At 40.8% G+C, this 106,891-nt stretch carries 87 protein-coding genes and 1 riboswitch (1 of these 88 only partly in view); of the genes, 8 read left to right on the forward strand and 79 right to left on the reverse strand.

All coding sequences use genetic code 11. The annotated features are described in order from the left end of the window. The 10 genes from DWX65_RS06320 to DWX65_RS06365 all read right to left on the reverse strand — a co-directional run. Positions 1–270, reverse strand: partial view of an alanine/glycine:cation symporter family protein gene (locus DWX65_RS06320; protein WP_117841346.1) — the 5' end (the start) only. It extends 1,176 nt beyond the left edge of the window; the window shows 270 of its 1,446 coding nt (coding positions 1–270); the start codon lies at positions 268–270; the stop codon falls past the left edge of the window. Between the two features lie 57 nt (positions 271–327). Next, positions 328–708: a DUF4186 domain-containing protein gene (locus DWX65_RS06325; RefSeq protein WP_118173088.1), complete on the reverse strand. Its 381-nt coding sequence runs from the start codon at positions 706–708 to the stop codon at positions 328–330. Positions 709–743: 35 nt separating this feature from the next. Beyond that, a complete protein-coding gene (gene abc-f / locus DWX65_RS06330) occupies positions 744–2,252 on the reverse strand; it encodes a ribosomal protection-like ABC-F family protein (RefSeq protein WP_118173089.1) in 1,509 nt (502 codons plus the stop codon). A gap of 287 nt (positions 2,253–2,539) precedes the next feature. Further along, entirely contained in the window at positions 2,540–3,136 is a 597-nt protein-coding gene (locus tag DWX65_RS06335; RefSeq protein WP_117699065.1) for a hypothetical protein, read from the reverse strand. Between the two features lie 48 nt (positions 3,137–3,184). Next, positions 3,185–7,741 (reverse strand): hypothetical protein, encoded by a 4,557-nt coding sequence (locus DWX65_RS06340; protein WP_118173090.1) that lies wholly within the window; start codon positions 7,739–7,741, stop codon positions 3,185–3,187. 119 nt (positions 7,742–7,860) lie between these two features. Continuing rightward, positions 7,861–9,132, reverse strand: a complete 1,272-nt coding sequence (rlmD, locus tag DWX65_RS06345; protein ID WP_118088124.1) for a 23S rRNA (uracil(1939)-C(5))-methyltransferase RlmD — start codon at positions 9,130–9,132, stop codon at positions 7,861–7,863. Between the two features lie 244 nt (positions 9,133–9,376). Then, positions 9,377–9,664 (reverse strand): zinc ribbon domain-containing protein, encoded by a 288-nt coding sequence (locus DWX65_RS06350; RefSeq protein WP_278336299.1) that lies wholly within the window; start codon positions 9,662–9,664, stop codon positions 9,377–9,379. 175 nt (positions 9,665–9,839) lie between these two features. Then, the gene (locus DWX65_RS06355) at positions 9,840–11,090 is read right to left on the reverse strand and encodes an ATP-binding protein (protein ID WP_242997827.1); all 1,251 of its coding nucleotides are present in this window, start codon (positions 11,088–11,090) and stop codon (positions 9,840–9,842) included. Between the two features lie 177 nt (positions 11,091–11,267). Then, on the reverse strand, positions 11,268–12,467 hold the full coding sequence (locus tag DWX65_RS06360; protein WP_118088122.1) for a class I SAM-dependent rRNA methyltransferase: 1,200 nt from the start codon (positions 12,465–12,467) through the stop codon (positions 11,268–11,270). A gap of 1 nt (position 12,468) precedes the next feature. After that, a complete protein-coding gene (locus DWX65_RS06365) occupies positions 12,469–13,422 on the reverse strand; it encodes a DMT family transporter (protein WP_118088121.1) in 954 nt (317 codons plus the stop codon). Positions 13,423–13,585: 163 nt separating this feature from the next. Between DWX65_RS06365 and DWX65_RS06370 the strand changes: the two genes are divergently transcribed. Next, complete coding sequence (locus tag DWX65_RS06370; RefSeq protein ID WP_118088120.1) at positions 13,586–14,614, forward strand: glycosyltransferase family 2 protein; 1,029 nt, start codon at positions 13,586–13,588, stop codon at positions 14,612–14,614. Positions 14,615–14,692: 78 nt separating this feature from the next. Then, complete coding sequence (locus tag DWX65_RS06375) at positions 14,693–16,033, forward strand: butyryl-CoA:acetate CoA-transferase (RefSeq protein ID WP_118056599.1); 1,341 nt, start codon at positions 14,693–14,695, stop codon at positions 16,031–16,033. 98 nt (positions 16,034–16,131) lie between these two features. On the opposite strand, the gene DWX65_RS06380 is transcribed toward DWX65_RS06375, so the two are convergent. The 6 genes from DWX65_RS06380 to metK all read right to left on the reverse strand — a co-directional run bounded on the left by DWX65_RS06380 (position 16,132) and on the right by metK (position 21,765). Then, positions 16,132–17,208, reverse strand: coding sequence for an AI-2E family transporter (locus DWX65_RS06380; RefSeq protein ID WP_117946156.1), 1,077 nt, complete (start codon positions 17,206–17,208; stop codon positions 16,132–16,134). Between the two features lie 17 nt (positions 17,209–17,225). Beyond that, positions 17,226–18,008: an RluA family pseudouridine synthase gene (locus tag DWX65_RS06385; protein WP_118088118.1), complete on the reverse strand. Its 783-nt coding sequence runs from the start codon at positions 18,006–18,008 to the stop codon at positions 17,226–17,228. Beyond that, positions 18,001–18,141 (reverse strand): hypothetical protein, encoded by a 141-nt coding sequence (locus tag DWX65_RS14955; RefSeq protein WP_158564710.1) that lies wholly within the window; start codon positions 18,139–18,141, stop codon positions 18,001–18,003. The genes DWX65_RS06385 and DWX65_RS14955 overlap by 8 nt, the downstream gene beginning before the upstream one ends. Before the next feature lie 23 nt (positions 18,142–18,164). After that, complete coding sequence (locus tag DWX65_RS06390; protein WP_022243614.1) at positions 18,165–18,854, reverse strand: response regulator transcription factor; 690 nt, start codon at positions 18,852–18,854, stop codon at positions 18,165–18,167. After that, a complete protein-coding gene (locus tag DWX65_RS06395; RefSeq protein WP_118173091.1) occupies positions 18,847–20,334 on the reverse strand; it encodes a sensor histidine kinase in 1,488 nt (495 codons plus the stop codon). Before DWX65_RS06395 ends, DWX65_RS06390 begins: the two co-directional genes overlap by 8 nt. A 243-nt stretch (positions 20,335–20,577) precedes the next feature. Beyond that, entirely contained in the window at positions 20,578–21,765 is a 1,188-nt protein-coding gene (metK, locus tag DWX65_RS06400; protein WP_022243616.1) for a methionine adenosyltransferase, read from the reverse strand. 153 nt (positions 21,766–21,918) lie between these two features. Continuing rightward, positions 21,919–22,020: riboswitch (SAM riboswitch) on the reverse strand. 249 nt (positions 22,021–22,269) lie between these two features. Here metK and DWX65_RS06405 point away from each other — a divergent pair. Further along, positions 22,270–23,400 carry an HD-GYP domain-containing protein gene (locus tag DWX65_RS06405; protein ID WP_118056602.1) on the forward strand — a complete coding sequence of 377 codons (1,131 nt, stop codon included), beginning with the start codon at positions 22,270–22,272 and terminating at the stop codon, positions 23,398–23,400. Between the two features lie 275 nt (positions 23,401–23,675). Here DWX65_RS06405 and DWX65_RS06410 read toward each other — a convergent pair whose 3' ends face one another. From DWX65_RS06410 to DWX65_RS06455, 10 genes are all read right to left on the reverse strand, one after another. Then, a complete protein-coding gene (locus DWX65_RS06410) occupies positions 23,676–24,968 on the reverse strand; it encodes a UDP-N-acetylglucosamine 1-carboxyvinyltransferase (protein ID WP_117841358.1) in 1,293 nt (430 codons plus the stop codon). A 150-nt stretch (positions 24,969–25,118) separates the two neighbouring features. Continuing rightward, positions 25,119–26,750 (reverse strand): M23 family metallopeptidase, encoded by a 1,632-nt coding sequence (locus DWX65_RS06415; protein WP_242997828.1) that lies wholly within the window; start codon positions 26,748–26,750, stop codon positions 25,119–25,121. A 3-nt stretch (positions 26,751–26,753) separates the two neighbouring features. Further along, a complete protein-coding gene (locus DWX65_RS06420) occupies positions 26,754–27,257 on the reverse strand; it encodes a shikimate kinase (protein WP_118173092.1) in 504 nt (167 codons plus the stop codon). An 89-nt stretch (positions 27,258–27,346) separates the two neighbouring features. Then, the gene (locus DWX65_RS06425) at positions 27,347–28,444 is read right to left on the reverse strand and encodes a peptidyl-prolyl cis-trans isomerase (RefSeq protein ID WP_158564711.1); all 1,098 of its coding nucleotides are present in this window, start codon (positions 28,442–28,444) and stop codon (positions 27,347–27,349) included. Positions 28,445–28,519: 75 nt separating this feature from the next. Further along, entirely contained in the window at positions 28,520–32,068 is a 3,549-nt protein-coding gene (mfd, locus tag DWX65_RS06430) for a transcription-repair coupling factor (protein ID WP_118173094.1), read from the reverse strand. Positions 32,069–32,080: 12 nt separating this feature from the next. Beyond that, positions 32,081–32,641 carry an aminoacyl-tRNA hydrolase gene (gene pth / locus DWX65_RS06435; RefSeq protein WP_117698657.1) on the reverse strand — a complete coding sequence of 187 codons (561 nt, stop codon included), beginning with the start codon at positions 32,639–32,641 and terminating at the stop codon, positions 32,081–32,083. Then, positions 32,629–33,381 carry a sugar phosphate nucleotidyltransferase gene (locus tag DWX65_RS06440; protein WP_118173095.1) on the reverse strand — a complete coding sequence of 251 codons (753 nt, stop codon included), beginning with the start codon at positions 33,379–33,381 and terminating at the stop codon, positions 32,629–32,631. Before DWX65_RS06440 ends, pth begins: the two co-directional genes overlap by 13 nt. 435 nt (positions 33,382–33,816) lie before the next feature. Further along, positions 33,817–34,086, reverse strand: coding sequence for a septation regulator SpoVG (spoVG, locus tag DWX65_RS06445; RefSeq protein WP_117698655.1), 270 nt, complete (start codon positions 34,084–34,086; stop codon positions 33,817–33,819). A 39-nt stretch (positions 34,087–34,125) separates the two neighbouring features. Beyond that, positions 34,126–35,244: a glucose-1-phosphate adenylyltransferase subunit GlgD gene (gene glgD / locus DWX65_RS06450; RefSeq protein WP_117698654.1), complete on the reverse strand. Its 1,119-nt coding sequence runs from the start codon at positions 35,242–35,244 to the stop codon at positions 34,126–34,128. Beyond that, positions 35,241–36,515, reverse strand: a complete 1,275-nt coding sequence (locus DWX65_RS06455) for a glucose-1-phosphate adenylyltransferase (RefSeq protein WP_022243626.1) — start codon at positions 36,513–36,515, stop codon at positions 35,241–35,243. The genes glgD and DWX65_RS06455 overlap by 4 nt, the downstream gene beginning before the upstream one ends. 292 nt (positions 36,516–36,807) lie before the next feature. On the opposite strand from DWX65_RS06455, the gene murC reads away from it, so the two are divergent. The 4 genes from murC (at position 36,808) to DWX65_RS06475 (ending at position 41,785) form a co-directional block, all read left to right on the forward strand. After that, complete coding sequence (gene murC, locus DWX65_RS06460) at positions 36,808–38,187, forward strand: UDP-N-acetylmuramate--L-alanine ligase (protein WP_117841362.1); 1,380 nt, start codon at positions 36,808–36,810, stop codon at positions 38,185–38,187. 283 nt (positions 38,188–38,470) lie between these two features. After that, on the forward strand, positions 38,471–39,499 hold the full coding sequence (locus DWX65_RS06465; RefSeq protein ID WP_117698653.1) for a DnaD domain protein: 1,029 nt from the start codon (positions 38,471–38,473) through the stop codon (positions 39,497–39,499). Between the two features lie 34 nt (positions 39,500–39,533). Next, positions 39,534–40,526: an ATP-binding protein gene (locus tag DWX65_RS06470; protein ID WP_117841363.1), complete on the forward strand. Its 993-nt coding sequence runs from the start codon at positions 39,534–39,536 to the stop codon at positions 40,524–40,526. 71 nt (positions 40,527–40,597) lie between these two features. Next, entirely contained in the window at positions 40,598–41,785 is a 1,188-nt protein-coding gene (locus DWX65_RS06475; protein WP_022243630.1) for a ribose-phosphate pyrophosphokinase, read from the forward strand. Positions 41,786–41,848: 63 nt separating this feature from the next. Here the strand turns inward: DWX65_RS06475 and DWX65_RS06480 are convergent, their stop codons facing one another. The 9 genes from DWX65_RS06480 to DWX65_RS06520 all read right to left on the reverse strand — a co-directional run bounded on the left by DWX65_RS06480 (position 41,849) and on the right by DWX65_RS06520 (position 52,224). Beyond that, on the reverse strand, positions 41,849–42,331 hold the full coding sequence (locus DWX65_RS06480; RefSeq protein ID WP_022243631.1) for a DUF6465 family protein: 483 nt from the start codon (positions 42,329–42,331) through the stop codon (positions 41,849–41,851). Positions 42,332–42,351: 20 nt separating this feature from the next. Continuing rightward, positions 42,352–42,606 (reverse strand): HPr family phosphocarrier protein, encoded by a 255-nt coding sequence (locus DWX65_RS06485; RefSeq protein WP_117698651.1) that lies wholly within the window; start codon positions 42,604–42,606, stop codon positions 42,352–42,354. A gap of 185 nt (positions 42,607–42,791) precedes the next feature. Further along, positions 42,792–45,326, reverse strand: a complete 2,535-nt coding sequence (locus tag DWX65_RS06490) for a hypothetical protein (RefSeq protein WP_118088113.1) — start codon at positions 45,324–45,326, stop codon at positions 42,792–42,794. 194 nt (positions 45,327–45,520) lie between these two features. Further along, positions 45,521–45,910: a hypothetical protein gene (locus DWX65_RS06495; RefSeq protein ID WP_117946135.1), complete on the reverse strand. Its 390-nt coding sequence runs from the start codon at positions 45,908–45,910 to the stop codon at positions 45,521–45,523. Positions 45,911–45,983: 73 nt separating this feature from the next. Next, positions 45,984–47,291: a patatin-like phospholipase family protein gene (locus DWX65_RS06500; protein WP_118173096.1), complete on the reverse strand. Its 1,308-nt coding sequence runs from the start codon at positions 47,289–47,291 to the stop codon at positions 45,984–45,986. Positions 47,292–47,332: 41 nt separating this feature from the next. Beyond that, on the reverse strand, positions 47,333–49,636 hold the full coding sequence (locus tag DWX65_RS06505) for a glycoside hydrolase family 31 protein (protein WP_118173097.1): 2,304 nt from the start codon (positions 49,634–49,636) through the stop codon (positions 47,333–47,335). A 20-nt stretch (positions 49,637–49,656) separates the two neighbouring features. Beyond that, a complete protein-coding gene (locus DWX65_RS06510) occupies positions 49,657–50,508 on the reverse strand; it encodes an EamA family transporter (protein ID WP_118173098.1) in 852 nt (283 codons plus the stop codon). A 58-nt stretch (positions 50,509–50,566) separates the two neighbouring features. Then, positions 50,567–51,484 carry a SufB/SufD family protein gene (locus DWX65_RS06515; RefSeq protein ID WP_117698645.1) on the reverse strand — a complete coding sequence of 306 codons (918 nt, stop codon included), beginning with the start codon at positions 51,482–51,484 and terminating at the stop codon, positions 50,567–50,569. Between the two features lie 14 nt (positions 51,485–51,498). Beyond that, positions 51,499–52,224, reverse strand: a complete 726-nt coding sequence (locus DWX65_RS06520) for an ABC transporter ATP-binding protein (RefSeq protein WP_022243639.1) — start codon at positions 52,222–52,224, stop codon at positions 51,499–51,501. A gap of 262 nt (positions 52,225–52,486) precedes the next feature. Here DWX65_RS06520 and DWX65_RS06525 point away from each other — a divergent pair, with 262 nt between their 5' ends. Beyond that, complete coding sequence (locus DWX65_RS06525) at positions 52,487–54,751, forward strand: LTA synthase family protein (protein ID WP_199535038.1); 2,265 nt, start codon at positions 52,487–52,489, stop codon at positions 54,749–54,751. Positions 54,752–54,824: 73 nt separating this feature from the next. Here the strand turns inward: DWX65_RS06525 and DWX65_RS06530 are convergent, their stop codons facing one another. The 44 genes from DWX65_RS06530 to rpsL form a co-directional block, all read right to left on the reverse strand. Further along, positions 54,825–55,991, reverse strand: a complete 1,167-nt coding sequence (locus DWX65_RS06530) for a cation diffusion facilitator family transporter (RefSeq protein WP_118088109.1) — start codon at positions 55,989–55,991, stop codon at positions 54,825–54,827. Between the two features lie 35 nt (positions 55,992–56,026). Then, complete coding sequence (gene lepB, locus DWX65_RS06535) at positions 56,027–56,722, reverse strand: signal peptidase I (RefSeq protein WP_118173099.1); 696 nt, start codon at positions 56,720–56,722, stop codon at positions 56,027–56,029. A gap of 313 nt (positions 56,723–57,035) precedes the next feature. Next, positions 57,036–58,370: an NADP-specific glutamate dehydrogenase gene (gene gdhA, locus DWX65_RS06540; RefSeq protein ID WP_022243643.1), complete on the reverse strand. Its 1,335-nt coding sequence runs from the start codon at positions 58,368–58,370 to the stop codon at positions 57,036–57,038. A 238-nt stretch (positions 58,371–58,608) separates the two neighbouring features. Further along, a complete protein-coding gene (locus DWX65_RS06545; protein WP_022243644.1) occupies positions 58,609–59,070 on the reverse strand; it encodes a MarR family winged helix-turn-helix transcriptional regulator in 462 nt (153 codons plus the stop codon). Positions 59,071–59,082: 12 nt separating this feature from the next. Continuing rightward, positions 59,083–60,045, reverse strand: coding sequence for a beta-ketoacyl-ACP synthase III (locus DWX65_RS06550; RefSeq protein WP_022243645.1), 963 nt, complete (start codon positions 60,043–60,045; stop codon positions 59,083–59,085). 11 nt (positions 60,046–60,056) lie between these two features. Further along, a complete protein-coding gene (locus tag DWX65_RS06555) occupies positions 60,057–61,769 on the reverse strand; it encodes an acetyl-CoA carboxylase carboxyltransferase subunit alpha (RefSeq protein ID WP_227700682.1) in 1,713 nt (570 codons plus the stop codon). 1 nt (position 61,770) lies between these two features. Then, entirely contained in the window at positions 61,771–62,208 is a 438-nt protein-coding gene (gene fabZ / locus DWX65_RS06560; protein WP_117698965.1) for a 3-hydroxyacyl-ACP dehydratase FabZ, read from the reverse strand. 14 nt (positions 62,209–62,222) lie between these two features. After that, positions 62,223–63,458: a beta-ketoacyl-ACP synthase II gene (gene fabF / locus DWX65_RS06565; protein ID WP_117841418.1), complete on the reverse strand. Its 1,236-nt coding sequence runs from the start codon at positions 63,456–63,458 to the stop codon at positions 62,223–62,225. 94 nt (positions 63,459–63,552) lie between these two features. Next, the gene (gene fabG / locus DWX65_RS06570; protein WP_118173100.1) at positions 63,553–64,293 is read right to left on the reverse strand and encodes a 3-oxoacyl-[acyl-carrier-protein] reductase; all 741 of its coding nucleotides are present in this window, start codon (positions 64,291–64,293) and stop codon (positions 63,553–63,555) included. Then, a complete protein-coding gene (gene fabD, locus DWX65_RS06575; protein WP_118173101.1) occupies positions 64,280–65,194 on the reverse strand; it encodes an ACP S-malonyltransferase in 915 nt (304 codons plus the stop codon). Before fabD ends, fabG begins: the two co-directional genes overlap by 14 nt. 10 nt (positions 65,195–65,204) lie before the next feature. Further along, positions 65,205–66,131, reverse strand: coding sequence for an enoyl-[acyl-carrier-protein] reductase FabK (fabK, locus tag DWX65_RS06580; protein WP_022243651.1), 927 nt, complete (start codon positions 66,129–66,131; stop codon positions 65,205–65,207). Positions 66,132–66,134: 3 nt separating this feature from the next. Continuing rightward, the gene (gene acpP / locus DWX65_RS06585; RefSeq protein ID WP_022243652.1) at positions 66,135–66,365 is read right to left on the reverse strand and encodes an acyl carrier protein; all 231 of its coding nucleotides are present in this window, start codon (positions 66,363–66,365) and stop codon (positions 66,135–66,137) included. Positions 66,366–66,694: 329 nt separating this feature from the next. After that, a complete protein-coding gene (locus DWX65_RS06590; protein ID WP_118173102.1) occupies positions 66,695–67,951 on the reverse strand; it encodes a leucine-rich repeat domain-containing protein in 1,257 nt (418 codons plus the stop codon). A gap of 51 nt (positions 67,952–68,002) precedes the next feature. Next, the gene (gene srtB / locus DWX65_RS06595) at positions 68,003–69,118 is read right to left on the reverse strand and encodes a class B sortase (protein WP_118088104.1); all 1,116 of its coding nucleotides are present in this window, start codon (positions 69,116–69,118) and stop codon (positions 68,003–68,005) included. Between the two features lie 143 nt (positions 69,119–69,261). Further along, positions 69,262–69,921, reverse strand: a complete 660-nt coding sequence (locus DWX65_RS06600) for a hypothetical protein (protein WP_118088103.1) — start codon at positions 69,919–69,921, stop codon at positions 69,262–69,264. Position 69,922: 1 nt separating this feature from the next. Further along, positions 69,923–72,019 carry a transglycosylase domain-containing protein gene (locus DWX65_RS06605; protein WP_118088102.1) on the reverse strand — a complete coding sequence of 699 codons (2,097 nt, stop codon included), beginning with the start codon at positions 72,017–72,019 and terminating at the stop codon, positions 69,923–69,925. Between the two features lie 52 nt (positions 72,020–72,071). Further along, positions 72,072–72,620 (reverse strand): stage V sporulation protein T, encoded by a 549-nt coding sequence (gene spoVT, locus DWX65_RS06610; protein WP_022243657.1) that lies wholly within the window; start codon positions 72,618–72,620, stop codon positions 72,072–72,074. 131 nt (positions 72,621–72,751) lie between these two features. After that, on the reverse strand, positions 72,752–74,110 hold the full coding sequence (locus DWX65_RS06615; protein WP_330414772.1) for an MATE family efflux transporter: 1,359 nt from the start codon (positions 74,108–74,110) through the stop codon (positions 72,752–72,754). Between the two features lie 15 nt (positions 74,111–74,125). Beyond that, positions 74,126–74,653 (reverse strand): hypothetical protein, encoded by a 528-nt coding sequence (locus DWX65_RS06620; protein ID WP_117841425.1) that lies wholly within the window; start codon positions 74,651–74,653, stop codon positions 74,126–74,128. A 51-nt stretch (positions 74,654–74,704) separates the two neighbouring features. Then, entirely contained in the window at positions 74,705–75,238 is a 534-nt protein-coding gene (locus tag DWX65_RS06625; protein WP_147339146.1) for a hypothetical protein, read from the reverse strand. Between the two features lie 214 nt (positions 75,239–75,452). Then, positions 75,453–77,747: a hypothetical protein gene (locus DWX65_RS06630; protein WP_147337958.1), complete on the reverse strand. Its 2,295-nt coding sequence runs from the start codon at positions 77,745–77,747 to the stop codon at positions 75,453–75,455. A 4-nt stretch (positions 77,748–77,751) separates the two neighbouring features. Continuing rightward, a complete protein-coding gene (locus tag DWX65_RS06635) occupies positions 77,752–80,487 on the reverse strand; it encodes a GH36-type glycosyl hydrolase domain-containing protein (RefSeq protein ID WP_117946099.1) in 2,736 nt (911 codons plus the stop codon). 16 nt (positions 80,488–80,503) lie between these two features. Beyond that, positions 80,504–81,361 (reverse strand): carbohydrate ABC transporter permease, encoded by an 858-nt coding sequence (locus DWX65_RS06640; protein WP_022243665.1) that lies wholly within the window; start codon positions 81,359–81,361, stop codon positions 80,504–80,506. 3 nt (positions 81,362–81,364) lie between these two features. Further along, entirely contained in the window at positions 81,365–82,252 is an 888-nt protein-coding gene (locus DWX65_RS06645; RefSeq protein WP_118173103.1) for a carbohydrate ABC transporter permease, read from the reverse strand. Positions 82,253–82,307: 55 nt separating this feature from the next. Next, on the reverse strand, positions 82,308–83,585 hold the full coding sequence (locus DWX65_RS06650) for an ABC transporter substrate-binding protein (RefSeq protein WP_118173104.1): 1,278 nt from the start codon (positions 83,583–83,585) through the stop codon (positions 82,308–82,310). 227 nt (positions 83,586–83,812) lie between these two features. Then, positions 83,813–84,754, reverse strand: a complete 942-nt coding sequence (locus tag DWX65_RS06655; protein WP_158564712.1) for a helix-turn-helix domain-containing protein — start codon at positions 84,752–84,754, stop codon at positions 83,813–83,815. 29 nt (positions 84,755–84,783) lie between these two features. Continuing rightward, positions 84,784–85,491 carry a YjjG family noncanonical pyrimidine nucleotidase gene (locus DWX65_RS06660; protein ID WP_022243669.1) on the reverse strand — a complete coding sequence of 236 codons (708 nt, stop codon included), beginning with the start codon at positions 85,489–85,491 and terminating at the stop codon, positions 84,784–84,786. A gap of 32 nt (positions 85,492–85,523) precedes the next feature. Then, entirely contained in the window at positions 85,524–86,915 is a 1,392-nt protein-coding gene (mgtE, locus tag DWX65_RS06665; protein ID WP_118173105.1) for a magnesium transporter, read from the reverse strand. 724 nt (positions 86,916–87,639) lie between these two features. Then, positions 87,640–88,203 (reverse strand): helix-turn-helix domain-containing protein, encoded by a 564-nt coding sequence (locus DWX65_RS06670; protein WP_117841435.1) that lies wholly within the window; start codon positions 88,201–88,203, stop codon positions 87,640–87,642. A 109-nt stretch (positions 88,204–88,312) separates the two neighbouring features. After that, positions 88,313–89,497: an iron-containing alcohol dehydrogenase gene (locus tag DWX65_RS06675; protein ID WP_117841436.1), complete on the reverse strand. Its 1,185-nt coding sequence runs from the start codon at positions 89,495–89,497 to the stop codon at positions 88,313–88,315. Between the two features lie 86 nt (positions 89,498–89,583). Continuing rightward, positions 89,584–91,107: an APC family permease gene (locus DWX65_RS06680; RefSeq protein ID WP_117946084.1), complete on the reverse strand. Its 1,524-nt coding sequence runs from the start codon at positions 91,105–91,107 to the stop codon at positions 89,584–89,586. A gap of 12 nt (positions 91,108–91,119) precedes the next feature. Continuing rightward, the gene (locus DWX65_RS06685; protein ID WP_022243674.1) at positions 91,120–91,725 is read right to left on the reverse strand and encodes a cytidylate kinase-like family protein; all 606 of its coding nucleotides are present in this window, start codon (positions 91,723–91,725) and stop codon (positions 91,120–91,122) included. 213 nt (positions 91,726–91,938) lie between these two features. Further along, positions 91,939–93,156: an aspartate aminotransferase family protein gene (locus DWX65_RS06690; RefSeq protein ID WP_118173106.1), complete on the reverse strand. Its 1,218-nt coding sequence runs from the start codon at positions 93,154–93,156 to the stop codon at positions 91,939–91,941. A 442-nt stretch (positions 93,157–93,598) separates the two neighbouring features. Then, complete coding sequence (locus DWX65_RS06695; protein WP_118173107.1) at positions 93,599–94,543, reverse strand: GTP-binding protein; 945 nt, start codon at positions 94,541–94,543, stop codon at positions 93,599–93,601. Between the two features lie 17 nt (positions 94,544–94,560). Then, positions 94,561–97,170, reverse strand: coding sequence for an ATP-binding protein (locus tag DWX65_RS06700; RefSeq protein ID WP_118173108.1), 2,610 nt, complete (start codon positions 97,168–97,170; stop codon positions 94,561–94,563). A gap of 245 nt (positions 97,171–97,415) precedes the next feature. Next, positions 97,416–98,081: a cytidylate kinase-like family protein gene (locus DWX65_RS06705; RefSeq protein WP_022243678.1), complete on the reverse strand. Its 666-nt coding sequence runs from the start codon at positions 98,079–98,081 to the stop codon at positions 97,416–97,418. A gap of 15 nt (positions 98,082–98,096) precedes the next feature. After that, positions 98,097–98,837, reverse strand: coding sequence for an amino acid ABC transporter ATP-binding protein (locus DWX65_RS06710; RefSeq protein ID WP_117841441.1), 741 nt, complete (start codon positions 98,835–98,837; stop codon positions 98,097–98,099). Between the two features lie 11 nt (positions 98,838–98,848). Then, entirely contained in the window at positions 98,849–99,604 is a 756-nt protein-coding gene (locus DWX65_RS06715) for an amino acid ABC transporter permease (protein WP_117841442.1), read from the reverse strand. A gap of 50 nt (positions 99,605–99,654) precedes the next feature. Then, positions 99,655–100,560, reverse strand: coding sequence for a transporter substrate-binding domain-containing protein (locus tag DWX65_RS06720; protein WP_118173109.1), 906 nt, complete (start codon positions 100,558–100,560; stop codon positions 99,655–99,657). 181 nt (positions 100,561–100,741) lie between these two features. Further along, entirely contained in the window at positions 100,742–101,938 is a 1,197-nt protein-coding gene (locus DWX65_RS06725; protein ID WP_242997829.1) for a PucR family transcriptional regulator, read from the reverse strand. A 107-nt stretch (positions 101,939–102,045) separates the two neighbouring features. Then, positions 102,046–103,233 (reverse strand): elongation factor Tu, encoded by a 1,188-nt coding sequence (gene tuf / locus DWX65_RS06730; RefSeq protein WP_117697235.1) that lies wholly within the window; start codon positions 103,231–103,233, stop codon positions 102,046–102,048. 116 nt (positions 103,234–103,349) lie between these two features. Then, positions 103,350–105,467 (reverse strand): elongation factor G, encoded by a 2,118-nt coding sequence (gene fusA / locus DWX65_RS06735; RefSeq protein WP_117697237.1) that lies wholly within the window; start codon positions 105,465–105,467, stop codon positions 103,350–103,352. A gap of 50 nt (positions 105,468–105,517) precedes the next feature. Beyond that, the gene (gene rpsG, locus DWX65_RS06740) at positions 105,518–105,988 is read right to left on the reverse strand and encodes a 30S ribosomal protein S7 (protein WP_207659146.1); all 471 of its coding nucleotides are present in this window, start codon (positions 105,986–105,988) and stop codon (positions 105,518–105,520) included. Between the two features lie 191 nt (positions 105,989–106,179). Continuing rightward, the gene (gene rpsL, locus DWX65_RS06745) at positions 106,180–106,599 is read right to left on the reverse strand and encodes a 30S ribosomal protein S12 (RefSeq protein WP_022242941.1); all 420 of its coding nucleotides are present in this window, start codon (positions 106,597–106,599) and stop codon (positions 106,180–106,182) included. Positions 106,600–106,891 lie beyond the last annotated feature (292 nt).

A 106,891-nucleotide genomic window follows, 5' to 3' on the forward strand; every position in this document is an offset into this window, starting at 1 on the left:
TCCCATTCCCACACGGGTTGCCGTGGACACAATCAGCGTCTGAAAAGTTGACAGACTGTCTTTATGCTCCTTCTTTGCTACCAGTGCCCGCACCATATCCGGGAACAGTCTTATCTGTAAAAACTTTGTCCGAATCGTAAAATAAATTCCTGTTGGAATTAACAAAATAATCAGCAGTGAAATGCCAAGACTGCCTCCCCCCGGAAGCGGAATTTTAATCCAGTCTCCCCATAAAAATGAATACACTTTTTCAATAATTGAAACTACCATTATAAAATACCTTTCTCTCTTCGTAATAACCCTATTGTGGTATTTTAACATTTAATTTCACATTTGGCTATCATAATGTGACAACTCTTTTTCTATCCAGGTCATAATCACATCCACCAAGTATTCCTTCTGCACCTGGCTCAGTTCTTTTCCCGGCTGTATCTTATGCCACTTTCGAATGCACTCCCGGCAGCAGGTTGCCGTTGCATGCTGGGCAATAAAAACAGGATGCCCCCGCATGGGCGTCTGCTTTCCATCGTTTGGAATTACTGCCGGTGCCTCCCTTTTGGCAATAAAATCCCTGGCATGCTCCCGGATTACATCCAGTCCTTTTTCCTTTATATATGCAATATCTTTTTGTTTTAAATGAAAGCTGCTTCTGAATTTAGAGGCTGATAAATGTTCAAAAAGCTGCCGGTACCATTCTTCTTTGGTCATATGGTGGGTCCTCTTTTCTAAACTATAGTTACATTTTACAACCAGACTGTTTTCGTTGCAATCTTCTCCCGAAACCGCACATCATGGTCTACCACCAACATAGTTGGCTGATATTTAAGAATCAGATTTTCAAGCTGCATTCTTGAAAAAACATCAATATAATTCAGCGGTTCATCCCAGATATACAAATGCGCCGGTTTCAAAAGGCTGGCTGCAATCACTACCTTTTTCTTCTGTCCTTCGGAATATTCTTCCAGCTTTTTGACAAATTGTTCCCGTCCGATATCAAGCTGCCGCAAAATACTGCAAAGCAGACTTTCCTCTAACTGGTGCTCCATGCAAAAAGAGTGCACGGTTCCTCTAAGATGCGAAGTGTCCTGATTGATATAAGAAATCTCTATTCCGGACGCAATTCTTAAATCTCCCTGTTCCAAAAAATTTTCTTTTTCTCCTAAAATTGCTTTTATCAGGCTGGTCTTTCCGCTTCCATTTTTTCCACTGATAAATAAACGGTCTCCGTTTCTGATTTCAAAGGTCTGGTTTTCAAACAGCATTTTATCGGCATCTTGATACCGCAAACCATACTGATATGCCGACACCAGTACTTCTTTATGATGTGTCAGGGGATTCAGTTTCAAATCAATGGGCTGTTCTAAATCCACCAGCAATCCCTCTTTTTCCGCAATCTCAGTCTGTATCCGCTGCTCCATCTGCTTTACTCTTGCCTGCATTTTCTTGGTTTTCGAACCGATATATGCCCGGGTGCTGATGCTCCGGTCATTTTCCTTTATGGGGTCAAAACCGATTTTGCTGTTCTCGCTCCTTTCCGACCAGTTGCGCACTCTCTTTGCTGCTTCGTTGAGCTTACTTATTTCCTTTTTATGCTTTTCATTTTCCGCTACTGCAAAATTGTCTTTCTTCTCTTTATTTTCCCACCAGGAGGAAAAGTTGCCCGCCTGCACCTCAATGGTACTGCGATTCAGCACCAGCACATGGTCTACGCAGGCATCCAGTAAATCCCTGTCATGGGAAACAAGGATAAAGCCCTTTTTCGATGCAAGATACTGTTTTACCATTTCCCGGCTCCCATCATCCAGATGATTGGTGGGTTCGTCTATCAGCAGGAAATCATTTCCTTGCGAAAACAGGACTGCCAACATAACTTTGGTCTGCTCTCCAAAGCTTAGTGTTTTCCATGGCCGATACATGATTTCTGCATCTGCCTGCAGCTTCGAAAGCTCCGCATAAATTCTCCACAATTCAAGATTTGCCTTGAATTCTTCTACAAATTCCGCCGCTGGAAATTCCCATTTTTCCTCTGAAATATCATATGGGAAATAATCAAAAACGGCATTCGAAGTAATAGAACCGGTATATTCATATTTTCCCATCAGTAAATTTAAAAACGTGGATTTTCCTTTTCCATTTCTTCCGATAAATCCAAGTTTCCAGTCCGTATCAATAGAGAAAGAAACATTTTCGAAAATATTATCAAAGCTTCCCTCATATGCAAATGTTAAATGATTTACTCTAATCTGTGACATATAGCCTCCTATCTGTCACCAAATAGTGGTTACGTTCTGTCACCAGCAGTTTCTTATAATATGCTAATTAAGTGCAACAAAAAAAGAGTGGTCATGAGAACATAATCCACTTTTGGCAACACGAAATAGCGGTACGATTACCGCAGTTAAAATCTTCATGCTCTCAAAAGTCAATTATTTTCTCATTGGACACTCTCCCTTCAAAATTAAATCTAGGGTTAGTATACGGCAGGGTGGGGTGATTGTCAATGGAGCATTTTTTAACCATGCCATAAATTTCTCAGTTGCTACTCTTCGACAGTTTCAGCTAAATAGATTCCCCACTCTTTTAACAATTCCGGTAAATCGTATACTGTTTTTCCATTTTTCTCTATCCTCTCCGATGAACCCGGATGTTCCAGTGAAAATGTATCCCAGGCTGTAATGAAATTTTCTGCTTCTCTAATATTATGTGGTTCATAAAAATCATTATATTTTTTTATATCCTGACTATATATAGAAACAACATTGTACTTCTCAACCATTATTTCATCATGTGATTCATGGCATCCAAAGCCAAATTGGCACATTCCATCTGCTAACAGCAAATCTTTTGTTCTTTCAAATAATATAAGTGCCGCATCAACACTACATCCATCAATATAATAAATGTCTTTATGAAGTGCTGTCACAATTCCCGAAGCTTTTGGTGACTCCTTTTCACCAGAAGCCGGCAATTCAAGAATAAAAAATAATGGTTCATCCTTAATTGCAATAAAATGCTGTATTACCTCTTCTAATTTGTCAACTCCCACATTTGCAACGATACTATTTTCTTCCATTTCATATCCTTCCGAAAGTTTCTCCGGAAATGGGACATGATATCCTTCTTTTAACTTTAACATAACTTTATCACCTGCATTTCTATATTTTCTTTGGCTCCCTCTCTCTCTTTACCGTTCCATCAATTGTCTGCTAATTTCTCTTACTGATCCAAGTTGTCTTTCAAACATGATATCCCATAAGTTTAAACACTTATCAGCGATCTGTTTATCTGTCATTCTACTAGAATTAGCGGTCTTATCATATAAAGAAATAATCAACTTTGAAAGCTCATTTTCTATGCCCCATTGTTTTCTCAACTCTTTAATCTCCATCTTTAAAACATTCTCGCAAAGCTGTATTATAATATCTGCATAATCAACGACAAAAACTGCACTTTCCTCCAAATAACGAACAAATGCCCTTACCAACCTTCTACTTACTTTAGTTTTCATAAATTCCTGCAAAAACACTTTATCACGCTCGGCATCAACATACTTATCATAAAACATTTTGGCTAATGGAAATTCTACATCTGCATCAACGTTCTTATAAGTAAGTATTATATTTTGGGCTTTATTTCGATAATCATTGACGTTCAAATAAATTACAGCCATATCTAATATAACCTTGATTTGCTCTTCACTTTTAGATTGAACAGCCATTATAGTTGCTTCAAATTCATTATGTCGTATATAAAATTCGCAGACAGCATATCCTCCTAACTCTACAAGTTGCTTATCTTCAGATTCAAAACATTTCTCGATAATGCGAATAACTCTTTCTTTATATTGGGGATATACGAGAAAGAACATATTTTTCGAATCACAAAAACTTGCCATTCGAATGTCTGACTCATACAAATGCAATATCTTTTCCGCAGCCCATTCTCTATCAATATTATAAGATGGCCATAAAGCATACAATGAAGCAAAACGCACTGCAGGATTTTCATCTTTCATCAATCCTTCAATAACATCTTTAAATCGTAAAAACGCTTCCTGATCTTCCCAGAGCAAATGTCCTATCACCATTGCTGCACTGCCTCTCGCACAGTTTAATGCATTGCTATGCAACATATTGCAACTCTTCATTTCTTTATCTTCTGAATTTGTTACCATTGGGTTATCTAATTCTGGATTGCAATGTCTCAAAGCAATATTCATTAATTGTTCCATTACCTCCGGTGACCAATTAACATTACTTATTTTTTCAACTATCTTACAAAAATACAAAGCCCTATAACTTTTCATGTCACACGGAAATTCAACCAATAACCTCTCTATAACTACAGAATCAACCTCATCCAACTTTTCCGATACTTCCACTCCTAAAAACAGCGAATCTACAAAAGCAGGCAACACTCGTTCCTTATTCTTTAAAACAAGTTCTATCATCTCCTGTGGATGTTGTTCTACCACCAATTGAAAATCACTTGCATAGGCTTCATAAGAACTTTCAATAAATCCGCCTTCTACTTCAATCCATCTACGACCATCTCGATTCTTCAACTTGTTGTTTGTAATAATTTGAAGCCACTGACCCCTACTAATATTTTTACCTGAAACAGGAGACTTTCTCCATCCCGCATGTCCATTCTTATTATAATAGCACAACGGTTCTTTATGAAAACGCCTATCTAGTATACGCAATAATTCTTTTGCTTTTTTGCTAATTCTCTCTTCTGGTAAATATCGTAATAATTCATACTGCAAATCTCCCCAAAAACTCCAATACACAGGTTGACATTCTTTTCGTTCATTCTGCTCAATTCTTCTTTTATACCATTCAGACGCCTTTGGAGAAATATATCGGCAAATTGCATTTTCTATCATTAATAATTCTTCTTTATCACAACTATTCCCATGAATTTTTAGAACCTCTTTTACAAGCCCTAATTCATCTTCTGCTCCACTCGTGTAATCAAAAATATTTTTGTCCATATCACTGCAGAGATAACGCATTATCCGATTACTATATTCAGGAGACACAACTGTCAATCCTGTTAGAATAATTTCATTAAACACATAATACCCCTGCCCCATATATGGTTCATAGCATTTCCAAAAATACTCTGGAGATTTGTAGCACAAAGCTATGGTCGCCTTTTTAACTAACTCCACACAAGTCCTTTCAATACTACTTTTATACATATGTACTCCTGACCAATCGCCATACTTTACTTCATACCCACACTCCTTTGGTATATATTGAAGCAATTCTTTAAGTATATATTCCCCGTTATCCACTAAAAAAGAATTATCTGAATCCACTAATTCTTCCTCGTAACGATATACATATCTCCCTTGACTTTTAATTTTATTTTTCAGCAAAAATGAAATAAGCCGTATCGTTCTCCCTTCAAATTGATTCATCATTGTTTTGACATCTATATAAATTTCTTTTGCGTACTTCGGATAATGTTCATAAAACATCATCCGAAGTTCAAACATTTCATCACTTTCCTGTGTTATATCATGAAGAAAACATCGCATAAACTGCTCATCATCACTTTTATCACTAAAAGCATGTCTTTCAATAAAAGAAATATCCTCAACATCTAAATTTGGTGCAATACTCGTCAACAAATTAAAAACAATACTTTTTTTCTCCTCCATCGAATACCATCGTTCTAAAACACCTTGATTTCTTAATATAGTTATATATTGCTTTCTCGTAAAAATAACATTATTCAGCAAATAATTTCCATAAATCTCATTTTCACAATTATCTATAATAAATTGAATAATATTATCATCTGGTTCTTGAATTTGTCCCAAAATCTCATAAAAAACATATTTGACATAATATCTTATGTTATCTGAAATTAACATTTCCTTACCAAATATGATGAAGTCTTCACTATTATATTCCAAAAGATTCTGCAAAAACATCTGTACCTGATATCGTCTTCCGGGCGTTTGTCTGCATTTTTCGCCTATAATATTTTCCAGCTTTTGCACCTGAAAATATTTTTCCATCATTCTTTGCGACATAAAATAATCTAAAATCGATTGATGCACAAAGCCCACCCTATCATTTTGAATCACAACAATTTCTGATGATATCAGATAATCTAATCCAGCTTCTTCAACATTCAGTATTTGTTTAGGAACATACAAACGTCCTGTTTTCTCCAAAACATCAACAATTCTTATTTTCGTTTCAGTAATAGTTCTTTGCTGTAATCCCATGGTTATACTTTTTCTACATATTTGCTCAAACCATTTATCTATCAAATGACTGGTAGTTAAACCATCCCCATAAATTTCTTTTTTTTCCAAATGTTGCCAGATATAAAGATTACTTGGTATTCTTAATAGTCTTTTTAATTTAAATGACAATTGTTCATAGTTTTTACCAATAATATCTTTTACAACATCTTCTTTAAAATCACCTACTTTAATTATTTTCCAAACCTTCTCTGAAGATTCCTTCTTTTTAAATAGAGATTTTATATTATTATCATTTTCAAGATCATATGTTCTGCAGACAAATATTATAATTATTTTTTTCTTTCTTTCATAATTTAAGTATTCTACCTGTCTAATTAACTCTAAACAAACTGCAAGTGCTTCGCTAGAATTTGCCTGTGTCCATCTTAAAGCATCTAATTGATCTAAAATAATTACTGCATTTTCATTTCTTGAAGTGCAGTGCAAAGAATGAGCAATTGAACTGGGAAGTCCTAACCCTTTTCCCCAAATCTCACAATTTTTATAAGGTATTCTCTGATCAAGTTTTATCGCAATATGTGGAATTTTCCTTTCTTCGCAATAATTTAGAATTGCTTCTGTACACCCACTTTTTCCAGAACCAGCACCTCCAGAAATAATAGTTGATTTTTCATTTTCAATAGATTTTATGCAATCATCAAATTCATCTCTATATATCAAAGTACCTTGCAATGCCCTGAAATTTTCCCTATACTCTTGATTAATCTCCTCAATTCTCGGTGCGATTCTTTTATCTCCCTCTTTTAGTCGAAGAATAATTTCCTGTTTTATAAAATAGTCGCTTAATAGGGATTGTGTAATTTCTTTTCCTAATATATTCTCTGCTGTAGCAAATGAAAGTAATGCATTGTAAACTAATTTTTGTTCACTGTTAAACAAATATTGTATATTCTGACTTATACGTTCCTCTAACTCGTATTCTGATATCTGCTTATAAAAAATTCTCTTCAAATAATCAATACTTTTTAAGACATCAACTTCTTTTTCACTATTCAAATCCATTTCCTTGCAAAAACTTTTGTAGAATTTTCGAAATTCTTTACTACTTTTCATGATTTGTATATCATAAAAATCTTCTGCATTACCACTAGTATTGCATGCTCGATTATGTAAATCAAACAAAAAGGAACACGTCATAGGACTAACTAATGACACTCTTCTATTGTTATCCCTATTTAACTGAGTCTTCCACGAAAAAAATATACCTTTCCCTTTTAAATCCGAAATATCCCAATACTCTTTACTTGCATTCCGTGCTTTACATTGTTGATGCTCTTTCTTTCCATCAAAAGTCGTTACTAATATATCAGTACCAACTTCATCTATACCAAGTGCTTCAACAATAACACTATAATTTGTTTCATTCAAAATTTTGAGAAGTTCATAAATTATACAGTTTATCTCATATCTATTCCCTTGTTTGTCTGCTCTTCCACCTTTTTCAAATGGCATAATTCCATCCCTCCCACAAAATTTTAAAGTTTCCTCTCACTAAAATTTATTTTAATAATTACGTTAAATCTGCTCTTCATATATTGCTTTTTTCTCTGCACAAATCATGTTCATATCATCTAGTTAACTTCTGTCGATATATGATGTCCTGATTTAAGTTTTGAAAGCACACACACAACTTCTATATGATACGTCCACGGGAACATATCCACCGGCTGGCACCGCTCCACCCGGTAGCCCTGGCTTGTAAGATACTTCAGGTCCCGCGCCTGAGTGACTGGATTACAGGAAATATAGACCACACGCTTTGGAGAAAGCTGTAGTAGTGAAGATAGGAAAGCCTCATCACTTCCGGCACGAGGCGGATCCATGAATACCACATCGGCAGTTTCGCCCTGTGCTGCCATCTTGACCATGAATTCTCCGGCGTCCTCATTGTAAAATGTGATATTTTTCATGTTATTGCGCTTCGCATTGGTCACGGCATCACGCACCGCATCACGGTTCACTTCCACACCAATGACAGAGCCGGCTTTTCCTGCTGCTGCCATGCCAATGGTACCAATGCCGCAATACGCGTCGATTACCTTTTCTTTTCCGGTCAATCCGGCAAACTCGATAGCTTTGCCATAAAGGATTTCTGTCTGCACCGGATTTATCTGGTAGAATGAGGATGGAGAAATGCGGAAACGGAGTCCACACAACTCGTCCTCGATAAATCCTTTTCCATAAATGGTAATATTCCGCTCTCCTAAGACAACACTGGTGCGCCGGTCGTTCACATTTACCACCACCGTTGTAACTTCCGGATGCTTTTCACGAAGTGCTTTTACAAAATTATTTTTTGACGGCAGAATTGGTGATGCCAGCACCAGAACAACCATAACTTCGCCGGTACGGAAACCTCTTCTTACCAGAACATGGCGTAGCAATCCATACCCGCTGTCCTCGTCATATACTTTTATTTTAAAGGAGCGAAGCATTCCACGAATATCATAAATGATGCCATCCGCAATCTTATCCTCAATCTGACATTCATCAATCTTTACCACCGAATGTGTTCCCTGCTGATATGCTCCGGAAATCACTGTTCCATTTTTCAGCCGCTGAAATGTAGCATTGACCTTGTTCCGATAATGAAATGGCTCCTGCATTCCGATAACCGGCTCCACTTTTCCAAAGCTGCCTAAAAGTTCTTTTACTTCCCGATGTTTCTTGTTGAGCTGCTTTTCATAATCCATTCCCTGATACTGGCAGCCGCCACATTTTTTTGCAAGATCACATTCTCCCGGTGGGCAGATGTGTTTTTCCGGACGTTCCGATTTCGAACCATGCTGCTTTTTTGCATTTTCCTTTTTTCTAAATTTATTGTTCTCTTCTGACTTTCTCATTTCCTGTACCGTTCCTTATTTTTCAAATACTATACTATTTTTTAGTTTAACGCATTTAGCAGCCTTTTTCTATGGTTATTGCAGAAATATTTTCATACCTAAATTTTCATAAATGAATTAAAATAAAATGCGAAATAATGACATCTGCTGAGCCTGCCACTGGCAGTTTCTTACGGATATACAAAACGTCGATACAGGCTGTACCGACGTTCCTTCAACACTTCACACTATTTAATTTTTGCAATCAAACTGCAATCATCTCTTTTTGTAAAGAAGTAATTCCGGATTTTCGCCATTTTCCTACCAGTGCATTTAATTTTTCAACCTTAGGAAGCCCGTCTATGTGAAGTTCATTTATTTCCTTTATTAGCTGTTGCTTAAACTCCTCAAACTCTCCATTGTCGCTAAGTTCATCATATTTTTTCCAATAATCTAACTTTGGGAGCATTTCTTTCATATATGCGCGCGCCTGCTCCTCTGTAAAATCATCGCTTACCATGTTTTTAACGCATATGTCGATTAATTCATCCATATCGTTATAGGTATATGTTCCGTTGGCTCATTCTGGGACATTCCTCTTTGTGTACGAAGTTCCAGAATAATATTTTTTGTCTCCATCGTTGCTACCTCCTTTATCCATATCATACCGGTAAATTCAGTTTCAGAAAAGCAACTTACTGTTGCTGTACGATAAGGCAACTAAAACTTTAGATGCAAAATACACTATATAGCGGAACTGATTTTATTCCTTTTGCCATCCCAAAATTTCTTGTTGAAATCCGGATTGCATACGAAGGATTATATTTTTCCATATAAACCATCATGCTTTTGGCTTTTACATGGTTACCAGCCTTACACTCTACCGGAATAACGTGACTTTCTTTTTGTATCAGGAAATCCACTTCCGCCGTATTATCAGACTCCCAATAATGAAGATCATAACCATTTGTTTTCAAAGCAATTGCAACATAGTTTTCTGTCAGTATGCCACGAAAATGCTCTGTTTCCATGCTTTGTAATGCTTCCAACGTCATTCCTATTCTTGCAGACATAATACCCATATCACTGTAATATAATTTGAATGCACTTACATCCTGATATGCCGCAACCGGATAAAATCCCTGACTGCACTTCATGCATTTATTCACAATTCCAGCCCGAATCAGCCAATCAATTGCATCTCCATATTGAGATGCCCGTGCTCCTGATTTTATCAGCTTGTATTGAAATTTTTTTGCATCTTTTGCCAACTGTGCCGGCAGGGAATCATACGCTTCAAAAATACGCACGGTGTCCGTCTGATTTGCATATTTTGTCATGTCTGCAATATAAGAATTTAACAGCATCTGACGAATTTCCGTCTGCTCCAATGGACTGTCTTTTGCAAGGTCTGCCTTTACTGCTGCCGGCATTCCTCCCACGATGCAATAATGATAAAATTCCTGCAAAGCTTCCTCGTGCAATATCTCATCTAACGGCTGATTATTTTCATAATGTTCCCGTATGGTATCCGAAAGCATCTGCTTTCCCTTAGCCCACAATACCTCTTCCAAATCCATCGGGTACATGGTAACCATCTGAACTTTTCCTACCGGAAATGAATATTTTTCACGGTTGACTGCTACACCCAGCAGACTTCCGGCAGCTATTACATGGTATTCCGGTGTCTCTTCTGAAAAATATTTTAAAGAAGTTAATGCTCTTTCACACATCTGTATCTCGTCAAAAATAATGAGCGTATTTTCCGGTACAATCTTTACCTGATAATATTTTTCTAATATGGCGATGATATAATCTGCATGAATATCTGTATCAAAATACTTCCCAATTCTTTCGTCCGTTTCAAAATTTACATAGACTGTATTTTTATAATATAATGCTCCAAATTCACGCATTTCAAACGTTTTTCCAACTTGTCTTGCACCATAAATAAGTAACGGCATTCTACTTTTTTTCATATTTTTCCATTCATATAATTTAGCAGTTATTTTACGCTTCATGTGTGTGCTCTCTCCCTTCTTTAAAATATCATCGCGTCTTTTAATGTATTATATTACATTTTTCCATACGAATCAACGTGTTTTTGCACACAAAAAAGTGGCAATTCACTTAGGACCTGCCACTTTCAAAAATTTTCACATCTCATCAACAACCTGGAACACATAGAACTTCAGATAATAGGATTCGTCCGCCGCCCAGAGAATCGGATGATCCGGTGCCTGGGTGCGGAATTCCACCTGACGCAGACGCTTGTGGACGCTGTGGGCTGCCTGTCCGATTGTCTTGGTAAACAACTCATACGTCATAAAATGGGAGCAGGAGCAGGTTGCAAGAAATCCGCCATTTTTCACAAGCTTCATGGCACGAAGGTTAATCTCACGATAGCCCTTGATGGCATTTTTAACAGAATTTCTGGACTTGGTAAATGCCGGTGGGTCTAAGATTACCACATCATACTTTTCGCCTGCTTCCTCTAATTCCGGCAGCAGTTCAAAGACATCCCTGCACAGGAATTTTACCGTGCCGGAAAGACCGTTCAATGCTGCATTTTCTTCTGCCTGATGTACGGCAAGTTCCGAAGCATCCACTCCGGTGACTTCTTTTGCTCCGGCAATTCCGGCATTTAATGCAAAGGAGCCGGTATGGGTAAAGCAGTCTAACACTCTTGCATCCTCACATAATTTCTGAATGGCAAGACGGTTGTATTTCTGATCTAAGAAAAATCCGGTTTTCTGACCATCCTTTACATCTACGATATAACGCACACCATTTTCTACAATTTCCACATTGGTATCAAATGCTTCTCCGATAAAGCCCTTCTTAAGCTCCATGCCTTCCTGTTTGCGGACTTTTGCATCACTCCGCTCATATACGCCGCGGATTGTAATGCCATCCTCTGCCAAAATTTCCTTTAAAAGCTTTACAATAAGCTCTTTGTAACGGTCGATGCCAAGTGCTAAGGACTGCACTACCAGCACATCTGAAAACTTATCGATAACCAGTCCCGGCAGGAAATCTGCCTCTCCAAATACCACGCGACAGGATGAGGTGTCTACCGTCTTTTTCCGGTATTCCCATGCCTGCTGCAATCGTGTCCGGAAAAATGCTTCATCAATAACTGTATCTTCTTTTCTGCTGAAAAGGCGCACCCGGATTTTGGAATTGCGGTTGATAAATCCAATGCCCATCGGATATCCGTCAAAATCGTGTACCAGCACCAGATCTCCGTTTTCAAATGTTCCCATGACACTTTCTATTTCATTATCGAAAATCCACATGCCACCGGATTTTACCATTCTTCCTTCGCCTTTTTTCAATGTTACAACTGCACTCATGTTAATCCTCCTTCGTAACCTCTTTCTTATAATTTACCACAAATATACCGATGCATACCAATATCAGGGCAATCACACTTTTGATGCCTGCTGCCTGCTCTTTTTCTCCCAGAAGCCATGCTGAAAGAATCACACCAAACACCGGGTTCATAAATCCAAATACCGCTACACGGGAAATCGGATTATATTTTAGTAAAATGCCCCACAGCGTGTATGCGACGGCAGAAATGCATGCCATGTAAAACAGCAGTCCAAAGGATGATGCCGTAAATCCGCTCACCCGTCCACCTGCTGCAAAGCCGCACAATGCCATAATAATTCCACCCACCAGGAACTGGTATCCACTCAGCATGACAGGATTTTCGGATTTGGAATACCGCTTTAACAACACGGAAGAAAATGCATACGCTACCGTTGACAGGAAAATAAATCCTTCTCCGGTCACGCTCATATGAAAATCAAATCCGCTGCTTCCCATATTTACCAGTGCCACGCCTGCAAATCCAATGATACAGCCTGCTATTTTCCGCGTCGATAATTTTTCCTGATGGAATAAAAGACTTGCTACCAGAATTGCCACGAATACATTTAATGCTTCAATAATGGACGCTTTTACCCCGGAGGTGTGCGCCAGTCCGATATAGAAAAGCAGGTACTGTCCCACAGTCTGCAAACTGCTTAATTTAAAAACTTTTCCAAGAGAGCCATTTGTCGGACGCAGAAACTGTCTGCTTCCGATACTTCCCAATATTATTGTTAAAATTCCCGCCAGCGTAAACCGATAGCCGGCATACAGAATCTGGGACGCCACCTCATCCGATGCAATGTACATCATCTGATAGCCGATTTTAATACACGGAAATGCACTGCCCCACAACAGGCAGCACACCAATGCTCCCAGCCAGACTACTATGGTTTTCTGCATGAATTTTTCTTTTGTTTCCATTGCTTTCATCCTTTTCTCAAGCTTTCGCTTTTCTTCTCATTCTTGTCTCATTTCATCATAGACACCAGTGCCGGCTCTGTCAAATAAATTCTGTCCCTACTGATATACTTTTTCCCTGAAATATGCGATAATAAATATGTTTGTATAGGTGCTTGCGAAAGGAGATGATTTGATGATAACAATAAGCCTTTGCATGATTGTAAAAAACGAGGAGCAGGTTCTCTCCCGCTGTCTGGATTCACTCGCCGGTCTGATGGATGAAATCATTATCGTGGATACCGGCTCTTGCGACCGCACCAGGGAAATTGCTACCCGCTATACCGATAAAATCTATGACTATATCTGGAAGGATGACTTTGCAGATGCCAGAAATTTTGCTTTTTCCAAAGCTTCCATGGAATACATTTATACCGCAGATGCAGATGAAGTCTTAGATGATGAGAACCGAGAACAGTTCCGGCTTTTAAAAGAAGCCATGGTTCCGGAGGTCGAAATTGTACAGATGAAATATGTGACCAAAAATGAATTTAATACGGTGCTTAACTTTAAAGAAGAATACCGTCCGAAGCTCTACCGGAGACTCCGTACCTTTACCTGGATTGACCCGATTCACGAAACGGTGCGCTTAGACCCGGTTGTCTTTGACAGTGATATTGCTATTACGCATCTTCCGCAGTCCCTGCACAGCAGCCGTGATTTCAAAGGCTTCTTACTGGCATTTGACCGGGACGGACGGCTTTCCGAAAAATTGCACCGGATGTATGCCAAAGAGCTCCTCATGACCGGGGAGAAAGAAGATTTCATTGCCGCCGCAAAAGTATTTCTTGCTACCCTGCAGGATGAAACCGCTTCTGGGGATGCCCGCAAGGAAGCCGGCTGTATCTTAAGCCGCTGCTACCGGATTACCGGAAATGTCAATGAATTTTTCAAGCTGGCACTGAAGGATATGATTACTACCCCTTGTGCAGAAATCTGCTGCGAATTGGGAAATTATTTTTTTGACGCAGAAGATTATGATGAAGCAGCCGTGTGGTACTACAACGCTGCCTTTGAAACTGCCAGCATTCTTGATGTCCATACCAGTGGAAATATTCCGCTGAACGGACTGGCTGACTGCTATGAAAAATCCGGGAATGCAGCCCAGGCGGAAGAATATAGAAATGCAGCCAGACAATGGCAGCTCCCAGACGATAATTCTTAGTCCCTTCGACTTGAATAATCATGTACGAAGTGGTACTATGATAATAATTTAACAAACAAAATATACAGGAGGTTTTTCATGGATTACACACAGGAATATAAACAGAAATTAGTCTCCGCAGATGAGGCTGTCAAAGTCATCAAATCCGGTGACTGGGTAGATTATGGATGGTGTACCGGAACTCCGGATGCACTGGATAAAGCCCTTGCAAAACGTACGGATGAATTAAAGGATGTCAACTTAAGAGGTGGTATTCTGTTAAAACCGTTAGCTGTCTTCGAACGTGAAGATGCCGGCGAACACTTTACCTGGAACTCCTGGCATATGTCCGGAATCGAGCGTAAATATATCAACCGTGGTTTTTCTTACTACGCTCCAATCCGTTATTCCGAGCTTCCAAGATACTATCGTGACTCCGCTACTCCGGATGATGTAGCAATGTTCCAGGTTGCTCCAATGGACAAACATGGATATTTCAACTTTGGACCAAACGCTTCTCATATGATGGCAGTTTGCGAGACTTCCAAGAAAGTTATCGTTGAAGTAAATAAAAATATGCCTCGCTGCTTAGGCGGATTTGAAAACAGCATCCATATTTCCGATGTTGATTTCATCGTAGAAGGCGAGAACCCGGCTATCGGTGAATTAGGTGGTGGCGGAGCTGCTACTGAAATCGATCAGGCAGTTGCAAAATTAATCGTAGATGAGATTCCAAATGGTGCATGTCTCCAGCTTGGTATCGGTGGAATGCCAAATGCTGTTGGTTCCATGATTGCAGAATCTGATTTGAAAGATTTAGGTGTACATACCGAAATGTACGTTGATGCATTCGTTGATATTGCAAGAGCAGGAAAAATCAACGGTTCCAAGAAAAACATCGACCGTTTCCGTCAGACCTATGGTTTCGGTGCAGGAACTCAGAAAATGTATGACTACTTAGATGAAAACCCGGAACTTATGAGTGCTCCGGTAAGCTATACCAATGATATCCGTTCCATTTCCGCACTGGATAACTTTATTTCCATTAACAATGCAGTAAATGTAGACCTCTTCGGTCAGGTAAATGCAGAGTCTGCTGGAATCAAACACATCAGTGGTGCCGGCGGACAGTTAGACTTCGTTCTGGGTGCGTACCTTTCTAATGGTGGTAAGAGCTTCATCTGCTGTTCTTCTACCTTTACAACCCGGGATGGTCAGTTAAAATCCCGTATCCTTCCTACCTTAGATCCAGGATCTATCGTAACCGATACCCGTGCCAACATCCACTATCTGGTAACAGAATATGGTAAAGTCAACTTAAAGGGACTTTCTACCTGGCAGAAATGTGAAGCAATTATCTCTGTCGCACATCCGGACTTCCGTGATGAATTAATCGCAGATGCAGAGAAAATGCATATCTGGAGAAGAAGCAACAAATAACTACGTAACTTTTAAAAATCCCATGGGATTATCCCATGGGATTTTTGCAATATGATAGGTGGAACCCTTATGATTCTGTCCATAAATGCACACAATTTTCATGTTATCTCTTTTTCCTCTCTTCCACAGATACTGCGATAAATTTCCCAGATTAAAAATCCGGAAAGCGGACCTAAAATAACACCGGCTGTTCCATATATTTTCAGACCTGCATAAATACTGATAATAACCGCCAGCGGATGCACGCCCAGCCCTCTTCCCATAAGCCTTGGCTCCATAAATTCCCGGATAAAGGTACTCAATATAAACAGTATACCATATATAACTGCCGCAAAATACTTTCCACGAAATAAATCGATAATCAGCCATGGTATAAAGACAAGTCCTGTGCCAATAAAAGGCAGTGCATCACTCATGCCAATCAGCACTCCCGCCAGAATGGCATAAGAATTTCCGGTAAGGAACAGACCTGCTATACATACGCCACTGATTAATGCCAATATAATAAGCTGTGCCTTAAGATATGTTCCACCGGCATGACACATATTTTGAAATATCCGTCCGCCCCAGGAATAAAAACTGCTTTTTCTCCAACGCTGCACCAGATTATCATAATCACAGAGTATCAGTACTGCCGCCACAACAGTTACAATGCAGATGCCAAAGAATGCTGCCAGTCCCCGCAAAGATGCCAGCGAACCATTCATCATTGCCGGAATCAGCTTCGTTTCTGCCTGACTGCTGACATATGCCGCGCAGTTTTTTCCCCACTGCACCATTGTCTCTGTTTTCATGCCGGTGATTTCCGCAACCCGCTCACAACAACTGCACCAGAGTGTATCTGCTTTTCCAAATAATGCCGGATAATTCGTTATCAGTGATGCAAGTTCGCAGATTCCCTTGTATACAAGATAGCCCATCGGCAGAAAAATCACTGCCAGCAGCAACAACACTGCCGCCGTACTTACAATTCCTTTGGGAAGCTTTGTTTTCTCTGACAGAAAGGCTACTGGTTTACATAATATTCTTGCAATAAGGATTGCCAGTAAAAAAGGAATTACAATCGGCAGTGCGAAACGCATTCCCAAATATACTGCAACTGTAATCCCTGCTAAATATATAATCTTTTTTATAAGTTGTCTTGTTTTTCCAGTCATACCATCAGTATGTGTCATACCGGGTTTTTTATGTATTATAAATCTGAGAACAAATGAAATGCCTGACCTTCCGGTGTTATCTGAAACTGCATCTTCTTTTTGCTAGTGGGATGCAGAAATTCCAGCCAGTAAGAACAAAGTGCCAGTGGCATCTGCCTCATTCCCGGCAGACTTTCATTCTTCCTTCCATACTTTCTATCTCCCACCAATGGCCAGCCATGATGCGACATCTGCACACGGATCTGGTGATGCCGCCCGGTCTCTAATTTTACTTCAAGAAGACTGATTTCTTCCGCAGCTTCAGTTTTTTCCGATGTTCCATCCGCTGTACCCGCTCCTGAAGCAGCTTTACCATCTCTGCCATCTCTATCATCGCTATCATCAAGCGTACTACATTCCAGCACCCGATAGGTTAACGCCGCCCGCTTTGCATCTGCGGTTCCCTGTTTTACGACAGAAGAAGTATTACTTCTGCCGTCCTTCTTAAGAAAGTCAATAAGCTGTCCTTCTTTCGGTTCTGCTTTTCCATATACCACTGTCAGATAATATTTTCCAAAACCATTTTTCTGCATCTGCCGGTTCAGCTCTGCTGTAGCTTCTTTGGTCTTTCCAAAGACCATTACGCCTTCCACCGGCTGGTCTAAGCGATGGATGATTCCAATAAAGGGAGTCTCTCCTTTTGCAGCAAGATAATTCCGAAGCAGGCTCTCCATATCCTGCTCGCCCATATGCTTCGTCTGCACTGCAATCCCTGCCGGTTTTACACAAACAAGCAGCTTGTCATCCTCATATAAAATATGTTCTGCAATCTTATACATATACTTTTTCCTGCATCTCCTGTGCATTTTCTAATTGTAAAAATAAAGCTGAATTTGTTTTTACATAAATTTTAATACATACAAAGTCAACAATAATAGCTGCCGCAATAAGTAAAGCAAATAACAATGCCACCGGATTAGCTGCTACCAGACCATTTATAATTTAAATCTGTATCCTACCCCCCAGATTGTCTCGATATACTGAGGCTTTGCGGTATCCATTTCAATCTTCTCACGAATCTTTTTGATATGTACCGTTACGGTTGCGATATCACCAACGGATTCCATATCCCAGATTTCTTTAAACAGTTCTTCCTTGGTAAATACATGATTCGGATTCTGTGCTAAGAATACCAGTAAATCAAATTCCTTTGTGGTAAATGCTTTTTCCTCGCCATTTACCCAGACGCGGCGTGCTGTCTTATCAATCTTGATTCCACGAATCTCAATAATATCATTTTCCTGCACATTGCTGCCAATCAGTCTTTCATAACGGGCAAGGTGTGCCTTTACTCTTGCTACCAGCTCGCTTGGGGAGAATGGTTTTGTGATATAATCATCTGCACCTAGTCCCAGTCCGCGAATCTTGTCAATATCGTCCTTCTTGGCAGATACCATAAGAATCGGTGTATTCTTTACTTCACGAATACGTTTGCAGATTTCGAAGCCGTCCATGCCCGGAAGCATCAGGTCTAAGATATACATGTCAAAATCAGATGCCAGTGCTTTCTCTAAGCCCCTTGCTCCATCACTTTCGATTTCGACATCGAAACCGCTTAACTCTAAATAATCCTTCTCCAGTTCTGCAATTGAAACCTCATCTTCAATAATCAATACTTTACTCATTTGGAACCTCCTGATATTTTCTCAGTACAAAATACATGATTGTACCTGTTTCTTCTTTACTGGTTGCCCATATCTTTCCGCCATGGTCTTCAATAATTTTACGGACAATTGATAAACCGATACCACTTCCGCCGGTTGCAGAATTTCTTGAAGTATCTGCCCGGAAGAACCGGTCAAAGATATATGGCAGGTCTTTCTTTGCAATTCCTTTTCCATTATCTTCTATCTCTACCTGGATAAAATCACCCACATCCTTTACACGAATATTGATAAAGCCCTTCGGCTTATCCAGATATTTGATGGAATTATTAATAATATTATGAATGACACGCTTTAACTGCTCCGGGTCTGCAATAATCTGCACATCATCCCCAGCGTAATTAAAATACGATAAACCAATATTTTTTGCCTCTAAATCCAGGCCGATTTCTTCTACGCAGTCATCGAAATATTCCATTACATTTATCTTGCTAAAATTATATGGAATTCGATTAGTATCAATCTTTGAATAAAGTGTCAGCTCATTTAATAGTAAATCCATCTCATTGGCTTTATTATAAATGGTCTTGATATATTTATCCCTTTTTTCCGGCGTATCTGCCACACCATCCATCAGACCTTCCGAATAACCTTTCACAGCAGTAATCGGGGTCTTTAAATCGTGGGCAATATTACTGATTAAAACACGGTTTTCTTTCTCTGATGCCAGCTTCTCTTCTGCAGAATCTTTCAGTCTCTGCCGCATCTCTTCGAAGTTCCGGCACAGCTCGCCAATTTCATCATTGCTGTCTATTTCCAAAGTAAAATCAAGGTTGCCCTCTTTAATATTCTGGGTTGCCATCTCTAACTTCTTAATCGGAGTAATGATGCTCCGGTAATTCCATATGGTAAGCATACCTGCCGTCAACAAAAGTATCAATAACACAGAAATAATAATATCCATCAGAAGTTCCTTCATTTCCGGCACAAGTGATTTAATAGATGTAATTACAAACAACGTTCCTTCCGAACCATCCGAAAAATCAAAGTCAATCCGCTTAATCATTTCCTGTTTATCACTGTCAATGAAATAGCCGGTCTCTCCCCCTGTCTTGGTATCCATGTAATCCGGCAGATTTTCCGGAACCGTATTCAAATCATTCGTTCCCACATAGACTTCTTCATTATCCCTCATGACAATCAGGTAGGAGTTTTTCCCCTGCAGAGTCTCATTAACCTGCATTAAATATTTCATGTCCAGGAATTTGTCCGGGTCGCTTTCCGCTGTATCCAGTAACTTCTGACAACTGTCCTTTGTCACCCGGTTCCACATCTGCACCGTATTGGTCAGATAACTAATATTTCCATCTTCCACCTGATAGGTGTTGGCAATATCTCTTAACTGAAAATAACGGAATCCGCACATTGCCAACGCGGCCAATGTCACCGGCACAAATATGATAATACAAAATGATATAATCAGCTTTGTCCTTAGTTTCATTCTCAAGCCTCCAGTTTTTCATAATCATAGTATACCACATGCAGTCTCTTTTCCCATGAAAATTCTGAGAATTATTCTAAAGAATTTATAAATTATTTTCCAACCACCCAAAACTCTTTGCTGGTTTTCTCATTAAAATGCCAAAAGACCTCTTTCCGGCATTTCAATCATTTCCCTTAAGAAATAAATCTTTTCCGAAAAGAGGTCTTTCTTCTTTATACTATTCTGGAATCTATTCCAATATTATAAGTGTTTCTTTAATTCATCAACTTTGTCCAACGCTTCCCATGGAAGTGCAACATCGGTTCTTCCAAAGTGACCATATGCTGCTGTCGGGCGATAAATCGGTCTGCGTAAATCAAGCATCTTGATAATTCCTGCCGGACGAAGGTCAAAGTTCTCACGGATAATTTCTACTAATTTCTCATCAGAAACTTTTCCGGTACCAAAAGTATCAACCATAACAGAAGTAGGCTGTGCTACACCGATTGCATAAGATAACTGAATCTCACAACGCTCTGCAAGACCTGCTGCTACTAAGTTCTTAGCAACGTAACGTGCTGCATATGCTGCTGAACGATCAACCTTGGTGCAATCCTTACCGGAGAATGCTCCGCCGCCGTGACGGGCGTATCCACCGTATGTATCTACGATAATTTTACGTCCGGTAAGACCTGCATCACCGTGTGGTCCACCGATTACGAAACGTCCGGTTGGGTTGATGAAAAATTTAGTATTCTCATCAACTAATTCCTTTGGAAGGACTGGGTCAAAAACATATTTCTTAATATCCTCATGAATCTGTTCCTGGGTTACATCCTCGTCATGCTGTGTAGAAAGTACAACTGCCTCTAATCTCTTTGGTTTTCCAGCCTCATCATACTCTACAGAAACCTGTGATTTTCCGTCTGGTCTTAAGTATTTTAAAGTACCATCTTTACGAACTTTGGTTAACTGTAATGCCAGTTTGTGGGCTAAAGAAATCGGATATGGCATATATTCCGGTGTCTCGTTGGTTGCATAACCAAACATCATACCCTGATCTCCGGCACCGATTGCTTCAATCTCCTCATCAGTCATTTTATTTTCTTTTGCTTCCAAAGCCTTGTCAACACCCATTGCAATATCCGGTGACTGCTGGTCTAATGCTACCATAACAGCACAGGTATGTCCGTCAAATCCGGTTTCTGCATGGTCATAACCGATTTCATTTACAGTATTTCTTACAATTGCAGGAATGTCTAATTTTGCCTTTGTAGTAATCTCTCCTGTTACAAGTACAAATCCGGTACAGCTTGCTGTCTCACAGGCAACACGGCTCATTGGATCCTCTGCCATACATGCGTCAAGAATTGCATCTGAAATCGCATCACACATTTTGTCTGGATGTCCTTCTGTTACGGACTCTGATGTGAATAATCTTTTTTCCATCGTTTTCTCCTCTCGTTTTGTTGATTCCCTTATTAAGTATCTGGTGGGTGCGCTTGGCTCCTCTTTCTTCCAGACCTTTTTTCGCTGCTCGCGTAAAATAAAAAAACCGCTTACATCATAAGCGGACCCGATAACGGTAAAGATAATCAAATCCTCTTATTGTTCGACTTGCTCGCTCAGGTTGGCACCTTCCTTATGCTGTGGGGTTGCCGTGACTTCATTGATCCTATGTATCTCCATCACTCTGAATAAGAGAAATTACAATATTGAATTTTCAAATCTCTATGGGAGAGAATACACCTATTATATCGAAATGTCAAGCACCATATTTTCTCATCAACAGAGAAAACATTCCTTATTACTTTTTGTATCCTTTTGACAAATTTTAACGGTTTTTACTGTTAAGATTGACATTTTTGGCAAAAAGAATATACTTAAATAGGAATATAATTGTGATTTGTTCTATCATAATTATAAAATCCATCCAGAACGAGGACCACATGCATGAAAGAATATCAGACAAAAGATTTGTTACCAGGTATGGTTACCGCAATTCCTGTCCGCACCAAGCGTGGACAGCTTATTATTAATCCGAATGTAGAACTTACGCGTACCCTGATTTCCAGACTGGAATTTTATGGCATCGCCAGTGTGCAGATTACAGAAAATAAACAGACCGCTGCTCCAATGGAAACGCCAAAGGATCCGGCATATTTTCCTGCCAAAAGCCCGGTTTCTGCACCAAGTCCGGTTTCTGATGCTTCTTACTCACAGAAGCTCAAAAGTTCTCCGGAATTCCAGCGTTTTCAGGTGGATTTCACCCTGCGTTCCCAGGATTTAAAGAACTGTTTTGATGCTTACCTTTCCGATGGAGGAACCGTAAACAAAGAAGAGCTTTTATCAAAGACCATTTCTTTAGTAAGTCCAAAGCAGACCACTCTGGATGTCTTTGATATGTTACATAATATGCGTCAGGTCAACGACAGCACCTATGCACACAGTCTGAATGTTGCCATCATCTCCCGTATTATCGGAAAATGGCTGCATTTTTCCAATGAAGAATTAGACACTCTCACCCTTGCCGGTCTGCTTCATGACATCGGTAAGACAAAAATTCCGGATGAGGTCTTAAATAAAGACGGAAAATTAACAGATGAAGAATTCCAGATGATTCGTAATCATCCGAAATATGGCTATGATATTTTAAAATCCCAGCCATTAAATTCCCATATTAAAAAGGCAGCTCTCATGCACCATGAACGTTGCGATGGTTCCGGTTATCCAATGGGGCTTACCATGGAAGAAATCGATGACTATGCACTCATCATTGCGATTGCCGATGTTTACGATGCCATGACAGCAGCACGCTCCTATCGTGCTCCCCTTTGTCCGTTTGAGGTAATCGCCGAATTTGAAAAAGACGGTCTGCAGAAATATAAGCCAAAGTATATTCTGACCTTCTTAGAGAATATTGCCAATGCATACCAGAACAACCGGGTTATGTTAAGTGATGGTACTTCCGCCCGCATTGTTTTATTGAATCATCGTCGTCTTTCCAAGCCACTGGTTCAGTTAGATGATGGAGCCTGTATTGACCTTGAGAAAAGTCCTTTATATATCAAAGCAATCATATAAAAAGAATGTGCCTTGGCACATTCTAGCGCCTGCGGCGGTCGCTTGCGACATCTGCCTTATACGCCGCAGTGCGCATCCTCGCGGAGCGTTTTATACTTTACAGGAAAGCAATTTCCTGTAAAGTATAAAAGATATCTGATAACTATGCCTCATTTGCAGCATATTTACCAGATATCTTTTTTTGGTTATGATAACGCTTTTTAACACTTCTGTCTCATTGCAATATTCATATTAGTATTTATATTCAAAACTTTCTATATTGTGATGCTCTTATCTTATGATACTTTCAATGTGAATTTCTGGATTTCTTTCTCGGAGCTTACTTTTTCAATCATTGCACCAAGGGAAGCTAATTTCTCTTCAAAATGTTCATATCCACGTTCAATATAATAAATATCATCTACAATGGTGATGCCTTCTGCTGCAAGACCTGCAATTACAAGGGCTGCACCTGCTCTTAAATCCGGAGCACTGACTCTTGCACCTGTGTATTTTTCAACACCGGTAATAATTGCAATATTGCTCTCTACTTTCACCTGTGCACCCATACGGGTCAGTTCATCTACATATTTGAAACGGTTTTCAAAAATACTTTCTGTTACGGTACTTGTTCCTTCTGCTAATGCTAAAAGCACCGACATCTGTGGCTGCATATCTGTTGGAAAACCAGGATACGGCAAAGTAGTTACCTGAGTATGATGCAATGGCTTGCTGGATACCACACGTACTGCATCATCAAATTCTTCCACTTCACAACCAATTTCAATTAATTTTGCTGTGGTTGCCTCTAAATGCTTGGGAATAACATTTTTAACAGTTACATCACCTTTGGTTGCAGCCGCTGCAAACATAAAAGTTCCTGCTTCAATCTGATCCGGAATAATAGAATATTCTGTTTTATGAAGCTTCTCTACACCCACAATACGGATGACATCTGTTCCTGCACCACGGATATTTGCTCCCATGCTGTTTAAGAAGTTTGCTACGTCTACGACATGTGGCTCCTTAGCTGCATTTTCAATAATTGTCTTTCCCTCTGCCATGGATGCCGCCATCATAATGTTGATGGTTGCTCCTACAGAAACTTTATCTAAATAAATATGGTTTCCCACCAGATGCTCTGCAGTAGCAGAAATTAACCCATGCTGAATATCAACATCAGCTCCTAACGCACGGAAACCTTTCAGATGAAGGTCAATCGGACGGGTTCCGATTGCACAGCCACCCGGAAAAGCCACTTCTGCTTTCTTATATTTTCCAAGTAATGCTCCTAACAGATAGTAAGAAGCTCTGATTTTATTAATATATTCATAGTCCACGCTCAAATCATGAATCAGTGAACCATTAATCTTTACCTTATGTTCTCCAAGACGCTCTATCTTAGCACCAATTCCCTCCATGGCACTTAATAACACATTAATATCACGAACGTTTGGTAAATTATCTATTATTACGGTCTCATCCGTCATAATTGCTGCCGCAAGAATTCCCAGTGCAGCATTCTTAGCTCCACCAATCTCAACTTCGCCAACCAAAGGATTTCCACCTTTAATCACATACTGTTCCATCTCGCACCTCTATGCTTAGATTCCCTACAAAATTGCAAACAAAATATTATAGTAACTTATTTCCTCTTTTGTCAAGTATTTCTCGTACCTCAAAAGAATTATCTACAATAGTATTATTATATTATATATTCACTGACTTGTAAATCGAAATTAATTCAGATAGTTCACCGGATTTACCTGGGAACCATTAATTAATATCTCAAAATGCACATGCGGACCTGTAGAACGTCCCGTACTTCCGCTTAATGCGATCACTTCACCCTGTGATACGCTCTGCCCTGCTTTTACCAGTAATTTACTGTTATGTGCATAACGTGTCATTCTTCCATCCGGATGGCTGATTAAGACACAGTTGCCATAACCGGAAACATAACCGGCACTGACTACTACACCATTGCTGGATGCAAATACCTTGGTTCCGGTCGGACATGCCCAGTCAATTCCTTTATGCATTCTGCCCCATCTTCTTCCAAAACCGGAAGAAACTCTTCCGCCAATCAGCGGTTTAATGTAAGTTGGCGGTATCTTGGTTCCACGCTCAATAACTGCCGGCGTTGACTCTGTCAGTATGGTCTGGTGGATCATACTCCGCTCCGTCTCGATTCCGTTCTCTGTTGTCACCACCATATTAACCTCGCGATGTCCGGTAGTTCCTTCTGCAAGCACCACTTCGTCGGTCGTATACCAGGAATCATTCGGTACAATCTCCGGCTCTGCGGTATAATCCTCTTCATATACTACGCCTTCGCTGATCCGTAAGCTGATGTCCGGCTGAGGCACTGACAGAATCAGTTCTTCACCGGCACTGATTACTGCATCTTCCCCGGACAATCCATTGAGTGCTATAATTGCTGCCACCGATGTATCATGCTCCTGTGCAATGACCGACAGACAGTCTCCCGGCTGTATCTCATATATTTTATTCGTTTCTTTCTCTTTTGTTACTTCTTCCACCGCGGCATCTATATCCGTCAGAGTGTCCGCTGCTACCAGATTGGTGAACACTTCCACATCCTGTGCAAATTCCATCGAAAGAATTCCGGTTTCATAATTATTTTCCCCGGGATTCTCCTGTGCATCGGAAAGATAGATTCCAAGCTGCTGCACAATACCGGCATCCGCAGAATCTTCTGTTTTTTCTGAAACGCCTGCCTCTTTTAAGTTTGCAAGAAGCATTCCCTCCTGATGATCTGTTTCCTTTTTGAACTCTATCTCGAACCGATTGTCCGTATCCTGTTCTTCCTTCAAACGTCCTAAAAACGTTTCTACTTCATCTAAAGTTGCAAAAGAAAGCTGGTTTTCACCGGCACTTACCGTATATGCAAAGATTTCTCCGGAATTTTCTTTCTTAAGCTCCTTTGTAATCTTTTCTTTTAATGCAGTTTCACTTAACAGCTTCTGAAATGGCTTATGGCTTTCTGTTGTCTCATAAGAAATCTCCTGCATCAGATAGCCTTCACTCTCTTTTGCCATTTGCCGCCGGCTTTCGTGTACTGCCTTTTCCACATCTGTCTTGTTGCTGACACAGCCTACCACTTTATTATTTACGGTTACCACAAAATAATTCTGTCCCAACGAAAATTTCTGCAAAAGTACCACCAGTACCAGACAGACGAAAAATATGCCTGCTGCCCACATGCGGATACGAATCTTTTTATCGACTTTTCCAATTCTATTTAAAGTTGTTGATTTCTTTTTCTGCTCCTGCATCTTATCTGACTTCTTCATTTTATCTGATTCCTGTATCTTCACAGGTTCCTGTGCATTCCCTGGTATCTGCATCTTTTATTCCATCCCGAGTTTTTCTTTTACCACATCGATTGTTTCACGAATAGACAATCCCTCTTCACTTACGGTGATATCCGCATATTTTTCATAATATGCCGTTCTCTCATCATACAAATCTTTCAGGGTCTGTCCATCTTTTAATACTACACCGCGGTTCTTCAAATCACCAAGACGCTCTTCTAATGTCTCATAAGATACACTCAGATAAAGTACGGTTGCAATTTCTTTATAATGCTCCATGGCTTTTGCACAATATACTGCACTGCCTCCTGTGGCAATGACTGCTTTATGGCCTTCTATGCTGCTGTTTACCTCATCCTCAATCTCAAGAAATCCTTCTGTTCCGTGCTCTGCAATCAGCTCACACAAAAGCTTTCCAGTCTGCTGCTGGATGACTAAATCTGCATCCACAAAATTATAGCCTAATGCCTTCGCCAATACGACACCTACAGTACTTTTTCCTACGCCCGGCATTCCGATTAATACGATATTGTCTTTCATTCCATACTCCTGTATCTATGTGATAGAAAAGAAGCAGAAAAATAAATTTTCTGCTTCTCTATGTTCTTGTCACTTTATAATTTCTGCAATTATTCTGTTGCTGCCTCTGATGCTGTCTCTGTCTCACTTACAGATTCTGTTTCTGTATCTGTTTTCTTGATGGTATAGAGCTTATCAAAGTTAACAGCTGCCCATACATCATCATTTACCGTCCATTCTTTTTCTTCCTTGTAGCTGTCGCATACTTCCGTATATTTATCGGACTGACGCTTGGAAACAATTGTTTCTTTCTCTTTGTCGGTTGCATCACGGTCAAATTCACTGTCTAAGCGGATAACATAATATCCTTTTCCATCTACGGAAATCATGGAAGATACTTCTCCCTCTTTTAACGCATCTGCTGCTGTAATAATGGATGCATCCATACTTCCGGTTGCTGTTCCATCTTCACCGATTTCATCACTGCCGTATGAATAAGTGCTTACAGTATATCCGTTGTCTGTTGCTGCTGCATCAAAATCGGTTTTCGCTTCTTCTGCGATTTTCTCTGCAGTTTTTTCTAATTCTGCCTTCTCATCATCGGTATATTCCACATAATTCTTGCTGTCATCATAATGTGCCTCAGTAGAAACCTTGATATAACTGAATGTTCTCTGTGCCGCTTCTTCATCAGAAACTTCGGTATCTACAGTTGCAATGATTGCATTATGCATCTTCTTCTGAATCAGGTTCAGTCGAAGCATTTCTGCTACATATTCTTTCTTGGCACCCATGGTCCTGATTGCTTCCTTGCTATTGTCATCCATGAACTGCTGTGCTGCAGTATCAATATCAGAAAGCTCCTCATCCGTTATTTCCACACCATAGTCTTTCATATGGTCTTCTAAGAGATAATTGGTCTGTATCTGTGTCAGGATTCCATCTTTTACATTATCCTGCATAGTCTTACCGTTTCCGGATAAATCCTGTGACCACATATTTTCCTTGGCATATCCCATGGTAATATAGCTGTCATAGGATACTGCTGTATACTGTGCCATAAAGTTGGCAAGTCCAAGTGAAATCTCTTTATCTCCTAATGTAGCAACAACTGCATCTTCATCGATTCTGCTGCCACATCCTGTCATAGCTACGGAAGCTGCAGTAACAACCGCCAATGCAAGTGCTGTGAATTTCTTAAATCTCATATCACGTTCCTCCAAAATATTTATCATCGTTCTATTATAGTGCTTTTTCGTACATGCCGCAAGATTTTTATGCAGTTAAGCATCCTTTTTTATGGTTTTTTCTACCAGAATCGTCTGCACATCCAACACAAACTGGCGGATATAGTCGATACTGCTGCCTGATACTGTCCGGCTGTTGGTTCCCCGGTTCAGCACAAAATACGGTCCTTTCTGATCCGGTATAAATTTCAACGCATGATCATATTTTGACAGAAGTTCCGGTATTTTTGCCGGATTCACCGCAGCTTTTTCATACATGACAAAGCGCACTGTATTGCCACGCTCTACCACTTCCTTCATATACGCCTGATGCGCCAGCACTTTTATCAATGCAATGGAAAGAAGGTTTGTTACTGATTTTGGCGGGTCTCCAAAGCGGTCTGTCAGCTCATCAAGCATCTCATCACTTTCTGAATCATTTTCAATGGCTGCAATTCGTTTATAAATATCCAGCTTCTGTGTCTCGTTTGGAATATAGGACGGTGGGATAAATGCATCCATTTCCACATCTACTGTTGTATCGAAGCTTTCTTCCACTCCGATTCCCTTCTCCTGTTTGACAGCCTCATTGAGCATCTTGCAGTAAAGGTCATAACCGACTGCCTCCATGTGTCCGCTCTGCTGGGCACCCAGCAGGTTTCCGGCTCCACGGATTTCCAAATCCCGCATGGCAATCTTAAAGCCGCTTCCAAGGTCTGTATATTCCTTGATTGCAGCCAGACGTTTCTCTGCGATTTCTTTTAACATCTTATCCCGGCGGTACATTAAGAACGCATATGCCGTCCGGTTAGAACGCCCTACTCTTCCGCGAAGCTGATAGAGCTGTGACAGTCCCATATTATCCGCATCATGAATAATCATGGTATTTACATTGGAAATATCAAGCCCCGTCTCGATAATCGTTGTGGATACCAGCACATCAATCTCTCCGTTGATAAACTGATACATAATATCCTCAAGTTCCCGTTCCTTCATCTGTCCGTGGGCAAATGCCACATTGGCATCCGGCACCAGCTCTGAAATTTTCGCTGCCATTTCTGCAATCTGGTTTACCCGGTTAAATACATAATAAACCTGTCCGTCTCTTGCTAATTCCCGGCAGATTGCCTCCCGCACCATTTCTTCATTATATTCCATGACATAAGTCTGGATTGCCACACGATCCATCGGCGGCTCCTCTAAAACACTCATATCGCGGATTCCGATAAGGCTCATATGCAATGTCCTTGGAATTGGTGTTGCCGTTAAAGTCAGCACATCCACATCCTTTTTCATCTGCTTGATTTTCTCTTTATGAGCCACACCAAAACGCTGCTCCTCATCGATAATGAGAAGTCCCAAATCCTTAAATTTCACATCCTCAGAAAGCACTCTGTGGGTTCCGATAATAATATCCACCATGCCTTTTTTCAAATCTTCGATGGTTTTCTTCTGCTCTTTTGGGCTGCGGAAACGGCAAAGCAAATCTACTCTTACCGGGAAATCTTTCATCCGCTGGGCAAAGGTATTATAGTGCTGCTGCGCCAGGATTGTGGTCGGTACTAAATAAACTACCTGTTTTCCCTCCTGCACCGCCTTAAAGGCAGCACGGATTGCCACCTCCGTCTTGCCATATCCTACGTCTCCGCAAATCAGACGATCCATAATCTTGGTGCTTTCCATGTCCTTCTTGGTTGCTTCAATGGCAAGTTCCTGATCTTCTGTCTCCTCAAATGGAAACATCTCTTCAAATTCCTTCTGCCATACAGTATCCGGACCATAGACATAGCCTTCTTTATTCTGTCGGATAGCATAGAGTTCCACCAGTTCGTGGGCAATTTCTTTTACCGCACCACGCACTCTGGTTTTTGTCTTATCCCAGTCTGGGCTGCCCAGCCGGTTTAACTTCGGTTTCTTGGCATCGGAACCGGCATATTTCTGAATCAGTTCCAGCTGGGTTGCAAGAATATAAAGATTGCCTCCCTTGGCATATTCAATCTTAATATAATCCTTGACTTTTTTATCGACTTCGATTTTCTCGATCCCACGATAAATGCCAAGGCCGTGATTTTCATGTACCACATAATCACCTACATGAAGGTCACGAAAGCTCTGTATCTTTTCCCCCTCATAGAGACGGTGTTTCTTCCGTTTCTTCTTTTCCTGCCCGAATATATCACTTTCTGTGATAACCGCAAATTTAATCAGCGGGTATTCGTATCCACGTTTTACTTTTCCATAGGCAGTTAAGATTTCTCCCGGCTGCAATTTCCGTTCAAAATCTTTGGCATAATAACAGCTTACCTCTTCTTCCTGTAAATCCTTCGCCAGATGCTCTGCCCTTGTCTTAGATGCGGATAATACAACGACCCGGTATCCGTTTTTCTTATAATTCTTTAAATCCTTCACCAGCGTTGCAAAGCTGTTATTATAGGAATTCACACCCTGCACCTGAATATGGTAACGGTTCGTAATGTCTAACTCCCGCACCTTCATATCCAGTGCTGCCAGTGCAAGTCCGTGGAAACTCTGCATCTTCGCAGTAATTTCCTTTCCGGTAAAGAGCGTTTCTGCCTGTCCCGGCAGGATATAACCCTTCTCCAAGCGCTGCTTCATGCTCTCTTCAAATTCCTGCTCTGTCACTCTGCCCTTTTCCATCAGCCGGGCAGGTTCATCCAGGACTAAAAGAGTCTCGTCTTTACCAAAATAATCCAAAAGGCTTACCGCCTCCGGGAAGAAATATGCAAGGCTGCTGTCCAAATTAGCTGCACCACCTAATTCTTCTATCTCTTCTTCCAAAGCAGCCGCCGTCTGTTTGATGCGATGGCCTTCTTCATTTTTCATCTGGTCGCGGAACTTCTTTTCTGCTTTTACCGCTTCCTGTCGAATTTTCTTCAAGCCCGCCTGCTTCCGTTTTTCCGTCAGCACCAGTTCCGTTGCAGGATACAACGTAATTTCTTCCAGATTCTCTATGGAACGCTGGCTCTCAGCCTCAAAGCTTCGCAAGGAATCAATGGTATCTCCCCACATTTCAATACGCAGCGGATTTTCTTCCGTCAGAGGATATATATCAAGGATTCCTCCACGCACCGCAAATTCTCCCGGCATTTCCACCTGATAATTGCGCACATACCCCATCTGCAAAAGCCGCTTTGTCTCTGCCTCAAAGTCTAATTCGTCTTCCACCTTATAAGTACGCACCGCTTCTTTAAAGGCTTCCAGTCCTGCCATCCGGTTCATCAGTCCGTCAAAAGTCAATACCACTGTAACCGGCTTCTTTTCGGATAAACGTTTTAACAGGGCAATCCGCTCTCCGGTAAGCTGATTACTTCTGATATCCGACTGATAAAATAAAATATCCTTCGCTGGGAAATAGAGAGTCTCCCTGTCGAAAAAACGATAATCTTCTAAGATTTCCCTTGCTTTTTGTTCGTTAAAAGTAACGATGATTTTATTTCTAAAACCATCGTTCGCCGCAAATACCATATGTGCCTTCTGCGCATCCATGCATCCGGATATCTGAACGATACCCGGACTGCTCTTTAGCTGCTTTAAGGCATTTTGCAATTCTTCCAGTTCCGAAAGGGGCTGCAAAAATACATTCATAATGTTCTTCCTTTAATTATAGTCATTCATTGCCTGTTCGATTTTTCCATCGACAATCAGTTCTACCGCAGATACCGCATCTAAAAATGCTTCCTCTGCCAGTTTCCGGTCTGCCTTATCCATATGGCCAAGGACATGGTCTGCCAAATCCCAGCCCTGTGGTTTCTCACCGACACCTACCTTGATCCTGGCAAACTGCTCTGTTCCCACCTGCGCAATGATATTTTTAATTCCATTGTGTCCGCCGGCACTGCCTTTTTTACGAATCCGTATTCTTCCCGGTGCCAGGCTGATATCATCAAAAATCACTAACAATTCACTGGCCGGATCCACTTTATAGAAATTTACTGCTTCAGCGATGCTTTCTCCGCTTAAGTTCATAAAAGTCTGTGGCTTCACCAGAACAACTTTTTCACTTCCGATCATTCCTTTGCCGCAGATTGCTTTATACTTTTTTTCGTCCATCCTTATATTATATTTTTCTGCCAGTACATCCATGACATCAAAGCCAACATTATGTCTGGTATGTTCATATTTCTTTCCAGGATTTCCAAGTCCCGCTATAATGTACATTCTTTCTTCCTTCTTCTGATGATTTCTGCAGCTGATTCTAACTGCTTCTGGTCATTTACTCCATTGATGTCTTCCGGGCTTTCCAGTGCAAATGCATCTACACGAAGTCCTTTATCCTTTAATATCGTAAGCGTATCCGGCAGATAATATTCACCCTGTGCATTATTCGGCTGAATCTTATCCAATGCCTGTGATAATTCCCAGGTATTAAACACATACATTCCGGAATTAATCTCATGGGATTTCAACTCTTCCTCGTTTGCATCCTTATGTTCTACGCTCTTTATAAATTCTCCTGATTCATTGCGGATAATTCTTCCGTATCCGGTCGGGTCATCTATCGTTGCTGACAATACGGTTACTGCATTTTTATGCTGGATATGATGCTCCAAAAGCTGCTTTAAGGTTGCAGATGTAATCAGTGGCGCATCTCCAAAAAGAATCAGTGTATGTCCATCTTTTCCCAGAAAATCCCTGGCACATTTTACCGCATGACCAGTTCCAAGCTGCTGCTCCTGCAGTACAAATGTTACATCATCTTTATGTGAAATGGTATTCTCTACCTCTTCATGCTTATAGCCTACCACCAGACAGATATCCTCCGCTCCTGCTCCTTCTGCCGCTTCAATTACATAATCTACCAGACACTTTCCGTCTATTGTATGCACTACTTTCGGAAGGTCTGACTGCATTCTGGTTCCCTTTCCAGCTGCCAATATTACCGCTTTTAATGCTTCCATATTTTTATCCTCTTTATTCCTCTCCGGCTTTCTGCCGAAAATACTGTTACATTTTAGTATACTTCTTTCTCAGAAATTTGTCATCCTTTTTTCCAAAATATGAAATAGATGACAATGTAAATCTGCCGTGGGGCAAATGGAAAAGCGAAAAAGACTATAAGGAGCACTAAGAATTTTGAAAAAATTTTTATCAGTTCTGACAACCGGCGCAAATCAACATCCATGTTGCTTGCTCCTCGCCGGCACTTCCCTGTGCCGGCGTTGTCTGTTTTCGCCCGAAATTCCAAGTGCTCCTAACAGTCTTTTTCATGCTTTCTCATTTGCCCCACGGCATATTTATACTTCATTCTATCAATTGTTCAAAAAAAGAAGTGTGAAAAACAGGCTGCCACATTTCTGTGACAGCCTGCTCGTCTTCCTTATTCTATGTACGTGTTACGCCTCCTCAGCTGCGATTTCACTTTCGTACTTTTCTAAAATAATCTGCTGTATCTTATTTCTGGTATCTGAGTTAATTGGATGTGCAATGTCTCTGTATTCCCCATCAGCAGCCTTGCGGCTTGGCATTGCAATGAAGAGTCCCTTCTCTCCGTCAATCACTTTGATATCATGTACAACAAATTCTTCATCTATGGTAATAGATACCACAGCTTTCATTTTACCTTCTTTTTCAACTTTACGTATTCTTACATCTGTAATCTGCATTATGTTACCCCCTTCACGCCTTTCTCTTAAGTCTTCTGCCTACAGTGCATATCTGTCATTGCGCTCAAGTACAACCTTTACTCCGTCGTCACCGCAATAATACGTGTTGGCTTTCAGCGTTCCACGGCTTTCCACGATACAGTTTTCAATATGCGTATTATCTCCAATGTATACGTCATTGAGAATAATGGAATTCTTGATTACACAATTCTTTCCTACAAACACATTTTTAAACAATACAGAATTTTCTATTTTACTGTTGATGATACATCCACTGGAAATCAGGCTGTTCTTCACATCAGAACCTGCATTGTATTTTGCTGGTGGATAATCATCTACTTTCGAATAGATATGCGGTGTCTCACGGAAGAAGTAATTTCTCACATCCGGTTTCAGGAAATCCATATTTGTATTGTAATATGAATCTACTGTTGCAATATTGCTCCAGTAATCTTCCATTTTATATCCATAAATTCGCTTCATATTCTTATAACGAATCAGAATATCTGTAACGAAATCCCATCTGTCTTCCTGACCGCTCCGCTCTAACATTTCAATCAGCTGTCTTCTGCGGATGATATAAATACCGGTAGAAATTGTATTAGAGCTGGATACCATAGGTTTCTCTTCAAACTCTGTGATTCTGGATTCTTCATTCATGCGGATTACACCAAAGCGGCTGATATCTGCGCCTTCCGGCATATCCTTGCACACAACAGTTATATCAGCTTTCTTCTCAATATGGTAATCCAATACCTTATTGTAATCCAGCTTGTATACACAATCACCACCTGTAATAATTACATATGGCTCATGACGTTTTTTCAAGAAATCAATGTTCTGGTACATTGCATCTGCAGTTCCTCTGTACCACCAGCTGTTGTCAGCGGTTACGGTAGGAGTGAAGGTATAAAGACCTCCCTGTTTTCTCCCGAAATCCCACCATTTGGATGAGCTTAAATGTTCATTTAAAGAACGTGCATTATACTGAGTCAGCACTGCAACGGTCTGAACATGTGAGTTGCTCATATTACTCAATGCAAAATCAATGCATCGGTAACTTCCACCGATTGGCATTGCTGCAATTGCACGCTTGCTGGAAAGTTCCTGCATACGATGATTGTTTCCACCTGCTAAAATTAATCCTAATGCCTTCATATTCTGTCACCTTCCTTAATAATAGCTCCACCGCCTGCTAACATTCCATCTGGATAATCTGACGGTTCCGTTACTCCGGAAATCGCTGTATTTTTTCCAATTGAAACTCCGTCTGGTATTACAGAATCTTCTCCGATAGTAACCAGATCAGATGCATATACTTTTTCATTCAATGTGCTTGGTGCATACTCGCCTACGCCTAAGTGGCAGTTTGCTCCAACAATGGTCTTATCTGCAATAATGGATTTCTCCACCACAGTATTCTCTCCAATCACACATTCTTTCATGATAATGGAATTGTGTACCACCGCACCCTTTTCAATCCGGACTCCTGCACCAATTACAGAATTCTGCACTTCTCCATAAATTTCAGCACCTTCTCCGATAATGCTGGTATCAACCTTTGACTCTGCTGCAAGATACTGCGGAGCTACATTATCGCTCTTGGTATAAATCTTCCAGTATTCTTCATAAAGGTTAAATTCCGGAATCAGATCAATCAATTCCATATTTGCTTCCCAATAGGAGGAAAGTGTTCCAACATCCTTCCAGTAACCATTGAATTCATAAGCAAATAAACGCTTTCCATTCTCATGGCAGTATGGAATAATATGCTTTCCGAAGTCACAATTACTCTGATCCTTCATAGCAATTAAACTGTCACGCAATACTTTCCAGTTGAATATGTATATTCCCATGGATGCGAGGTTACTTCTCGGATGTTCCGGTTTTTCCTCGAACTCTTTAATTTTTTTATTTTCGTCTGTTATAACCACACCAAAACGGCTTGCTTCTTCTATTGGAACAGGCATTGCTGCAATTGTTACGTCTGCATTATTTTCCTTATGGAAATCAAGCATTACTTCATAATCCATCTTATAAATATGGTCGCCTGATAAAATCAGCACATAATCCGGATTATAAGTCTCCATATATTTCAGGTTCTGGTAAATCGCATTTGCTGTACCAGTATACCATTCACTGTTATCACTTCTCTCATATGGTGGAAGAACCGTTACTCCTCCGTTATTACGGTCTAAGTCCCACGGAATTCCAATTCCAATATGTCTGTTTAATCTCAATGGCTGATACTGTGTCAGCACTCCGACGGTATCAATACCTGAGTTGATGCAGTTGCTCAATGGAAAGTCGATAATACGATACTTTCCTCCAAATGCGACTGCAGGCTTCGCTACACCGGAAGTTAATACTCCAAGACGGCTTCCTTGTCCGCCCGCCAAAAGCATGGCTATCATTTCTTTCTTAATCACGTCATTCACCTCTCGTCATAAAATCAGGTCATTTTGGTATAACAAAAGTATAACACACTGCCCATATGTTGTACAGCATTTTGTATAATTATTTTATCTTTTTTTGCAAATTTTAGTCATTTTAGACAATTTTCAAACATTTCTTGTCATTTTTACAAAATCACCTCCATTATTTTGCATTCTTTTTTCCTGACAGACAAAATAGATTTGCAAATTCCCTGCATATGGTTATAATATTAGGAAGAAATCTTTTCTCAAGAAACGAAATTATAAGTCAGGCAGGTAAAGAATTATGTATTCATTAAATTTTGAAGAACCTATTCATGTACATTTTATCGGTATTGGCGGTATCAGTATGAGTGGTCTTGCAGAAATCTTGCTGGAAGAAGGTTTTACCATTTCCGGTTCTGATGCAAAGCAGTCTGCGCTTACCGACAGCCTTGCAAAAAAAGGCGCAGCCATTTACATTGGCCAGAAAGCATCTAACTTATCCATCCGTCCTGCACTGGTTGTCTATACTGCTGCCATCCGCGAGGACAATGAGGAATTTAAAGCAGCCGTAGATGCCGGTATTCCAATGCTTTCCCGTGCAGAACTGCTTGGACAGATTATGGATAACTATGAGAAATCCATTGCAGTTGCCGGTACCCATGGAAAAACCACTACCACATCCATGATTTCACAGATTCTTCTTGTTGCAAAGGCTGACCCTACAATCAGTGTTGGTGGTATCTTAGAAGCAATCGGTGGAAATATCCGCGTAGGTGGTTCAGAAGTATTCATTACCGAGGCCTGCGAATATACCAACAGTTTCCTGCATTTTCATCCGAAATACAGTATCATCACCAGTGTGGAAGCTGAGCATCTCGACTTCTTCAAAGATATCGATGATATCCGCCGTTCTTTCCATGAATTTGCCGGAAATACTGCACATGATGGTGTATTAATCATCAACGGCCAGATTGCAGCTTTAGATCAGATTACCAACAATTTGTCCTGTAGCGTCACTACTTATGGTTTATGCGAAAACGATGACTTTTATGCTAAAAATATTACTTATAATGACCATGCCTGCGGCACATATACTCTGATGCACAAAACCGAAGACTTAGGAACCGTTTCCTTAAGTGTTCCAGGCAAGCATAATGTCTCCAATTCACTGGCTGCCATTGCGCTTTGCTTAAATCTCGGTCTTCCTTTGGATGTTATCAAAAAGGGACTGCTTCAGTTTGGCGGCACCAAACGTCGTTTTGAATACAAAGGAACAAAGAACGGTATCACCGTTATCGATGATTATGCCCATCATCCGACTGAAGTAGCTGCTACATTAACCGCAGCCCGGAATTATCCACACGGACGGATTATCTGCGTTTTCCAGCCACACACTTATTCCAGAACCAAGGCATTCTTAAGTGATTTTGCCCGGGTACTTTCCATGGCAGATATTGTAGTCCTTGCAGACATCTATGCAGCCAGAGAGAAAAATACGATCGGAATTTCTTCCAAAGACCTTTTGGCAGAGCTTCAGAAAAACGGTCAGGAAAGTTATTACTTCCCGTCTTTTGATGAGATTGAAAAATTTTTATCGGAAAAATGCATAAACAATGATTTGTTGATAACTATGGGGGCCGGAGACGTGTATCTTATAGGAGAACACCTGCTTCAGCAGTAGTTATCCACATTATCCACATCGTAATTCACATTTTTGTGAATTATGGATGTGGATTTTTTTGTTTACATAATGTATTTTTGAAAATCGCCATTCTATCTGCATTAACCGCCAAACTGCTCCCATTTCAGTTACCATAATGCACTTTCAAAAGAAAGTTATCCACATTATTCACAATTCTGTGCAAATGTGGAAACCCTTGATTTTACTGGATTTTTGGTTAAAATAAGACTTCTCAATTTTAGATTCATATGCTATAATGTGGTCGGTGAAAGAGGGAGTTCTTATGACAGACATAACATTACATACGAAAAGCAAATCCACGGTTACCTGCGTATCCAATACCTTTATTGATGAGTATATGGCAGATGCCAATGGAGAATTTGTAAAAATTTATTTATATTTACTCCGCTGCATCAACGCAGCTGAGAATTTTTCCATTTCTAAGATGGCTGATAAATTTGACCATACAGAAAAGGATATTAAACGTGCCTTAAAATACTGGGAGAAGAAACACTTACTCCAGTTAGAATATAATTCCGGCGAACAGCTTACCGGCATCTGCCTGTGTGAGCCTGTTTCTGCGGTTACGCAGGATTCTGAACATGTGGAAAAGCCTACGGAAGTATCTTCTGTAGATATCCGTCCATCCTATACGAAAGACCAGATTCTGTCTTTCCAGAACGATGAGGCTTCCAGTGATTTATTATTCATTATTGAACGCTATATCGGACATCCTTTGTCCATCAAGGATTATGAAACCATTCTTTACTGGTCAGATGAATTGAAATTCTCCACAGACCTGATTGAATATCTGGTAGAATCCTGTGTGGACAACGGTCATAAGAGCATCCGCTATATGGACAAGATTGCCCTTTCCTGGTCTGCTTCTTCTATCCGTACCGCGGAGGATGCCAGACGTTCTTCCAGTGCCTATAAGCAGACACATTATGGTGTCATGAAGGCATTTGGAATCAGCGGCAGAAAACTGGCTGAATACGAACTTGAACTGGTAGATAAATGGACCAGCCAGTTTGGATTTACACTGGATATCATTTCCGAGGCATGCAAACGGACACTGCAGGCGACAAATCAGCCAAGCTTCCAGTATGCCGATACCATCTTAGAGAACTGGCATAAATGCAATATCCACCATTTAGAGGATATTGCTATATTAGACACTGCTTACAAAAAAAGCAAGGCATCTTCTTCCCGCAATGTCACCGTAAACAAGACTGCCGCCAACCGGTTTAACAATTTTTCACAGCGTACCTATAATTTTGAACAGCTTGAAAAACAGCTCTTAAATAATTAAGACACTTTTTTCAGGAATACTAAAGGAGCATTTCATGTCTCTTAATAATTCACAATACGATACTTTAATCCGGCAATATAATGCCAGACAGTTTCACAATCAGCATCTTCTGGATGAACGCATTCAGGAAGTCTACGGAAAATGTCCGCGCCTTACAGAAATAGACAACGAGATTTCTTCCATCTCAGTAGCAAGTGCAAAACAGCTTTTATCTGATGATGGAGCAGAAGATTCCTCTGTTCTCTCTTCATTAAAAGAACAGCTTGCTGCTCTTCGCAGGGAGAAACAGAATCTGATTGCTTCTCTGGGTTATCCGGCTGATTATCTGGAACCGGTTTACACCTGTAAGGACTGTAAGGATACCGGTTATATTGGGAATGAACGCTGTCATTGTTTTGTACAGGCTGCCATTGATTTAGTCTATACGCAGTCTAATGTAAAAGATATTTTAGCCAAAGAGAATTTTTCGAATTTCTCTTATGCATACTATTCCAAAGAGCAGATAAATCCCACAACCGGATTATCTGCTTATGATACTGCAAAAAAAGCTGTTGCAGACTGTAAGTCCTTTATTGAGCATTTCGATACCTCTTTTGAAAATCTCTTTTTCTATGGAGCAACCGGTGTCGGTAAGACTTTTCTTTCAAACTGCGTTGCCAAAGAGCTTTTAGATAAAGGACATTCCGTTATTTATTTTACAGCCTTCCAATTATTTGATATATTTGAAAAGGACACTTTCCAGAAGGACGCTGCAGCTTCTGCTGCCGGGCAGAATATCTTCGACTGTGATCTTTTAATCATTGATGACCTTGGAACCGAGCTTGCCAACTCCTTTACGGCATCCCGGCTTTTCCTGTGTCTGAACGAACGTATGCTGCGTCAGAAATCAACATTGATTTCTACGAATTTAAGTATCGACCAGCTTGCTGATGTATATTCCGAGCGTATCTGCTCCCGCATCTTCAGCAGCTATACGATGATCAAGCTTTTTGGGGACGATATCCGTCTTAAGAAAAAGCTGCATTAATTACACATTCAATTAGATGCTATATCTATTGAACTATATAAGATAAATTATTTCTATGGAGGAACCTATTCATGTCAAACAGTGAAAGAAACTTAGAAACCCTTCCTACTGGTTCTCTTGGAATCATTCCATTACAGAGCTGCCAGGAATTAGGAGAAAAAGTTGACAAATACCTTGTCAAATGGAGAGACGAAAGACAGCATCAGCACCAGAATGATGCAGCTTTTATGGGCTACAAACGTGATTCTTATATCATTGAAGCAGTTACCCCTCGTTTTGGTTCAGGCGAGGCAAAGGGAATGATCAAAGAAACTGTTCGTGGTTATGACCTTTATCTTATGGTTGATGTCACCAACTACAGCCTTACTTATTCTCTGTGCGGTCAGACAAACCATATGTCCCCAGACGATCATTATCAGGATTTAAAGAGAATTATTGCTGCAATTGGCGGCAAGGCAAGAAGAATTACTGTTATCATCCCATTCCTTTATGAAAGCCGCCAGCATAGAAGAAGCACCAGGGAATCTTTAGACTGTGCACTGGCTTTACAGGAACTGGTTGCCATGGGCGTTGACAACATTATTACATTTGATGCACATGACCCTCGTGTCCAGAATGCAATTCCTTTAAAGGGTGGTTTTGAAACTGTTCAGCCTGCATACCAGTTTATCAAAGGTATCTGCAAGAACGTTCCTGACTTACAGATTGATTCTGACCACATGATGATTATCAGCCCGGATGAGGGTGGTACCGGACGTGCAATTTATCTTTCCAGTGTACTTGGTCTGGATATGGGTATGTTCTACAAACGTCGTGATTACAGCAGAATTGTTGACGGACGTAACCCTATTGTCGCACATGAATTTTTAGGTTCTTCCGTAGAAGGAAAAGATGTTCTGATTATCGATGATATGATTTCTTCCGGAGAAAGCATGATTGACGTTGCAACTGAACTAAAGAAGAGAAAAGCAAACAGAATCTTTGTCGTTGCAACCTTCGGACTTTTCACCAATGGTCTGGAAAAATTCGATAAAGCTGTAGAAGATGGAACTATCTACCGTGTAGTTACCACCAACCTGACTTATCAGACTCCGGAGCTTTTAAGCCGTCCATATTATATCAACTGTGACATGAGCAAATATATTGCTTATATTATTGATACATTGAATCATGATGCTTCTATCAGCGAGCTCTTAGATCCAAACGAGCGTATCCAGAAGCTTATAAAGAAATATAAAGCTAATCAGAAAAAGAAATAAATAACAACAGCAAAAATGGCTTCGGAATTCCGAAGCCATTTTAATATCATGGGCAAAATAAAACTAGAATAAGTTAACCTTGCCTGCATATGTATCGTTTATAACATAGTATGCTGCATATTCTTCCGGTTTTAAATAAACCTTTAAAGACTTGATGCTGGATGCTCTGTGTCCGTCTGCTGTGAAAGCTTCTTTTGCTCTCTCAATCACGTTTGCAACAACATCTTCATTACCATCAAACTGAACAAATACTTCCGGTACAAGTTCTTTCTTCTCTGCCTTGGCAGTTTTTTTAGCCGCTGCTTTCTTGGTTGCTTTCTTTGCGGTAGTCTTTGCTGCTGCTTTTACAGTTGTCTCTGCTTTCTTTGCTGTCTCCTCTGCCTTCTTAACTGTCTCTTCCGCTTTCTTTACTACGGTTTCTGCTTTCTTCGCTACAACTTCTTTTGCTTCTGCCTTAACCTCTTCTGCCTTAACTACTGCCTTTGTCTCTGTAGCTTTTACTGCTGCCTTTACTTCGGCTGCTTTTTCAACTGGTCTCTTCTGCATTATAATTCCCTCCCTGAAAATTAATCACACACTAAAAACTTCTCCATTGCTAATAGGGCTTCTTCTTCATCATTTCCCTCTGCAACAATGTTAACCGTCATTCCTTTGGACGGATTAAATGCCATAATTCCCATGATGCTCTTGGCATTAATTTTACGGTTATCACTTTCCAGAGTAATATTGCTGTCAAACTGGCAGGCAACCTGAACCAACTCTGCAATTGGATTATCGTGTTTTTTTGAAACGTTTGAAACTGTAACTTCTTTTCTACTCATGTTATCTTCCTCGCTTCTAAGTAGTACAATTAGTACAAAAGTTAATATATCCTACACGAACAGATTTTGCAATAGACTTTGTGAAAATACAGCACTAATACCGAAACTGCCAAAAAACTTCGGCTTTTTTTAGGCAATTTTATACGTTTTTTGCGTCTTTTTCACGCCTGTCTCTGCCTGCATCCCTATTCTGCCATTTTCATATAAGCAAAATATACATTACCTGCTGTATCAAATAAATTCTGTGCATCCGTCATTGACATCTTCTCTGTTGCACCGGTTGCCGGATTATAAATATAGACTCCTGCGTTATCATAGCCTGTAATCAATACAGCTTCGCTTCCACTGTTCATGGCAAATACCGGTGTTCCCAGATTGACATAATATAACACTGCATCCAGATCGCTTCCGGTCAAATCAATGACTACAGAGTCCTGCAGGGTATCCTTTAAAATTTGTTTTGGTGTATTTCCGGATGTCATCAATTCTCCTACACCAACATTTAATCCCTGCATCGAAAGCATACCATTGATTGCTTTTGCTATCGTTGTTCCGGATGCGTCTGCATCACCTATTGTAATCGTCAGTGGTGACTGGGAAGATTTTCTTGCCCTCTTCCAGATATACTGCTGTCTGCTTCCTACCACAACGCCCACATTATCATTTGCCACTGCAATGGCTTTTGCCGCATTATCCGTTGCCAGCACTACTCTTCCGGCAGAATAAGCATAATAATAATCTGTCTCTTCCGGCTCTTTCAGATTCACATTTCTCGGTGACTCCAATACAATCCGTTTCGGAGTCAGAAGACGACCCGAACTTATCTCTTCTTCCTGTAATAATTGCAGCTGCAGCTGCGTCTGTTTTCGTTCCGTTACCGTACTGTGAATGCTGACTACTTCTGCAGAATCTCCCTCACGATTCATAATCGTATCCTGTTCTGCCGGAACATAAGCCATACCGTTATATTGTTCCCGGTTCAGATAAATAGTATAATCCACAACTTCTACAGACGCTACATAATATCCATCCTTATGATAATCTTTTAACACTCCGTGTTCTTCATCATCCGTATCTACAATATAAATATGATTCATCGGGAACTGTACATTTCCGGCAGAATCTGTATACACATCACTGTCATCTGCCTCTCCATAGATAAAATCATCTTCCATAAATGCCAGTGGCCGGATATACGTTCCTGCTGCCGCTGCCACTTCAAAGCTTTTCGAATTCTCCAGATTCAGAACAGTAATTTTCGAACCGCTGTCACTGTTGCCATCTGCAATATAAGCAACAAACTGGTTATTCTCTGATACCGCATAATTTCCTGTTTCAAATCCGCTGACTACTTCCTTTTCTTTGGTAGTAGCAAGATTAATCTCATACAGTGTCCCACCCATCATAATGTAGAACATTCCACTTTCATTTTCATACATCAGCTGTCCCAGTTCTGATTTCAGCACTTCGTAAGAGTGGGTGGATGGTATAAACAGTTCCTCTTCTACTGTATTTGCCACGCTGTCATAATGATAAACACCTACGCCCACCTGACCTTCGTGGTTTCCCCTGTTCATATAACCATATACAACAAAATCAGCACTTCCTGTTTCATCCACCTTAATAATCCGGATATCATGTTCCTTATGATTTTCCCTGGAATCAATCCCCTCATAACCACGGAAGCTGAACACCTGGGAAAGCTTTTTTTCTGTCGCATTGTAACACCAGAGTTCTCCTTCTTTTACAAAACAGAGAATACTTCCTGTCTCATTACTCTTATATTCCACATCGGACGAACATATTCCAAGCTGTAAATAATTCTCATAAAAATCATCATTCTCTGCCCGGAAAATTTCATCCATGGTTCTCTCAAAATTCAATAGATACATCCGGTCATTGGTATAACGGACACGGTAATATTCTTCTACATTATAATATTCCAGTTCCCCATTATCTCCGGTTGCCGTCACTACATAATCCAATAGAATTACATTATAGGAATTATTGATTTCTTTGATGCTTACCGATGGGTCCGTCAGAACGGTCCCATTGAATTTATCCCATGTTACCTGTCGCAGTGTGGAATGAATACTGACATTGGCAAGTGTGGTATTATCCGCAGAAGAATCCGGTTCCATATAAGTTGCCAGAGAGCCGCTTCCATCCTCCTGAAATGTTTTTTCATGGAAATCTTTTGCAAAATCAATGCTTTCCTTCACATAACAATCCTGCGGTTCAATAATCCTTGTATAATAATTTAAAGTATCATCCCCATGCAGTAAATGTATAATCAACAGATATTCTGCATTGGAATCCAGAAGATTCTGAATCGGAAGGTCTGCTGTAATCACTCCATTCTTCTGGGAATAACTATCTACCTTCGCATCTGCAATAAGACGCTTAGTATCCATACTCCGGATCTCATAGGAAAGTTCATCCACTGCATAGCTTCCATTCTGAACGCGGATTGGAAGCAGCCTGTCCGTATCAATCGGCGTAATGCTGTCCCTCATGTAAACTGCATTCATTTCATCTACATACCCGTAGAGTTCATTGATTTTCTGCTCTTTATAATAAAGCTGGACAGTCGGCAGCGTTGCCTCCTCCAGTTCTGTTGTCATATCGGGATTTGTTTTATTTGTCAAAAAGCTAAACACTACGGTTGATACCAGAAATACACCTGCTAACACCAGTGCCCGAATCATTCCTTTATTCATCTGTATTCCTCATCTTCCTAAACTACGAAAAACACACTTTGCGAGTTATCGAGTTATCGCGGCGCTCGTCAAATCTGCATGCAGGCATGCGATTTTTCTCGCTACTCACGTAAACAAACAATATAGCCATCAAAAAACGACAGCTATATTGTAATTCCTTTTTTGTAAAAGCTCAACCTCTATTTTATTATCTGCTACCAGCATCTGCGGCAGCGTCTGTAACGGCATCTGCGGTGAAACATCTCATGAAACAGAAGAATTTCCGGAGCATCCATGTCTTCCCGGCTTTCCCCAAGTCCCGCCTTATCACGGATTCTCTTACAAATCTGTCGCAGCATCAGCCGGTCCGGATACTCGTCAAACATGAGACTTCCCTCATATTCCATCTTATCGCATTCTTCTTCCACCAGCTCCTGTACTTTTCTTATCTCCAGCGGATACATCTCTTTCATGCGGTCTAAATCCCTCTGATATTCTAACTCCGTCATGTAAAGATTCTGGATTGGATTTGTCATGTAAAAGGGCTGTTTGCCTGGCATCTGCTGCTGTTGCATCTTAAAGAAAATATCCTGATTATAATCCAATGTTTCCTTCTCTCCTGATTCTCATCAGTATAATATATGCAGCAGAGACTGTTTGTTGACGGCAAAAATGCTGTTATCTGTTTGTTTCCAACGACATCAGAAATAACACCGCTGTCAGTTCCTTTGGGAACATGGCATGCAGTTTCAGAATTTCTTTTGACGTCAGTGTGTCCTGTTGTGCCGCATAATATGCAGCCGCAGCCACCAGCATTTCTTTTCCAAAGTTTTTAACTTCTGCAATCAGTCCTGCCGGCTCCCTTAATTTATGTGCAATGATACATTCTGTCACCTGTCTCAACTCTGCATCTGCCAACTTCTTATGAAGTGTTTCCACAAAATGTTCCATGGAATATTCAATTGCTGCATCTACATCAAATACCTCTCCACAGATTTCTGCCGCTGCAAGGAAATATTCCCTCGGTGACATTTTCTCCTTTTCGCTTCGTTCTGCCAGAAGTGTATGTACTTTATTAAATTCACTTTTCTTAGCAAAACGTTTTACCGGAATTTCATCCCTGACCAGTAAATCCAGTTCTGTCATCCGATACAAAAAGCACTCCATTGCCCTGCGGTATTTCTCCATGGATTCCTTTTCAAAGGTATATACATAGCCATAATATTTTCCATAAACCTTCATGGTATCCTGGTATCCCATTCTGGCATTTGCCATTAAAAGAGCATGGTCAAAATTCATCATGGTTCCAAGGGAGCGGCTTGGCTTGATATAAGTTACATACGGCCGCTTTGCATAGGCATCGTGTGCCGGTGATGTATGTAAATCAACAGCAATAATCTGCTGTGCTCCCATTCGGATGGCAAGGTCAATTGGAAGATTATCATAATAGCATCCATCCAGATACGTTATCTCTCCGATTTTATGCATCGGGAATAATGGAAAAATTGCAGAAGATGCCAGAATATAATCTTTCATAAGTCCTTCCGGAATGTCACGCTTTGTCAGTTCGCAGGGTTTTAAAGACGGAAATTCCACCGTAACCAATCCAAAATCTGTCTTTGATTTCCGAATCTTATCCTCTTCTATCAGTGTTTCAATAAAAGCAGTAAAAGGTGAAATATCTGCACCTTTATTCTTTACATATTTTTTCAGGAATGGACCAATTGCCTCTCTCTGGTCATACATGCCCTCTATGGTATCCGTCAGATTGATTCCATCCTCCATCATATCTTCCATGGTTATGGTGCTCCATAGTTCATAAGCCCTGTCATAATCTCCCGTTGCCATTAAAGCTCCGTTAATGGAACCTATGGATGTTCCGGTTACAATCTGATAATCAATGCCAAGTTCATTTAATGCTTTCCAGACTCCCAGTTCATAAGAGCCTTTCGTACCGCCTCCACTTAATGCAATTCCACGCTTCATATAAGTCCTCCTCCGGTCATCTCCCGGCTTCTGTCTTTCTTTTAAGAAAGCCAGACTGTCAGTTTCTCGCCATTGAATGTGAACTCATTTTTACGTCCTTTGTAACATACTACAAATTTCTTATATACTTTTTCATAGCCTTTATGCAGCATCCGGACCGTTAATGTCTCATCCTTTGTGATGGTCATCTCATATTCATTATATACACCATCCTGATATGTAAAATCTTCTCCGTTATCCTGATAATGCACATAACGGCCTTCTCCCGGATATACATCAAGAATCAGAGTATCCAGTTCAATTTCTCCCACATACTGCATTGGTTCAAAACATGGGATAATGCTTCCTGCTTTTACAAAAACCGGACATACATCAAGAGGTGCGTCTTTTACAATATACTGCTTTCCGGTATATTTTTCCCTTGTATCGTAGTCATACCAGATTCCCTCCGGCAGATATAAAAGCTTCTTCGTCATTCCCTGCTCTACTACAGGAGCTACCAGCATACGCTCTCCAAACAGGAATTCTCCATTGAGATTCCATGTTTCTTTATCTTTCTCATAATGTAATACCAGTGGACGGATTACCGGCATACCATTCTGCTCCGTCTCATGGAATAAATCATAAAGGTATGGCAGTAATTTATAACGAAGTTCAATATATTTCCGGTTAATATTTAATGTCTCTTCTCCGAAAAGCCACGGCTCCTGTCTGGTAGAACCCTTGGAAGAATGATTCCGGAACAACGGTGAAAAGCAGCCGACCTGTATCCATCTTGACAGCAGTTCCGGTGTCACATCTGCACCGAATCCACCTACATCTGTTCCGATAAATACCATACCGGATAATCCCAGATTGCACATCTGCGGAATTGCCATCCGCAGGTGCTCCCACAGGCTCTGATTATCCCCTGTCCATGCTGTGGTATACTTTTGGGAACCACTGTAACAGGCACGGGTGATTACAAATGGTCTTCTGCCGTCCTGCTTCTTCAAGCCTTCATAGGTAGCCTTTGCCATCAGATGTCCATAGACATTGTGCATCTGGCCATGGTCACATGGTCTGTCTTCGTCTGTAAATACCACATCTTCCGGCAGTTCTCCACGAAAGCTTGCCGGCTCATTCATATCATTCCATACACCGCGGACTCCTAAGTCCACAAGATATTTCTGCTTCTCTCCCCACCACCGTCTAACCTTCGGATTTCCAAAGTCAGGGTATACCGCATCTCCAGGCCACACTGCATTTACATAGGTATCCCCTTCCGGTGTCTTGGCAAAATATCCCTGCTCCATGCCTTCATCATACATATCATAACCTGGGTCTAATTTGACACCCGGGTCAATGATAGTAACAATTTTAAATCCTTTTTTCTTTAAATCCTCAATTACTTCACCAGGCCTGCCAAAGTCCTTTTCATTCCAGGTAAAGACCCGGTAGCCATCCATATAGTCAATATCCAGATGAATCGTATCAATCGGAATCTTTAATGCACGGTATTTATCCGCAATTGCGCGAATCTCTGCGGAAGTCTCATATCCCCAGCGCGACTGATGATAGCCTAATGTATAAAGCTGCGGAAGCGGTGTTCTTCCGGTCAGATAAGTATAACCAGCTACTACCTCCGGCATATTATACCCGGCAATAAAATAGTAATCCAGATTGCCACGGTCTGAGCCAAAGAAATAGTATTCCGCATTTTCTTTTGCCAGATCAAAATAAGTCTTACAGGTATTATCAAAAAAGATTCCGTATACGCAGCTTTCACGCAATGTTATAAAGAACGGGATCGATTTATACAATGCTTTAAAGGCTTCCGTATGCGCCGCCGGATTATCTGTATTCCACATCTCATAATCGTAATTCTTCTTATTTAATACACCTGCTTTATCACCAAAGCCATAGAAGGCTTCGTCTCCCTCCATGCGTTTTACAGCCTGCACATGATAATTCTTATCTGTCGCCTGCGGCACCTCATGTCCCTCTGCTTTTAAGAATTCGATAAATTTCTCACTAATCTGTGTTGCAAATTCCCTTCCACCACGATAGTCCGCACAGAGAAGCTGTCCATTCACATCATAAAAATCCACCATAAAATTATCATATACGCGTATGATTAATCTTGCAGTCCGAACCTCAAGATAGTCAATTCCTTCCTGCACATCAAAATGTATATGTTTTGACTTTTCTCCCTCGATGGCTTTTGAACGATGTTCCTCACTTTCGAACGGAACAAACACATTTACAATGTTATCTGTCAGAACCTCTAAGCTTCCCATGCCATATTCAAATACAAAATGAATGATTCCACTCTCCACATAATAAGATTTTCTTTTTCCCAGCATACTTTTTCCTCCACTTTTGCTTATATTAGCAGTAATGTACCTCCCACTATCATAATTAATCCAAAGAATGCCTTTGGCTGTAGTCTTTCATTTAAAAACACAGATGAAAATACAATTGTAACTACAATGCTTAGTTTATCAATCGGTACCACTACACTGGCTTCGCCCAGCTGTAACGCCCGGTAATAACAAAGCCAGGATGCTCCGGTTGCTATTCCGGATAAAATCAGAAACATTCCATCCCGGAAGGTCATACTCCGGACCTGCTTCTGTTTCTTTGTTACAAATACTACCACCCATGCCATAACAAGTACCACTCCAGTACGATATGCCGTTCCGAGATTGGAATTCACACCATCTATTCCCACCTTGGCAAGGATGGACGTCAGACTGGCAAATACTGCCGACAGCAGTGCATAGATAAGCCATGCCCGGCTCTTTGTGCCACTGCTTTTCTTTCTGGTAATCATGAGCATCGTTCCAACGCCTATCAATACCATGGCAATGATTTTCTTCTCGTTCAGTCCTTCATTTAAGAAAATGACTGCCAGAATCATCGTCAGGATTGTACTGGATTTATCAATCGGTGTTACTTTGTTTACATCGCCTAGCTGCAATGCCCGAAAATAGCAAAGCCAGGATGCCCCGGTCGCTATTCCGGATAATGTAAGATAAATTAACGTCCGCGTTCCTATACTTCCGATTGGAGTATAAGATCCGGTAAGCCGTACCATAATCCATGCAAAAATCAATACTACAACCGTCCGGATTGCTGTTGCAAGATTCGAGTCTATTTTCTTAAGTCCAACTTTTGCCAATATTGCCGTAATACCTGCAAAAAAAGCAGAGCCACATGCATATGCAAGCCACATATTTATTCCTCTTCTCTTGTTTGTTCTTTCCTGCACCCTTCATTTTCCCATACATATCCTATTTCAGAAATCCATTTACAATCTGCTCCTCTGCCTCTTTTTCAGACAGTCCCAGTGTCATCAGCTTAATCAGCTGTTCTCCTGCTATTTTTCCAATTGCTGCCTCATGAATCAATGCTGCATCGATATCATTCGCTGCAAGAGACGGAATTGCCTCCACCTTTCCATTGTCCATGATGATGGCATCACATTCTGTATGTCCGCTGCATGCATTATTACCACGAATATAAGAAACAAACTTCTGGTGGGAATCTCCCTTTGCTACCGAACGTGATACCACATTTGCACTGGAATGTGCCCCATTTAAATCTACCGTAAAATCTGTCTCTGCTTTCTGCTGTCCATGAGTCATAATACGTTCATGAATCACAAGGGACGCATCTTCTTTAAGGTCTGCTTCGGTTGTACGGATTGTGGAGTCTACTCCTTTAATCTGAACACTGTCCATATCCATGAATCCGCCTTCTTCCATGTGGATCACGGTAGTTGGATTTAAGACTCTGGCTCCATTTCCATCCCCTTCACCATAATGCTTTTCTACATATTTTACTTTTGCATTCTTTCCTATATAAAAGGTGTGTATTCCATCATGCTGTGATGTCTGGTCTCCGCAGTTGTGGATACCGCATCCCGCAATGATTGTCACATCTGCACCTTCCCCGATATAAAAATCATTATACACCAGGTCCTTTAAGCCGCTTTCACTTAAGATAACCGGAATATGCATACTCTCATTCTTTGTTCCCGGTTTTACATAGATATCAATTCCCGGCTTGTCCTTCTTAGTTACAATATCAATATTTGCAGTTGTATTTCTTGCCTCCAGTTTTCCGTTGTTGCGGATGTTATATGCACCTTCCGGCACGCTGTGCAAATCTGATATCTCTGCTAAAAGATTCTTTTCTATACTGTCCATTTTCTCACCTTTTCCTAGACTAATTTTTCCATCAAAGTAGAGCAGGCTTCACTGCTGCCTAACAGCTTTGGAAGCACTTCTTCCCGGCTTCCGGCTGTGCTTACTTCTCCATCTGCAATTACAATAATCCGGTCTGCAATGTTTAAGATTCTCTCCTGATGTGAAATAATCAGAATCGAGCCATTGATTTTCTGATACATATTCTCAAATACCTGAATCAGATTGTTAAAACTCCAAAGGTCAATTCCTGCCTCCGGCTCATCAAATATGGATAATTTGGTTCCTCTTGCAATTATCATTGCAATCTCAATACGCTTTAGCTCCCCACCGGAAAGGCTGTCATTTACCTCCCTGTCAATATAATCCTTTGCGCAAAGTCCTACTTCTGAAAGATAGGAACAAGCCTGGCTGATGGAAATATCTTTTCCCGATGCCAGTGTAATCAAATCCTTTACGGTCAATCCCTTAAATCTTACCGGCTGCTGAAACGCAAAGCTGATTCCCTTTCTTGCCCGTTCAGTAATGGATAATCCTGTAATATCCTCTCCATCCAATAAAATCTGTCCGGAAGTTGGTGTTACTATTCCGGCAATCAGCTTCGCCAGCGTGGATTTACCTCCACCGTTTGGTCCGGTAATTGCCACAAACCGATCTTCTATCTTCAGATTGATATTTTTTAATATTTCCTTGTCTGCTGTTTCATCATTTACCTGAAAACTAATGTCTTTTAATTCCAGCATTTCTCTTTCCTCACCTTACTGTCAGATTCACCTATCTGCCTCTCTGCGAACCTGGTTTTTATAAAAAAAGGATAGCACAAAATGGCTTATTTGCCAACTTCTTTCCCTTCTATTATACATTTTGGATTCTTTTTAATGAAATATTAATAAATTTTTATCGAGATTTACCGTTGTTTTTTTTCTTAAATAGATATATCCTTATTCAGTCAAAAGTAAATTATATGTAAAAAGTGTGTAATCTACTGGGAGGAGAACCATTATTATGAGAGAAAAACATTCTTTTTCAAGTAAGTGCAAGAACTTATTTTTTAAACTAAAAAACAAAATAAATACTTTTAAGAACCGGGAGAAGAAACCACATCCACACCTTGACCGTGCAGTTGTGATTATGAACAAATACTCTTTGGTATTCCATCTGTTACTGTCCTGTTTCCTCGTTCTGGTGATTGAATGTATTTCCAGACGAAATGTGCTTTCTGCATTTTCCTTTATTGCAGGACACACCATTGCTTACCTTTATAACTCATTTATTATTTTTGCAAGTTTATCCCTGGTCTATCTGATTCGAAGAAGAACACTTGCCCGTCTCTTAATCAGCGGCTTCTGGCTTTTCCTTGGAACCATCAATGGTGTTATTCTTTCCAAACGTGTAACTCCATTTGGTTTTACAGATTTGAAATGTCTGTCTGACTTATTTGCCATGCAGAACACCAAATACTTTACCTTTGGTGAAGCACTCGCCGTTATTATCGTAGTCGGTCTTTTCCTGCTTTTCTGTATCTGGCTTTTTATCAAAGGACCAAAATATCAGGGCAAAATCAACTGGATTGTAAGTCCACTTATGGTTGCTGTTATCTTCCTGATGTTACCGGTAACTACCAAGGCAGCCCAGTCCAATAATATTGTTGCTTCCTATTTTGCCAATATTGCACAGGGCTATGAAAATTATGGTTTTGTCTACGGCTTCTCATCCAGCGTTGTTGACCGTGGTATGAGTAAACCGGACAGTTATTCCGAAGAGCGTATTGCCAAAATAGGGGCTTCCGTTCCGGAAGAAACTACCGAAGCTGCCGAAGATGCGCCAAATATTATTGTTGTTTTACTGGAATCCTTTGTAGATCCCTCTGATGTTAAGTTCTTACATACTTCAGAAGATCCGGTTCCAAATTTTCACAACTTATTAAACAACTATTCTTCCGGTTACTTAAAAGTTCCTGTTGTAGGTGCCGGAACAGCCAATACTGAATTTGAAGTATTAACCGGTATGAGCATGCAGTATTTTGGTACCGGCGAATACCCATATAAGACTACTTTAAAAGAAATCGACAGTTGCGAAAGTATTGCTTCCGACCTTGGAAGTCTCGGCTATGGTACACATGTTGTACATAACAACGGTGGTAACTTCTACAGCCGTGCCAATGCCTTCTCCCTGATGGGATTTGACAGCTTCACCAGTAAAGAGTGTATGAACATTCAGGAGTACACACCACTTGGTTCCTGGCCAACCGATAACATCTTAATCAGTGAAACCTTAAAGGCTATGGATTCTACCCCTGACCAGTCAGATCTGGTATATACCATTACCGTACAGGGACATGGTGATTATCCTACTGAAAAGATTCTTGAAAATCCGGAAATTGCAGTAAGCGGTGCTGCAGATGAGGCTTCTAACAATCGGTGGGAATATTACATTAACATGATTCACGAAGTAGATAAATTCATCGGCAACTTAACCGAAGAGCTTTCCAAACGGGATGAAAAGACCATCGTGGTATTCTTCGGCGACCACCTTCCTACCATGGGACTGACCGATGATGATATGGTATCCGGTGACATTTTCAAAACCAAATATGTTACCTGGAACAACTTTAATTTACCAAAACAGGATGCTGACTGTGCTGCTTATGAATTATTAGCAAACATCACCAACCAGCTTGACATCCACAAAGGAACCATGTTCTCTTACATCCAGAGCCAGAAGGGTTCTGCTTCTTACGACGAGAACTTAGAGAATTTACAGTATGACCTTCTTTACGGAAAACGTTATGCTTACAACGGAACAGATAAATATCCAGCAAGTGATCTGGTTATGGGTATTGATGATGTAACGATTAACAGTGTATGGAAATCCGATGACAATAAGTTATGTATTTACGGCTCCGGATTTACTCCTTGGACGAAAATTTATGTCAACGGAGAGAAGGTATCCACTTCCTTCTTAGGAAGCACCATGTTAAAGATTAATCTTGACGACATTGAAGACGGCGATACGATTGTTGCTAACATTGTAGGTTCCAGCAGCACCATCTTCCGAAGCTCCAACGAGTTCCTCTATGAGGATCCGGATGTAGAACATACAGAAGAGCCTGCTACCGAAACAGAGCAGCCTTCTACTGATACAGAAGGTTCTACCCAGTCCACTGAGAAATCCACAGAGCAGTCCTCTGAACAGTCTTTAAGTGGTGCCGGTACAGCAACTGACCAGTCTGTAGAGTATACAGTCAATACTCCACTGACACAGAATTAAAATAATACACAGAAAGCCCCGATGGGATGAATTCTTCTATCAGATTTCTCCCATCGGGGCTTTGTTATTTCTTTTATTTCACATAATTTTTGTCTACGTTGACCACGATATGATACTGTTCGCCCAGCTTTTCCTTTACCTGATGCTCCAGTTCTTTCAACACTGCTTCATCACTGGAACGGTAGCCAAATGGAATCACTACATCAAAGATAAGATTGGTATGGGTCGGTCCCTGAACCATACGAAAATCATGCATGGTAATGACCTCATCAATATCCTTCAAAATACCTGTAACCGTTTCTTTTATCCCGGTCAGTTCCTTGCTTCCGGTAATCACCGGATCCATATGTATGACAGCCTCACAATTCAGTTCCCTTTTCAATTTCATTTCTACATTGTCTATCATATCATGTATTACAAGAATATTCATTTCTGCCGGCACTTCCGCATGTAGTGATACCATCAGACGTCCCGGTCCATAATCATGTACGACTAAATCATGAATACCGATAATCATTTTTTCTTCCAGCACCAGATGTTCTATCTCTTTTACGAATTCTTCCTCCGGCGGCTGTCCCAGCAGTGGATTTAAAGTCTCCTTCGCTGCATTAATTCCACCATATAAGATAAACAGTCCTACCGCCACACCACAGTAGCCGTCAATATTGACTGACGTAAATTCTGCAATCAATGTGGTGATTAAAACCACAGATGTGGTAATGCTGTCGCTTAAGCTGTCCATGGCCGTTGCCCGCATAGCCGCTGAATTAATCTTCTTTGCGACTCTCCGGTTGTAGAAGGTCATATACAGCTTTACAGCAATCGATATCAGCAGAATCATGATAATTAATACAGAGCATTCCGTTGCTTCCGGATGAAGAATCTTTCTGATGGAATCCTGTATCAGTTCCACTGCCATAATTAAAATAACTGCAGCAACCACAAGACCGGAAACATATTCCATTCTTCCATGTCCAAATGGATGCTCCGGATCCGGCTTTGCTGCTCCCAGTTTAAAGCCCAGCAATGTTACAATGGATGAGCCGGCATCCGACAGGTTATTAAATGCGTCCGCTGTAATTGCAATGGATTTACTGATGGTTCCCGCAATAAATTTTCCTGTAAATAATAATACATTTAGCAAAATACCTACAATACCGCATAAAATACCATAGGCAAGCCGTACCTTCTCCGGCTTGTCATCTTCCCGGATAAATATCCGGGCTAATAATGTTATCATAAATCTTCTCCTTTTGCTTCCTTATTTGTTCCGCACTAATTCAATATTTTAAAATTCTTCAGTGGCCAATATCGGAAAATCGCTTTTCCAAGTATTTTATCTTTCTTCACATAGGTATTGGTCCAGTATCTTCCATCATAGGAGTTATTCCGGTTATCTCCCATTACAAAATAGCTGTCCTCCGGCACTTCAAAGGTATACGGTCCTGTAGCTACCGTCCATGTCTCTTTGAGATAATCCTCCTCTAAGAGTTCTCCGTTGACATATACTTTGCCATCTTCTATCTTTACCGTATCTCCCGGACAGCCAATGACACGTTTTACATAGTTCTGGCTCTCATCATCCGGAAACTTAAAGATAATGATGTCTCCCCGCTCCGGTCCGGAAAACAGATATGACCATCGGAATCCAATCAGCTTATCTCCGGTCATGATTGTATTTTCCATGGAACCGGATGGAATCTCTGCATTAATTAACACAAAACGATTTAAAAACATAGCAATCAGCACCGCTGCTACAATCGTAATTACCCAGCTTAGAAATTCCCCTGCCACAGAAGCTGCATTCTTTGTATCGGATTTTCTTCCTTTCTTCCTGCGTCTGCCGCCTTCTGAATATTCCTCTTCTGGTTCTTCTAATTCTTCCCGGTTGTCCTCTGACTCTTCCGGTTCTTCGATATTCTCAAAGTCATCTATATATTCTAATTCTTCATTTCTTTCCTTTTTCTGCATCTAAATTGCCTCCGGTCTCTTTCCTTCCCGTTGTTCGTTCTATTATACTCCAAGCAGGGAAGAAATTCCACTGGAAATAGAGGTTGGGATGGGGTTATTATAAAAGAAACCCCACACATTACTGTTTCCAGTAATATGTGGGGTTGTTTTTTCTATGTGTTCAAAATGACATCTGCGTTCTCTATGTGCTCAATGACATCCACTCGGCTAAGATTCAAACTTCGTCTACGACTCGTTTTCATCAAGTCTCGGGATGGGCTTTCGCACTAACCTCATTCTTCGCTTACGCTCGAATTCACTAAGTGCTCAATGCCTAGCAGACACCCTGAGCGAGCATAGCCTCAGCTACTTTTTCGAAGCCTGCGATGTTAGCTCCTGCTACATAGTTACCTTCCATGTTGTAACGTTTTGCAGCATCATCAATATTATGATAGATATTTACCATAATCTGTTTTAACTTAGCATCTACTTCTTCGAATGTCCAGCTTAAACGCTCTGAGTTCTGGCTCATCTCTAATGCAGAAGTTGCAACTCCACCTGCGTTAGAAGCTTTACCACAGATGAACCATACTCCGTTATCCTGTAAGTATTTGGTTGCATCTAAGGTTGTAGGCATGTTAGCACCTTCACAAACTGCTTTACATCCATTTGCTACTAACTGTTTTGCATCATCGATAAGGAGCTCGTTCTGTGTAGCACATGGAAGAGCGATATCACATTTAATCTGCCATACGCCACGGCCTTCATGATATTCTGCACTCTTTCTTGCAGCAGCATACTCAGTAAGACGAGCACGTTTTACTTCTTTTACTTCTTTTAATAATGCAACATCGATTCCTTCCGGATCATAAATCCATCCGGTAGAATCAGAACAGGTAACAACTTTTGCACCCATCTGCTGCGCTTTCTGGATAGCGTAGATTGCAACGTTACCAGCACCAGATACAACAACTGTCTTACCTTCCATAGATTCACCATGGCATTTCATTAATTCTTCTGTAATGTATAAAAGACCATATCCGGTAGCTTCTGTACGAGCTAAAGATCCACCATAGGTAAGTCCCTTACCTGTCAGAACACCTTCGTACATTCCACGGATTCTCTTATACTGTCCAAACATGTATCCGATTTCTCTTGCGCCTGTTCCGATATCTCCTGCCGGAACGTCAACGTCAGCACCAATATATTTGCAAAGCTCGGTCATAAAGCTCTGGCAGAATGCCATTACTTCACGGTCTGATTTTCCCTTAGGATCAAAGTCAGAACCACCTTTACCACCGCCGATTGGAAGTCCTGTTAAAGAGTTTTTAAATACCTGCTCAAATCCTAAGAATTTGATGATTCCGATATTTACGGAAGGATGGAGACGAAGGCCTCCCTTGTACGGTCCAATAGAATTGTTGAACTGTACTCTGTATCCTGTATTAACCTGAACCTGTCCCTTGTCATCTACCCAAGGTACACGGAATTTAAGCTGTCTATCCGGCTCGGTTATTCTCTCAAGTAATGCTTCTTTACGATATTTCTCCTCATTTGCTTCGATTACCGGTCTTAAAGACTCCAGTACTTCTTCTACTGCCTGAAGGAATTCTGGCTCAGAAGCGTTTTTTGCTTTTACTCTTTCTAATACTTCATCAACGTAGCTCATATTATATCTCCTTTACATATTAATTTGAGTATTATATATACATCAACACTACTATTTTAGTATGAAATGAATTTTTTCGCAACGTTTTTTTCATATTTGTGTCAAAAACTTTATACTTTTGTGTACTTTTTCTTCTTTTTTGCAAGTTTTGTACCAAAAAAATTCATTTTTATAATTAAAAAGAAGTAGAAAACAGTTTTTTATTTCCCTTCTCCACTTCTTTTTTTGTATAAATATACTATTTTTTATTTTTCAGATATGATTCATATTTCTTCTGGAAGAACTTCACCAGTTTTCCCAGTGTTCCAATCAGAATCTCACTCTCCTGGTCAGTCAGGCTCTCCTTGATATCATGTATCATATTGCTGTGAAAACGTGCATGATGCTCATATGCCCGGACTCCGGAATCGGTGAGTGATACACGGACCACCCTTTTATCCCTGTCATTTCTGCAACGGTTTACATAACCTTTCTGTTCCAGTGCTTCAATTGCTTTTGTCAGGGTTCCTGTTGTAACATTCATCTTCGCCGCCACTTCCGACATCCGCTTTGGTTCATCCAGACCAATTGCTTCAATAATATGCATATCATTTCCGGAAATGTTCATGAATTCTCCGGAGATTAAGCATTTTTCCTCAATTTCCATCAAATCATTAAACAGCTTTACCAGAATGTCATTTAAGGTTTTATCCGCATTCATTCTTATCTCCTTTTACCAGACCAGTACCGCTGCGCCCCATGTGAGTCCGCCGCCGAAACCAGCCAGTACAACTTTATCTCCTCTATGTATCATACCATGCCGGTTGATATTATCAAGTAAAATCGGCACACTTGCTGCCGAAATATTGCCACATTCCGTCAAATTTACCGGGAATTTCTCCATCGGCTGTTTCAATCGTTTTGCTACCGCTTCAATAATTCTTAAGTTTGCCTGATGTAATACGAAAAGTGAAATTTCCTCTGCCTCTAAATCCGCCTCTTCCAGCACCTTTGTAATGGTTGCCGGAACTGTGCGGACAGCAAATTTATAAACCTCCTGTCCATTCATGCTTACATAACCCAGCGGACTTTCCATCTTATGATATGGATTATTGACCGGACGGTTCTCACATGCCAGTACCAGTCCCTTCGCACCGTCTGAACCCTGCACCACATGACAGATATTTTCTTCGTCTGCCCGGACTACCGCTGCTCCTGCGCCATCTCCAAAAAGAACACAGGTACTGCGGTCATTCCAGTCCATAATTTTAGAAAGTACTTCTGCTCCGATTAAGAGTGCATTTTTAAATCTGCCACTGGCAATATATGCCTGTGCTGTACTCAATGCAAATAAGAATCCGGAACATGCTGCACCAAGGTCAAAGGCTACGGCATTCACTGCTCCGATTTCCCGCTGCACTTCACAGGAAAGTGTCGGCACAAGATGATCCGGTGTTACCGTCGCTGCAATGATAAGTTCCACTTCTTCTGGCTTCATGTCTGCATCTGCAAGTGCTTTTTTTGCAGCTTCTGTGGCAAGTGATGTCGTTGTCTCTTCCGTTGCAAGGTGTCTTGTTTTTATTCCTGTTCTGCTGGAAATCCATTCATCGGAAGTATCCATAATCTGACTTAAATCGTCATTGGTAATTTTTCTTTCCGGTAACGCACTTCCAGTTCCACATATTCGAATGTTCATGCTCTGCTCCTTTAAAATTTACGGAAACGTTCATAACGTGCTTTTGCAATCTCTTCTCCGCTTTTTCCTTCATATGATTCTAAAAATTCGCGGATACATTTATGCATATAAACTGCAATGGAACTCAATGCCTCATCATCTGCTCCACCATACTCCGGTATAATTTTCTCGATAATGCCAAGTTCTAAAAGATCCTTTGCTGTTATCTTCATTACTTCTGCTGCTTCTTTGGCACGCTTGCCATCCTTCCAGAGAATAGATGCAAAGCCTTCCGGAGAAAGTACGGAATAAGTTGCATTCTCCATCATGCAGACTTCATTTCCAACTGCCAATGCCAATGCACCGCCGCTTCCGCCTTCTCCTATCATAAAGGTAATAACCGGAACTTTCAACCCTGACATTTCATAAAGATTTCTTGCAATAGCTTCTCCCTGTCCGCCTTCCTCTGCTTCCATACCGCAGAATGCTCCGGCTGTATTAACAAAGGTGATAACCGGACGATGGAATTTTTCTGCCTGCTTCATCAGGCGGATTGCTTTACGGTATCCTTCCGGAGACGGCATTCCGTAATTATGACGCATGCAGTCCTTCATGTCCTTTCCCTTCTGGATTCCGATTACCGTAACCGGTTGTCCGTCAAGGTATGCGATACCGCCCACAATTGCCGGGTCATCCCTGTAATAACGGTCTCCATGAAATTCTATGAATTTGGTAAAGATACTGTTGATATAATCCTCTGCGGACAGACGGTCTACCTTACGTGCCATCTTAACCTTTTCCCATGCACTCTTTTCTTTTGTATTGTAAGCGCGTTCCCGCATCAGCTCTGTCGGTCTTCCATCTACTTCAGTTGCCGGGTCAAATTTGGCATATCCACTTACTTTATGCATACGAAGGATTTCATACAGACGTTTCTTTAAATCTTTCCGCTCTACAATGGCATCCACAAAACCATGCTCTAACTGGAACTCTGCTCTCTGGAATCCCTCCGGCAGTTTCTGTCCGATGGTCTGCTCAATTACTCTTGCTCCGGCAAATCCAATCAGTGCGCCAGGCTCTGCTAAAATAATATCACCTAACATAGCAAAGCTTGCTGTTACACCTCCGGTTGTCGGGTCAGTTAATACAGAAATATATAAAAGTCCGGCATCGGAATGTTTCTTTAAAGCTGCTGCTGTCTTTGCCATCTGCATCAGGGATACAATACCCTCCTGCATTCTGGCTCCGCCGGAACAGCAGAAAAGAATAACCGGAAGTTTTTCTTCCGTAGCACGTTCTACTGCTCCCGCAATTTTCTCTCCGACGGCATGACCCATGCTTCCCATCATAAATCTGGCATCACACACACCAATAACCGCATCTTCTCCGTAAATCTTACCTTTTCCTACGGTAACTGCTTCTTTTAATCCGGTTTTCTCGCGGACTGCCGTCAGCTTATCGACATAGCCCGGAAAATCCAGCGGATTCGTTCCATGCTCTTCGGCAAACCATTCTTCAAAGCTCTGTGGGTCTAATACCATCTTCAGGCGGTTTCCGGTTTTTACGCGGAAATATGCTCCACACTCATAACAGACATAGCGGTTTCTTACTACCTCTGCTTTGTTTACCATTTTGCCACAGGCTTTACAAAGTACTTCCTCTTTCTTTTTTTCTTCCTGTAAAATACCTTCTGTGGCATCCTTTACAGCTCTATTTTCCTTGATTTTATCCAGTAATCTGCTCACTTTACTCACCACTTCCAATCGCAAATGTCAACTCTGCTGTTGCAGCTATTTTTCCATCTACTGTTGCAGTTGCCTTTCCAATTCCAATCGGTCCCTTTACTTTTATGATTTCTGTCTCTAAAACAAGTACATCCCCCGGAACCACCTTTTTCTTAAATTTTGCATTGCTGATTCCTGCAAAATATGCGGTTTTTCCTTTGAATTCATCCTGACAGAGCATTGCAACCGCGCCGGTCTGTGCCAGTGCTTCTATAATTAAAACACCCGGCATTACCGGTTCTCCCGGAAAATGTCCTGCAAAATAAGGTTCATCAAAGGTAACACATTTTTTCCCTACTGCACGAAGTCCCGGCACCAGTTCTTCAATCGTGTCAATCAGAAGAAACGGATGACGATGTGGGATGATTTCCATAATTTCTTTCGTTGTCAGTACTGACATTGTTCCCTTCTCCTTTATGCCTGATATTTTTTCAGAAGCAGACTTGCATTATGTCCGCCAAAGCCCAGTGAATTGCTGATGGCATATGGCACTTCTTCTTCATATGCCTCTTTGCAATAATTCAGATCCAGTTCTTCATCCGGTATCTCATAACCTACGGTTGCATGAATGTAACCTTCTTCGATTTCCTTTACACAGGTCAGGCACTCGATGGCTCCTGCTGCTCCAAGAAGATGTCCAATCATGGATTTGGTGGAATTAATCCGGATATCCTTTGCATGCTCACCAAACGCCAGCTTGATTGCTCTTGTCTCAAATAAGTCATTATGATGGGTGCTGGTTCCATGGGCATTGATATAAGTAATTTCCTCCGGATTTACACCGGCATCCTTCATTGCATTTATCATTGCGGTTGCTGCACCTGCACCATCCTCTGCCGGAGATGTAATATGGTATGCATCCGAAGAACATCCATATCCGGTTACTTCTGCATAAATCTTTGCTCCACGTTTTTTGGCATGTTCTAATTCTTCTAAAATTACAATTGCGGCACCTTCTCCCATCACAAATCCACTTCTGTTTTTATCGAACGGAATGGATGCATGTTTTGGATCATCTGAAGAAGTAAGTGCGGTTAAAGATGTAAATCCTGCTATTCCAAGCGGAGTAATGCAGCTTTCTGTTCCACCTGCTACCATCACTTCTGCATCACCATACTGGATGGTACGGAAGGCTTCACCAATGGCATTCGTTCCGGATGCACAGGCGGTACTGATATTTAAGCTCTTTCCTTTTAATCCAAACTGAATGGATACATTTCCTGCTGCCATATTGGAAATCATCATCGGGACGAATAACGGATTTACTCTTCCCGGTCCCTTTTCCACTAATTTGCTATGCTCTCTTTCGATTGCCTGTAAACTTCCGACTCCGGAACTGATGGAAGTACCCACACGGTATGCATCCTCTGCTTCCATGGAAAGTCCGGAATCCTCCAGTGCCTCTCCGGCTGCCGCTACGGCAAACTGGCAGAATGCTTCCATTCTCTTTGCAGAGCGGAAATCCATATATTCTTTTGCATCAAAATCCTTTACTTCTGCTGCAAGATGACATTTATAGTCTGTTGCATCAAAATGTGTAATCTCTCCAATACCTACCTTCTGCTGCTTTACTGCAGACCAGAATTCCGGCACATTATTTCCAATCGGGGTAATTGCACCCAATCCTGTTACTACAACTCTACGATTCATGTTCTTATCCTCTCTATCTAAACAATCCATCTCACGTCATTCGTCATCCGCTGTTCTTTCTAAGCTTTTTCATCAGCCAGTATTATTTCTGCATCTACATAGTCATTCCGCCATCTACAGCCAGCACCTGTCCTGTGATATAACCTGCCTCTTCGGATGCTAAGAATGCAACTGCTGCCGCAATTTCTTCCGACTTTCCGATTCTTCCCAGTGGAATGTTATGAAGCATATTTTCTTTTACCGTATCCGGTAAATCCTTTGTCATATCGGTCTCAATCATTCCCGGTGCTACTACATTTGCAGTAATACCGCGGGTGGAAAGTTCTCTTGCAACACTCTTAGTCAATCCAATGACTCCTGCTTTGGCTGCACAGTAATTTGCCTGACCGGCATTTCCGGTAATTCCGGATACAGATGATATATTGATTATCCTTCCACTTTTCTGTTTTAAGAAATAGCGTGATGTATGATGAATGGTATGGAATACACCCTTTAAGTTTGTCTCATAGACTGCATCAAATTCTTCATCATTCATCTTCATCACAAGATTATCTCTTGTAATTCCTGCATTATTTACAAGAATATCCAGATGTCCGTATTTCTTTATGATATCCCTGATCATGGTCTGACATGCCTCGTCATCTGCCACATTGCACTGATAAGATTCTGCTCTGCCACCCATATCGGTAATCATTTTTACTACTTCTTCAGCCCGCTCTTTACTGCCATTGTAATTTACAATTACCGTTGCTTTGTCTTCTGCCAGACGAAGTGCAATGGCACGACCAATCCCTTTGGCTGCACCGGTTACCAGTGCTACTTTATTCTCCAACATAGGCTTTATAATCCTCCAGTTTTTCAATGCTTATCGCCTTGACATCCCGGTTGATTTTACGCATAAATCCAGATAAAGTATGTCCCGGTCCGATTTCTACAAACTCATCATAACCGTCTGCAATCAGACGCTCGATGCTCTGCTGCCATCTTACAGAAGAAGATACCTGCTTCTTTAACAGTTCTTTTACCGGTTCTGTTGTGGTAACGTAATCTGCTGTCACATTGGTTACATACGGAATGCTAAATTCCTGCAGCTTTGTATTTTCCAATACTTCTGCCAATTTTTCTCCGGCTCCAGTCAACATGGCGGAATGGAACGGTCCACTTACTTTTAATGGAACCACACGCTTTGCTCCAGCTTCCTTTAATGCTGCACCGGCCTTTTCTACTGCCGCTTCTTCTCCTGTAATTACAATCTGTCCCGGACAGTTATAATTTGCTATAGATACAATTCCTTCGGTATTGCTGCATACTTCTTCAATCGCTTTCGCATCCAGTCCTAAGACTGCTGCCATTGCTCCGCCGGTTGGTACTGCTTCCTGCATAAAGATTCCTCTTGCACGAATGACACGGAATGCATCTTCCATACTCATGACACCGGATGCAATCAATGCACCGTATTCTCCAAGGCTTAATCCTGCACAAGCTGCCGGTCCTTTTCCAGCTTTCTTTAATGCTGCATAAATTGCTGCCTCTGTGGTCAGCATGGCTATCTGTGTATACTCTGTAATATTGATCTCTTCATTTTCTTCAAAACAAAGCTTTGCAATATCAAGTCCGGTTACTTTTGAAGCAAGCTCATATACGGCTTTACTCTCTTCACAGGCATCATAGAAATCTTTGCCCATTCCAATATACTGCGCTCCCTGTCCAGGGAACATGAATACAACCTTACTCATTTTCTTCTCCTTATTTCCGATTCATCAGACGTTCTGCTTCTGATACGATAGAAGTAATAATTTCCTTACAGGACAATTCATCCTGTATCATTCCGGCAATCTGACCTGCCATCAGACTTCCATTTACCACATCGCCGTCCATCACTGCTTTGCGGAGGGAACCAAGGGTAAGCTGTTCTAATTCATCTAATGTTGCGCCTTCTTTTTCCATCTTCAGATACTCACGGCTCATCTTATTACGGATGACACGGATTGGATGTCCGGTACTGGAACCTGTTATTTCAGAATCAATGTCTTTGGATTTTATCAGTTTCTCTTTGTAATTTGCATGTACGATAGATTCTTTGGCTGCCACAAATCTTGTTCCCATCTGAACTGCTTCTGCACCCAGCATAAATGCTGCAGCCATTCCTCTTCCATCTGCAATTCCTCCGGCTGCAATCACCGGTGCATCAATGGCATCTGCCACCTGCGGCACCAATGCCATGGTTGTAGTGGAACCGATATGTCCACCGGATTCCATTCCCTCTGCCACAACAGCATCTGCGCCACCACGGACCATAAGTTTTGCCATAGCTACACTTGCTACTACCGGAATTACTTTAACACCTGCTTCTTTCCAGAGGCTCATGAATTTGGCTGGATTTCCGGCTCCTGTTGTGACAACCGGAACCTGCTCCTCAACTACCACCTTTGCCACTTCCGGTGCATTCGGATTCATCAACATGACATTCACACCAAATGGTTTGCTGGTGCGTTCCTTCACCTTGCGAATCTGCTCCCGAACCACTTCAGGTGGAGCACTGGCTGCACCGATAATACCAAGTCCACCTGCTTCAGATACTGCAGCAGCCAGATGATATTCTGCAACCCATGCCATTCCGCCCTGGATAACAGGCTCTTCTATTCCTAACAGTTCTGTGATTCTTGTTTTCATCTTTTATTCCTCAACGCCCTTTGCTTTTAAGTAGTCAATAACATCTCCTACAGTTGCGATTTTCTCTAAATCTTCTGACGGAATCTCTACACCGAATTCCTCTTCCATGCTCATAACCAGTTCAAACAAGTCTAAAGAATCTGCTCCTAAATCATCCTTGAAATTGGATTCTGCTTTTACCTCTCCATCATAGTTTAACTGCTCTTTGATTAATTCTGCTAATTTCTCTAACATTATTTCGTTCTCCTTTTTTGTCTTTTCTTTGATAATACTTTGAGTTGCAAATATTTTGATTATCAAATTATTTGCAACTCAAAGTATATACATAAGCATTTCTGTTGTCAACTATATTTTTACTCAAGGAATAAAGAATGTGCCTTGGCACATTCCCGCGCCTGCGGCGGTCGCTTGCGACATCTACCTTATACGCCGCAGTGTGCATCCTCGCGGAGCGTTTTTTACTTTACAGGAAAGCAATTTCCTGTAAAGCAAAAAAGACAGTGTCGGAACTTTTCTGTTCTTTCACTGTCTTATGTTGGTTACTTCTTTTATTTTTCTATCGCTTATGCAGCTTTCTTACGATTTGATACTACAAAGTAAACACCTACTAATAATACTCCGATGCATAAGAAGAATACCGGATTGATACCGTCACCTGTCTTTGGTGTGCTGTCCTTCTCATGGTTGTCGGAAGTTACAGTCTTACCGGAATTGCTGTTCTTGGTAGCGCCAATCACATTTCCGCCGGTCACTGCTGTGCCGCCACCGGTTACTGTAGTAGCGGAACCACTTCCGTTGTTGCTGTTGGAAGTATCTGTTGAACCATTGCTATTGGAATTATTTCCATTATCCGGAGTCGGCTGTGGATTCTCCCCTCCAAGGCTCTGGAAACTGATTCCATTTCCGGTTGCATATACCTGTGCCTGTGTTCCTGAATAACCGGAAATTGTGGATGGACTCCAGCTGCTCTGGCTTCCGATTGACGTTACACTTGCCGGAATCAAAATTGTACTGATACTGCTGCCGCTGAACGCATCTGTTTCAATAGTATTAACAGAATCCGGAACTGTCAGTGAAGTAACCGACTTGCAGTTTGCAAAAGCACCTGCTCCGATGGTTGCAGTACTGGTCGCAATTTTTGCACCGGATTTTCCCTCCGGGCAACGGATTAACCTGGTCATTGCTTTGTTATATAGACATCCATCACTGGATGCATATGTACCATTTCCTGATGCAACACTGATGGATGCCAGTCTGCTGCAGCCGGTAAATACGTTGCTTCCGATGCTGGAAACGCCAGCCGGAATTGTAATTCCGGTTAAAGAAGTACAATCATAGAATGCTTTATCCCCGATGCTTCCTACGGATTCCGGAATTGTAAACTGGGATAATGAACTGCACTCTGCAAATGCCTGGGAACCAATGGATGAAATTGAAGTTCCAATAGATACACTGGTAAGGCTTGTACAGTTATAAAATGTCTCTGCCGGAATAGAACCGATATCTCCTTCTATGCTGACAGAACCAAGGCTTGTACAGTTATAGAAAACTGCGGTTCCCATTCCAGTCACATAAGATGGAATCGTTACACTTGTAATGGATGTATTGGATGCAAATACACCACTTGCAATTGTAGATACTGACTCTGGAATTGTAATTGCTCCACCGGCTCCGCTGTAGGCAACCAGTGTTCCACTGTCATCTACTGTAAATCCATTTTCATCTGTTGTCTCGTCTGCCCGGACTGTCTGTCCCGGCATCACTGCCAGCAGCAAACATACTGCTGCAAAAATAGAAAATCCTTTTTTCAATATCTGCATCTCTCATCTCTCCTAGCTTTATCTGCTTGATACATTATACTTCTTATCTACTTACTGTACACGCTTTGCCAGTATAAACATTCTTCCGTCCTGTGTGTAATTATTGCAGGTAGAAAGAGTCAGCAGCTGGTCTCCATAAGCACTGTCTATCTCTTCGCCATATACAGAAAGCTGTGCCACATTATTTAAATATTCCTGGTATTCTTCTTCAGAATCTGCATTCAGGAAATTATAATACCGGAATACATTTTCATCCTGATACTGGACCTCCGATAATCCCACTTCAATAACTTCATAGACTCCTCTTTCATAAAGAGTATTAAATTCTATCGTCTTATGGGCATTGTAGAAATCTTCGTCCAGATATTTCTTTAATTCGCCAAACATCATTCCGCTTTTCATATTATGTCCGTAAATGATGATATTGGTATCCCTGTTTATGTAATCATTTCTGGCATCGATAAAAAGGGTGCCATTCAGGTCGTCATTTTTATCAAAATCATGTTTCAGATAATAATCCGGTTCTTCCTGTAAAGACTGCATGACCGGATAATCAATATCCGTATCCGGAATATGTAACCATCCGATTAATTCCGGATTTTCCGCATACAGGGAAACATAATCCTCTAACATAATCAGTGGCTGCTCTGTTGTCTCTCCTGTTTCAGTTGCATCTTCTGTGATTTCCGGATTCATCTGCTCCGTTCCTGTTACAAGGTGCTCTACTACATTATTCTGTTTCTTATTCTGTAAATCCTTAAGCCTGTTAGCAGCTTTATAATCCGCATATTCCGAAATCGCATAATATCCGATACAGGCTGTCGCAACAATGATGCATACGATGCCGACCACCTTCTGCCAGGTAAAATGAAATGGCAGCTTTGCTTCTGCTTCCGCTTCTTCCTTGGCAATTTTTTCTTCTATCATGTTCTGCGAACTATCCGCAACAATATCTGAAATGCACCAGAAGAACGATTTTCCGATTTCACTTTTAAAACGGATTTTCTTCGTGCGCATCATGGTATACAACCGGATTGCTACTTCCGGATCATAAATATCCAGTTCATCGGTAATATACTTGATTTTCTTTAAATCTTCCTGCGCCTGCCTGTATTCCCTTAAGGTTTCGAATTCATAATCGCCTATTTTATAAATCTTTTCATCCATAATTTATGATTCATCTGCCTTATCTTCTCGTGGTCCAGGTAGTTTTATTATAGGTCATTTTGTCATCTTTCGCAAGATTTTTCCGCAAGATATACACAATGTACCATTTCTTATTTTTATATCGTCTATATCTTGCGCTTTCTTTAGTCTAAATTGGATTTTTCCAGCAAATAACGGAACATCTGCTCCGCTGCTTCCTTATGTTCGGAGCCAAGGGCAATACCAAGAATACATTCCTTTTCATAATAACCATGTTCAACCGGCCAGCTTCCGGCTCCAAGACGGATGCCTGCTGCAAAAGTATCTCCGGTGTCCTTATCCTCTACATAGAAGATATAATCCTTTAACTGTTCCAGCTCGTCTTTGGAAAAGTACTGCGTCAAATCTGCTATGGCACCAGACTGGGCAAGATTTTCAAAGACCATTTCATCGGCGCCCAAAACATCTACTCCACCGCCTGCAATCACTGTCTGCAGGGACTGATAGGAATAGAGATTACTGGTATCTGTGCTGGTTAAATCCACATAATATGCATCATTTACCACAACCTCCCGGGCTGCTGGATCATATCCATATTGCTCCATGAATTCTGAGAAATCCGGTTCTTCATCTGCCGGCATACTCTTTGCATTTACCAATACAATCTGGGAAATATCTTCCTTTGTGGTCATATAATGATGTACCGTCATACCAATCAAAATAATCACTGCAACTACTGCCAGTATTACAAGCCTGTAATAGTCCCAGACAAATCCGATCCGCTGTTTCCAGGTCATTGTCTTTAAATCAGCTTTCTTTTCCATATTATCGCCTTTCTTCCTCTGCCGGAGCTGTATTATCTCCTGTAGTGTCATTCTCTGCTGTATTACCCTCTGTCACATCTGTGCCACTCTCAGCATCAGCATCATTGCCTGTGCCAAGAGGTGCCACAAAATCTGCATACGGTAATTCTTTATGTAAATTTTCCATATAATCATACCAGATTTCTCCCGGATAGCTGGCTCCTGTCAGTCCTGGAAGTTCTGCCGGAATATCATATCCAACCCAGACGCTGGTGGTGTAATACTTTGTATAGCCTACAAACCAGCCATCCTTATTGGAATTGGTGGTTCCTGTTTTCGCTGCACTGGCAGTCTCGGACAATGCCAGTCCCTTTGCTGTTCCTTGTGTCAGAACACCCTCTAATATATTGGTCATCCAACGGGCTGCATTGGTTTTATAAACCTGCTTTTCATCGACAATTTTCTGATAGATAGCGTTTCCGTCTGCATCCTGTATCTCTACAATGCAGGTAGGCTCCCGGTATTTTCCATCATTTTCTATGGTGGCATAAGCCGCCGCCATTTCTACCGGAGAGACTCCATTGGTAAATCCACCCAGGGATGCCGCCGGTCTTTCATCCTCCGGGGACAGCTTTGCGAAATTCATCTCCTTCAGATAGGAAATTCCTGTAACGGGAGTCATCTCTTCCAAAAGATTCCACGCCACTGTATTAATGGAATTTTCTACTGCATAACGCAAGGTTACGCTGCCAAGATACCTGCCACTGGCATTTTCCGGTCCATCCTCAATCGGTGCATCTTCCACCACAGTATCCGGGGTATAGCCCCGCTCCAACGCCGGTGTGTATACAATCAACGGTTTGATGGCACTGCCCGGCTGCCGGTAACTCTGATAGGCGCGGTTTAGCATATGCCCGTCATATTCCTGACTTCTGCCGCCTACAATTGCCTTTACAAAACCGGTCTCATTGTCAATGCATACTGCCGCACTCTGCAATGTATAAATGCCCTCTTCATTGACATCGGTAAAATCCTGCAGCTTCTCATCCACTGCATTCTGAAGCTGCTCTTCCATATTTAAATCAATGGAAGTATAGATTCTATAGCCTCCTGTATAAAGAGACTGTTCGCAGGTTTTATACTGCTCCTGATAGGCATCTTCATAGGTCTTTCGATCTTCCTCCGAAGAAAAATCTGTCCGGAATTCAAAGCCCTGCTGCTCCATCAATGCCCGTGTTGCACAATAGCAGGCATAGGTCTCTACCGCATCATAACGCTTTGTTGGCTCTGCTGTGCTGAGTACAATCGTTTCCTGTCTGGCATCCTTATATTCCCTGCGGCTGATTTTGCCATCTTCATACATGTTTTTTAAAATGCGGTCACGTCTTCCTAACGTATTATCCGGGTTCTTATAAGGATTATACATCGTCGGATTATTCGGTATCGCACAAAGATATGCCATCTGGGACAATGACAAAAATGAAACATCTGTATCAAAATATCCCCGGCTCGCCGCCTGAATGCCATAATATCCATTTCCAAAATAAATATTGTTAAGATAAAACTCTAAGATTTCATCCTTGGTATATTTCTTTTCCAGCTCTGTGGCAATGAAAATTTCTTCCATTTTTCGCTGCCACGTTCTGTCATTATTTAGGAAAATGGTTCTTGCAAGCTGCTGCGTAATGGTACTTCCGCCCTGGGTTACTTCTCCATTACGCACCATCGCCCAGACTGCACGGATAATTGCCTTAAAATCAATTCCGCCATGACTGTAAAATTTTTTATCTTCTATACTGACCATGGCTTCTTTGACTTCTTCCGGTATCTCATCACTGGTCAGATAGCTTACATCCTTGGTACCACGAAGCGACATGATTCTCGTTCCATTCACATCATAAACCTGACTGGTCTGCTCCGCACGGAAAGTGTCCTTCGTCGACTCTTTTACAAACCGGACTGCCTCTTCATGCATGGCACTGACCTGACTGGCATACCCGCCAAAATAGTAATACGCCAGCCCGCCGATTACCAGAAGTACCAGAACTATCTGCAGCTTTACAAAAAGCCAGAAACCACGGTATTTCTTTTTCCTTTTTTTCTTCTCTTTATGGGACATGGGTTTCCTCCGTATTGCTCTATTTTACACTGTTCCATAAAAAGATACAAGGCTACTGTTCCATTTGTCTTCCTAAAAATCCCGCCGCTGTAATAGCAAGCTTGCTTTCGGTTTCTCCCATTTTTGCAGTTTCATTTTTCTCATATAAAACAACTGCTCCGATGGCATCTCCTTCACAGATAATCGTGCTGATTGCCTGGTCATGATAGTTCCCGGTATCATCTAAGGTAATTCGTACAAATTTGCTGTCTCCCTGCTGTGCAAGAATATTTTTCCGGTCTTCGATCAGTTCCTCTAACTGCCTGCTGATTGGTTTTCCTTCGAATTCCTTCTTTCCGTTTCCTGCAGCCGCAATCACATGGTCCCGGTCGGTAATACATACCAGATGCCCGGTGCTCTGCGCAAGGCTCTCCGCATACTGTCCGGCAAACTGGCTCAGTTCTCCAATCGGTGAATATTTCTTAAGAATAATCTCACCTTCCCGGTCTGTAAAGATTTCCAGCGGGTCACCTTCCCGGATGCGCAGTGTCCTGCGGATTTCCTTTGGCACTACAACTCTCCCCAAATCATCTATTCTACGTACAATTCCTGTTGCTTTCATTAAAAATTCCTCCTGTTTCCTACATACTTTCCATTTTTGTGCTGTATGGGTAGTATGTGGAAAACAGAAGGAATTATGCAAGCCTTCCTCGTATTTACATTTTTAAATCACTGGTATTTTTATTAGCAAAATCAATCTTTTTTCATTTTTTCCTTCCGGTTTAAGATTGTAAATGCAACAACACAGATGATTGCGGAAAGCAGGGAGCCTGCTGCCGTTGCCAGTCCCATTGGGAATAAGGTATCCGGGAATAAAGTCGAAGTCAGATAAACGCCCGGAATTCTTACCAGTGTAATTGCAATGATATTATGTAAAAATGAGATGCCGGATTTGCCGCAGGCACAGAAATATCCGCTGAAGCTGAAATGAATTCCTGCGAACATGCAATCCCAGACATATCCCCTTAAGTATTGACCTCCCAGACGTACCACTTCCGCTCCCGATGCATCCGATGCATCTGTAAATAACGCCACCACCGGACTGGCGAAGAACTGCATGAAGATTCCTACGATAATTCCAAAGCCCACTGTAATCATCACAGCATAGCGCAGTGTTTCATTGGCACGCTGCCTCTTTCCCGCTCCGATATTTTGTGCACCAAGTGCAGATACTGTTGATAACATGGAGGACGGAATCAGGAACAGGAAGCCTATTATCTTTTCCACGATTCCCACAGCCGCTGCATCATTTAATCCACGCTGGTTCGCAATGATGGTGATAATCATAAATGCCACCTGAATGAAACCGTCCTGCAATGCAATGGGAATACCGATTTTTAAAATCTGTCCCATTACATTTCGGTTCGGTCTGAAATCTTTTCTGCTAAGAGAAAATTTCTCCCGCTGTCTTATAATCATAACGAGGGAAATCATTACACTGATTGCCTGGGCACAAGTGGTTCCAAGAGCTGCACCTGCCGGTCCAAGATGCAGACCGCTGATAAATACATAATCCAAGACAATATTTGCCGCACATGCAATGGCAATAAAGTACATCGGACTCTTGCTGTCACCCATACCACGGAAAATTGCACTGATAATATTATATGCTGTAATAAAAGGAATCCCGATAAAGCAGATGGTAAGATAGGATATCGTTCCCATTACTGCTTCCTGTGGTGTAGACATTACTGTTACAATTGGTTTTGTCAGCAAGAGCAGCACCGTCATCAGCACAAGGGCAACTCCCATAAATAGGATTACCGTGTTTCCAATTCCTTCTGCCACCCGTTTCTTATCTTTGCTTCCAATCGCCTGTCCGATGCTGACCGTTGTTCCCATGGCAAGTCCCACCAGCATAACTGTTATCATATGCATGACCTGTGAGCCAATGGATACCGCCGTAGTGCTGGCAACTCCTTCAAACTGCCCGATGATAAATAAATCTGCCATTCCATACAATGTCTGTAAAAAATAAGATAAAAGGTATGGCAGCGAAAATATAATTACATTTTTAAATACACTTCCTGTAGTAAGATTCCGTTCCACCATTTCATTCTGCTTCCTCTAAGCCAGCGCTGCGCCCAGATGACGGGTCAGCAAATCCACCAGCCATGCATGGTCTTCTGCTGACAGCTCGCTCTGCCTTACCAGAATCACCTGATTGGACAGATTTCTGATATAAATATAATTTTCATAGAATCCCCAGTCCTTATAGGCAGTCCACAGATTCACACCCTCCGCTATTTCTGATTTTATGCTGATGCTTTCTTCACTGAAAATATACTTGCGGTGGCCACTTACCAGTGCCTTCTGTGCATTTGCATAAAATCTCTTAAGTCTTGCTTTCTGCTGTACCTTTTTGCCGCCGCATGCAAAATATAGAAAAGCTGCCCAAAGAATCATAAAAAGTGAACCCATTTCTGCCCTGCCAAGCATAAAGCTTAACATTCCGGATGACAGACAGACTATGCACATAATCACAGAAGTAATCGTTACCACTTTTCTTCTCTTCCGGTATACATCCGATTGCAAAGTTATTTCCAACAGCGCGTCCCGCTCTTCTTTTCCGATTTCAATTTCATATTCTAACATCTCTGTTCCCCCATTTTCTTTTCGTCTATTTTTTATTTATTTTCTTTCCATTCATTTCTCATTTACTGCTTTTCCCAGATGACGGGTCAGTAAATCAATCAGCCATGTCCTCTCTTCTGCCGACAATTTATCCTGTTTTACAAGAACATTTTCATTCGACAGATTCCTGATGCAGATGTAATTTCCATAGATTTCCCAATCCTTATAAAGTGTCCATGCAGTATTTCCTTCTGAAACTTCTGATTTTAAAAGAATTCCATCTTCACTGAAAGTATACTTCCGATAACCGGATTTTAGTTCTTTATCCATTACTGTAACAGATTTCTTTAATACCGTCTTCTGCATCAGCTTGCTTCCTCCGCATATCATAAAAAGACTATATGCAGCCAAGAGTGAGCAAAGTACAACAAGCCTTGTATCGCTATTTGTTACTCTCCATATTATAATCAAAATACAAGCTACAATCAGAATTAAAAATTTTATTGCTTCCGCTTTTCTTTTCTTTCGATACTCCTTCGAATTCAAAGCGATTTCAAGCAGCGCATCCTGCTCTTCTTTTCCGATTTCAATTTCACATTCTAACATCCCTGTTCCCCCATTTCTTTTTTCTAAAAACATTGTAATGAACACTGCTTATTCTGTCAAACACTATCGGTTGTTATCTTTGCTGTTCTGCTTTTGCATGAAACTCTGACTCCTTTTGAAATTCCGGGAGCACTGCTGATACTAATCGGCACAATACCGACTTCTATAGAAAATGCCTCATAGACGCATAAAATGTCTATGAGGCATTATAACTTTACTCGGCAAATATCTGCTCAATTATTTTATCAAACTCTAATGTGTGATATCTTCTTTTTAATGAATCGAGATTGTAAAGTGCCTGACCATTTATCAGTCCATTACAAGTATCATTATCATCTCCTTTATTTTTTGCTACAGCTCCCGAAAATTCCAAATCATCTGTATCAGAAAGCCATAAGGATGTCAGAAATCCTTCACACTGAATTCCAGGCATTGTATATCCATACATTCTTTGTGGCATAGATAAACCGTGCTGCATTCCTAATGTTACAATTTTTCCCAATATAGCCAGTTTTTTATTCCCGCTATACTCTGCAATTCGCATTAAATCTGGTACGAATTCTACAAATTCATCGTCCACATAGCTACATCCCGGAATAACATCACACCCTGCCCAGCCAGTTGTTCCAAAATCATTCTTTCCAAGAAGTGTATTTTCATCAAACGGAATATCCCAAAGATAAGTCCATGATGCAAGAATCTGTGCTGCTGATTTTGCGCCATACAAATATCGTTCTTTTTTGGTAGTTTCATATGCCAACAACAATGTCCGCATATTATACATTACTCCAACAGCATCTATCTTTACAGACTTTTTATGCGTTGTATCATTTAATCCTCCCAGATATAAAACATCTTCTACATAATGTTCCATAATAAAATCAGCAGCTTTACACAATGCACTTCTATATTTCTCATTACCGGTGTATTCATGTACTAATGCTAATACTTCTCCCGGAAAAATTGTTCCTGACCCCTGCTCTATCACATTACTTCCAAACCATTCTTCCGGATATGTCATTGGAGTACCTTCCATCGTATATGCCCGATACCAGGAGCCATCTGTATTCTGAATTTCAATCATTTTATCACAAAATGCAACCACTACATCCAGCCAGTCTTTATGTAATGTTCCATTTTCCTTTTCCTCCAGAAAACAGAGCATTAAATAATACATAGCCTCCGTCATAGTCCGGCAATAATTTCCTTTTGTTCCTTTTAATTTTTCTGCAATTCCCATCATTGCACCTACGACCTGATTCCCCAGAAATTTTTCTAATTCTTTCCTGTTTTCCGAATACTGAAATGGCATTAATACGCCAGTCCACCAATAAACAAATTCTTCTTTTTCTACACTGTACATTGCATTCGGCAAACCACTTTCTGCAATACAGTGTTCCACAAAAAATTGTATTGTTTTTAATGCCCGTTCCCTATATTCTTCCTTTCCTGTTTCTTCTGCAGCCCGAAGCATTTCATAGCAAACCATAGTCTGATTTCCAGAAAATCCATATTCCAGTACATTCTGATTTCCATATTTTTCTCTTGGTGAGAAATGGCACACATAACCACAAGGATGATTTTTCTTTTCTGGAAAATCTCTAAAGCTATTGTGTAATAAGTCTCTTCTGTATGGTATTGTTTCTTCCAGACTAAATGGATGTCTGATATCATCATTAAGAATTCGTTCCATCTGAAATACGCTCGTCTTCCACGATGCTTCTGTCAGATTTTCAGCTTCTCCAAACTGCAGGATATATGAAACTTCCAATTCTTCTCCCTGTTTTATCTTTCGATATGCAGCCCACTCCGATCCATCTACATTTAAGCAAAATGAATTTCTCTCATAAAATGGATAATCACAACGTAACAAAAATTCTTCCATTCTATTTGCAGATGGTGCAATTCCCAGGGATCCAATATCTGTATTATGAACAAAATGCCTTTCTGCTATCTGTTTTCTGGTTATTGTAGTATCCACCTTTGGAATATCTGCCCGAATTAGTGAAATAAATTGCTTGTCATTTTTTGCAAATCCTGTCACTGACAAATTTGGATTTCTATCATCCTTATAATCCTGCTCAAAAGTTCCAAGATAATCATCCTGTCCATTCTGGTCTGTATCATTCTTATTATAAAAAGCACCCGGTATTACAAATTGATAATCGTCAAAATTTTTTGCATGTTTTGATTTACAATGGAATTCCGTAGATATCCGGATAGCAGTCTCTTTTTCTGCTGAAATACAGGCCACCTTTCTACTCAGTTTTATATTATTTGTATTTTGTTCCCACATATCAATAATATGAAATCTGTTTTCTTTATTTACTTCTACGTCTGCTTCTGCAATATGAATGTTTTTTTCACTTCTTATAACATCATACTTTGCTTTCTTATTTCTTTCCTTTAAAATCTGAATCTGAACCGGCCACGGTACTTCTATTTTTATTCCGTCCCTTTCTATTAAAACTTCATTTTTTTCTAATCCTACCGGAAATTTAAGTTCCATCACATCATCCCTTCCTTTCCACTAATTCGATACAAATTTGATTTTTCCTACCTGCTATAAGCTTTTCTTCCAGTTCAGCCTGATGTAGCACAACAGAGGTACTATTTATCTGATTCTTCCATACTTCTCCATTTATGCTAAGTTCTCCCAACTGATATTCTCCATAATCCAAATATTTTCTGTTATAAAAAGAAACACATACTTCTTTTTCCGCAAATAATGTGTCTACTGTTAAAACTTCACCGGAATCATACTGCTCCTTTACTAGTTTTGGTTCAATTAATAAGTCTCCAAGTTGCCCACGTATGCCATATACCTGTGTCAGCATTAGAAAAATTGTCCAGCTTCCTGCACCAGTAACATAAGAATACATTCCCCTTCCTCTGCTACTGATATACTCCGGCACACCAGGATATATTTGTGCTATTTGTGTATTTGTAGAAAGTTCATAAATAGATTTTATAATCTGATAACCTTCCCTTACATACCCTCTGCTATATAACGCATAAGCATACATAGTTGTCATATGGCTAAACATGCCACCATTTTCTTTTTCTCCATAAATAAGTGCAAATCCTCTTCCAAAATTCCAGGTATTATCTCCCAATGGTAACGTCAGCCTGATTCCTCCGGTATTTTTATCCGGAAGATAATTATTTACAGCATGTATTGTTTTTTGAACCTGTTCATCCGTCGCCGCCCCTGACATAATAGAAAAGGTCTGGGCTGTCAATCCAAATCGCAATTTTCCATCTCCAAGAATTCCATCAACTGCATTTCCATTATTATTATAATAACCATTAAAAAAGCCTTCTTTTGATGATAATTCAATCCATTCATTTTCTCGGACCTGCTGTAATAATTGTTTTCCTTTCCAGCGCAACATATCTTTTAATTCTAAAACCGGTATTTTTTTCTTTTTTCCGCTTATTCCAAATCTTATGTGTTCATAATATTTCTTTAATACTTCCACTTCTTTTTGGGGTTCCTTTTCCTTTAATCCCTCAAGCAGTATTTCCATTTCTTCAAATACAGAAATCGTTTTTCGGTCTTCCTTCTCTATTTGAATCTCAAGTAAATCTGCTATATCACATATATTTTTTCCATAAAAAGCCGTAAATGGTATTGTTTCCCCTTTATCCGGAGCCATATCCAACTGATCATTCCAATCCCCATCTTCAAGCTTTATATTCCCGTGTTCTCCAATATTTAAGCTGCAAATTAAATTTTCTAAAAGTAAATGCTCTAATATTGTTCCGGTATAACATTCACCATCCTTTGTCTTTTGACTATTTCCATCTTCTTTTTTCCAATTTGTGTCAATCCTTTTCGCTCTTTCAATTTGTGCATCTTTCCAGTAAGACACTTCTTCATCTAAAATAGAAATATCTCCAGTTTGATTCATATATAACAACAGTGTAAATAATGGCCAGACACCATGATCCATCCAAACTCTGGATATTTTGTTTCTGTCTGCCTGAAAATTGCCCTCACCATCCAAAATAATAGTTGCATTACTTCCATCCAGTCTGACACCTTTCATGTTATGAACAAAAACACTTCGAACCCGCATTGGATTTTGTAATAATAATGTCAGATAATCCTGCCACAAATCTCTCCACCCGCGACCACCTCTTCCATAATCATGATATGGAAGAAATGAACAACCATATATTTTTCTTAAAACAGGCTGTATACTTACCCACCTTAACCAGCCATCAAACTTATCTGAATTGCCTTGAAATTTTATCTTGTCAGCTTCTCCATTCCAATGCTCTTCATTTTGTTTCCACGCAGCTTCAACCTTTTCTTTACTGTTATACTTTTCAAACTCCTTGTTAAAATTTTCTTTTTCAGTAATTCCAGCGCAGATAATATATTCTTTTTTTTCGCCTGGTGCTAACCGTACCTTTGCAAAACGCATTGCGCCAATGCATTCCATACCATCTTTCCGATATGTCATATCATGTTCTGGTATACTATTTTCTACTACTGTTCCAGGCCAGTCTAATGTTCCTCCCTTTCCAATAAACTCCTCTACTGTAGGGAACATTTCTACTGCTGCCTGCCCGCTTTCATCTGATCCATATACAAAATAACTTGTATCATTCGGTTCATGACCTCTTTCATCATGGTGTATCGTTGGCTTTACAACAATCCCGTTTTCTTCCAATGTTATTCTCTGCATCAGTGATGTTGCATGTCTATGATCTCTTAAATTATCTGCCGATCGTCCAAAAATAGGAAATGCCGCTGTTGGCACAAATTCCAGAATTTCTGACCCGTAATTTTCCAGAATAACCCTGTTAATTTCTACTACATCCTCATTTGCCGGACAAAACGTTGTAAAAATGCAGTTTAATTTCAATTCAGGGATTGCATAATACAAGCTGTGATATAGCAAACCGCACTCTATTTTATTCCATTTTTCTTCATCTTTAAAGCAATGCTCCGCTCTCTGTCTTGCAGAATTTCCCACCACAGAAAATGCTCCCTGCTCTTTTGTATAAACCCAGAAATTTCTTCCAGAACGATTATTATGTAAGTCCTCTACTGAAACTGGCAGATACAAAAATTCATTTTGATTCTTTTTGGCATCTCCATTTAAGCAGGGTGTCACCGATGCTTTCATTCCAGCCTCATTGCATATAGGAAAATATAATTGATTTACTTCCCGGGCATTTTCACAAACAAAAGTCCCTTTTTTGTCAATAAAATTCCACTTAAATCCGTGTTCCATTCTTTACTCCTTTTTCTTAACCCTTAACCGCTCCTGCCGTTAATCCTCCTACAATATATCTTTGGAAAATTAGTGCTAATACCATTGGTACAACTGTAGCCAGCAATCCTGCAGTCATCATCATTCCATAATCAATTCCATACTTTGTTCCAAACTCTGATACCGCAACCGTTAATGTCTTCGAAGTTTTTGATGTAGTAAAAATTAATGCGTACAGAAATTCATCCCATGCCATAAGGAATGCAAGAACACCTACTGCAACATACCCCGGTAATGCTGTTGGCATAATAATTTTCCAAAACACCTGATTCCAACTACAACCATCTACCCGTCCTGCTTCTTCAAGTTCAAATGGAACCGATTTAAAATATCCGTTCAAGACCCAGATTACATAGGCAAGAACTGCATTTGTATTAATTAATATTAATGTTCCCAAATGATCCAGCAGCCCCATCCGGCTAATCATGATATAATACGGTATTACCAATGCAATTGGTGGTAGCAGCTGAAAAAACATTACTCCAAATAACATTGGTTTTTTCATTCGAAAGCGTAATCTTGCAAACGCATAGGATGCCACTGCACCTAATACAAGACTAATTACTGTTGTTGTACCCGCAACAATGCAACTGTTTTTTATTGCCATTCGGAATACTTCAACTTGTTTTGTTGGATTTTTATCCCACAATAACATTTTGTATCGTTCCCAGGTAATTGATGTAGGCAGTATTTTGTCACTACTTAACAATTCATTTTCTGATATGATACTGGATATAAACATCCAGATAATTGGCAATAGCGTCCAAAGAACCAATAATATCACTGCCAAATATAATAATATCCTTCCTATTCTTCTCTTTACCGTTCGATTCATATCTTAATCCTCCGTTTTTCCTGCTTTCAGGTAAAGAAGGCTCAATAACAATATAACAACTGCTATAATTACGCATATTGCCGAACCTTTACCATAATGTAAGTAATCAAAGATTTCATGATACGCATAAAAGCTTACTACCTGTGTACTGTCATTTGGTCCACCTGACGTCAACGAATATACAATATCAAAAACTCGAATCGTCTGAATTGTACGCAAAACAAGAACCACTATATACATTGGCTTTAATGCAGGAAAATACACTACTTTAAATCTCTGCCATGCATTTGCCCCGTCTATAATTGATGCCTCCTTTGCATCATTAGACACGGTCTGGAGTCCTGCAAGCAGCATAATGATAACAAGTGGAAGCATCTTCCATGTATCTGATAATATAATCATATTAATTGCAAGCTTACCACTTCCAAGCCAGACTATATTTTCATCTATCAAATGTAATTTTAATAATACTTTATTCAAAATTCCTGCGTTCGCATTAAAAATCCATTTCCACAAATTTGCATTTACAATCGTTGGCACTGCCCATGGAATCAGAATAATTCCACGCACAAAGCCTCTTCCCTTAAAATTTTGATTCAGCAATAATGCTGTAAGTGTTCCCAATATAATCTGAATTATCACTGATACAACTGAAAAATATAAAGTAATTTTTAAAGAATTCCAAAATGCATGGGTACTCATAACTTCTGCATAATTCTTTAATCCAACAAATTTCGTTGCAAGACTACCTGGATTTACATCATTTAAGCTGAACCACAATGTAAACAAAACAGGAAATAATCCTAATCCCATGATAATCAGCATGGCAGGAGTAATCATCCCATAAGCAGTTCGTGCTTGTGATATACTTGATTTATTCTTCCTCTTCATATTCTTACCCTCATATTAAAAATGGCAGGCAGTTTACCTACCTGCCATTCTCTATTTAATTCACAAAACTTTCTGATACTTCTTCTGCCTGATTTAGTGCATCCTCTATTGAAGTTGAACCTGACAGCGCTGCCGAAAATAATGGTTGTACTGTATTAGACCACTCACTATAATCAGCAAGCTGAGGTCTTGGATGAGCTGTTGCAAACTGCGGATAAAACTTAGCCAGCTCTTCATGTTCAGTCACCAGATTCTCATCTTTATATAATGCATCAATTGTCGGCAGTACATTATAATTCTCATATGCATATTTCTGAATATCCTCACTAGTAAATAACTCAATATATTTATATGCATACTCCGGATATTTTGAGGTAGATAATACTCCGAAGCCACCGCCACCAGTTACTGAAGCACTTTCTGCTTTATCAGTTCCAGGCATTAAACATACATCTACATTTCCTGCAACAGTAGAATTTTCTGGATTATTTGCATATCCATACACATAAGCCCAATTCATAACAAATGCTGTATCTCCTGCCATGAATGGATCCAGGCAATCTCTGTCCGTGTAGGTAATTGATGCTGGATCTGCCCATCCATCCTGCATCGAATCATACATAAACTGTACTGCATTATTTGCACTTTCACTGTTGATGTCAAATGAGCCATCTTCTTTCTGCCATGTTCCGCCAAAACTGTAAATCATGGTTGTCAAATCACAAATCAAACCTTCTGCCTGGGATGCTCCCCACGCAATACCATACTTGCAAATGCCTTTATCCATCATATCCTGAGACATTTCTTTTAATTCATCCCATGTTTTTGGTGGCTCCTCATATCCAGCATCCGCTAACATCTGCTTATTATAAAACATCCATTTTCCACCATTTGCAAACGGAATTGCTTCTGTTTTTCCATTATAAATCATCTGATTTAACGAACTCTCAATCAAACTGTTTTTTACATCTTCATCCATATATTCACTTAAGTCTATGGTTACTCCCTTACTTTCAAATTCTGCAACCCATGGAATATCTACATAGCAAACATCCGCATCGCCTCCACCGGTCCATGTTGTAGTAATTTTTTCGTGTGTACTATCATAGGACTGACAAATCAGATTCACTTTTACACCATACATTTCTTCGTACTTCTTTCCAGCATACTCATAAAGTCCTTCTTCGTCGGTTGTACAAATAACGCTAATGCTTTCCGGTTTATCTCCGGCTTCTGTTCCTGCTACTTTGTTATTTTCTGTTTCAGAGTTACCACAAGCTGTAATTGATACTGCCATTGTCATACACAACAGTACTGCAACTAATCTCTTCATTCTTTTTCCTCCTTTTACACTAATACTTTTTTGTTCTTCTCCCCTGGCGCCTTTTACTTTATTCTCCTTGCTTTTTGTAGTTTAAATATAACGATTTTATATTCATGATTCAATTTCATTCTTGCTTTATTTTTGCACTATTTTGCGCGAGACATTTTTAATAAAAAAAAGACGAAATATACTAATCACATTTTGTATATTTCGTCTCCTTTATATACTACTATATTTTAAATTCTGGAATGATGATAACCCTCACAGTTTATTTCTTCATTTCCACTTATTTTACGGTATCTGCTTGGTCCCATAGAATATACTTCCTTAAACTTCCGGTTAAAATAGCTCAATCCCGAGAAACCAGATTCATATGCCACTTCACTGATGGGGAGTTTTGTGGAAAGCAATAATTTTTCTGCAGATTTTAATCGGATATGATTTAAATACTCTACAAATGTATAATCTGTTGCCTGTTTAAACACTCTGCAAAATGTATACATACTCATGCAACACAATTCTGCTACATTTTGTAACTCTATATGATTTTGATAATTTTCTTCTATGTAAGACAACGCAGGTCTGATTTTTTCCAAGGCTATCATAACTTCTGTCGCAGGTCTTCTGGCACAAATATAATCATTTCGCATAAAGTATACCATTAGTTCCATAATATACGCAGGTATCCGAATCTCATATCCCAAAATCTTCTTTTTATATTCTCCCTCTATTTTCCACATAATGGATTCTACTTTTTTACTTCTCAAATTAAAATGTCCAACTTTTCGAAACGGATCTAATAATATACTTGGAATGTGTTGATATTCCTTTGCCACAGAAAAATAGGGTAAAACAGGTTCCATTTGAAACTGTAACAACAATATTTTATGTCGCTTTGTAATTTTTTCCGTTTCATGTGGTTCTTCCCCAGAAATGACCGTGATGTCGCCTGGTCTTGAAATAATCTTCTCCCCACCAAATCTTACATATGCTTCACCCTCTAACTGGCACAAAATTTCCCATGAATGATGCCAGTGCATCGCACACCCCGCTAAAGTATAAATTCCTGCTGAGAACGGTAATTTTGCCTCTTCAATATAAAAAAGCTCCGAAGAGTGAAACTTATTTGCAGTTGATATGGGTTCTTTGATTTTTATAATTTCTTTCCTGTCTTCCATTTTTCTCCTGTTAATCTCTCCCATCCAAGCTATAATTTTTTTGTCAAATCCACCAATTTTTCTACTCTGTAATCTGCCTGCTGCTCTAACTCTCTTAATTTTTCATTGGTTATGGCATCTTCCGGATGATACCAACAGGTTTTAAGTCCTGCAGCATGTCCTCCTGCAATATCTGCTGTCAGGGAATCACCTATCATCAGGCATTCTTCCGGTTCAATTCCAGGCAATTCCTCCATACATTTTTCAAAAAAACGAAGGCTCGGTTTCTCTACGCCAACCTTTTCCGAAACAAAGCAATGTGTAAAATATTTACGCATGCCGCCTCGTTCCAGACGGTTTAGCTGCTGCTCATACGGTCCGTTACTTGCTGCACAGAATATGTATTTTCCTGCTAAAGCTTCCAATGTTTCCAATGCACCGCTCACCGGCACTGCACTATTATGAAGGTAGCTTCGGAACACATGCTCCATTGCCACACCATCGGCTTTTAATCCCAGCCGTTTTAATATAATCTGCCAGCGGACATAGGGAAGGTCTTCCCTTGATAATTCACCCTTTTCGATTTTGTCCCAGATAATATGATTTTCTTCCTGAAAAACATTAAACATTTCCGGTTTAAACTCCAGCCCCAAATCTGCAAATGCCTGTTTCATGGAATCTTCTGCTCCCGCATCAAAATCAAGCAGTGTATTATCAATATCCCAAAAAAGGACTTTTATATTCTGGATTTTATTCATCCTTTATTTCCTCATCATCCTAAGGTTTTATGCTATGCAAAATGCAATACATCTATCAACAGCAGCCAGACTAATCCATAATAGGTTACTACTGCTACCAGGTCATTAATTGTGGTAATCAATGGACCGGATGCCACTGCCGGATCAATCTTAATCTTATGAAAAAGCATTGGAATCAAGGTTCCCACAAGGCTTGATATTACCATTGCTATCATCAGTGCAAGACCCACGCATCCTGAAATAATAAATGCATGACTCACCGGATTATTCTTTAACAGCCAGACATATAATCCGATAAAGGAAAATGCCAGTATCCCCAGAAAAAGTCCGTTCATAAATCCAACACGCATTTCTTTTCCTACCAGATGACGCTTCTGTTTTGACGTAAGATTTTCATCTACCAGTACACGAATGGTTACAGCCAGCGACTGTGTTCCGACATTTCCTGCCATGTCAAGTATCAGCGACTGGAAACACATGACAATTGGAATTACGGCTACAACGGTCTCAAAAATTCCAACTACAGAAGATACGCCCATGCCAAGTACCAGCAAGATAATCAGCCATGGCAGACGTTTCTTCATACTCTCTATCAGCGTTTCCTGTAAATCTTCTTCGGCGGTCAGACCTGCTAACTTTGCGTAGTCATCACCCATCTCATCATCCACAACTTCTACGATATCCTGAGATGTGATAACACCTAAGATTTCATCATTTTCATCCAGTACCGGAATGGAGTCCTCTGCATAGTCCTTCATTCGCTCAATACATTCACTAATCTGTTCATGATCACGCAAATACGGATAGGATGTGCTGATGATATCTTCCAGTGCATTATTTTCACGGGCAATGATTAAGTCCTTTAAATCGATGGCTCCATAGAATTTGCCTGCTTCATCAGTAACATAAACTGTCAAAATGTTATCATTTTCTCCCGCCTGACGAATCAGCTCCCGCATGGCCTGCCGGATGGTAAGGTCATTTTTAATCACGATAAAGTTCGTGGTCATCTTGCTACCAATTTCATCATCCTCATAGGACTGAATCATCTTAATATCATGACTGGATTCTTCATCCAGCAATTCTACCAGCTGTGCCTGCTTGGAATCGTCCAGTTCGTCTAAGACATCTACCGCATCATCGGAGTCCATATAGGAAATAACCCGTGCCGCTTTATCCAGATCCAATTCATTCAGATATAAATCCGGGTCATCAATATAAGTAAAGATTTCCGCAACCTGTTCCGCTCCCAGGATTGGGTACAATCTCTTTCGTTCTTCTTCATCCAGACGCACAAATGCATCCGCAATATCATTTTCATGATAATCGGATAATTTATCCCGCAATTCCTCATTACTCTTTGTACTGCGGATAATCTCTATTAACTCTTCTACATAATTCTGCTCTTTTAATTTCTCGTCCACTGCTTCTGCCTCCTTACATCATTTTCCTGCAGCAGCAGCACAGATGATACCCTCACAATTACAGGAAACACACAGCGCATTTCCAGCGTAAAAAGAGCAATTGTCCTGTCTGGATTCTTATCAGAAATCCATGGCCAATTGCGCCAAAATCATCTTCTGTCTGCTACCGCAGATACTACTTCGCCCAGTACTGTCGCAACTGTCCATGCATTTCACCTCCTGATTCATTCTCTTTTTCCATTCTAATCCTCGGAATGAATCAAGTCAAGATTTGCTTTGTCTGATATTTGTATAATCTTTGTAAAATATATATTTTTATTCTATTTCTTCCATAAATATTCCAGGCAATTGTGAATGAGGGATTGAGAAGAGTTGCCACAATAATATTACGTTGATTCGCAGTGGATTTTCTTTCGCTACGAAATACCACAGTTCTAAAATGCGGGGTTTTCTTTTTGTTATAAAAACAGTCTTTCCAATGTTTGTCAGAATAACTGCACGGTTCGTCGAAGTACAGATGCCTGATAAGGGCTGTTAGGGGCATCTGCTCTCGACGGACAGTGCAGCGATTCTGACAAAGCAAGCGGAAAGACAATTTACAAGCAAGAAAACCCCGCATTCTAAGAACTGTTGGCATTTCATATCGGATAAAGATAATCCTCTGTGAATCAACGTAATATTTTCCGTGCAAAATCTATCTCTCTTTCGCAATTGCCTGCTATATTTATCGAATATTTGTATAGTCTAAGAAAAAGCACATACAGCTTGCTCTCTCACTTCCTTCATTCCGGTAAATGTGCGGCTGGTCTGTTTCAAATTTGTAGACCTGGCTCTTTTCCACCTTCTGGCTGTGGTCATGGCATTCTATGGTCAGCGTGCCGTCGATTACCGTAATATATTCTCTCGTCCGCTCGCCGTGGCTTCCACTGGTGTATACACCGCCCGGCTCTACGTCAATCCGGTAGATTTCTACGGACTGGGAGTCCTCAAATGGAAAGCAGGTAAAGACCTTATACTGTCCCTCCAGTTCCTTGGTTGGAATCATTTCTTCCGGCTTCACCAGACAGAAATCCACACGGGGAGCTTCAATTAAAGTCTGAAATTCAATCCGCAGTCCGCTTGTAATCTTTCCAAGCACACCCAATGATGGATTTGCCGTTCCCTTTTCAATCTGTGCCAGCATACTCTTACTTACACCGGTCTGCTCTGCCACCTGATCAAGACTCATCCCCTTGGACTGACGCAGTCTCTTTAAATTTTCCGATACATTGTGTGACAGGTAATCCATACATTTTCCTCGCTTTCCATTTGAAACTTCCACTTCAAATTTTTTACATCAAACTTTTCGCATCAAATTTTTATGATATTAACCGATGTTTTTGATAAAGATATCTGTTTTACAGTGCCTTGCGGTATAACATTTCTATATCACACTGACGGGATGACCGTGGGTTCACTGCAATATTGCCGCTCTTCATGGCATCTGCTGCCATTGCTTCTATTTTCTCTTCGATGGTCTCCCGGCTGATGCTTCCTGTTTTGCCTGCCTGATTGATGGCTTCCGTAAGATTTGCCGGAATTCCGATGGCTTTGCATAAGGAACGGATGGCATCCACTAACATCATCGGTTCAAATTCATCTTCATAGGCCGGAATTTCACTGATGTAATTATAAATTTTATAATATCTTCCATGGTCAGCCAAGGCATTATACTCCGCTACTACCGGAAGTAATACTGCATTGGCAACTCCGTGCGGCACATCAAAGAATGCGCTGACCGGATGGCTCATGGCATGCACATTTCCAAGTCTCGCAAAAGAAAATGCAATTCCTGCAAACAGCGATCCTACCATCATTGCTTCTGCCGCCTCCACATCAGTGCGGTTTGCTACAAATCTCCGGATATTTTCTCCGATGAGCTCCATTGCTTTTTCTGCCATGGCATCGGAAAATGGAGAAGCCGCAGTTGAAATATACGCCTCTTCTGCATGGATAAATGCATCAATTCCGCAGGCTGCCGCCACACTGGCTGGTGCCGTTGTAATCAGGTCTGCATCCAGAATAGCATATGCCGGCAGCAGTTCATAAGAAAATACCGTCAGTTTATAGTCTCTGCTGTGGTCGGTAATTACAGAAAATGCCGTTACCTCAGAACCGGTTCCTGCTGTAGTCGGCAGTGCCACCAATGGAATAATTTTGCCCGGAACTTTATGTGCTCCTTCATATTCGGTAATGCTTCCACCGTACTTTGCTACTACACCGACTGCCTTGGCTACATCCATCGGAGAACCGCCGCCAAAAGCTACGATAAAGTCTGCCCCGGAAGCCTGAAATGCTTCTGTCGCTGCTTCTACGGTTGTAACGGAAGGATTTCCTTCGATATCCGTAAAGTCATCCACCAAAATTCCTTCGGCTCTTAAAGATTCTGCAGCTTTCTCCACCAGCCCCATCTTCTTAAGATGCGGTCCGGATATGATAAACGCATGCTTTCCACCCATTTTTTTTGCAACTTCCGGAAGCTTTGCCATAGAGCCTCTTCCTACGATAATATTCTGTGGTACTGAAAAATTAAATTCGTTCATAGCTTTTCCTCTCATTTTCTGTCGGTATTTTCAGAACTTACTACTCGACTTTTCTATATTCTGCTTTCTTTACTCTATACATTCCATTATCCTGCCAGCCGCGCCAATACACGGTCGATTGCCACATCGATTACCTGATCCAGCTCCACATCATCTGCCTCCGGCATCAATGTTGCTGCATCTTCATCTGAAATAAGCTGTACCAGACTGCCAAAGGACTCTTTGTATTTCTTTTTACAGATTACAAAGAATACAACTCCAAGCAAGCTCCAGGCTCCAACCATCAACCACTCCGGAAGAATCAGGCTGCCGCCGGTTCCCGGAATGCAGTACATGCATACCATAAATCCTGACATTAAGACTGCCATTACACCCACAAATTTATAACCAGGCACTTTATACGGACGAGGCATATCCGGTTCTTTCTTTCTTAAAATCAAAAATGAAATGGATACCATACAATAGGCAAGACAGCATCCAAAGTTACCTGCATCACAAATCCATACCATCATGACACGTCCCGCAAACGGTGCTAACATCGTAAGAATTCCCATCAGGATTAATGCATTTAACGGGGTCTTATGCTTTGGATGAAGTTTTGCAAAAGTTCTTGGAATCATATAGGATTCTGCCATGGAATATAAAGCACGGGAACCACCAATCATAAAGGAGTTCCAGGAAGTAATGATTCCGCACATTCCACCAACAATAATTACTTTTGCCATGACCGATGTTTTAAACGCTACTGCCATGGCATCTGCGGTTACAAGACCGGTTCCTGTCTGTGATGCTGCAATGGCATCCGGCTTTAATACCAGACCTACTGCAATGATAACCAGTGAGTAAAACAGCACTGCCAGTACAACAGATAATATCAGCATTTTTCCAATTTTCTTCGGTGGAACATTGATTTCCTCTGCTGCCTGCGGGATAACATCAAATCCGATAAAATAAAATGGAGATAACACCGCAACACTGAGTACTGCCTTGATTCCACCTCCAGTTGATGTGCCGGCAAACATCTGTCCGTTAAGATTATCTACACTTCCGTTGATGACGGATGCAACAATCAACAAAATCCCTGCTCCACCAATGATAATAGTAAGAATGGTCTGTAAAATAGCTGCTGTTTTGGCTCCAAAAATGTTTATTATCATAATTAAAAATGCAACGATAATTGCTACAATCAGCCAGGAAGCATAGATATCAAATCCAGCTACCGTATAAAGATATCCCTTTAAAAATCCCGGCCAGAGATAGGTCAGAATCGTTGGAAATGCACATGCTTCAAAGCAGGTAACTCCAACATATCCCAGGACGATTGCCCATGTACAGATAAAGGAACCATTTGAGCCCATTGCCCGGTAACTGAACACATGCTCACCACCACACTGTGGCATGGCTGCTGTAAGTTCTGCATAAGTCAATCCCACAAAGAATATCATGATTCCACCAAGAACAAATCCGAGAGCTGCTCCAAGAACTCCGCCTTTCTGAATCCAGCCACCGGAGGATACGACCCAGCCCCATCCAATCATGGCACCAAATGCAATGACAAGAATATCCCAGGCATTAAATACTTTATTGAATTCTGTTTTCTTCTGTTCCATATTTACTACCTCCTATTCCTGAAATACTTTTCCGGCTACTTCTTCAATCAACTGTGCAGTTCCATCCACACCCAGTAAATCACTGTTAATCAGCATATCCCTGTTATGTCTGTCTCCACGGTTGCTTCCGGTCAGTGCCATATGTCTTTTGTGATAACGTTTATCTTTTTCCACAATCAGCAATTTTGCATCATCTGCCGAAAGATTGTGGCTTTCCATTACATTCTTTATCCGGATTTCGTCCGGTGCATAAATGAAAATGCGTAATATTGGTTTCTGTTCTTTTAAAATATAATCAGCAGAACGTCCTATAATCACACAGGACTCTCTTGCTGCGAGTTTTCGAATAATTGTTTTCTGGACGTGAATTGCACGTTCTGTCAAATCAGCATATTTGGAGAAAGAACCCCTGACATCGCCTTCTGCTCCTTTACCTGCAATGGTCACTCCTTCTTCTACCTTTTCCATAATATCTTTGGGAATTCCTACTTCTTTGATAATCTCATCTACCGTTTCACGGTCATAAAACTTGATGCCCAAATCCTGTGCAACCTTTTTCCCAATCTGATTTCCTTTTGCGCCATATTCGCATCCTATTGTAATAACAAGATGTTCCATTTTGCTTCCCTTCCTTAATGTATATACAAACGTTTTTTTCTCATCTGCAGAACCTGCCACCGGCAGCTTCGTATGGATGCCTGGCAACTATCTGCATAAAAAAGACGAGGGCACACTTATTTTCTGTGACATCCTCGTCTTTTCTATTTCTTATTTTTATCTTTCTGTTATTCTTCCGGTGCCCGGTTTGAAGGACACGGATTCCTAAATTTCTTACTTTTCCAGTGATTTTACCGTTTCTTCAATGATTGCATATGCCTTGTCGCAGTCTTCTGCGGATACGATAAGTGGTGGCACCATACGAATGACATGTGCACCGATAGCTGTAATCAGAAGCTTTCTGTCTAAGCAGCCATGTTTTACATCTACACCGGAAATGGTATCATCAAATTCTACACCAACTAATAAGCCCTGATGTCTTACTTCTTTGACATGTGGTAATTTTTCTAATTTTGCTGAGAAATAATCTCCCATCTTCTTTGCATTTCCGGCTAAGTCATTGTCTAAGAGCTCTCCTACCTCAGCTAAAGCTGCTGCACAGCTGATTGGATGTCCACCAAAGGTTGTTCCATGGGAACCAGGTGTAAATGCTTTGGCGGCCTCTTCCGTTGCACAGATTGCACCGATTGGCATTCCGCCGCCAAGACCTTTTGCCATGGATACGATATCCGGTTTTACGCCATAATTCATATAGGACATTACCGCACCGGTTCTGCACCATCCGGTCTGTACCTCATCTAATAATAAGAGCATTCCTTTCTCATCACAAAACTCTCTTAAGCCTTTCATGAATTCCATGGTTGCCGGATGTACTCCGCCTTCACCCTGTACCGGTTCAATCATGATTGCGATTGTATTTTCGGTACATGCATTTTTAAATGCCTCCAGGTCATTGTATGGTGCATAGGAGAATCCGTAAGTCATTGGTCCGAATCCTACCTGGCAGCCATTTCCCGGCTGACCGGTTGCTGACATTGCTCCAAATGTTCTTCCGTGGAATCCCATTTTAGCAGTTACGATATGATATTTATTTGGACCGTATTTTTCAATTCCATATTTACGGGCCATTTTAATCATTGCTTCATTGGCTTCTGTTCCGGAGTTCTGATAGAAAATTTTATCCATGCCAATGGTCTTACAAACTTTTTCTGCTAACAGTGCCTGTGGAATGGTATATGGATAGTTGAAGGTATGCATGATATCATCTACCTGATCTTTTACTGCTGCTACTACCTTCGGGTTACGGTTTCCTGCATTGTTAACAGCGATTCCTGCATAGAAGTCAAGATATGGTGTTCCTTTCTCATCATAGAGGTACATGCCCTCTGCTGTCTCAGCCAGGAAATCGAAACGCTCATATGTTTCAATCATATATTTATTTACTTTATCTTTAATGTCCTGTACGCTTAATCCTGTGTCTTTTAATTTCATAATCGAATCCTCCTTGACATTTTCTTTACTCTTTTTTGTTTTCTCTTTAAACCGGTTTGTTTTGTTCAATCGACGGAACAATGAATGTGCCTCGGCACATTCTCGCGCCTGCGTCGGTCGCTTGCGACATCTACCTTATACGCCGCAGTGCGCATCCTCGCGGAGCGTTTTTTACTTTACAGGAAAGCAATTTCCTGTAAAGTAAAAAAGGCACTTACCGATTGGTAAGCGCCTTCGCTTTTGTTTGTCTATTATTTTGAACAGTTATACAATATCACGTCTTTTTTGCTCTGTCAATATTTTTTTACAAAAAGTTGCATTTTCCTGTTTTTTCTGCTTTTTTCAGTCTGTTCGTTAGAATTAATAGAATATATTGTGTTACTTTGTGTATTATATTGTACATTTGTATTATTCATTCGTACACTATAGTATCGTTTTGTCTTTATACACTCTCTACTCCGATATATGCATCAATTCTTTCCCGACGCAAATGCTCTCCGATTACAATAATGACTTCCTGACCTTCCTGAATCGGTTCCATCCGCACTCCGTTGTGGGTAGCATTGAGTTGTATCCAGGAATTATCTTCTGCTTTTATAAATCCCTTAATCCGAAATACTGCTCCGCAGGAGCTGTCTTCTAAGATTTCTTTTGCGACCTTCTGCAATTTTTCTGCCGTCATAGGTACATTCATAAAATACTGGGACTCGAAACCGGAGTGTTCCTCCAGGTCCATTTTCTCATAATTTTCCATCACATAGCCGCTGCTCATAATCCAGTGTAAATCTTCCGAAGTAAGCTGCGGTGTACTCTTACGCAGAATCTCTTTTTCCAGTCTTCTCTTACAGTGAATCTTCTCCAAGGCTTCGTTGATGTGTGCAACCGTTGCATCCATTTCTTCTGCTGTAGCTTCATCGGCATGGCTTAATAGAATGCAGCCTGCATCTGCCACCTCTGATGCCAGAATGAAATCTGCCTCATCAGACAACTCTTTTTCCAGCTTGGCATCTACAATTGTAATTACATTTCCAATCTCATACCATTGATCCAGTGGTTCTTCCCGCAGTGCATCAAAGAATTCATCCACATCAAAAATTCCGGATGGCTCCACCAGCACCCTGTCATATCCGCACATGCCCATGGCGATTAGCTTTGTCTTAAAACGTCTTCTGTGGCAGTCCTTATCACAGCCTCCGGCTACCATTTCCAGCTCACAGCTATCTCCCATCAAATCCTGCAGCAGCATCATGTCCACATTTACTGCGCCATAGTCATTCTCCAAGATTCCAATATTCATGCCCTGTTTCATCAGATACTGGGCGTATTTTCTTATAAATGTTGTTTTACCGGAACCTAAAAAGCCGGTAATTAAGTCGATTTTTACCATGTTTGTCTTCCTCCTTCTCAGACATCCCGCTCCAGCCGCCGCAAGAGCTCCTGGTATGCCTCCATTACTTTATCATGATGACTTCGGATATAATCCGTATCCGGAATGTCATGATTCTTGATGGCATACTCTAATCCCTTAAACTGCTCGGACAGCTCCATGGCTCCGATATTCGCAGACACATTTTTCAGTCCATGCACATGAATCTGATACTGTGCCCAGGCCCCTGCCTCATAATCCTGCTGCAGAGTATCCACCATCTCATCTTTCAGATAATCTTTTAATATCTTAAGATAAAAATCTTCGTCTTCCATGCATACGGACATTCCCTGCTCGGTGTCAAGGTATGGAAAACGCTCCTGTAATAATTTCTTATTTTCTTCTGCTCCACCGTCAGAATTTTGCTTTTCCACTGTATCTGTCTGCTTATCCGCCAGAAAACGTTCCAGTATCTTCCACATCTTCTCTTCAAAAATTGGCTTCGAAATATAATCTGCAAATCCCTGCTGCAGATACATTTCCTTTGCTCCTTTTACCGCATTGGCTGTCATGGCAATTACCGGTGTAGTTTTATTCTGATGATTCATTCGCTTCATTTCCTCAAAGGTGGCAATGCCATCCATATCCGGCATCATCTGATCCATGAAAATAAGATCATAGTGCTGCTCTTTCATCAGAGTCAGCCCTTCTTCTCCACTGCCTGCCACATCCACGATTGCACCAGTCTGCAGCAGCATCTCCCTTGCTACGATACGGTTCATTTCCATATCATCAACCACCAGAATATGTGCGCCCTTAAACTGCGGAACCTCTTTCTGCAATGCCGCAGATAATTCGTAGTTTTCAAATATCTGCTTCATATCTCCTACTCCATCCAGACAGATGACCTTCTGCGGTATGATTGCCGTAAATGTTGAGCCTTCACCATACTGGCTTTCTACCTGTACTTCTCCGTGCATCATATCTACCAGACGTTTCGTCAGGCTCAATCCCAGTCCGGTTCCCTGAATATTCCGGTTCTTATGTTCCTCCAGCCTGGTAAAATTCTGAAAAAGATTCTCCATATCCTTCTTCCGGATTCCAATTCCACTGTCCTTTACATCGATACGCAGATTAATATTTTCCTCATCTATCCTGCTATAAGAAATTTTTAAAATTACATGACCACGCTTCGTATATTTTACCGCATTGGACAGGAAATTATTTACAATCTGGCGGATACGGACATCATCTCCATATAAAATGGATGGAAGATTCTCATCAATTTCCATATACAGATCCAGATTCTTTTTCTTGCAGTTAGAGGCAACTATCGTATAGCAGTCATTGATGAGGGATGCCAGCTCATAACCCTCGCAAAGCAGCTCCATCTTTCCGGATTCAATTCTGGAAATGTCCAAAATGTCATTTACAATAGCAAGCAAGGTTCTGCTGGCCCGCTGCATATTTCCTGCATACTCTGCAATCTTCTCCCTTGGCAGCGTATCAATCTGCCGGAGCAGGAGACTGTTCATTCCCATAATACCGTTGATTGGCGTACGGATTTCATGGGACATATTCGTAAGGAAATCGGTCTTCGCCCGGTCTGACACCCGGAGCCGCTCTAAAAGTTCTTCTTCGTAAGTAATATCCACCAGTGTTACGATAGTGTTCTGCATCTCGCCATATTCATCGCAGACCATCGAAGACGTTACCGATAAAATCTGATTGCCCTGCAGGCATTTCACCTTGCAGTGCTCTAATTTTCCCTGATAAAGCTGTTCTGCAAATTCTTCCTTATTGCACTCGCAGGTTACCAGTTCTTCAAAAGGCTGTTCCACATCTGCACCAAACAACACTTCTGCATTTGTATTATGTAAAATATGTGTTCTCTGATAATCATATACCATCACACCATAGTCAATCTGATTAAACAGATAATCTGAAACTGTTAATTTTGATATTCCAAAAGTATCATACCGGATACTAAAAAATACAGTCATTAAAAACGAAACTGTTACGCCATAAACCGAACTGGGATAAGATTTAATTCCATAAAATGGTAACACCGTATCCGGAATTGCCGAAAGAAGCATAATTGTATTTCCCAGAATGATATATGCCACATATTTTCTCTGACTTTTACGCATAATTTTCTTCGACCAATATAGTACAATATAGATGCAGCACAAAAAGCAAAGCATAATATACAGCCAGTGGTAAAACACGCTGCCATGAAATTCTGTGGTAAAGCAGGTTCTTCCATTGACCCTGTAAAAATGGCGGATCCGCATACTTCCAAAAGAAACACCATCCACCAGAGATGTCAGTATTCCTAATCCAACCATCAGACCATATCCATTTATTTTTACACCAGTCAGACACGCCACATAAATTACAATCGCAATGACATATAAATTAAAGCCCACAATTGTCATGCAAAAGAAATTCTGTGCCAATCTGTCATCTGTACAATTTCCATACAATGCTGAACCCAGTGCCCAGATTCCTCCTCCTATTCCCAGAAGCAGGATACAAATCCGCCCCTTGTTTTTCGTATTATTAATAAAAAAGTAAAAGATGCCAACGCCAATACATATAGTTGCACATGCCACCAAAAGCACTGTTGTAATCATTCCTGCTTCCATCAATTTTTCTCCCGAGTTGTTTTACTTCATTATATATAAAATCCAGTTTGTTCGCAATAAAACAATCCCTGCAGAAGCTGCCACCAGCATTTTCTTATTGCCGCAAAAAAGCAGGAGCTCCGTTCCAGTTTCGGTGTTCCTGCTTTTTTCTGTCTTTTTCTAATTTTCCAACTCTGTTCCTACTTTGAACTTTTATTTTGAACTTTTATTTCAAACTTTTCACTTCAAACTCTTATCCCAAACTCTTATTTTAATTCTCCTGCCGGATGTATCATATCCGGTGTAATCAGCCCTTTGATAATCAGGTACTGCTCAATCGTTTTTACACAATTCTGCACGCCGACCCGCTCACTGTTTAATGTCATGTCATAATTGACCGGGTTTGTCCAGTAATTTCCATGGGTGTAATATTCATAATAATCTGCCCGGAATTTATCCGTCCGCTCTATGGTTGCATTAGCAACCTCTTCGGTCACGCCCATATTTTCCATGGTACGGTTCACGCAGAATGCTCTCGGTGCCTCAATATAGATGCTCACCACATTTGGCTTGCCCTTCAGTACATAGTCGGCACATTTTCCGACAATAACGCAGGACTCTTTTTCTGCCAGATCTTTGATAATTTCACTCTGATATTCAAACAGCTTGTCATCCGATACGAATTTTTCATTTCTGGAAATGTAACGTCTTGATCGTGGCAGCCCTCTTAAAAAGCTGGAAAATCCACTGGTCTCCCTCATTTTTTCATTTACTTCCTGAAAAATATTCTCATCCAGTCCACTGAGCTGGCTTGCCAGCGTTAAGATTCGGTTTTCATAACAGTGAATACCTAACTCCTTTGCCAGCTGGGAAGCAATCGCCTTTCCGCCTGTTCCGAATCCTCTTGCAAAGGTTATTACAAAATTCTCCATATTTTCTGTCCTCCTTTAACCTGCTAAATAACGACTTAAGAATTCCCGTGTTCTCGGATTTTTCGGATTGGTAAACAGTTCGGATGGAGCTGCATCCTCTGCCACATAGCCGGAATCCATGAAAATGGTTCTGGTGGACACATCCCTTGCAAATGCCATCTCATGAGTAACAATAATCATTGTAAGTCCCGTCTTGGCAAGCTCTTTCATAACATTTAATACTTCTCCTACCATTTCCGGGTCCAGTGCAGAAGTCGGCTCATCGAAAAGAAGTACTTCCGGATTCATGCAAAGAGACCTTGCAATGGCAACCCTCTGTTTCTGTCCTCCGGAAAGCTGTGATGGTTTTGCATTGATATAAGGAGCCATTCCTACATCCTTTAAATGTGTGATTGCCCGGTTAAATGCCTCTTCTTTGGAAATATGAAGCACCTTTCTGGTGCAGAGCATGCAGTTCTGCAATACAGTCATATTGTTAAATAGGTTAAAGGACTGAAATACCATTCCCACCCTGGAGCGGTATTCATTGATGTCCTTCTGTACATTCCGGACTTCCTTATCATGGTAAAGAATTTTGCCGGAGGTCTGCCGCTCCAGTTTATTGATACACCGCAGCAGCGTTGACTTTCCGGAACCGGAAGAACCAACTATACAGATAATTTCCCCTGCTTCTATATCAATATCTATTTTTCTTAAAACCTCATGGTCCCCAAATGATTTGCTCAAATCCTTGATTGAAATTACTGTCTCTCCCATATCCGTTCCTCCTACTGATTATCCATATACTCAATTGCCAGTGCGTAATCTGTCTTGCCCTGCATTTTCTTTTCAATAAATTTGAAAATCTTATCAAAGACAAAGCACAATACAAAGTAAATCACTGCAATTACCAGGTATGACTCGAAGTATTTGTAATAATTTCCTCCGACTGTTTTTGCAGCCATGAAAAGTTCCTGTACTGCAATTACATTTAATACGGATGTCATCTTCAGGTTTGTCAGGAAAGTATTTGCCATCTCCGGGATAATATTTTTAAATGCCTGTGGCAGTACCACATACAACATTGTCTTAAATGGCGACATTCCCATTGCCCATGCGCCTTCACGCTGGCCCATATCAATGGAGCCGATTCCGGCACGTACTGTCTCACCCATGTAAGCTCCGGTATTTAATACCGTTACCACAATACCTGCAAATACCGGTGTCATTTCTACTCCCAGCATTTTTATTCCATAGTATACAATCATTGCCTGAACAATCATTGGAGTGTCACGGAAGATTTCTACATATACAGTAAAGATGATTTTCAAAAGCCGCATCAGAAGCTTCTTGAAAACATTATCGCCCTCGCTGATTTTTGCATCATTTACAAGTCCGACAATATAGCCTAACACAAAACCAACCAGCGTTCCGATTACAGCAATTTCCAGTGTAAGCCAGGTTCCTTTGATAAACATACTTGCATATTTCTGGGCTAAAAATATCATCCACTCTAACGAATTACTCGGATTTTCTATTAACATATTTCTCTACCTCACTTTATCTATTTACTCAGCTTACGCTGGAAATATTTCTAGTTTGCTGCCGGCTGCTGTGTCAGAACAGTATCCATCAGCTCATCCATTTTGGCTTTATCATTCCAGCCAATGGCATCCATCGCATCCTGGATTTTATCTCTTAATGCGGTATCATTTTTTCTGGTAGCGATACATACATTTACCATTTCATCATCACCGGTGAAAGAATCATCTGCATCTAACTGAATAATCACAAGGTCATCATTGGTAAGTGCTGCTGACTGTGCGGTTGGCAAATCTACGACACATACATCTGCAACACCATTGGATATTGCCATGAAACACTCGGATGTTGTCTCATAATTTCCTGACTGCTCTGCACCTTCAATCTGGTCCAAAAGAGGTACCCAGCCGGTTCCTAACTGTGTTGTTACTTTACATCCGGTTCCTGCCAGATCAGAAAGTCCTTTTACATTTTCATAAGCACTTCCCTTTTTTACTACGATACAGTTATTTCTGTAATAATATGGTTCTGTAAATGAATAAGAAGCTTCTCTTTCTGCTGTTTTTCCCATTCCTGCAATGATTACATCATAATCTCCTGCATCTAATGAGATTCCAATGGAAGACCATTCTACTTTATGAACCTCTAAATCCATTCCCATCTCATCAGCAAGCTTCTGGGCTACTGCCACATCATATCCATATGCATAATAGTCAGATCCATAAATCGGAACCGCCTTGCTTCCATCCGGTGTTGTATCACTGTCCTGTGTCCAGTTAAATGGAGCATATGCACATTCCATTCCAACTCTTAATACATTCTTATCAGATGTCTCTGCTGTCTCTGAGGTTTTCACATCTGTATCGGATGTTTTTGTATCTGATGAACCACATCCTGCCAATGTAGATATTGCCATAACTCCTGTCAGTACCAATGCTAATAATTTTCTTTTATTCATAATATGTTCCTCCTTAAATGCAAATGTGAAGCCGACTTTTTGTTTCTCTAGAGTATCAAAAAAGACGCTTGAGATTTCTTTCTCTCAAAGCGTCTTTGCTGATAGACAGTATAGTATACTTTCTTTTTCTTCTTTTCAACTTTCAAAATACACAATTTGATTGTGCATTTTGCACAGCATTTTAATTAAACATCAGTCTTTTTACCAGAATACAGTTTACAATATCGAGATATTCCATGGAATCTTCCAGGTCAACCTCCAATATTTCTTCTATCTTCTTCAGGCGGTACTGCAGGGAATTTCGATGGATATACAAAGCCTCTGCTGTCTTTCCCACATTAAATCCACTCATATAATATGCCAGCAGCGTCTCCACCAGAAATGCCCCATTGGTCTGGTCATACATCTCAAGCTTCTTTAATTTGTCATTGCAGTAGTCCAGTATCTCCTGCTGATTTCCATTGTTAAACATATATTTATAAATGCCCATGGAACTGGCACTAAGCACTTTTTTATTAGTAGGATTCGGCAGATAATCTTTCTTTGGAATCAGATTTTTTGCTTCCTGATAGCTCTTGCCAAATTCAGACGGATCCGTATAGGCTGCGCCTAAAATACAGGTACTGTGTATCAGCCCGGCGAACTGCGGGCGGCTGTCCAGCTTCTTTAGCAATTGTTCAATCTGCCGTTCTGTCTCCTTATCCTCCGTTGCCTCAAACAGCAGCACAAATTTATTTAAGAAACGCATATACATCGGACGATTTTCCATATGCATTACTTCCCGGTTCAGACAGTCCGTATAATAAAGATAAGTATGCTCATCCTGCTCCAGGTTAATTCCATATTTCCGGTCAATTACAATGATTCCAACACGGTATGCCCGGTCAAAAGCCAGTCCAAACTGGCTGGATATTTTTTCAATATATTTATCATTTACTTCATATCCAAACAGTAGATTATATAAATAGTCCCCGGTACGCTTATTTGTAATATTGGTTTCCAGTATCAGCTGCCCGATACTCTGTGCAATATCCACGAAGGTTGCGCCTTCCCAGCGGACATAGAACAGTGGCAATTTCAATTCAACCGCCTTGTCTATCATTTTCTGTGGAATTTTCTCCCGGTCATCCACAATCGATATTGCAAGCCCGGAAATTCCCAGTGCATTCAGTTCTACCATTGTTTCAAAGGTCTTCTCGATGTCAAACCGCAGATAATCCACTACAATCAGTGCGAAGTTGCCAGGATTCATATGATCTTCATATGGCTTCGTCTGCACAAAATATGTCCAGGACACCACTCTGTCCAGTCCCACTTCCCCTGTCAGCAGTTCTACTCCATCCAGATCCAAATTATTGACGTCTCTACAAGTAACCATAATGTCTCCCTCTGTTGGTTGTGTGCAAGTTGCAAAAAACCCGGAGAAGTGCGAACACTCTCCGGGTTAATTTTACTTATTTTAGCAATTCATTGCAAGAGCAAAGATTACTCGATAACTGTAGCAACACGTCCTGAACCTACAGTACGTCCACCTTCACGGATAGCGAAAGTAAGACCCTGCTCCATAGCTACTGGATGAATCAGTTCGATAGTCATTTCTACGTTATCACCAGGCATACACATCTCTGTACCTGCTGGTAATTCACAAACACCAGTTACGTCAGTTGTTCTGAAGTAGAACTGTGGACGATAGTTGTTGAAGAATGGAGTATGACGTCCACCTTCATCTTTTGTTAAAACGTAAACCTGAGCTGTAAATTTTCTGTGGCAAGTAACAGTACCTGGTTTAGCAAGAACCTGTCCACGAACGATCTGGTCACGGTTAACACCACGAAGAAGTGCACCGATGTTATCACCAGCCTGAGCCTCGTCTAACTGTTTACGGAACATCTCGATACCAGTTACAACTGTCTTCTGAACATCTTCCTTAACACCAAGGATTTCAAGTTCGTCATTCAGATGTAATGTTCCTCTTTCTACTCTACCTGTTGCAACAGTACCACGACCTGTGATTGTGAATACGTCCTCAACTGGCATTAAGAAAGGTTTATCTGTATCACGCTGTGGATCTGGGATATAGCTATCTACAGTATCCATTAATTCCATGATCTTGTCGCCCCATGGTCCGTTAGGATCTTCAAGAGCTTTAAGAGCAGAACCCTGGATGATTGGGCAGCCTTCAAAACCATATTCCTCTAACTGCTCTGTAACTTCCATTTCTACTAACTCGATTAACTCTGGGTCGTCTACCATATCACATTTGTTTAAGAAAACAACGATGTAAGGTACACCTACCTGACGAGACAGAAGGATGTGCTCCTTTGTCTGAGCCATAACACCATCAGTTGCAGCAACAACAAGGATAGCGCCGTCCATCTGAGCTGCTCCGGTAATCATGTTCTTTACGTAGTCAGCATGTCCAGGACAGTCAACGTGTGCGTAATGTCTCTTCTCTGTTTCATACTCAACGTGAGCTGTAGAGATAGTGATACCTCTTTCTCTCTCTTCTGGAGCTTTATCGATGTTAGCGAAATCTGTAGCTGTATTACCTGCAACTCTTGCTGCTAAAACTGCTGTAATAGCTGCTGTTAAAGTTGTTTTACCATGGTCTACGTGACCAATGGTTCCGATATTACAATGTGGTTTGGTTCTTTCAAACTTAGCTTTTGCCATTTTAAAACGTCCTCCTTAATTTTATGCCCTTTCTGGGCGCTTATTTTTACATTTTAATAAGTCACTCGGCTATTTCTGATTATATAAAAAACTTGCGAGTTTTTCAAGCATTTTTATTATTTTGCTTTAGATGCAACAATCTTATCCTGTACAGACTTCGGAACCTGCTCATATTTCTCGAAGAACATTGAGTAGTTACCACGTCCCTGAGTTCTGGAACGTAAGTCTGTTGAGTATCCAAACATCTCAGCAAGTGGAACATATGCTTTAACCATTTTTCCACCACCGATGTCATCCATACCTTCGATACGTCCACGACGAGAGTTAATGTCACCAATAACATCTCCCATGTACTCTTCCGGCATAGTAACTTCAACTTTCATGATTGGCTCAAGAATTACAGGAGCTGCTTTTGCCATAGCCTCTTTGAAAGCCATGGATCCGGCAATGTGGAATGCCATCTCAGATGAATCGACCTCATGGTAAGATCCATCATATACGGTAGCATGAACACCTACTACTGGGAATCCTGCAAGGATACCAGCTTTGGTAGCTTCTTCGATACCTTCGCCTACTGCAGGGATGTATTCCTTAGGAATAGCACCACCAACAACTGCAGAATCAAACTTGAAGAGTTCATCTCCGTTGGCATCCATCGGCTCGAATTTAACTTTACAGTGTCCGTACTGTCCACGTCCACCAGACTGTTTTGCATATTTGTATTCCTGATCAACTGGCTTTGTAAATGTCTCTTTGTAAGCAACCTGTGGAGCACCTACGTTTGCTTCTACGTGGAATTCACGAAGCAGACGGTCAACAATGATTTCCAGATGGAGCTCACCCATACCAGCGATGATGGTCTGTCCTGTTTCTGTATTTGTATGAGCACGGAAAGTAGGATCTTCTTCTGCAAGTTTTGCAAGAGCTTCACCCATCTTACCCTGTCCAGCTTTTGTCTTAGGCTCGATAGCAAGCTCGATAACTGGCTCTGGGAATTCCATGGACTCTAAGATAACCGGATGCTGTTCATCACAGATGGTATCACCAGTAGTTGTAAACTTAAATCCAACGGCTGCTGCAATATCTCCAGAGTAAACTTTTTCAAGCTCTGCTCTCTTGTTTGCATGCATCTGAAGGATACGGCCTACACGTTCTTTTTTATCTTTTGTTGCATTCAGTACGTAAGATCCGGAGTTCATTACACCAGAGTAAACACGGAAGAATGCAAGTTTTCCTACGAATGGGTCAGTCATAATCTTGAATGCAAGAGCGGAGAATGGTTCATCATCAGATGAATGTCTCTCTACTTCATTTCCTTCAAGGTCAACACCCTTAATAGCTGGGATGTCTGTTGGAGCTGGCATATATTCTACGATAGCATCCAATAATTTCTGAACACCCTTGTTACGGTAAGCAGAACCACAACATACCGGAACTGCTGTACACTCGCAGGTACCTTTTCTGAGGGCAGCCTTCATATCTTCAACAGATGGCTCTTCTCCCTCTAAATACTGCATCATAAGGTCATCATCTAACTCGCAGATTTTTTCAACCAGTTCGGTATGATATAATTCTGCGTCATCTTTCATATCATCCGGGATGTCTGTTACAGAGATATCATCACCCTTATCATCATTGTAGATGTAAGCTTTCATCTCGAACAAATCGATAATTCCCTTGAAATCATCTTCTTTACCGATTGGTAACTGAAGAACGATTGCATTTTTACCTAATCTTGTACGAATCTGATCTACAGCTCCGTAGAAGTTTGCACCTAAGATATCCATTTTGTTAATGAATGCCATTCTAGGTACGTTGTATGTGTCAGCCTGACGCCATACATTTTCTGACTGAGGCTCTACTCCACCTTTTGCACAGAACACGCCGACAGCGCCGTCCAGTACACGAAGTGAACGCTCAACCTCAACCGTAAAGTCTACGTGTCCAGGAGTATCAATGATATTGATACGATGCTCTAAAGCACCTTTCTTTGGCTTTGTAAACTCTTCCAAAGTCCAGTGACATGTCGTAGCGGCTGAAGTAATGGTAATACCTCTTTCCTGCTCCTGCTCCATCCAGTCCATGGTAGCAGTACCTTCATGAGTATCACCAATCTTATAGTTAACACCGGTATAATAAAGGATACGCTCTGTCAACGTTGTTTTACCAGCATCGATGTGCGCCATAATACCAATGTTTCTGGTTCTCTCTAACGGATATTCTCTTCCAGCCAAGGTTTTTTCCTCCTAATTTTCTTAACCGAAAAAATATGCTCTCGTTCTGATTAGAAACGATAGTGTGCGAAAGCTTTGTTTGCTTCTGCCATCTTGTGCATATCTTCTTTTTTCTTTACAGATGCACCAGTATTGTTTGCTGCATCCATGATCTCATTTGCCAGTCTTTCTTCCATTGTCTTCTCGCCTCTCTTGCGTGAAAACAGTGTAAGCCAACGAAGAGCCAGCGCCTGACGACGGTCCGGTCTAACTTCGATAGGTACCTGGTAAGTTGCTCCACCGATACGTCTAGCCTTTACCTCAAGTACTGGCATAACGTTGTTCATAGCTTCCTCGAATACTTCAAGAGCTGGTCTCTCAGTCTTCTCTGCAACTCTGTCAAATGCACCGTATACAATCTTCTGTGCAATACCTTTCTTACCATCTAACATAATGTTGTTGATAAGCTTGGTAACCACTTTGTTATTGTACATCGGATCTGCTAATACGTCTCTTTTCTGAGTATGTCCTTTACGTGGCACGTTACTTCCCTCCTTAATCATGTTTTGCATCACAGGTCATTGTGCCTGTCATGTAGTATTTGTTTCGATTAATTCAACGGTACTCACATGTGTCTCTCTAAAATGTGTTCGTGCGGAAATATATCGTATGTGACAATAATTCCAACACTTACCTTTAGCTCTGTTTGTGATACTATTGGTGTGCGCTAAGCTTATTTAGCGTCTTTTGGTCTCTTAGCGCCGTATTTGGAACGAGCCTGTTTTCTGTTAGCGACTCCTGCTGTATCAAGAGTTCCACGGATAATATGGTATCTTGTACCTGGTAAGTCCTTAACACGACCACCACGGATAAGAACAACGCTATGTTCCTGTAAGTTGTGTCCCTCTCCTGGAATGTAGCTTGTTACTTCGATTCCGTTGGAAAGACGTACTCTGGCGATCTTTCTAAGAGCTGAGTTAGGTTTTTTAGGTGTAGCTGTCTTAACAGCGGTACAAACACCTCTCTTCTGAGGAGCAGAAGTATCAGTTGCTTTCTTCTTTAAAGAATTGTAGCCCTTCTGAAGTGCAGGTGCAGTAGACTTCTTAACAGATGTCTGACGTCCTTTTCTTACTAACTGGTTAAATGTTGGCATTATTTTCACCTCCTGTGCTATTATTTGATAAATGTGCATTTGTATGCACACTAATTCAGTATATAAGCCGATTCGCCACTTGTCAAGCAAATTTTTCGTGCAAGCTACGAGAAACGCAAAGAAAGTTTCAGCCAGCGACTGGATACTTGTATCCTAGTCGCTGGCTGGGGCTTTCTGATGATGTGGCGACAGCCACGACTGAGATGCAGCGTCAGCGGAATCGAAGTGGCGGTTCTCGTTCTTATGCCTGAATCTTTCCGTTCATGTGGCGACAGCCACGACTGAGATGGAG

The sequence above is a fragment of the Roseburia sp. AF20-18LB genome, from assembly GCF_003461185.1.
In the GTDB taxonomy this organism is placed as follows: Bacteria; Bacillota; Clostridia; order Lachnospirales; family Lachnospiraceae; genus Roseburia_C; species Roseburia_C amylophila.

Excerpts from the sequence above, each read along its gene's own strand:
- DWX65_RS06325 (WP_118173088.1), bottom strand. The coding sequence starts at position 708 with ATGACCAAAGAAGAATGGTACCGGCAGCTTTTTGAACATTTATCAGCC.
- abc-f (WP_118173089.1), bottom strand. The coding sequence starts at position 2,252 with ATGTCACAGATTAGAGTAAATCATTTAACATTTGCATATGAGGGAAGC.
- DWX65_RS06335 (WP_117699065.1), bottom strand. The coding sequence starts at position 3,136 with ATGTTAAAGTTAAAAGAAGGATATCATGTCCCATTTCCGGAGAAACTT.
- DWX65_RS06340 (WP_118173090.1), bottom strand. The coding sequence starts at position 7,741 with ATGCCATTTGAAAAAGGTGGAAGAGCAGACAAACAAGGGAATAGATAT.
- rlmD (WP_118088124.1), bottom strand. The coding sequence starts at position 9,132 with ATGAGAAAGTCAGAAGAGAACAATAAATTTAGAAAAAAGGAAAATGCA.
- DWX65_RS06350 (WP_278336299.1), bottom strand. The coding sequence starts at position 9,664 with ATGGATGAATTAATCGACATATGCGTTAAAAACATGGTAAGCGATGAT.
- DWX65_RS06355 (WP_242997827.1), bottom strand. The coding sequence starts at position 11,090 with ATGAAAAAAAGTAGAATGCCGTTACTTATTTATGGTGCAAGACAAGTT.
- DWX65_RS06360 (WP_118088122.1), bottom strand. The coding sequence starts at position 12,467 with ATGAGTGCAGTTGTAACATTGAAAAAAGGCGAAGGAAGAATGGTAAAA.
- DWX65_RS06365 (WP_118088121.1), bottom strand. The coding sequence starts at position 13,422 with ATGAAAGCAATGGAAACAAAAGAAAAATTCATGCAGAAAACCATAGTA.
- DWX65_RS06370 (WP_118088120.1), top strand. The coding sequence starts at position 13,586 with ATGATAACAATAAGCCTTTGCATGATTGTAAAAAACGAGGAGCAGGTT.
- DWX65_RS06375 (WP_118056599.1), top strand. The coding sequence starts at position 14,693 with ATGGATTACACACAGGAATATAAACAGAAATTAGTCTCCGCAGATGAG.
- DWX65_RS06380 (WP_117946156.1), bottom strand. The coding sequence starts at position 17,208 with ATGACACATACTGATGGTATGACTGGAAAAACAAGACAACTTATAAAA.
- DWX65_RS06385 (WP_118088118.1), bottom strand. The coding sequence starts at position 18,008 with ATGTATAAGATTGCAGAACATATTTTATATGAGGATGACAAGCTGCTT.
- DWX65_RS06390 (WP_022243614.1), bottom strand. The coding sequence starts at position 18,854 with ATGAGTAAAGTATTGATTATTGAAGATGAGGTTTCAATTGCAGAACTG.
- DWX65_RS06395 (WP_118173091.1), bottom strand. The coding sequence starts at position 20,334 with ATGAAACTAAGGACAAAGCTGATTATATCATTTTGTATTATCATATTT.
- metK (WP_022243616.1), bottom strand. The coding sequence starts at position 21,765 with ATGGAAAAAAGATTATTCACATCAGAGTCCGTAACAGAAGGACATCCA.
- DWX65_RS06405 (WP_118056602.1), top strand. The coding sequence starts at position 22,270 with ATGAAAGAATATCAGACAAAAGATTTGTTACCAGGTATGGTTACCGCA.
- DWX65_RS06410 (WP_117841358.1), bottom strand. The coding sequence starts at position 24,968 with ATGGAACAGTATGTGATTAAAGGTGGAAATCCTTTGGTTGGCGAAGTT.
- DWX65_RS06415 (WP_242997828.1), bottom strand. The coding sequence starts at position 26,750 with ATGCAGATACCAGGGAATGCACAGGAACCTGTGAAGATACAGGAATCA.
- DWX65_RS06420 (WP_118173092.1), bottom strand. The coding sequence starts at position 27,257 with ATGAAAGACAATATCGTATTAATCGGAATGCCGGGCGTAGGAAAAAGT.
- DWX65_RS06425 (WP_158564711.1), bottom strand. The coding sequence starts at position 28,444 with ATGAGATTTAAGAAATTCACAGCACTTGCATTGGCGGTTGTTACTGCA.
- mfd (WP_118173094.1), bottom strand. The coding sequence starts at position 32,068 with ATGAATGTATTTTTGCAGCCCCTTTCGGAACTGGAAGAATTGCAAAAT.
- pth (WP_117698657.1), bottom strand. The coding sequence starts at position 32,641 with ATGTACATTATAGCGGGACTTGGAAATCCTGGAAAGAAATATGAACAT.
- DWX65_RS06440 (WP_118173095.1), bottom strand. The coding sequence starts at position 33,381 with ATGGAAGCATTAAAAGCGGTAATATTGGCAGCTGGAAAGGGAACCAGA.
- spoVG (WP_117698655.1), bottom strand. The coding sequence starts at position 34,086 with ATGCAGATTACAGATGTAAGAATACGTAAAGTTGAAAAAGAAGGTAAA.
- glgD (WP_117698654.1), bottom strand. The coding sequence starts at position 35,244 with ATGAAGGCATTAGGATTAATTTTAGCAGGTGGAAACAATCATCGTATG.
- murC (WP_117841362.1), top strand. The coding sequence starts at position 36,808 with ATGTATTCATTAAATTTTGAAGAACCTATTCATGTACATTTTATCGGT.
- DWX65_RS06465 (WP_117698653.1), top strand. The coding sequence starts at position 38,471 with ATGACAGACATAACATTACATACGAAAAGCAAATCCACGGTTACCTGC.
- DWX65_RS06470 (WP_117841363.1), top strand. The coding sequence starts at position 39,534 with ATGTCTCTTAATAATTCACAATACGATACTTTAATCCGGCAATATAAT.
- DWX65_RS06475 (WP_022243630.1), top strand. The coding sequence starts at position 40,598 with ATGTCAAACAGTGAAAGAAACTTAGAAACCCTTCCTACTGGTTCTCTT.
- DWX65_RS06480 (WP_022243631.1), bottom strand. The coding sequence starts at position 42,331 with ATGCAGAAGAGACCAGTTGAAAAAGCAGCCGAAGTAAAGGCAGCAGTA.
- DWX65_RS06485 (WP_117698651.1), bottom strand. The coding sequence starts at position 42,606 with ATGAGTAGAAAAGAAGTTACAGTTTCAAACGTTTCAAAAAAACACGAT.
- DWX65_RS06490 (WP_118088113.1), bottom strand. The coding sequence starts at position 45,326 with ATGAATAAAGGAATGATTCGGGCACTGGTGTTAGCAGGTGTATTTCTG.
- DWX65_RS06500 (WP_118173096.1), bottom strand. The coding sequence starts at position 47,291 with ATGAAGCGTGGAATTGCATTAAGTGGAGGCGGTACGAAAGGCTCTTAT.
- DWX65_RS06505 (WP_118173097.1), bottom strand. The coding sequence starts at position 49,636 with ATGCTGGGAAAAAGAAAATCTTATTATGTGGAGAGTGGAATCATTCAT.
- DWX65_RS06510 (WP_118173098.1), bottom strand. The coding sequence starts at position 50,508 with ATGTGGCTTGCATATGCATGTGGCTCTGCTTTTTTTGCAGGTATTACG.
- DWX65_RS06515 (WP_117698645.1), bottom strand. The coding sequence starts at position 51,484 with ATGGACAGTATAGAAAAGAATCTTTTAGCAGAGATATCAGATTTGCAC.
- DWX65_RS06520 (WP_022243639.1), bottom strand. The coding sequence starts at position 52,224 with ATGCTGGAATTAAAAGACATTAGTTTTCAGGTAAATGATGAAACAGCA.
- DWX65_RS06525 (WP_199535038.1), top strand. The coding sequence starts at position 52,487 with ATGAGAGAAAAACATTCTTTTTCAAGTAAGTGCAAGAACTTATTTTTT.
- DWX65_RS06530 (WP_118088109.1), bottom strand. The coding sequence starts at position 55,991 with ATGATAACATTATTAGCCCGGATATTTATCCGGGAAGATGACAAGCCG.
- lepB (WP_118173099.1), bottom strand. The coding sequence starts at position 56,722 with ATGCAGAAAAAGGAAAGAAATGAAGAATTAGAATATATAGATGACTTT.
- gdhA (WP_022243643.1), bottom strand. The coding sequence starts at position 58,370 with ATGAGCTACGTTGATGAAGTATTAGAAAGAGTAAAAGCAAAAAACGCT.
- DWX65_RS06545 (WP_022243644.1), bottom strand. The coding sequence starts at position 59,070 with ATGAATGCGGATAAAACCTTAAATGACATTCTGGTAAAGCTGTTTAAT.
- DWX65_RS06550 (WP_022243645.1), bottom strand. The coding sequence starts at position 60,045 with ATGAACATTCGAATATGTGGAACTGGAAGTGCGTTACCGGAAAGAAAA.
- fabZ (WP_117698965.1), bottom strand. The coding sequence starts at position 62,208 with ATGTCAGTACTGACAACGAAAGAAATTATGGAAATCATCCCACATCGT.
- fabF (WP_117841418.1), bottom strand. The coding sequence starts at position 63,458 with ATGAATCGTAGAGTTGTAGTAACAGGATTGGGTGCAATTACCCCGATT.
- fabG (WP_118173100.1), bottom strand. The coding sequence starts at position 64,293 with ATGTTGGAGAATAAAGTAGCACTGGTAACCGGTGCAGCCAAAGGGATT.
- fabD (WP_118173101.1), bottom strand. The coding sequence starts at position 65,194 with ATGAGTAAGGTTGTATTCATGTTCCCTGGACAGGGAGCGCAGTATATT.
- fabK (WP_022243651.1), bottom strand. The coding sequence starts at position 66,131 with ATGAAAACAAGAATCACAGAACTGTTAGGAATAGAAGAGCCTGTTATC.
- acpP (WP_022243652.1), bottom strand. The coding sequence starts at position 66,365 with ATGTTAGAGAAATTAGCAGAATTAATCAAAGAGCAGTTAAACTATGAT.
- DWX65_RS06590 (WP_118173102.1), bottom strand. The coding sequence starts at position 67,951 with ATGCAGATATTGAAAAAAGGATTTTCTATTTTTGCAGCAGTATGTTTG.
- srtB (WP_118088104.1), bottom strand. The coding sequence starts at position 69,118 with ATGGATGAAAAGATTTATAAAATAGGCGATTATGAATTCGAAACCTTA.
- DWX65_RS06600 (WP_118088103.1), bottom strand. The coding sequence starts at position 69,921 with ATGGAAAAGAAAGCTGATTTAAAGACAATGACCTGGAAACAGCGGATC.
- DWX65_RS06605 (WP_118088102.1), bottom strand. The coding sequence starts at position 72,019 with ATGTCCCATAAAGAGAAGAAAAAAAGGAAAAAGAAATACCGTGGTTTC.
- spoVT (WP_022243657.1), bottom strand. The coding sequence starts at position 72,620 with ATGAAAGCAACAGGAATTGTACGTAGAATAGATGATTTGGGGAGAGTT.
- DWX65_RS06615 (WP_330414772.1), bottom strand. The coding sequence starts at position 74,110 with ATGGTGGAACGGAATCTTACTACAGGAAGTGTATTTAAAAATGTAATT.
- DWX65_RS06620 (WP_117841425.1), bottom strand. The coding sequence starts at position 74,653 with ATGTTAGAATATGAAATTGAAATCGGAAAAGAAGAGCGGGACGCGCTG.
- DWX65_RS06625 (WP_147339146.1), bottom strand. The coding sequence starts at position 75,238 with ATGTTAGAATGTGAAATTGAAATCGGAAAAGAAGAGCAGGATGCGCTG.
- DWX65_RS06630 (WP_147337958.1), bottom strand. The coding sequence starts at position 77,747 with ATGGAACTTAAATTTCCGGTAGGATTAGAAAAAAATGAAGTTTTAATA.
- DWX65_RS06635 (WP_117946099.1), bottom strand. The coding sequence starts at position 80,487 with ATGGAACACGGATTTAAGTGGAATTTTATTGACAAAAAAGGGACTTTT.
- DWX65_RS06640 (WP_022243665.1), bottom strand. The coding sequence starts at position 81,361 with ATGAATCGAACGGTAAAGAGAAGAATAGGAAGGATATTATTATATTTG.
- DWX65_RS06645 (WP_118173103.1), bottom strand. The coding sequence starts at position 82,252 with ATGAAGAGGAAGAATAAATCAAGTATATCACAAGCACGAACTGCTTAT.
- DWX65_RS06650 (WP_118173104.1), bottom strand. The coding sequence starts at position 83,585 with ATGAAGAGATTAGTTGCAGTACTGTTGTGTATGACAATGGCAGTATCA.
- DWX65_RS06655 (WP_158564712.1), bottom strand. The coding sequence starts at position 84,754 with ATGGAAGACAGGAAAGAAATTATAAAAATCAAAGAACCCATATCAACT.
- DWX65_RS06660 (WP_022243669.1), bottom strand. The coding sequence starts at position 85,491 with ATGAATAAAATCCAGAATATAAAAGTCCTTTTTTGGGATATTGATAAT.
- DWX65_RS06670 (WP_117841435.1), bottom strand. The coding sequence starts at position 88,203 with ATGGATTACCTGTCACACAATGTATCGGAAAATTTAAAGAGACTGCGT.
- DWX65_RS06675 (WP_117841436.1), bottom strand. The coding sequence starts at position 89,497 with ATGAACGAATTTAATTTTTCAGTACCACAGAATATTATCGTAGGAAGA.
- DWX65_RS06680 (WP_117946084.1), bottom strand. The coding sequence starts at position 91,107 with ATGGAACAGAAGAAAACAGAATTCAATAAAGTATTTAATGCCTGGGAT.
- DWX65_RS06685 (WP_022243674.1), bottom strand. The coding sequence starts at position 91,725 with ATGGAACATCTTGTTATTACAATAGGATGCGAATATGGCGCAAAAGGA.
- DWX65_RS06690 (WP_118173106.1), bottom strand. The coding sequence starts at position 93,156 with ATGAAATTAAAAGACACAGGATTAAGCGTACAGGACATTAAAGATAAA.
- DWX65_RS06695 (WP_118173107.1), bottom strand. The coding sequence starts at position 94,543 with ATGGTAAAAATCGACTTAATTACCGGCTTTTTAGGTTCCGGTAAAACA.
- DWX65_RS06700 (WP_118173108.1), bottom strand. The coding sequence starts at position 97,170 with ATGGAAGCAGGAATGATTACAACAGTGCTTTTGGTGGCATGTGCAACT.
- DWX65_RS06705 (WP_022243678.1), bottom strand. The coding sequence starts at position 98,081 with ATGGAGAATTTTGTAATAACCTTTGCAAGAGGATTCGGAACAGGCGGA.
- DWX65_RS06710 (WP_117841441.1), bottom strand. The coding sequence starts at position 98,837 with ATGGGAGAGACAGTAATTTCAATCAAGGATTTGAGCAAATCATTTGGG.
- DWX65_RS06715 (WP_117841442.1), bottom strand. The coding sequence starts at position 99,604 with ATGTTAATAGAAAATCCGAGTAATTCGTTAGAGTGGATGATATTTTTA.
- DWX65_RS06720 (WP_118173109.1), bottom strand. The coding sequence starts at position 100,560 with ATGAATAAAAGAAAATTATTAGCATTGGTACTGACAGGAGTTATGGCA.
- DWX65_RS06725 (WP_242997829.1), bottom strand. The coding sequence starts at position 101,938 with ATGGTTACTTGTAGAGACGTCAATAATTTGGATCTGGATGGAGTAGAA.
- tuf (WP_117697235.1), bottom strand. The coding sequence starts at position 103,233 with ATGGCAAAAGCTAAGTTTGAAAGAACCAAACCACATTGTAATATCGGA.
- rpsL (WP_022242941.1), bottom strand. The coding sequence starts at position 106,599 with ATGCCAACATTTAACCAGTTAGTAAGAAAAGGACGTCAGACATCTGTT.